Below are 115,343 nucleotides of genomic sequence, written 5' to 3' on the forward strand. Positions count from 1 at the left end.
GAGGAAAAACACGGAGGAAGAAGCCGCATCGTGACCGATGCGGTTAGAATTTAAACCCCGCGCAATCGGGTGAAGCCACCGGTCACGTTGTTAGCGAAATGAGCGGTCACGTTCACCGAAATCCGCAGCAATCCGCTCAATCAGCGGTGCCAGGGAAGTGATACCGGGCCGCAAATTGATTGCAGCCAGGATCAGGCCCAGCAACAGCAGGGCCCGCGGGAAAGGTTTCACAGTAAATCCATCAGTTTCGCGGCCATGCCGACACGGCCGCAAACCTTAGAGCGCAAGTACACACCAGACAAGCCCTAAGCGGGATAAAGTTGACCGAGAAATCAGCAGTTAGACCGCTACAAGTCAAATTACTTGGTGCGCGGTGCACGCATCTTGTCGGCCATGGCAGTCATTTCGTTATAGAGCAACTGCGGGTTCTTCTGCTTCAACGCCCAAGCCATACGGCCCTGTTCGTGAGGCAGAATCATGAACTCGCCTTTGCCGATTTCCTGGTAGATGTAATCGGCAATATCGGCCGCACTGATCGGTGAGCTTTCCAGCAGCTTGCCCACTTGCGCTTTCATCGCCGGCGTAGGACCGCGGAAGGAATCCAGCAGGTTGGTTTGGAAGAACGAAGGGCACACCACATGCACGCTGACTTCATGCAGCTTCAGCTCGATCAACAAGCTTTCCGACAGTGCCACAACTCCGGCCTTGGCCACGTTGTAGTTACTCATGGCAGGGCCCTGCATCAAGGCTGCCATGGAGGCAATATTGACGATTTTGCCTTTGCTCTTTTCCAGTAACGGCAGGAAGGCCTTACACCCCTTGACCACACCCATCAGGTTGATCGCAATCTGCCAGTCCCAATCTTCAAGCGACAACTCGCTAAAGAACCCGCCAGAGGCCACACCGGCGTTGTTGACGATCACATCGATGCCGCCGAGCTTCTCCTCACAGGCCTGGGCAAACGCAGTCAGCTGGCTGTAATCACGTACATCACAACGCTGGGTAAAGCCATCGCCACCCGCCTCACGAACCATCTGCAGGGTTTCGGCCAGGCCCGGCTCGTTGACATCCGACAGTGCCAACTGCCAGCCCTCACGCGCCCAACGCAGGGCCATCTCACGCCCCAAACCCGAACCCGCGCCGGTGATCATCATGCGATTTTGCATAGGAAAGCTGCCTTGTGCTGCTGTGATTGATGGAGCCAGTGTAGCCGGGTAAATTATCTTGCCCGCATACCATCATCCATCTGAATAAGGCGGCCTAAGCTCAACTCACGGCCGCTGCCAACGCTGCAACAGCAACACGCCATAAATCAGCGCATTGAGCAGCAGAACAAACATCCCCAAACCAATCTGAATCTGCGGTGTCAGCCCAACCGGGTAGATGATCGGCAGCAAATAGTGCTCAACAAAACCACCGCTGTACCCCGCCTGACCTGCAGCCAGACGCAGGCTGTGCTCCAGCGGCGTCAGCGGACAGGGCCAATGCATCAACTCCACCAACACACCCCATAAGGATGCTGGCACATGCAACCAAACCAACCCGTGCCAACGCCACACCAGCAAGCCGCCCAACACCGCAAATAGAATAAACAGCAGATGAAAGACCACCACCGCATCTGCTACCACTGCCAACCAAACCATAAAGCGCCTCGCGATTAATCCTCAGCCCCATTGTTTCCACATAACACTCAAACAGTATTAAAAACCTGATCGCCAGAAAGCAAAAAGGCCGGTTAATAACCGGCCTTAATTCAAACTACTAAACGCGTTAGTTAATACTCAACTTATCGCGATTCTTTTCCAGCGTTGCTTCGCCGATACCCTTAACCTCCAGCAACTCATCCACTGAAGCAAAGTCGCCGTGCTCATCACGGTACGCCACAATCGCCTGCGCTTTTACCTCACCAATCCCCAGCAACTCACGTTGCAGAGTGGCCGCATCAGCAGTATTGAGATTTACTTTACCGACCGGGGTCACTTCAGCTGATTCAACAACAGGCGCTGGCTGGGTCTGCGTTTCAGCGGCGTAAACCGCCAAAGACATGGAGGCAAGAACAGCGAACAACAGAGACGACAGTTTGACTTTTAGCATGTAGTGCATCCTTTCGTTAGTTTTGTCAGAACGTGGGACTTCCCTCTCCACGCACTGAAAACTAGCTGCTGCCATGCACTTGTCAAATAACTGAATGAATCACGGAGCCAATCAATCGCAACCCGTACCCATGCCTAGGTCAACCGGAGCTTACGGTTCCTGCCTACGCTTCATATGTATCCAGTCGACTATCTCACCTTCGGGCTTGTAACCGCTCACTGTCTCACGGAGCAGTTGCCGAACACGCTCATAGTCGTCATGTTCAACCGCATCCAGCAACTCGCACAAGCGAACCTTTAACTGCTCCCAAGGTAGATGCTCTTCGTTTGCCCGCATGATCATTGGGTGCTCTGTCGGGCTGACGTTATCGCCAATCAATAACTCTTCGTAGAGTTTCTCTCCCGGGCGTAATCCAGTGAATTCAATAGCAATATCACCATGTGGTGCTTTATCACTCCGCACACTCAAGCCGCTAAGGTGGATCATCTTCTCGGCCAGCACAGCAATTTTCACAGGTTCGCCCATATCCAGGACGAACACATCGCCACCCTCTCCCATGGATCCCGCTTGAATGACCAACTGCGCAGCTTCGGGGATGGTCATAAAGTAACGCGTTATGTTCGGGTGGGTAACCGTGACCGGCCCACCCTTGCGGATCTGCTCATGGAATAGCGGAATGACTGAACCAGAAGAGCCTAAAACATTACCGAAGCGCACCATGGTAAAGCGCGTTTTATTAAGCTGATGCACCGCCTCGTCATCAGCAAACAAAACGGGGGCTGCCTCGCGACTGAGTGCCTGCAGCACCATCTCAGCCAATCGCTTGGTGCTGCCCATGACATTAGTTGGGCGGACCGCCTTGTCAGTGGATATCAGCACGAAGTTGGTCACACCCGCTTTAATCGCCACTTGCGCAGTATTAAGCGTTCCCATCAGGTTGTTTAGGACACCCTCGGCAATATTGTGCTCCACCATCGGCACATGCTTGTAAGCTGCTGCGTGATAAACCGTATCTACCTTCCAGGTGCACATCACATCAGCCAGACGCGAGGCGTTGCGAATTGAGCCAAGAATCGGCACCAAACGCAGCGGTAACGACTCACGCTTGATCCTCGACTCTAGCTCACTGTGAATGCTGTATAGATTGAATTCGCTGTGCTCGAACAGCAGAAGAGTTGCGGGACCATTAAGTAGAATCTGCCGACAAAGCTCAGAACCAATGGAGCCTCCAGCCCCGGTAACCATCACCACTTGATTACGAATACAGCGCTCAAACAAAGCCTGTTGAGGTGGTACTGCATCACGGCCAAGCAGGTCGGCAATGTCGACTTCCTGCACATCCTCGACCTTCACCCGGCCGCTGGCCAGATCCATAAAGCCAGGAATACTGCGCACATGCAGGGGAAATGCTTCCAGCGTTTCAAGGATCTGTCGGCGGCGCCCACGTGAAGTAGATGGCATCGCCAAGAGAATCTCATCAGCGCCGGTCTCATCTATCATTTGCGAGATGTGTTTAGGGGTGTATACGCGCAATCCTGCGATGGTGCGATTGGCGATGCCTGGATCATCATCAATAAATGCTACAGGTCGCATGGCACGCCCCATACGTAAAGCCGCGACCAATTGATTACCCGCTGAACCAGCACCGTAAACCGCAATTCTAGGCAGAAGCGGAGCTACTGCAGCTGTTCGCCCTGGATTTAACTCGAACCAATTACCTACAAAATACTGGCGCATGGCAAGGCGTAAACCGCCTAAAAGTAAAAGGCTCAACCACCAGTAATTAAATACCATCGAGCGTGGTACCAGAGCCGTAGGCCCGCGATACCAGTAGACCGCCAAAGCCAGCACCAAGACCGACAACGTAACGGCCTTGGCAATTGTAATCAGCGCATCATTACCCACATAGCGCATCACCGCCCGATACATACCTAAACGAATAAAGATCGGCAAAGCGATAATCGGCGCTAGGATAAATAGCCAACCATGACCGTCAAATGGTTGGGCTGCATCCAGTTCTCCTAGGCGCAGAGCAAATGAAAGCCATAGCGCCAACCAGATCAGAGCGACATCAGTCACCACTTGCAAAAACCGCTTTTGTCGACGCGATAGCTGTAAGAGTCCCTGACGTAGAGCGTCTATCCGCTGGCGAATCATATTTATTCCTCAATATCTGGCTTGCAATGCGGTGCACGGGGCAACCACATCGCCTGATGCAACGCTAACACCATAGCTTGCACTACAACCGGCCTGCAGCCATGCCGAAGTACTCACCTGCCCCCCTGGCCAAATTGACACCGACTCCGAGATGAGCGAAATCATCGATGTTCGTAATGGGCTCATACTTGCTCCAGCGCTCCAGCTCGGAACCTGACAGCCAATATCAGTAGCGGTGTATAGGCCAACAACAGCGCACACAAACCGTCACCACCGAAGGCGACCCAAAGTGCGATTGGTAATAACCAGAAAAAATTGATTGCAACGACGGCCAAAGTCACCGGCAAGTGACGGCTAAAGTGACGTGAGGCGTATTGATAGGCATGGCTACGGTGGGCTTCATAAACCTTATCTCCACGCAACAACCGCCGGAAAAGAGTAAAGGTTGCATCGACAATAAAGACACCTAGCAGAATCAACCACCCCCAAAGTAATGATGCGTCGGTCCAAGCGGCTTGCAGAGAGAGAATGCCCAATACGACGCCGAGGAAACCACTGCCTGCATCCCCCATAAAAATACGCGCGGGAGGAAAATTCCAAAACAAAAATCCCGCAACCGCCGCAGCCAACAACAATGGCAAGAGCAGCATATTTAAATGCCCGAGAAAGCCGTACATCAACGCGCCACCAAGGCAAACACTAATCGCCTCGACACTTGCAATACCGTCAATACCGTCCATAAAGTTGTAAAGATTGAGCAGCCATACCAAATAAAGGGAAGCCAACAAATAACCGAACCAACCCAGATCAACTATATGGCCGAGCACTTGCAAAGGTGGCAAACCATTGAGACAGAACAGAGCCCAAGCAGCAGCCGTGAAATGCCCAAGCAGGCGCCAGCGGGCTGCGATATGCCCATGATCATCAAGAAAACCAAGCAATGCGATAAGCGCACCAGCACCGCTCAATGCATAAAAGTACTCAGTTTGAACTCCCATACCCATGGAGAAAGCTATACACAGCGCAAATAGGTAGGCCAAAACAATAGCCATTCCACCGCCCCGCGGCATGGGTTGGGTATGGGAACTGCGTGCATTAGGAACATCCATCAAGCTGCGAGACAACGCATAGCGCCGCAACAAAGCTGTCAATATCCAGGACAAAAAAGCCACTAAAAAGCTAAAGATTAGAACACTCATGAATGGGCGTCTTCCAGAAAGTGCGCAGCTGTTTTGGCCAGTGCCTGTTCCACAGTAAGTGGCGGCACCCAGCCTAGATACTCGCGAGTTTTATCTATATTCACCTGTAGCGAGCCACACAACCTCTGACTCAGTGCGCGCTGCCCCAATAACCCCGCGCCATACTCAATCCATAACTGAGGAATAGGGACCAACCTGGCCGGGCGCCCCAAGGCACGACTCAAGCGGCGCAACAACTCAGTAGTTGATAGGTCCTCACCATCGCTCACAAGAAAACGCTGCCCATTTGCTGCAGGATGCGTGAGACACAACACCAGTAAATCCACCAGATTATCCAGCGCCACAAAACTACGATGGTTATCGATAGCCCCAAAAGGTAGTGGTATACCGCGATGCAACCAGCGCAGCATGCTGTGGAAGTTTGCCTTCACGCCCGGACCATAAATCAGGGGCGGACGAACAATAACCACCTCCAGCCCAGTCTCGGCAGCCAACGCCCTCAACCCTTCTTCGGCCTCAGATTTGGATATGCCATATGGGTCTACAGCCTCAGGCACGTCATCGGCACAATAGGCATGCCCCGGCAAGGTCTGCTCACCATTGACCTTGATCGAGCTGACGAAGATGAAACGACGTACGCCAGCCTCCACTGCCTGGCGAGCCAGCCGCAGAGTGCCCTCAACGTTGACCTGACGAAACTCGGTAAGCGGGTCAATAGCTTGCTCGTTCATCACATGCACCCGAGCGGCGCAATGGATGACAGCATCGACATTGACCAATGCCGACGACCAATCCGCATCCGAAGCCAGCCCTGGGGACAGGCAAACTTCACAATTAGCAGGGCAAGTAGGCGGTAACTGACGCATGGCGCAGCGCAATTCATGCTTACCATCGGCTAGCAGGCGTGCCTGTACTGCGCGCCCAACGAAACCGTTGGCACCCGTGAGCAAAACACGCATGGCTTTAGCCCTTGTGCCACACAGTACGATTTACATAATCGGTGTAGCTGAGTACGACTCGCACGACCTGCAACGAAACCGGGCCACCTTCATAATCAGGAACCAGCGGAATACGACGCGATCCAGGTTGATGCTGGCTGGTAATAACCTTGACCGCCGGCAACACCGAATCCTTCTTTAATCCACTCATTATCAGAGTGCCCTGGTCCATGCCCTCCGGACGCTCGTGAGCGTTGCGCAGGGTCACTGCCGGAAGGCTGAGTAAAGAAGCTTCTTCAGTAATGGTGCCGCTGTCGGATAGCACACAGAACGCACTCATCTGCAGCTTGATGTAGTCCAAAAGACCGAATGGCTTGGGAAAGCGAATCAGTGGGTGCTCCAGTGATTCGCCCAGCGCCTCCAGACGCTTACGAGTACGTGGATGGGTCGACACGATCAGCGGATAACCATACTCATCGGCCAATGCACGTAGGGTAGCAAGTAGATCGCGCAGATTATCTGGAGTGTCGACGTTCTCCTCACGATGGGCGCTGACAATAAAGAACTTGCCAGCCTCCAGCCCCTCGCGAGCAAGCACGTCAGAGGCCTCGATCTTTGGCCGGTAGTAGTCCAGCACTTCATGCATGTGCGAACCAGTCTTGATGATTGTCTCGGGGCGAATGCCCTCAGCGATCAAGTACCGACGTGCATGTTCGGTAAGCACCATGTTGATGTCAGACAGGTGATCGAGCACCTTGCGATTGAGTTCCTCCGGCACCCGCTGATCAAAGCAGCGATTGCCCGCTTCCATATGAAACACCGGAATCTTTCGGCGTTTGGCGGCGATTACCGCCAGGCAGGTGTTGGTGTCGCCATACAATAACAGCGCATCGGGCTTTTCGAGCTCGAAAATGGCGTCGGACTTGGCGATGACCTCGGCGATGGTCTGCGCAGCAGTCTCACCCGCGGCGCCGAGAAAATGGTCAGGCTTGCGGATTTTCAGGTCATCGAAAAAGACCTGATTGAGCTCGTAGTCGTAGTTCTGCCCGGAGTGCACCAGCACGTGGTTGACCTGGCGGTCCAACTCGGCGATCACCCGGCTCATCTTGATCAGCTCGGGGCGCGTGCCGACCAGGGTCATGACCTTAAGCATTGAGTGCGTCCTTGATGTAATCCAATTTCAGCAGCAGATTCTTGATCCCGGCAACGTCCAGGCGCTCGGTGTTGTGCGAGGTGTAGTCATCCAGTTCGGAGATACGTTGCTCGCCCTCGACGAAGTACTTCTTGTAGTTCAGGTCGCGGTTGTCAGCGGGAATGCGGTAGTAGCGCCCCATGTCCTCGGCCTTTGCCATTTCCTCACGAGACACCAGCGACTCGTAGAGTTTCTCACCATGGCGGGTGCCGATCACTTTCACGGTATTGCTCTTGCCGAACAGCTCTTTCAGCGCTTGCGCCAGATTACCGACGGTAGAGGCCGGCGCTTTCTGGATAAACAGGTCACCTTGCTGACCATGTTCGAAGGCGTGCAGCACCAGGTCGACCGAGTCTTCCAACGACATCAGGAAGCGCGTCATATCCGGGTCAGTCACGGTCAGCGGCTCATCGGAGCGCAGCTGGTCTACAAACAGGGGGATCACCGACCCCCGCGAGGCCATTACGTTGCCGTAACGGGTGGCGCAGATCACCGGGCCAGTCGCCGGAATCATCCGCGACTTGGCGACCATCAGCTTTTCCGCCATGGCCTTAGAAATACCCATGGCGTTGATGGGGTAGACGGCCTTGTCGGTGCTCAATACCACCACGCGTTTCACGCCGGTGGCCACCGCCGCATTCAGCACGTTCTCAGTACCCAGTACATTGGTACGCACCGCTTCCATTGGGTAGAACTCGCACGAGGGCACCTGTTTCAGGGCGGCGGCGTGGAAAATGTAATCCACGCCGACCATCGCCTGGGCAAGGCTGTCGTAGTTGCGCACGTCGCCGATATAGAACTTGACCTTGTCATTGGCCAGGGCGATGCGCATATCTTCCTGCTTTTTCTCGTCACGGCTGAAAATGCGGATCTCGCGCACGTTGGTATTGAGAAAACGCTTGAGTACCGTATGACCGAACGAACCGGTCCCCCCGGTGATCATCAACACCTTGTCGTCGAACATAAAACCTTCCAGAACGTGAGCGTGTTGCCCAGAACACGCGAGTAAACTATCAAAACGCCGCCCTGCCTGGCGATCAATCGATCACTGCGGGCGCGGCACAGCGTGAAACCTGTCAGCGGTGCGCGTGCATCTCGCGGACCAACTCCGGCCACGCCGGGGCAACGTACCCCGTCGCCTGGCTAAAGCGCGAACCATCGAGCGAGCGATCGATCACCAAGGAGTCGTCCGGGCAAATCTCGATCTGCTTGCCATACTGCGCCGCGACCAGACGCAGCAGGTCCAGCTTGGCGATGGGCGTGGCCGCGACATGATACAAGCCACTGAGCTGGGCGTGCGGAATTACAAAATCCTTCATTACCCGCGCCAGCTCCACCGTCGGCAAGCCGGAGAAGATCGCCCGGGAAAACCCCCGTATACTGCCCTCCTGGGCCAGAAACCAATCGACCAGGGCATAGCGGGAACCCAGCTCATGGCCAATGATCGAGGTGCGCAGGGTGATCGCATGCGCCAGATCATGCAACTCGCCGATAAATTTGGACTTGCCGTACAAGTCCTCGGCATCCGAGGTATCGCTTTCTAGATAGCCGCCTTTACTGCCAGCGAACACACAGTCGGTGCTGACATGAATCAACCGCGCGCCGACCAGCTGGCACAGGCGCGCCAGGCGATGGGGCAACATGGCATTGATCGGCAGCGCGGTAAGCGGGTCCTTGGCATCTGCCAGTTGCTTGATCAGGCCGACGCAGTTGATCACCACATCCGGCTTGATGCCTGCCAGGGCTGCAGCCAAGGCGTCCTGATCCAGCACATCGACACCCGCGCGCAACCGCTCATGGCAGGCGGCCGGGAAATGTTTACGGGCTGCCGCGCTACGCAGCGTGCCCCATACCTCGAAGCTGGCGTCGGACTGGAACACACTGAACACCGCATTGCCGAGCATGCCGGTAACGCCAAGCACCAAGATTTTCATAAAGCGTTTTCCCCGCCGGTTTTCTTGTCCATCAAATGATCAATCAGCACCTGCACCTGACGGTTCATTTCGAAATTTGCATCGAAATAGGCTCTGCCCGAGTGGCCCATGGCCGTGCGCTCAGCAGTGCCCAAGGCTTTCATGCTGCGAATGTTCGCCACCAGTGGCAAGACCTTCTGCGCCGGTGACGCAAGCCCCGCCCTGGCCTCACTGACAATACGCGCGCCCTCGCCGTTGAGGCTGGCAATGATCGGCCGGCCCGCCGCCAGATACGCCTGGACTTTGCTCGGCACCGTCTGGTTAAAGACTTCTTCGTCATTGAGCGAGACCAGCAGCGCCGAGGCGTGCTCGAAGATCTGCGGCATCGCTTCGCCAGCAAAGCGCCCGGGCAATATCAGGTTGTCCAGCTCGCGCGCCTGCTTCTGCGCCTGCAACCAGCCCAGCCGGCTGCCACTGCCGACCAACACCACACGGATTTGCGGGTCGTCACGCAAAAGCTCTGCCGCCTGCACCAGGGTTTCCAGCGCCTGGGCCGTACCCAGGTTACCGGCAAAAACTATACAGAAATGCGTTTCCAGCAGACTGACCAATTCCTCAGGCAGCGGCACCGCCACGGTCGGGGGATGCGTATTGATGGAGTTGGGGTAATAGACGATCTTCTCGCGCTTGGCAAAACGCGCCACCGGTTCGATAAACGCGCGCGACTGCACCAGCAAGGTATCGCAGTGGTGGTAGATGGCCTTGACCATCCAGGCCACCATCGTCAGCAACCGCGGGTTCTTGACAAAACCGGTGGCGGCCAGACTCTGGGGCCACAGGTCCTGCACCCACAGCAGCAGGCGCGCCTTCTTCAACCACTTGAGCAGGATGGCCGGGATGGTCTGGGTGATGGGCGATGGCGCGAACACCAGCACGGCGTCGAACTCGCGCTTGCGCAGCATCCAGGGCAAACAGACCAAGCCGGAGACGACAAACGACAAGTAGTTGAGCAGCAGATTCTTCGCCCCGCCCTGCCCGCGCGGCCATAGCGGCACCCGCAGTACCTCGACCTTGTCCAGATAACGCTCGCGCTGACAGCCCCAGGCGCGATAACCGTCGAACACCTTGCCGTCCGGGTAATTGGGCTTGCCCGTAGCAACCACCACCTCGTGGCCCTGCTCAGCGAGCACGCGCACGAAGTCGTTGATGATGAAGTGCTCCGGCCAGAAGTACTGGCTGACAATCAGGATTCTCACGACCGGCTCACTTCTGCTTATCCGTCGACGGCGGGAATGGCACGCCGGAAAGCTCTTCATATAGGTGCCCGGCCTGACGTACCAGCACATCCCAGGTGTAATGGGCCAACACCAGTTGACGCAGTTTTTCGCCGTACAGGGGCAACTGCTCGGCCGCGCCCAGCAACTGTTCGAGCCCCGCGGCTATTGCGTCAGCCCGCGCCGCCACGACCAAACCGCCGCCAGCATCTTGCACCTCGTCGAAACCACACTGATCGGTAAGCATCACCGGCGTGCCGCGCAAACCGGCCTCCAGCGCTACCAGCGACATGGCCTCCTGGCGCGATGGCACCACCAGCAGATCCGCAGCCGCCAAGGCATCCTGCTTCGCCTGCCCGGCCAGGTAGCCAACAAACAGCGCGCGCTGCTGCAGACCGGCTGCAGCCACATCCGCCTTGAGCGTGACCGCCAGCCCTTCCTCGGGCCCGGCGAACACCAGCCTCGCCTGCGGATAGCTCCCGGCAATACTGGCGAACGCCTCGAGCAGCAGATCCGGCCCCTTGATCGGGTTCAAGCGCCCGAGAAACAGCAACAGCTGCTTGCCTTCCAGGCCATAACGAGCGCGGAACGCCTGGGGATCGGGAGTCGCGGTGCTGCCCAGATGCACGCCATTGGGCAAGCGCACGATGCGCTCGTCCGGCACGCCATATTCATGGAATTGCTCACGCTCAAGCTCGGTCACCGTCAGGCAGCGGGTCGCGCCGCTGACAATGCGCCGGCCGACCACACGGTTATACAAGCGCTTGACCCAGGCCGAGCGGCCGAAAATACGCAGTGATCCCGCCGGGCAATAGACATACGGCTTGTTCAAGCGCTGCGCCGCCAGGCAGACACGCGCGCCAAGCACGCTCCAATGACCGGTGACATGCACCACATCCGCCCCGGCCACCAACTCATCGATACGTTGCCCGGAGATCTTGGGCAGCAAAAAGCGGTGCGACAACAACGGCACCACGACCAGCCGCACGCTGGAGAGTTCCGCACGCCGCTTGTCAGTTAGCCCCTGCTCCGTGCACAGCACCGTGCAGCTGACGCCCGCGCGATGCAGCGCCATGGCCAACTGATAGGTACGCTCGGCAGTGCCACCGCCCAGTGAGGGGTCGATGCCGTCGGCTACGTGAAGTACGTTCAAATGTTTGCGTCCAAAAAAACCTAATACCAATCAAGACTTAACAGACTGCGCAGTTAAAAAGTCACGCACCATCTCACCAACGGAATAAACATAGGTAAACCCCGTCGACTCTAATTTTTTACTGGAATAGACGACATCGCCACGATTAGATTTTTTCAGCAAAAGGCAACGAATCCAATAAGGAACAATGGCAGGCAGGGCTATCAATACGGACGAAGTAGCGTTTAACGCTCCGGCTCTCACCAAGCGCCTGACCTTGAGAACGTAGTTCTCCGGGTCTTCATCGCGGGAGACGAAATAGCACTCCCCCCGGCGCGGTGTGTCGATAAAGCTCAGGGCCGCACGTGCCACATCATGTGCATGAACCAAGTGCGCAGACTCTGAGCCTTTCAAGAAGAACTTCAGTTTGGAATAAAAACCGCTCTGAAGTGACTCGCGCAAAAGACCTGGCTTTTGATTGTCCACCACATTGGTAGGTCGCAGCATAACCAACGAATCAGTAGACACCACTTCGCGCAGCAGTGCCTCTGCAGCCAATTTACTGGCCTCGTAAGGATTTCTGGGACGACATATATCGCTTTCCATTACAACGGATTTGTCCGTGAAGCCCACCACACCAGCACTACTGATAAAGCAGAAATAATCAAAATCCAGTTCGTTATAAACCTGCGCCAGATTTTTCGTACCCTGAACATTTACCAGCTCCATCAACGCGGTATCGTTAAGCTCGGCGGCACAATGAAACAGCATTTTTCCGGACGCTAAAAAGGCGCTTAAAGACGCACGATCAGACAGATTACCCAGATAATACTCCACACCTGCTACCGGCTCAGCCGGCATGCTGCGTACTAGCACTCTCACCTGATAACCGGCCGCCAGTAACAGCGAAACGATATGGCGTCCAACGAGTCCGCGCCCTCCGGTTACGCATGCAATCATCATTGACCGTGCTCTCCCAAGAAAAATTCAGATGCCTATCCGAGGCCCGCTCCAATCCAACGGGGGCATGCATTGCGCAATCCATCAATCACCCGCGTAAACGTCTCAAATGGCTGGGATTCAACCAAAGACTTTTCGTTTGAGCAGCCGAGCCGCCCCATACATTTTGAAATAATACAAACACCTGGCAATTGAGGTTCTGGCGTTTAACACAACAAAAAAATTGAACGCACGAACCCTGATCGATAAAGGTGCATGCTTTAACAGTGCCATTGTTTCTCTGGCAAATTGAAGAAAAGGCACAATGTAGTTAAAAAAGCTGGTGCTGAACCTGAGGTAAAAATCAGCCTGAGTGCTCATGCCATCTCGGCCCAACTCGATAAAACCATTATCCACCCGGTTAAACTTGCCTTTTAGCAAAATGGCCAGCACGAAATATATATCGCCCCCCACAAAAGACTTGGCACTATACCGCCAGTCGGCAATCAACTCGCGACGATACATCGAATAGAAACGACCATTGGCACATCGGTAGGTCAACACAGACATTAACCGATCATAAGGATCGGCTTGCGAAACCACGCAATCGCCAACAATGGCAGAGTCCGTTTCACCCGTGGAAAATCGCACCGGACAGGTGGACGCTGCATAGTCGCTGTTTTCAAGCAAGAACTGCAGATTATCTTCAACGTAATTAGGCGAAATAAAATCATCAGCCGCCACATACATAAAAAACTCTGTCGTGGCCGCTTCCAAAATAAAGTCGAAGTTTCCGTTCGCGCCTAAATTTTCACGTTGCCGATGATAAACGATGCGCGAGTCTTGAGCAGCGTACTTCTGACAAATAAGAGAAGTTTCATCAGAAGAACAGTTATCTGAAATTAAAACGACAATATCCCGGCAACTTTGCTGAAGCACCGATAAAAGCGCTTTTTCGAAAAGTGCGCCACCGTTGTAGACCGGCATACCCACTGTAACTTTAGTCAAAAAACACCCCACACAAACGACTTAAAAGAACGCGAAGCGTTTTAGAAATAGATTTCGCACTCGCCCGGCCGCGAGAAAAAACGCAAAAAATATGCTGATCACCGCCACGGAAAAAACCAACAAATTAACGTCGTTGAAGAGCAACCGAAACACGCCGGCTACCGCCACCCCGCAAAAAAGCGGAATGGCGACGTCATTAAAATACCATGTCCACTTTTCTTCCCTCATGATCTTCCTGAACATGAAATGCATACCGAGGAAAAGATAGGCGCAATTCAACACAACCCAAACCCAGGCGACGCCCAGCGCACCATATCGAGGGGCAACCCATACGATAGCCGGCACGATAAATATGATAGCCACGATATTCATCTTCACGCCTAAACTGGTCCAGCCATGAGCCAGCTGCATCTGATAAGGAATCCACAGCAAGCCATTTAATAAACAGCCCAAGGACAAAATGGACAGCAGCGGCGCAGTCGCTATCGACAGTGCTGGGTCACCGGTCCAGATACGCAAGATAAACTCGCTAAAAAAGATCAGCACGACACCACCAACACCCAAGAAAACGCTGACCAACTGTGCACCCAGGTGAAACGATTCAACCAGTTCGACTTCAGACTTACGGGAAAACAGCTCAGAAAAACGCGGAAAAAAAGCTTGGTTTATCGGACCTACAATCATGTAAAGGCCATTGGCCAACAACACCGCCAACGAGTAATAACCAAACTCGGAGAGCGGAAGAAATTTGGAAAGCAGGATTTTATCTACCTGCGTAAGCAGCAACGCTAAAAACGTGATGCTCACCACCCCACCGGCAAAACCACCAATTTCCTGCAGCGCAGAAAAACTGAAGCGCACAGTCTGTTGCCGTGCCGGCATAGCCCTGTAAACAAAACAAAACATCGCCACGACAGAACAGATGGAAACAATCGCCTGCCAGGCAAAAAACGCCAACACTGTCGGCGAGTACCAGGCCAGTACAGCAACGGCCCCTACTCCTCGCAGTGTGGCAAAAAAACTGTTGATGACGTTGTAGGAAAGCTGCAATTGCAACCCGACCAAACAACTCTTGTAGACGTTTTCCAACAACCTGAGTGCCGCGACAAATCCCATTGCAACAACAGCTTGTTGCACGATGCTCGCAGGGATTTTTTCCGTGTTGATCCAATTGACAGAAAGCCAACCGGAAGCCCCATAGGCACATACAACAAAGATGACCGCCACCAGCAGAAGTAAAACTTCGACGCTACGCAACAGCGTCCAGATGGATTCGGCCGAATGTACCCCTCCGGTAAAACGCGACATTTCCCGACTAAGGGCCGGAACAAGGCCCATATCGAGCAAGGTCAGCCAAGCCTGAACAATGGCAAAAATGCCGATTAATCCGTAGGACTCGATCCCGATATACTTGATATAAAGGGGAACGAAGGCCAAACCCATAACAGCGGTCCAGCCTTGGCCGAGGAAGTTAGCTATCAGGTTGCGCCGAAGCATCCTTATTTAGCCAATACGCTTCAAGAAGCCATCCGGCGCGACACTGATCTGCAGTTTATGGTCGATTTTTTTATCAATTTCAAATTCAGGATGCTGTTTCAAATACTCTTTAACCGCACTCTTCGGACTGTTTCCCGGCCCCCATGGACGATCCTGAACCAAGTCAAGCGGCATATCCTCTACCAGGGTATCGAATACCACACAGTAACTGCCTTCACTGACCAGGCCAGCATATGCTTCCAGCTCACGCAGCACATGCTCATGGGTATGGTTGGAATCCAGGCAGACCAATATGCGCTTGTAACTTTTTGCATACTCATGAACTTTGGAAATAGTGTGCTCATCAACACTGGATCCTTGAATCATATCGATCATGTGCGCCATCGGGTGCGATTCGATTGCCTCGCGGTTGTGCTGACGTATATCAATGTCGATACCCAGCACACGACGCTTGCTCGCACGCGGATCAAGCGGGGCGCCCTGCTCGACGGCTTCACAATAATCAAGCATCGCAAGCATGGAGGCACTGAAGATAAGCGAGCCGCCATGGGCAATGCCGGTCTCAATGATCAGATCAGGTTTGATATCCCAGATCAGTTCCTGCATCGCCCATGTATCGTTTGGAAACTGAATGGCAGGACGACCGAACCAAGAAAAATTATAAGCCCACTTATGGCGGCTGATCTCACGGACCCAAACTCGAGAGAGTGCTTGCAAATCGGTATCAGCGCCCAGCGCCTCGATATTTTCGGCGACCTCTTGACGAAATTGCTCATGCGGATTCATTTTCAAAACTTCTCCAATTTATAGTTCCGGAATGGATGGAATCGAGTCCACGCTTTCCACAGTGCGCCACTAGATCCAAAGCAGAAACATATGGAATGAAATCGCCGTGGGCTTGAGGATAGGGCGTGCAGTTGTAATTCATGTATTCGACAGCAACTCCCGACCGCTCAAACAATTCGTGATCAAGATAGCGTCGGGCACCGTGCCCCGTGATGTAGGTGTCGCCTTTCAGATGCTGCACCACGGAAAAGACACGATCGCTGCTACTTCCCGGAATATCCAATGACTGCACATCAATAAAGCGACAGTGGGTGTCCAGGCCAAAATATTTAACCAGCGCCATCAGCGATGCACGAGCTAACGCACCGATATTGGCATAGTCCTTCGCGTAAACAGCCTCGACAAGATCAAGGGCGTCGCGGCGAAACGGAGCGTCTGCAAAGCTACGCTCAAGTAATAGAAGATGGGCAGCTCGCCATTTTTCACTCGGAGGCACCTGCACTTCGTTTATTTTCTGCCCAAGATGCAGGTCCACCAAAGGCACTGCCATCCAACGCACACCTTGAGGTGTCTTGATTTGCACCCGATTGACAAAACTACCTTTTGAAAATTGCACATCGTCATAGTGGACAAATACATCGGCAAGACGTACTTGTTCCAGAAGCCCTACCCAGGGAAAAAACATCGACTGTGAAATAACGATGTTCATGATCCACCTAGCTCAAAAATAATTCCATAAATGCCACATCATGCCAATCACCCGAAATAAACACGTGATTCGAGAGTCTTCCGCAGTGGGAAAAACCCACTTTCTCGTAGCATTTTATAGCGGCGAGATTGTCACTCCTGACCTTCAGCCAGAACTTTTTCATGCCCCATGTATCGCGCATATAAACGCGTGCTAGCTCTATTACTTCGCTACCTACTCCGCGCCCTTGGGCGCTGGAGGCTAGACAGATACCCAGCTCTGTATTTCCACTGACGAAATCCGTATTCCTGAACTGCAAAAAGCCCAAGACCGTATCATCGGAAGGATCTGCCAGAATAAATATGAAATCGCCACTAACAGCGGTAAACGCTCTTAACCAGTCACGCACCTGGCTCTCATCGCTACCCCGCGGACGGGCTAATAACTGGGCCTGCAACAACACATCATTACGCATATCACGCAGCAACGGCACATCCGCTTCTTTCCAACTGCGCAAAACAACAGCCTTGCCGCCAATCATATCGCCTGCTCATCCAAATAGACGACCGAGATGCCGCGACTCGTTAACCACTCAAGGCTATTGATAATCGAGCGAGCAATACTAGGATTTAATCCAACATATAGAACCTTCACATCGCTGGGAAGCAACTCAGGCGCCAGAATCGGCTTGCCAAATAGCTCTTTCCCTTGTTGAAACGGGCTAGCATCCAGGAAGCAGCTGACGTGATCGAAATCGCTCATGGCACTTGCGATATAGGCACCGTAGAAACCCGACCCGTAGATAGCCTTAGTGACACCGGTATGAGCCTTGGAAGTTTCAAGAATACGGCGATTGACTGACGTCCAATACTGAGCCAGAGATGCTGATTTTTCTAAGGTCTCGGTAGGATCAACAGTAATTTCCTTGTTGCTGCCTTTGCGGGCGGTAAAGACAAGCGCTCCTCGGTGTACGCTGTCGTCAATCTGGATATCAGTAAATCCAGCAGCATCAAGCAAATAGGTGAGCGAAGGCGTTGTGAAATGGTTGACATGATCGATCACGACAAAGTCAGCAACGTTGCCAAACGTGTCTGGTACAATGCCATAAAACACGCCGCCATCCTTAAGCAGGGAATAAACCTTCTTAACTGTATCGACGGGCTGAGGAATATGTTCCAAGGCAAAAAATGAAGTCAGTACATCAAACCGCGCATCCCACGTGGAAGGCGTTGTATGAATGGCGTACCGGTCGACGCTGACAAATTTTTCCCAGTACGCTTTATACATCGAACTTACATCAAACAAGTGTATGTTCAGATCAGGTCGCTGGCTGCTTAACTTCTTTAATGTAGAAGCCTTCGCGCAACCGTAGTCGAGAACGATAGCGCCATCAGGCAAATTGAGCTTGCTAAGCAGAGTATCAATCTGATGATTGGTGCGATAGACAATTTCCCCATTCCTCACTTCGTAAATCTGATCTTCCTCTTCTTCACTCAGAAGAATTTTGTAATCAGACTCATAGTAAGCAACGGTATCGGCAAACGCTTCGCTGAGCAGATGCGAACATACGGGACATGACCAAACATTGACTTTTCCATCGCGCAGTTCGCACAGCGAAGTCAGAGACTGGTTTGAGCTAGCCGAATAAATTGGCTTGCCGACTTCAGCGAGACAAACATTGCAATGCATATTCTCTACTCCACATAAAATAATTCTGGGTGTATATCGCGAAAATCAACGCCAGCCGCATACGACCCTTTCCAGCCGTGGGAACGGCCGATAGGATCTGCAAAGTTGAAATACCTGAACTGCATCGACCAGCGCGCCCTATCGCTTTTATTGTAGCCCGAGCAGTGCAAGAGCATGAAATCAATGATTACCAAATCACGTGGCGAAGTAAGTGGTGCAGTTTTAGCGTATTGATCTAAATAGTGCTGCTCGTCTTTGATCATTAACGCATACGCGCCGGTTCGTCCCGCGCCTTCAGGGTCGGCGTTGAATACAGGCAGCGGTCCCAGTTTATGAGACTCAGGGCAAAGGACGACTGGGCCCAACGCCTCTGTCACCTTAACCAAAGGACTCCAGAAAACCAGCCCATCGACACTGCGCAGTTGAGCAGGATATTCCTGATGCCACATCGCTCGGTATTTATCCTCAAATGGACAATCAATACGAATGCCATAACCCCCGGCCGCAATACCCGGCATGGACCCCTGCCTTAACTGCGAAAACAACAATTCATGACTGGGATGGGCGACCAAGCGCATAAATGCAGGAATCTGCTTCACCGCATCATAAACCTCCCCTCCCCAGGCGCGGTTTACTTTGATCAGATCCAGATAACCCTCGTCGAATGACTGCGCTTCATAGGCAGCTCGCTGATCAGCTACACCATGCCTGATCATGACTTGGCCAATGACATTGTAGATACCGCGCTGAACTGCATCGATATCACACTCGCTATAAAAGTCGCGCAAAATCAAAATACCAGTACGCTCAAACTCAGCAATCTGCTCTGACGTCAAATAATTATTCATAGCGCGCTCTGAATCCGGGGTTACGGGGAGTTGGATAACTCAGACGATTTCCAACGTCGAAAAAACTGAGCATACGCGGTCCAACTCGGCGATTGTGAGGTCGTGGTAACTCGGCAAATTGATAGCACGCAAAGGAATGGAGTAAGCATGGACGTTCTCAAGCCGCGCCTTAAACATGGGCAAACTGGAAAGTGGGTGAAAAAACACCCGTGCATCTATATTTGCGGCCTGAAAAGCAGTTTGTAACCGCTCACGAGTCATTCCCGTTTGCTGTGCGAACACAACAGTAGGCATCCACGCGCCAATTACTGTTCCTTCATGTTGCGCGTTGAGTTCGATATCTGGATACGCGCTGAGACGCTCGCGATAGAGCGACATGATCTCGCGCTTACGCTGTATCAAGTCGGCGATACGCTCCACTTGTGCGCAACCGATTGCCGCCTGGATATTGGACATCTTGTACTTGAAACCCACAACGTCCGGCCAAAACTGCTTAGTCTGGCCCCGGGCCCTACCGTGATTTGAAAGCGTCAGCACCTTTTCATACAGCTCGGCACTATTGGTAACAAACATGCCGCCTTCGCCGGTGGTTAACGTTTTAGTGCCATGAAAAGAAAAGCTGCCGAATATCCCCATACTGCCAGCGCGCTTGCCCTGATATTCCGATCCTATCGCTTCAGCCGCATCTTCGATAACAGGAATACCATGGCGCTTACCGATCTCCAGCAGTCGGTCCATGTCACACAAGTTTCCGTAGAGGTGCACAGCAATGATCGCTTTGGTGTGAGGAGTAATTGCAGACTCGACCTGCTCAGGATCCAGACACCAGGTATCAGGGAGGATATCGACAAATACAGGTGTAGCACCCAGGTGCTCTACAGGAGAAACAGTCGCCACCCAGTTCGTGTCAGCCAGGATGACTTCATCACCGGGGCCAATATCTAGGGCCGCCATTCCCATATGCAGCGCGCCGGTACAGCTCGAGGTCGCGATTGCGTATTTCACGCCTAGGTGAGCCTTGAACAACTCTTCAAACTTGTTGATGTACTCATAGCAACGCTCGCCCCAGCCATTTCTCGCTGCATCGGTGGCGTATTCGACTTCAAGGTCGGTAATGGAGGGTTTGGTGTAATAGATGCGCTGGCTCATTTGACCTCCAATGCAGGAACAGCAATGGCGTACTTGCCGCCCCATTCACGGATATAGGCGGTATGGCTCATCACTTCGCTGGCAATGTTCCAAGGCAAAATCACCACGATATCTGGACGCTCTGTTTTCAATAGTTCGGGCGCAAACACTGGTATATGACTGCCCGGCAGATATTTGCCTTGCTTGGAAGGCGCGGCATCGCAGACGAACGCCAGCAGATCCGGCTTTACCCCGGCATAGTTCAGCAGCGTATTGCCTTTGGCGGCTGCACCGTAAGCCGCCACTTTTTTGCCAGCGCGCTTTTGTTCAATAAGAAAGCTCAGCAAGCCGTTCTTGACGGCATCGGCGCGCTGCTGGAAACCCTCATATACGGCAAGGCCTTGCAGACCCGCGCTGGCTTCAGCATCCAACACCGCGGCGACCTTGTCGCTGACGGCCGGCGCACGTTCGGCATGGGTGCCGAATATCCGCAGGCTACCGCCGTGGGTAGGCAGTTCTTCCACGTCGTAGATGCACAGGCCCGCCGCAGCGAAGATTTTTGCCACGGTGTACAGCGACAAGTAGGAAAAATGCTCGTGATACACGGTGTCAAACTGGGTGTGTTCGATCAGGCGCATCAGGTGCGGAAACTCCAGCGTAATGGTGCCGCCGGGTTTGAGCGCCGCTTTCAGACCACGGGTGAAGTCGTTGATATCCGGCACATGCGCATACACGTTGTTGCCGGCGATCAGGTCTGCCAGCCGCCCATCGCCTGCTAGACGTTTACCCAATGCCTCGCCGAAAAATTCGCGCAGCACCGGAATACCGAGGCTTTCTGCAGCGGCAGCCGTGCTGGCGGTCGGCTCTACACCCAAGCAAGGGATATTGCTGGCAACAAAGTTTTTCAGCAGGTAGCCGTCGTTGGAAGCAACCTCAATGACAAAGCTGTCGCTATTCAGCTCTAGACACTGGGTCATGGTTTTAGCGTAGGTCGCGGCGTGCTCCAGCCAACTGGTGGAGGTCGACGAAAAATAAGCGTAGTCCTTGGAAAAGAACAGATCGGCCTGGGCGTAATCTTCCGTTTGCACCAGCCAGCAGTGGCTGCACACTTTCAGTTTGAGCGGGAAATATAGTTCCGGTGAGCCAAGCTCCGCTTGGCTGAGATAGGCATTCGAAGGTGGCGCAAAGCCTAGGTCAACAAAGGTATGGTGCAGCGGCTCAGCGCAGTGACGACAGTTCATACATAGAGTCCAGCAAAGTCAGTAGATAGCAGCGCGTGTTCCCTATCGCGCTGCGATAAATCTGTTACGGGCAACGGCCAGGCGATGCTCACCAGCGGGTCGTCAAAACGAACTGCGCCTTCGGCCTTTGTCTCGTAAAAAGCGGTGTGCAGGTAGAGCAATTCGCTATCCGCCTCCAGCACCTGAAAGCCGTGTGCACAGCCCTCCGGAATCACCAGCATTTTCGCAGATTCGGGACTTAGCTCTTCCGCATGCCACTGCAGGAATGTCGGTGAGTTCGCACGCAGATCTAGGACTACGTCCCAAACCCGGCCTTTCAGGCAGCGAACCATCTTCATTTCGGCATGGGGAGCATGTTGGAAATGCATGCCACGAACTGCGCCAACCGCACTGGTGCGCGAGTGATTGATTTGCACGATATGGCGTGAACCCAGCGGTTCAGCCAGGCTTTTTTGGCAAAAAAGCCGGCCAAACGCGCCGCGGCTGTCCTGGAAAGGAAGCTGCTCGGCAACTACTGCGCCAGGGATTTTGGTAGCCGTCATAATCATGCTTCGACCCACACGCAACCGGCATCACGGGCAGCTTCGAAATAATGTTGCAGTTGCTGGTCAGTGATCACGGTGCCGGTGGAGTGGTGGTATTTGTACCACTGGGCGGTCATGGCCAGACTTTTGGTAATCGTCCACACCGGACGCCACGACAGCTGCGCATGGGCCTTTGAGCAATCCAGATAAAGCAGATTGGCTTCATGGGGTTGAACGACGTTCGCGCTATGCCACTTCAGCTGTTCCCAGTGGGTTTGTAGGTCCTTGAGTACCTCGGCGACGGTGCGATTGTCGTCCGGTGCCGGCCCGAAATTCCACGCTACGGCCGCCGCCCGGTCGCCCGACAGCAGGCGCTGCCCCAACAGCAGATAACCGGACAGGCAGTCCAGCACATGTTGCCAAGGGCGGGTCGACTGCGGTGAGCGTATTTCCAGAGACACCCCGGCGGCGACAGCGCGCACAAGATCTGGAACCAGGCGATCTTCGGACCAGTCGCCGCCGCCGATTACATTCCCGGCACGGGCAGATGCCAGCAGCGGAGCGTCATCGCGAGACCAGAACGACTTACGATAGCTATCGACCACCAGTTCACTCGCCGCCTTGGAAGCGCTGTAGGGATCATGGCCGCCCAGCCGGTCGACTTCACGGTAACCCCAAGGCCACTCGTTGTTTTCGTAGACTTTGTCGGTGGTGATCACTACCACGGCACGCACGCTGGCTGTGGCTCGGCAGGCCTCGAGAATATTGGCCGTGCCCATTACGTTGGTAGACCAGCTGTCCAGTGGCTCGCGATACGAGCGACGGACCAAGGCCTGAGCGGCGAGATGAAAGACGATATCGGGTTGCACGCGATCAATTACATCCTGCACCAACTGGGCATCACGGATATCGCCGGTGATATCCGTAGCCGAGGTATCAATCAGCGACCAATGTGCAGGAGAAGTGCTCGGTACCAAGGCAAAGCCGGTCACTTCCGCGCCCAACTGGGTAAGCCATGCGACCAGCCAACTACCTTTGAAGCCGGTGTGTCCTGTCAACAGCACTTTGCGACCGCGGTAGATATCGCCGAAAAGTTTCATGCCCAGCGTTTCCAGGGTGGCGTGCCGCTACGCCAGAGATCTTCCAGGTGATTCTTATCACGCAGGGTATCCATTGCTTGCCAGAACCCGGTGTGCTGATAAGCCATGAGATTGCCTTCGGTGGCCAAACGCATTAATGGGTCGGCTTCCCAACTGCTTTTATCGTCAGCGATATAGTCGATTACCGAGGGGTTCAGGACGAAATATCCGCCGTTGATCCATGCACCATCGCCGGCCGGTTTTTCCTGGAAGCTTTGCACGCAAGCGCCCTGAAGATTTAGCGCACCATAACGACCAGGCGGCTGGATGGCGGTTACGGTGGCAGGCTTACCATGGGAGTGATGAAAATCGACGAGTGCGCGAATATTGACGTCTGCCACACCATCGCCATATGTAAAACAAAACGGCTCATCACCCAGATGCTCGCGGACACGCTTCAGGCGTCCGCCGGTCATGGTATCTTCACCGGTATTAACCAGCGTGACCCGCCATGGTTCAACATAACGCTGATGAACTTCCATAGCGTTGTTAGACATATCAAATGTTACATCAGACATATGTAGGAAATAGTTGGCGAAATACTCTTTGATTACATAGCCCTTGTAACCACAGCATATTACGAAATCATTGATCCCGTAATATGAGTATATTTTCATGATGTGCCACAAGATTGGCTTGCCACCGATCTCGATCATTGGCTTAGGCTTGAGATGGGACTCTTCGGAAATGCGCGTGCCGAGGCCGCCTGCAAGAATTACCGCTTTCATGAAAAACCCTTACCTGCCAATGCTTATGAAAACTCGCAAAAACCTAGTTGGTAATAGCGACGAATAGTTTAGGCAGGCGGGGAGTATGAAAGGTCAAAGACACATGAAAAATCTATAGTTTTTTCATTAACTTAGCTGGAAAACCCATCATATACCAAGCCTCAGACATGTAAGCTTGGACCGTCCTGCACAACCGAATTCTATCCTAATCTGCATGTAATTCGCGAGAGGCAGTCACAGCGCACATCGAATCTCTTACAGAACAAGGCTAAGGCTAACAATGAACCTATGAGAATGCGTGACCTGATCAAAAACCGTACACACCAAGCAAACATAAGTTCACTCGTCTTCATTTACTCGATCACGCAACTCTTTCCCCGGCTTGAAATGCGGGACAAACTTCCCATCCAGCGTGACTGAGTCGCCCGTCTTAGGGTTACGCCCGACGCGTGGCGCACGGTAGTGCAGCGAGAAACTGCCGAAGCCTCGAATCTCGATACGATCACCGGTCGACAGCGCCTGCGACATCTGTTCAAGCATGGTCTTGATCGCCAACTCAACATCCTTCGACGAGAGCTGCCCCTGATGGGTGACGATGCGCTCGATCAACTCCGACTTGGTCATGGTTTTCCCTTCTTTTTCAAGCGGCTAGATCACTAGATGAAAAGGTTTTAGCACGCCTCGTCAGATTTGAACAGCCTATAAAACAACACCTTAGCGATTTTTAGGCACAAAAAAGGGCGACCGAAGCCGCCCTTTTTCTGGATTACCTGAACTTAGTTCTGGTTTTCCATTTGCGCACGAATCAGATCACCAATGGTGGTCGGACCAGCAGAAGCAACTTCGTCCTGCTTAGTACGCATTTCTTTGATAGCTTCTTTTTCGTCTTCAACGTCTTTCGACTTAACCGACAAGCTGATTACGCGGCTCTTACGGTCAACGCTGATGATCTTGGCTTCAACTTCTTCGCCTTCTTTCAGAACGTTGCGCGCGTCTTCAACGCGGTCACGGCTGATTTCGGAGGCTTTCAGAGTGGCTTCGATGCCTTCGGCCAGAGTGATGATGGCGCCTTTGGCGTCAACTTCTTTAACGATACCGCGCACGATGGTGCCTTTATCGTTAACAGCAACGTAGTCGGAGAACGGATCTTCTTCCAGCTGCTTGATGCCGAGGGAAATGCGCTCACGCTCCGGATCAACGGAGAGGATAACGGTTTCCAGCTCGTCGCCCTTCTTGAAGCGGCGTACAGCTTCTTCGCCTACTTCGTTCCAGGAGATATCGGACAGGTGAACGAGGCCGTCGATGCCGCCATCCAGACCAATGAAGATACCGAAATCGGTGATCGACTTGATGGTGCCGGAGATCTTGTCGCCTTTGTTGAACTGACCGGAGAAATCTTCCCACGGGTTAGTTTTGCACTGTTTGATACCCAGGGAGATACGACGACGCTCTTCGTCGATATCCAGAACCATAACTTCCACTTCGTCGCCGACGTTAACGACTTTCGAAGGATGGATGTTTTTGTTGGTCCAATCCATCTCGGATACGTGCACCAGGCCTTCCACGCCTTCTTCCAGCTCTGCGAAGCAGCCGTAGTCGGTCAGGTTGGTTACGCGCGCAGTAACACGAGTGTCCTGCGGGTAACGTGCCTTGATGGCAACCCATGGATCTTCGCCCAGCTGCTTGAGGCCGAGGGAAACACGGTTGCGCTCGCGATCGTACTTGAGGATCTTGACGTCGATTTCATCGCCAACGTTGACGATTTCAGACGGATGCTTGATGCGCTTCCAAGCCATGTCGGTGATGTGCAGCAGGCCGTCGACGCCACCCAGATCCACGAACGCGCCGTAGTCGGTGAGGTTCTTGACGATACCTTTGACTTGCTGACCTTCCTGCAGGGATTCCAGCAGAGCTTCGCGCTCGGCGCTGTTCTCGGCTTCCAGCACGCTGCGGCGGGAAACGACAACGTTGTTGCGCTTCTGGTCCAGCTTGATAACTTTGAATTCGAGCTCTTTGCCTTCCAGGTGGGTGGTATCACGCACTGGACGGACATCGACCAAGGAACCTGGGAGGAACGCACGGATGCCGTTAACGTCGACAGTGAAGCCGCCCTTAACCTTACCGTTGATAACGCCCGTAACCACTTCCTCTGCGGCGAAAGCTGCTTCCAGAACGATCCAGCACTCGGCACGTTTGGCTTTTTCGCGGGACAGCTTGGTTTCACCAAAGCCATCTTCAACCGCGTCCAGGGCAACGTGAACTTCGTCACCGACCTTGATGGTAAGCTCGCCAGCGTCGTTGTGGAACTGTTCCAGCGGAATGAGGCCTTCAGACTTCAAACCAGCGTGAACGGTTACCCAACCAGCTTGGTAATCGATGTCGACGATGATAGCGGTGATGATCGAGCCAGCCTGAAGATTCAGGGTTTTTAGGCTTTCTTCAAACAGTTCAGCAAAGCTTTCGCTCATTTTAATTCCTGTTGATTCAGGGCAGGGAATCCGCCCAAACCACATTCCAGACAATGTGGGTACGTTCATTTAAAAAGAGGCAAACGGGACTAGGACTGGGTTCCCGTGCGCCTCCTTGCGAGCCGGTCAGCTTAAGCAGCTGTGGCTCTTATCATCCGGCGAGATCGCGATTGGCGACCTCACTCAGAATTCGTTCAAGCACTTGTTCGATGGAGAGTTCGGTGGAGTCCAGCTGGATCGCATCGGCTGCCGGCTTGAGCGGAGCCACTGCACGCTGGGTATCGCGCTCATCGCGCGCCTGAATCTCATCAAGAAGACTCGCGAGATTAACATCATCGCCCTTGGCCTTCAACTGCAAGTAACGGCGACGGGCACGCTCCTCGGCGCTGGCGGTGAGGAAAATCTTCAGCGGCGCATCCGGAAACACCACAGTGCCCATATCGCGGCCATCGGCAACCAGTCCTGGCATTTCTTGGAAGGCCTGCTGACGCTGTAGCAGGGCTTCACGCACGGCAAAGAGCGAGGCCACCTGCGAAGCACCGGCCCCAACCTGCTCATTGCGGATGAGATCAGTGACCTCTTCGCCCTCAAGAATGATGCGCTGACCATGGCCATCGCCCGCAGCAATAAATTGCACATCCAGATGAGCGGCGAGCAGCTTCATCGCCTCTTCGTTGGTCAGGTCAACGCCGTGATTGCCCGCAGCAAAGGCCAGCAGGCGATACAACGCACCCGAATCCAGCAGATTCCAGCCCAGTTGTTTGGCCAGCAGACCGGCAATGGTGCCCTTGCCCGAGCCGCTCGGCCCGTCGATGGTGATGACCGGTGCAACGATCATGCTTTGCCCTCCTCGGCCACACGAATGCCAACATGAGCCGACAGCGCGAGGAAGTTGGGGAACGAAGTGGCGACGTTGGCGCAATCATGGATGCGGATCGGCGCAGTGGCGCGCAGCGAGGCCACGCTGAACGACATGGCGATGCGGTGGTCGCCATGCGCCCAGACTTCGCCGCCACCGATGCTGCCGCCTTCGATAATGATGCCGTCCGGCGTTGGCTCGGCCTTGACGCCCAGAGCAATCAAACCATCAGCCATCACCTGAATCCGGTCGGATTCCTTGACCCGCAGCTCTTCGGCGCCACGCAGCACAGTACGACCTTCAGCCACCGACGCAGCAACAAACAGCACCGGGAACTCATCAATAGCTAGGGGCACCAGGTCTTCGGGGATATCAATACCTTTGAGCTTGGCGCTGCGCACGCGAATATCAGCCACGGTCTCGCCGCCGACTTCACGTTGGTTTTCCAGGGTGATGTCGCTGCCCATCAGCTTGAGGATATCGATGACGCCAGTACGGGTCGGGTTGATGCCTACGTGCTCAAGCACCAGCTCCGAGTCTTCGGCAATGCTGCCGGCCACCAGAAAGAATGCTGCCGAGGAGATATCCGCAGGCACTTCGATATGGGTAGCAGTCAGTTTGTGGCCCGACGTGACGCTGGCGGTGCTGCCATCCACGGTTACCGGGTAGCCGAAGCCGCGCAGCATGCGTTCGGTGTGGTCACGGGTCGGTGCAGGCTCGGTCACCGAGGTGGTTCCGGCGGCGTAGAGACCGGCCAGCAACAGGCAGGATTTAACCTGGGCACTGGCCATGGGCATTTCGTAATCCATACCAGTCAGGCGCTGGCCGCCTTTGATCATCAGTGGCGGGCGACCTTCCGGACCGGTTTCGATCACTGCGCCCATTTCGCGCAGCGGCTTGGCGACACGGTTCATCGGCCGTTTGGACAGCGAGGCATCACCGGTCAGCGTGGTGTCGAACGGTTGCGCTGCCAACAAACCCGAGAGCAGGCGCATCGAAGTACCGGAGTTGCCCATGTACAGCGGACCGGCCGGCGCCTTCAGACCATTCAGACCCACGCCGTGAATGGTCACGCGGCCATGATGCGGGCCTTCGATGACCACCCCCATGTCGCGGAACGCCTGCAACGTCGCCAGCGCGTCTTCACCTTCCAGAAAACCCTCGACATGCGTGGTGCCTTCAGCCAGCGAGCCGAGCATGATCGAACGGTGAGAGATGGACTTGTCGCCCGGAACGCGAATACGCCCGGAGAGTTTGCCGCCAGGGTTAGCCAGAAAAATCAGATCGTTCGAGTGCATAGCGTCCACATAGGCCCTACGGGCCAAAATTTTGCCGAAATGCTCACGGGCCACGCGGGCGCGGGTGAATACGCCCAGCAATTGATGCCCATCCCCTGCGTCAACCGCGTCGCGCAAGGCGTCGAGGTCGTCGCGAAATACGTCCAGCGTGCGCAGCACCGCCTCGCGGTTAGCGAGGAAGATGTCGTGCCACATGACCGGATCACTGCCGGCGATCCGCGTGAAGTCGCGAAAACCGCCGGCGGCGTAACGAAAGATCTCCAGGTTCTCACTGCGCTTGGCCAGCGAGTCAACCAGAGTAAAGGCCAGCAAGTGCGGAAGGTGACTGGTCGCAGCCAGCACCTGATCGTGATGCTCGACCTCCATGTGCTCAACATCCGCGCCCAGCTCGCGCCACAGGGCGTCGACCAGCGCCAGGGCCGACTCATCACTCTGCTCGCAAGGAGTGAGGATGACCTTATGGCGGCGGAACAGCTGCGCATTGGATGCTTCCACCCCGCTCTGTTCGGAGCCGGCAATTGGGTGGCCCGGCACAAACCGCACCGCTTTACCGGTAAAGGCCAGGCGCGCAGCACGCACCACATTGCCTTTGGCGCTGCCCACATCGGTGAGCACCGTCGTACCCAGGTCAAGCTTGGCCAGCTCTGTGAGCAGCTTTTCCATGGCCAGGATAGGCACCGCCAGCTGGATTATATCGGCACCCTGACAGGCGGCAGCCAGATCAACCTCGCAGCGATCAACCACGCCCAGCTCCACTGCCAACCGGCGCGACTCGGGATCGAGATCGACACCTATCACTTCGCGGTACAGGCCGCGCTCACGCAAACCCTTGGCAAAAGAACCACCAATTAGGCCCAGGCCGACAACCACCAGGCGGCCGAGCTTAGGGGCGGCAGGTTGCACCTGAGTGACAGCAGATTTGGCTTCACTCACGCGCTCAGCACCTTGGCCAGGGCGTCGAGGAAGCGCGCATTTTCAGCAGGCAGACCAATCGACACCCGCAGGAAGTTCGGCATGCCGTAACCAGCTACTGGCCGCACGATCACCCCAGCGCGCAGCAGCGCCTGGTTGATTGCCGCGGTATCACGGCCAAAATCCACGGCAATAAAGTTGCCTTTCGACGGAATCCAACTCAGCCCCAACTCGCGCAAGCCGGCCTCCAGCTGCGCCATGCCGGCATCATTGAGCTGACGGCTTTGCGCCAGGTAATCGGCATCATCCAGCGCCGCACAGGCCGCGGCCAGGGCGAGGCTGTTGACGTTGAATGGCTGGCGTACACGGTTGAGCACATCGGCAATCTGCGCCGAGCTGAGCGCATAACCAACGCGCAGCGCCGCCAGGCCATAGGCCTTGGAGAAGGTGCGCGAGACCAGCAGATTGTCATAACGCGCCAGGTACTTGAGGCCGTCCGGCAGCTCATCACCTTCGGCGAACTCGATATAAGCCTCATCCAGCACCACCAGCACATTGCCAGGTACGCGCGCGAGAAAGCGCTCCAGCGCATCGGGGCCGAACCAGGTGCCGGTCGGGTTGTTCGGGTTGGCGATAAACACCACGCGGGTGTTGGCGTCGATGGCCGCGAGCATGGCTTCCAGGTCGTGACCGTGATCCTTGGCCGGCACCACTTTGCCCTGGGCACCTACTGCCTGGGTCGAAATGGGGTAAACGGCAAAGGCGTACTGACTGAACACCGCATTAAGGCCTGGGGCCAGATAAGCGCGGGCGACCAGATCGAGAATGTCGTTGGAACCATTGCCCAGCGTGACCTGGTTGATCTGCACACCGCAGCGCGCAGCCAGTCGGGTTTTCAGCTCGAAGCCATTGCCATCGGGGTAACGGGTCAGCTCGGCCAGTTCGCCGCGAATCGCTTCCAGCGCCTTGGGGCTTGGACCTAGCGGATTCTCGTTGCTGGCCAGCTTGACGATGCTGGCCGGGTCCAGATCCAGCTCACGGGCCAGCTCATCCACCGGCTTGCCCGGCACATAGGGCGACAGCTGCTGTACGCCTGGCTGGGCCAGGGCGAGGAAATCGGTCATAGCAAAGCCTCACGCTTAAAGCCGCAAGCCCCAAGTACAGCCCGGCGTCGATGCGCGTATAGCTTGAGACCTGAGGCGTGCCGCAGCAGTTTTAAAGTACCGCTTTCGGGTAGGAACCCAGCACCTTGAGCGCCACGGCTTCCTGATTGATCTTTTCCAGCACGTCCTTGATCAGCGGGTCGCGGTGGTGACCAACGAAGTCGATAAAGAACACGTAGGTCCACTTGCCGCTGCGCGAAGGGCGGGTTTCGATGCGGGTCAGGTCGATGCCGTTGTTGTGGAACGGCACCAGCAGCTCATGCAGCGCACCCGGCTTGTTGCGCATGGAGACGATGACCGAAGTCTTGTCGTCGCCGGTCGGCGGTACTTCCTGGCTGCCGATGATCAGGAAGCGCGTGGAGTTATCCGGACGGTCTTCGATCTTCTCCGCCAACTTGGTCAGGCCATACAGACTGGCTGCCATATCGCCGGCAATCGCCGCACTGTTCCACTCGCTTTTCACCCGCTTGGCTGCATCGGCATTGCTCGACACCGCCACGCGCTCAACGTTGGGGTAATGCGCATCCAGCCACTTGCGGCATTGTGCCAGGGACTGGGCATGGGAATAGATGCGGGTGATCTTGTCGGTCTTGGTGGTTTCACCGACCAGCAAGTGGTGGTGAATGCGCAGCTCGACTTCGCCACAGATAACCATGTCGTGTTCGAGAAAGCTGTCCAGCGTGTGGTTGATCGCGCCTTCGGTGGAGTTCTCCACCGGCACCACACCGAAGTTCACCGCACCGGCGGCCACTTCACGGAACACTTCATCGATAGCCGCCATCGGCACGCTGATTACCGCGTGACCGAAGTGCTTCATCGCCGCAGCCTGGGAGAACGTACCCTCTGGGCCGAGGTAAGCCACTTTGAGCGGGTTTTCCAGGGCCAGGCAGGAGGACATGATTTCGCGGAATAGCCGCGCCATTTCCTCGTTGCCCAACGGCCCCTGGTTGCGCTCCATGATGCGTTTAAGCACCTGGGCTTCGCGCTCCGGGCGGTAGAACACCGGCTTCTCGCCTTCCGGCAGGGCCTTCATCTTCACCCGCGCGACTTCTTCAGCGCAGCTGGCGCGATCACTGATCAGCGCGAGAATCTTCTCATCGAGGTTGTCGATGCGCAGGCGCAGGGCCTGCAGTTCCTGCTCGGAAACTGGATCGGTCATCAACCGTGCTCCTTCTCGAACTCGGCCATATAGGCCACCAACGCTTCAACGGCATCCAGGCCCACGGCGTTATAGATGGAGGCACGCATGCCGCCGACAGAACGGTGGCCTTTCAGGTTGAGCAGGCCGCGCGCATCAGCACCGGCGAGGAACGACTTATCCAGCTTCTCGTCGGCCAGGCGGAACGGCACGTTCATCCAGGAGCGGGCGTTATGGGCAATCGGGTTGCTGTAGAAGTCGCTGGTATCGATGGCCTTGTACAGCAGGTCTTTCTTGGCGCGGTTGATCCGCTCCATGGCGGCCACCCCGCCCTGCTCTTTCAGCCACTCGAACACCAGGCCGGACAGGTACCAGGAGAAGGTCGCCGGGGTGTTGTACATCGAGCCGTTATCGGCCGCGATCTTGTAGTTGAGCATGGTCGGGCAGACGCTGCGGGCACGGCCGAGCAAGTCTTCACGCACGATGGTCACCACCAGGCCGCTGGGGCCGATGTTCTTCTGCGCGCCAGCGTAGATCAGGCCGAACTTCGACACATCGATCGGGCGCGAGAGGATGTCGGAAGACATATCCGCCACCAGCGGCACGTCACCGACTTCGGGTATCCAGTCGAACTGCAGGCCACCAATAGTTTCGTTGCTGGCGTAATGCAGGTAGGCGGCGTCTTTCGACAGCTGCCACTCGTTCTGCCCGGGGATGGCGAAATAGTCATAGGCCTTGGCGCTGGCAGCAACATTGATATTGCCGTAGCGGCTGGCTTCTTCGATGCTTTTCTTCGACCAGATACCGGTGTCGATATAGTCGGCGACGCCGTCTTCCGGCAGCAGGTTGAGCGGGATTTCAGCGAACTGCTGGCTGGCCCCGCCCTGCAGGAACAGCACCTTGTAGTCGGACGGAATTTCCATCAGGTCGCGCAAGTCCTGCTCGGCCTTTTCCGCGATGGCGGTGTACTCGTCGCTGCGGTGGCTCATCTCCATCACCGACAGGCCTTTACCCTGCCAATCGAGGAGCTCCGCCTGGGCGCGTTGCAGAACAGCTTCAGGAAGCGCGGCCGGGCCGGCGCAGAAGTTAAAGGCTCGCTTGCTCACATCCACTCTCGCTCAAAATAGTGGGCGGGCTGGTGCGTGCCAGCAGCCGCCAAATCCTACGCCGTCAGGGGCGAGCGCACTCGCCCCGACAGATCACTCTTCGCTGATCGGGCTTTCGTCAGCCGCGGCTTCGGGTGCATCACCTGCATCCTCAACTGCGCCGTCAAAACTCTCTTCGCCTTCCAGCAGCTCTTCGTCGTCTTCCGCCGAAGGCTCCTGCACACGCTCAAGACCCACCAGGGTTTCATCCTTGGCCAGCTTGATCAGGGTCACGCCCTGGGTGTTACGACCGAGGCTGGAGACTTCGCTGACGCGGGTACGCACCAATGTGCCCTGGTCGGAAATCAGCATAATTTCCTCACCTTCGAGCACCTGTACGGCGCCGACCAGCTTGCCGTTACGCTCGTTGCTGACCATGGCGATTACGCCCTGGCCGCCACGACCGCGACGCGGGAACTCAGCCATCGCCGTGCGCTTGCCGTAGCCACGCTCGGAAGCAGTGAGAATCTGCGCATCGGCTTCAGGAATCAGCATGGAGATGATTTCCTGGCCTTCCGGCAGACGCATGCCACGCACACCGCGAGCGGTACGGCCCATGGTGCGGACCTTGCTTTCCTTGAAGCGAATCACCTTGCCGCCATCGGAGAACATCATCACTTCGCGGGCCCCGTCAGTTACGGCAGCGGAGATCAGGGTGTCATCTTCGTCCAGCTTGAGGGCAATCAGGCCCGAGCTGCGCGGACGGCTGAACTGCACCAGCGGGGTCTTCTTCACAGTGCCTTTGGCCGTGGCCATAAAGATGTAGGCACCGGTCGGCTCATCCGGGGTTTCGTCGTCGGCGTCATCGCCTTCGGCCAGGTCTTCGACTTCTTCAGCCTCGACCACTACGCCTTCGATATCGTCCTGCTCGTCACCTTCCGGAGCCTGCTGACGCAGGGCTTCCAGATCGACCTGGAGCATGGCGGTAATGCGCTCGCCTTCGTCCAGCGGCAACAGGTTGACCAGCGGACGACCACGGGCAGCGCGCGAGGCTTCCGGAATTTCGTAGGTTTTAAGCCAGTAGACCTTGCCCTTGCTGGAGAACAGCAGCAGCGTGGCGTGACTGTTGGCAACCAGCAGATGCTCGATGTAGTCCTCATCCTTCACGCCGGTGGCCGACTTGCCCTTACCGCCGCGACGCTGCGCCTGGTAGGCATGCAGCGGCTGGCTCTTGGCATAACCACTGTGGGAAATGGTGACTACACGCTCTTCTTCGGTGATCAGGTCAGCCAGGCTCAGATCCAGACGGTTGTCGAGAATCTCGGTACGGCGCGCATCGCCGAACTCGGCTTTGACCGCTTCCAGTTCTTCGCGGATCACTTCCATCAGGCGCGTGGCGCTGGTGAGGATGCGGATCAGCTCGCCGATCTGGGTGAGGATTTCCTGATATTCGGCCAGCAGTTTTTCATGCTCAAGACCGGTCAAACGGTGCAGACGCAGCTCGAGAATGGCCTGGGCTTGTTCCGGCGAGAGGAAATACTTGCCGTCGCGCAGACCGTATTGCGGATCGAGATCGTCCGGACGGCAGGCGTCGGCACCGGCGCGCTCGACCATGGTTTCCACTGCACTGGATTCCCACGGCGTGGCGATCAGCGCCAGCTTGGCTTCGGCCGGGGTCGGCGAGGCCTTGATCAGAGCGATGACCGGGTCGATGTTGGACAGGGCAACCGCCTGGCCTTCAAGGATATGGCCACGCTCACGGGCCTTACGCAGCTCAAATACGGTACGGCGGGTGACCACTTCACGGCGATGCAGAATAAAGGCTTCGAGCATGTCCTTGAGGTTAAGGACCTTCGGCTGGCCGTCGATCAGCGCCACCACGTTGATGCCGAACACGCACTGCATCTGGGTCTGGGCGTAGAGGTTGTTGAGCACCACTTCCGGTACTTCGCCACGACGCAGCTCGATGACGATGCGCATGCCGTCCTTGTCAGACTCATCGCGCAGCTCAGTAATGCCTTCGAGCTTCTTCTCTTTAACCAGCTCGGCAATCTTCTCGATCAGGCGCGCCTTGTTCAGCTGATACGGCAGCTCGCTGACGATGATCTGCTGACGGCCACCGACCTTGTCGATGTCTTCAATGATGGCGCGGGCACGCATATAGATGCGGCCACGGCCGGTGCGGTAGGCCTCGATGATGCCGGCGCGACCGTTGATGATCGCCGCAGTCGGGAAGTCCGGACCGGGGATGTATTGCATCAGCTCATCGACAGTCAGCTCGCCGTTGTCGATAAGCGCCAGACAACCATTGATCACTTCCGTGAGGTTGTGCGGCGGAATATTGGTGGCCATGCCCACGGCGATACCGCTGGAGCCGTTGACCAACAGGTTCGGAACCTTGGTCGGCATAACTGCCGGGATCATCTCAGTGCCGTCGTAGTTCGGCACCCAATCCACGGTTTCTTTGTGCAGGTCAGCCAGCAACTCATGGGCCAGCTTGGTCATGCGCACTTCGGTGTAACGCATGGCGGCTGCGTTATCGCCGTCCACCGAACCGAAGTTACCCTGGCCGTCGACCAGCAGGTAACGCAGCGAGAATGGCTGCGCCATCCGTACGATGGTGTCGTATACCGCAGTATCACCGTGCGGGTGGTACTTACCGATTACATCACCGACCACACGGGCGGACTTCTTGTATGCCTTGTTCCAGTCGTTGCCCAACTCACTCATGGCAAACAGCACACGGCGGTGCACGGGCTTCAAGCCATCGCGTGCATCCGGCAGCGCTCGCCCGACGATTACGCTCATCGCGTAATCGAGGTAGGACTGCTTGAGTTCGTCTTCAATATTGACCGGGAGGATTTCTTTGGCCAGTTCGCCCATGAGTAGCCTTGTTCCTTTTTCTGGTGAAACTCCGCGCCGCTCGTCCTGAGTGGTGTGGAGCCTGTCGCCGTGCCTTGAGGCTCATAGCGACTCACGACAAATCAATAAGTTATGCCATGTATCTGCGCAGGTAAGAGGCCCATAACGGGCACCCCCGAAAACCGCCGGAGCTTACCACAATCAGTGCGTCGCACCTATCCCCAGCGCAGCCCTACCGACTAGGTGTGCGCACCCGCAGAAAAACTCAGTGCAGGCGCTTGCGACACATCAATTGCGCCATTTTTTCCGCATCCGGACGATCAACCACACCCTTCTCGGTGACGATAAAGTCGATCAGGTCCGCCGGGGTCACATCGAATACCGGATTAAGCGCCTCGATCCCGCCGGCGATGCGCTTGCCGCCCAGTTCCAGCAGCTCGCTGGGGTCGCGTTCTTCCAGGACGATATCGTCGCCATGCTCCATGGCCATGTCGATGGTCGAGCTGGGAGCGACCACCATAAAGCGCACGCCATGGTGCATGGCGTTCACCGCCAGCTGATAGGTGCCGACCTTGTTGGCCACATCGCCATTGGCAGCAATGCGGTCCGCCCCAACGATGACCCAGGTGATGCCACGGGTTTTCATCAGATGGGCGGCAGCCGAATCGACATTGACCGTCACCGGGATGCCGTCAGTCGCCAGCTCCCAGGCAGTCAGGCGCGAGCCCTGCAACCAAGGCCGGGTTTCGTCGGCATATACCCGCTCAAGCAAACCCTCATGAAAAGCCGCACGAATCACCCCTAGCGCGGTGCCAAAGCCACCCGTGGCCAGGGCGCCGGCATTGCAATGGGTCAGCAGGTTCTGCTGATTGCCTTGGTGCTTGCGGATCAGATCGACGCCCAGCTGGGCCATGGTCAGATTAGCTTCACGATCACTTTGATGAATGCCGATGGCTTCAGCCTCCAACAGCGCCAGCGGGTCGTCATGGCTTTTCAGCCGACCCAGCCGCTCACGCATGAGCTCAAGCGCCCAGAACAGATTGACCGCGGTCGGCCGCGATGCAGCCAGCAGGTCGAAATCCACCTGCAATGCCGCTCGCCAGTCGCCGCCTTCCTGCAGACGAGCCCTTACAGCCAGGACAATCGCATAGGCCGCGCTGATGCCGATGGCCGGCGCGCCGCGCACCACCATGCTACGGATAGCCTCGGCGACATCTGCCGCTGAGTGATAGCTCAGCCAGGTTTCCTCGAAAGGCAGCGCGCGCTGATCCAGCAAGAGCAGAGCGCCGTCACGCCACTCGATGGCCTTGACCTTCTCTGCCGCTAGCAGTTGCTCGCGCATGACACACCTCCGCCGGAAAAAGCCGACGATTATACGCACAGCACTGGGCACATCGCGCCAGATCAGCTGTATGCAGCTTCAAGCCTAGGGCGTTCCCCTATAAACTCGCCACTCTACTGACCGCCGGAAGCCTTCCCATGCCCCAAGCTCCGCTCGATTTGCTGCTGCTGCCCACCTGGCTGGTCCCGGTCGAGCCAGCTGGCGTGGTGCTGCTGGAGCACGGCCTGGGCATCCGCGACGGGCGCATCGCACTGATCGCACCGCGCGCTGAAGCGCTTAAACACGCAGCCCTGCAGGTTCTTGAGCTACCCGGACGACTGCTCACGCCAGGCCTGGTCAACGCCCATGGGCATGCGGCAATGACCCTGTTCCGCGGCCTGGCCGATGATCTGCCGCTGATGACCTGGCTGGAGAAGCACATCTGGCCGGCCGAGGCCAAATGGGTCAACGAGCAGTTTGTGCAGGATGGCACCGAGCTGGCCATCGCCGAACAGCTCAAGGGTGGCATTACCTGCTTCTCCGACATGTATTTTTTCCCGGAAACCGCCAGCCAGCTGGTGCACAGCAGCGGCATCCGCGGGCAGATCACCATTCCGGTACTGGATTTTCCGATTCCCGGCGCCCGCGACGCTGACGAAGCACTGCGCAAAGGCCTGAATCTGTTCGACGACCTTAAGCACCACCCGCGCCTGAGCGTCGCCTTCGGCCCGCATGCGCCCTACACGGTGAGTGACGACAAGCTAGAAAACATCCGCATGCTCGCCGAAGAGCTGGACGCCGGCATTCATATGCACGTGCACGAAACCGCCTTCGAAGTGCAGCAGAGCCTGGAGCAGCGCGGCGAGCGGCCACTGGCGCGCCTGGCGCGCCTCGACCTGCTCGGCCCGCGCTTCCAGGCCGTGCACATGACCCAGATTAATGATGAAGACCTGGCCCTGCTGGTGGAAAGTAACAGCAGCGTGATCCATTGCCCGGAATCCAACCTCAAGCTGGCCAGCGGCTTTTGCCCGGTGGAAAAACTCTGGCAAGCCGGGGTCAACGTCGCCATCGGTACCGATGGCGCAGCGAGCAACAATGATCTCGATCTGCTCGGCGAAACCCGCACCGCCGCCCTGCTGGCCAAGGCCGTTGCCGGCTCGGCCACGGCCCTGGATGCCCACCGCGCGCTGCGCATGACCACCCTCAACGGCGCCCGCGCTTTGGGTCTGGATGAGCAAATCGGCTCACTGGAACTGGGCAAAGCGGCCGATATCGCCGTATTCAATCTCTCCGGCCTGGCCCAGCAACCAGTTTATGACCCGGTTTCACAGCTGATCTATGCAGGTGGCCGCGCCTGCGTCGAACACCTGTGGGTCGGCGGCAAACAATTGCTCGACGGCGGCCAACTGACGCGCCTGGACGAACAACGGATCATCGCCAATGCCCGCGCCTGGGGCGCGAAGATTGCCGGCAAGTGACAGCCAGCCCAGAGAATTCGGGCACTGCGACAAACTGACATACATTGGACGCATAACAGGCGTCCAATCCACCCGGCGAAACTGGCAACATGAGTCTCCCGCCGCCGCCTGATTCAGGGATTTATATGAGCAACGTCGACCGCGCCGAAATCGCCAAATTTGAAGCCCTTGCCCACCGCTGGTGGGACCGTGAAAGCGAATTCAAACCGCTGCATGACATCAACCCGCTGCGCGTCAACTGGATCGACGAACGCGTCGGCCTGGCCGGCAAGAAGGTACTCGACGTTGGCTGCGGCGGTGGCATCCTCAGCGAATCCATGGCCCAGCGCGGTGCCAGCGTGACCGGCATCGACATGGGCGAAGCACCGCTGGCAGTAGCCCAGCTGCACCAGCTGGAGTCCGGCGTCAGCGTCGAATACCGGCAGATCACTGCTGAAGCCCTGGCTGAAGAAATGCCAGAACAGTTCGACGTGGTCACCTGCCTGGAAATGCTTGAGCACGTACCCGACCCGGCGTCGGTGATCCGCGCCTGCTACCGCATGGTCAAGCCTGGCGGCCAGGTGTTCTTTTCCACCATCAACCGCAACCCCAAGGCCTACCTGTTTGCCATCATCGGTGCTGAGTACGTGATGCGCCTGCTGCCGCGCGGCACCCATGACTTCAAGAAATTTATCCGTCCGTCCGAGCTCGGCGCCTGGAGCCGCGAAGCGGGTCTTGAGGTCAAGGACATCATCGGCCTGACCTACAACCCGCTGAGCAAACGCTACAAGCTGGAAGCCGATGTCGACGTCAATTACATGATCCAGACTCTCAAGGAGGCGTAGGGCGTGCCATCCGTTATTTCCCTGCAGCGTTGCTGCCAGAAAGCCGGCCAGGCTAGGCGCTGGCCGCAGGCAATGGTTGTTCCATTGCCAAGGACAGCAACAACGCATGGCCGGCTTTCTGGCGCAACCCGTAGGGCCGGGTCTGTTTTGGCGCGATGCTGCGTTTCTCGCCACTCATTTGGAATAACCAAACTTCACGGCTCGTGCCTGGCCTCGCGCCAAAACATACTCCGGCGCTGCAAGGGAAATAACCAATGACACGCCCAATGCGCTTGCGCGCGGTTTTATTCGATATGGACGGCACCTTGCTCGACAGTGCGCCGGACTTTATCGCCATCAGCCAGGCCATGCGTGCCGATCGCGGCCTGCCACCGATTGCCGAAAAACTGATCCGCGACCAGGTATCCGGCGGCGCGCGCGCCATGGTCGCTGCCAACTTCTCCATGGACCCCGAAGCCGAAGGCTTCGAAGCCCTGCGCCTGGAGTTTCTCGACCGCTATCAGGCGCATTGCGCGGTACTGACGCGGCCGTTTGACGGCATGGATGAGCTGCTCAATGACATCGAACAGGCCAAGCTGATCTGGGGCGTGGCAACCAACAAGCCGGTGCGCTACGCCGAACCGATCATGCAGCAACTCGGCCTGGCGCAGCGCTCGGCCGTGCTGGTTTGCCCAGATCACGTCAGCCGCAGCAAGCCCGACCCCGAGATGATCCTGCTGGCCTGCGCAAAGATGGGCGTAGAACCTGCAGCCACCCTGTTTGTGGGTGATGACGAGCGCGACATCGAAGCCGGTCGCGCGGCAGGCTGCAAGACCGCCGCTGTCACCTACGGCTATATCCACCCGCAGGACAACCCACGCAACTGGGGCGCCGACGCGGTGGTGGACCACCCACTGGAACTTCGCACCGTGCTCGAACAAGCCCTGTGTAGCTGTTGAAGACAGTTTACCGGACGCGCATCAAGTGCCACCCGCTTTTGAATTAATGAGGCTTTACCCATGCATGACTATTCCGCCCGCCCCGACCTGCTAAAGGGCCGCGTGATTCTGGTGACCGGCGCTGGCCGTGGCATTGGTGCAACCGCCGCCAAGACCTTCGCCGCCCACGGCGCAACGGTGCTGCTGCTGGGCAAGACCGAAGACAACCTCAGCCGCGTCTATGACGCCATCGAAGCCGCAGGCCACCCGCAAGCGGCAGTGATCCCGTTCAACCTGGAAACCGCCCTGCCGCATCAGTACGACGAACTGGCAGCGATGATCGAAGCCGAATTCGGCAAACTCGACGGCGTGCTGCACAACGCCTCGATCATTGGCCCGCGCACACCGCTGGAACAGCTGTCCGGCGACAACTTCATGCGCGTGATGCAGGTCAACGTCAACGCCATGTTTATGCTCACCAGCACCCTGCTGCCGCTGCTCAAGTTGTCGGCAGACGCCTCGGTGGTATTCACCTCGAGCAGTGTCGGGCGCAAAGGTCGCGCTTACTGGGGGGCTTACGCAGTATCCAAGTTCGCCACCGAAGGCCTGATGCAGGTGCTGGCCGATGAAGTCGACGGCATTGCCAACGTGCGCGCCAACAGCGTCAACCCAGGTGCAACACGCACTGATATGCGCGCCCAGGCCTACCCTGGAGAGAACCCACAGAACAATCCACTGCCTGAAGCCATCATGCCGGTTTACCTGTACTTGATGGGACCGGACAGCACAGGCGTTAATGGCCAAGCATTTGACGCGCAATAAACCATGACGGCTACCGCCGGTTTTCCGGCGGCAGCCCGATCCACTGGCATCAGATTGCCAGCAGTCCCGCCAGTTAACCGGCAAATCCTTGCCGCACGCCCGCCTAATGAATCGCTAAGCCAATGAATTAAAAGCACTTTTAAAGTGACTTTGAAATTGGCACGGAATTCGCTCTAGCCCAACTATCGCCGCGTACTGCGCTAGAGGTAGAGCTTCATGGCCCCGCACAACCAGTCCAACACCATTGATTTCGACGCTGCCAAACTACAGCGCCTCGGCTATGCCGGCCGCCTGCAGAAAAGCCTGAAACCAGTCAGCCTGGCACAGTTGCGCCAACAGCTGAGCCTGCGCCTGCAGACCTCACTCGAAGCCGAACGCATTCTTGAGCTGTTCTACAGCGAAGTGCAGCGCCTGGTGCCGCTCAGCTCCCTGAGCTACCAGCTAGCCTCCTGCGACCTGCGCCTGGAGCTGGGCGAGCGCGCGAACCATTCGGCTGGCTATCGATTGAATCACGACGGCGAATTCCTCGGTGAACTGACCTTCCGCCGCAACGTGCGCTTCAGTGAAGATGAGTTGGGCCAACTCGAATCGCTGCTCGCCAGCCTGCTGTTCCCGATGCGCAACGCCCTGCTCTACCGCGCAGCCGTGCAAAGTGCATTGCGTGATCCGTTGACCGAAACCGGCAACCGTATCGCCATGCAGCAAACACTCAAGCGCGAAGTCGACATCGCCCGACGCACCCTGCAGCCACTGTCCGTGCTGATGGTCGACATCGACCACTTCAAACGCATCAACGACACCCACGGTCACCTGATCGGCGACCAGGCGCTCAAAGCCGTCGCCAGCGCACTGAAAGAAAGCCTGCGCAATGTCGACATGGTGTTCCGCTTCGGCGGCGAAGAATTCATGGTGCTGCTCTCCAACACCAACCGTGAAGCCGCATCCATGGTTGGTGAGCGCCTGCGTATGGCCGTTCTCGGCATCCAATACCTGGTGGAAAATCGTGCTATCGAGCTGTCGGTCAGCCTCGGCTGCGCCACTTTGCTGCCGGGCGAATCCATGGAAAGCCTGCTGCGCCGTGCGGATAACGCGCTGTACGTGTCCAAGCGCGATGGCCGCAACCGCCTGTCGATGGCCGGATAGAACCGCCAACCACACAATGGCTGCGAGACATTTTTAATGTCGCGCAGCCACGACCCGCAGGTTGGCAGCCATGAATGGCAGGACATAAAAAAGGCGACCCGAGGGTCGCCTTTTTACATCCACCGTAATGGATTACTCCGGCTTAGGACCGCGACCAAAACCTGGACGCTGACCGTCGCGGGTTGGCTGGCTGCGGCGCTTGACTGGCGCACCCACTGGCTTACGCGAAGGGCGATCAGTCAACTCAACACCTGGGCGTTGCGCACCCGGCTTGGCCGGACGTTTCTTGTTGACATCACTCGGACGCTCAGCAACCGGCGTCCCTTTGCTCTGATCCGCACGCGGTGAACGCGGGGGGCGTACTGGACGCTCGCCACGCTCATCACTTTCACCACGAGCAGGACGCGAGCGCCCCTGATCACCGGCCGCTGCCGGGCCGCCGCCATGAGCCGGACGCAAAGTCCGCTCTGGACGTGCCGCACGCCCCACCGGCTTGGCCGATTTGCGCTGCAGACGGTCGATCTTGTCGCGGGCTTTCTCCTTCATATCCGGCAAGGCGACCGGCTTGAGGCCGACTTCCTCACTGAGGATATCCACTTCGCGCTGACTCATTTCGCGCCAGCGACCCATGGTCAGGTCCGAGGTGATAAACACCGGACCGAAACGCACGCGCTTCAAACGGCTGACCACCAGACCCTGGGATTCCCACAAACGGCGCACTTCGCGGTTACGGCCTTCCATGACCACGCAGTGATACCAGTGGTTGAAGCCAACACCGCCCGGTGCGACCTTGATGTCGGTGAACTTGGCCGGGCCATCTTCCAGCATCACGCCGGCTTTCAGGCGCTCGATCATCTCTTCATCGACTTCGCCACGCACGCGCACGGCATACTCGCGGTCCATCTGGAAAGAAGGGTGCATCAGGCGGTTGGCCAGCTCACCGTCGGTGGTGAACATCAGCAGACCGGTGGTGTTGATGTCGAGGCGACCGATGTTGATCCAGCGGCCATCTTTCGGCCGTGGCAGACGATCAAATACGGTCGGACGGCCTTCTGGGTCGTCACGGGTGCAGATCTCGCCTTCAGGCTTGTTGTAGATGATGACGCGGCGCACGCTTTCGGCAGCTTCTTCGCGGCGGATCACCTTGCCATCGACAGCAATCGCATCGTGCAGGTCGACGCGTACGCCGAGGCTGGCGACTGCGCCGTTGACCTTGACGCGGCCAGCGGTAATCCAGGCTTCGATTTCACGGCGCGAAGCCAGGCCCATACGCGCCATGACTTTCTGCAGTTTTTCGCCTGCGGGGCTGTATTCTTCGATTTCTTCACTCATCTGGGCACCTCCCGGTGTTTTCTTTAGTGATTGGACGACTCGAGTCGTCGAAGGGTCGCGGAGCATACGCGAAACGCGGCGCTTACGCACGGGTTGAGGCTAGTCGCCTGATCGGTGGCCGTCAGCCTTTGCGTCGACCGATGGTCGCCAAACTCAGCAAGCGCATATCCGCTTCGGCCAGAACGGCACGTCGGGCAGGCTTGTCGAGCTTCTTCCAGCCTTTGATCTCGGCCTTGCTGCGCCCGCAACCCAGGCAGATATCGCGCCCGAACTTGCACAGCTTGATGCAGGGGTCTTTCACCACGCGAACGCCTTCATTGGTCCCACCCGCACTTCAGTCAGGCAGCTGCTCTTTATCCAGGGTTTCGTGAGGATCTTCGGCATCGTCACGCTCATCGTCCTGCTCGGGTAAGTCGTCAAAGTCAGTCTTCAGACCCTGCTCCATCGAGTCGAGTTCAGCCAGCAGGCTGCTGAAGCTGGTTTCTTCGCTCGCTTCCACCGCGGGCTCATCGGCCAGGGCCAGGTCGGCACGCGCCTGCAGGCTTTGCGGCGCCTCCAGTTCCTCTTCAAAGGCCAAGGCCGGCTCAGGCTCCAGTTCGCGCAGGGCGGCTAGGGGCGGTAACTCGTCGAGGCTTTTTAGGTTGAAGTGATCGAGAAAGGCTTTGGTGGTGGCGAACATCGCCGGTTTGCCCGGCACATCGCGGTAACCCACCACACGAATCCACTCGCGCTCCAGCAGGGTTTTGACGATATGGCTGTTCACCGCCACACCGCGCACATCTTCGATCTCACCACGGGTGATCGGCTGGCGGTAGGCAATCAGCGCCAGGGTTTCCAGCATGGCGCGCGAATAGCGCTGTGGGCGCTCTTCCCATAGGCGACCCACCCAAGGCGCAAACTTCTCGCGCACTTGCAGGCGGTAACCGGACGCCACCTCGATCAGCTCGAAGGCGCGCCCTTCGCAGGACTTGCCCAGATGCGTCAGGGCCTTCTTGAATACCGCCGGTTCCGGCCGCTCGGCTTCTTCAAAAAGCTCGAACAGGCGCTCCAGCGATTGCGGCTTGCCGGATGCCAGCAGAAAGGCTTCGAGCAGGCTGGCCAGCTCACGAGGTTCGTTAAGGTTCATGCTTATTCAGCTCGCGCACGCACATGGATTGGCCCGAAAGCCTCATTTTGCACCAGTTCAACCAGGGATTCCTTGATCAACTCGAGCACCGCCATAAAGGTCACCACCACCCCTAGCTTGCCCTCTTCAGCGCTAAACAGGCTGACAAACGGCACAAACGCGCCGCCTTTGAGACGCTCAAGCACTTCGCTCATGCGCTCACGGGTCGACAGCGCCTCACGGGTGACCTGGTGGCTTTCGAACATATCGGCGCGGCGCAGCACCTCAGCCATCGACAGCAGCACCTCTTCCAGGCTGACATCCGGCAGCAGCTTGCGCGCCCGCGCTTCGGGCGCGTCCAGACGCGGCACCGTGACGTCACGGCCAACCCGGCTAAGGCCGTCGATACCTTCCGCGGCGGCCTTGTAACGCTCGTATTCCTGCAGACGGCGGATCAGCTCGGCGCGCGGGTCGTCTTCCTCGGATTCCGCCTCACTGGAGCGCGGCAACAGCATGCGTGACTTGATCTCGGCGAGCATGGCCGCCATCACCAGGTACTCGGCAGCCAGCTCCAAGCGCACCGACTGCATCAACTCAACGTAGCCCATGTACTGGCGGGTGATTTCCGCCACCGGGATATCCAGTACGTCGATGTTCTGCTTGCGGATCAGGTAAAGCAGCAGGTCCAGCGGCCCTTCGAAGGCTTCGAGAAACACTTCCAGCGCATCCGGCGGGATGTACAGATCGAGCGGCATTTCAGTGACCGCCTGGCCATACACCAGGGCAAATGGCAGCTCCTGCTGCGCATTGGCCTGATCCTGGGGATGGCTCTCGGGATGTTCCTGGGCTGGCACGCTGGACATGGTCACTCTCGAAGGTAGATTCAGCGTTAGGTTCAGCGGTAATTCAGGCCAAGGGCCAGGCGCACTTCGGTGAGGGTTTCGCGCGCTTCAGAGCGCGCGCGCTCAGCGCCGTCGGCGAGAATCTGCCGGACCAGATCAGGGTTGTCCTGATAATCCGCAGCACGCGCCTGCAGAGGTTGCAGTTCCTGCTGCAGCGCTTCGACCAAGGGTGCCTTGCACTCCAGGCAGCCGATGCCGGCGCTGCGACAGCCTTGCTGTGCCCAGTCGCAGGTTTCATTGCTGGAATACAGCTGATGCAGCGACCACACCGGGCAGTTCGCTGGGCTGCCCGGATCATCACGATGCACCCGCGCCGGATCAGTCGGCATGCGGCGGATCTTCTCCTCGATCGCCGAACCGCTGTCACGCAGGAAAATCGCATTGTTATTGGATTTGGACATCTTGCCGCCATCAAGCCCAAGCAGCTTGGGCGAATCACCCAGCATGGCCTGCGGTTCGATCAGCAGAATCTTGCCGCCACCTTCCAGGTAGCCGTAAAGGCGCTCTTTATCGCCCAGGGTGATGCTCTGCTGATCCTTGAGCAGCGCTCGCGCGGTTTCCAGCGCCTCAGCGTCGCCCTGTTCCTGATAGGCCCTGCGCAGGTTGTTGTAGAGCGTCGCGGCTTTCTTGCCCAGCTTAATGATCGCCGCCTCGGCCTTTTCCTCAAAGCCCGGCTCGCGGCCATATAAGTGGTTGAAACGCCGCGCCACATCGCGGGCAAACTCGATATGCGCCAGCTGATCGCTGCCAACCGGCACCACGCCGGCGCGGTAAAGCAGAATGTCAGCCGCCTGCAGCAAGGGATAACCGAGAAAGCCGAAGGTGCTCAGGTCCTTGCCGTGCAGCTGCTCCTGCTGTTCTTTATAGGAGGGCACGCGTTCCAGCCAACTGAGCGGGCAGATCATCGACAGTAGCAGGTGTAATTCAGCGTGTTCAGGGACTTGCGACTGGATAAACAGCGTCGCTGAGCTGGGGCTCACGCCGGCAGCCAACCAATCCACAGCCATGTCCATGACGCGCTGCGACAGTGGGCCGACATCGTCGTAATCAGTGGTCAGGGCGTGCAGGTCAACGATGCAGAAGAAGCATTCATAGGTGTGTTGCAGCTTCACCCAGTTCTTCAGCACACCTTGGTAGTGCCCCAAGTGCAGCAAGCCACTTGGGCGCATGCCAGACAGCACGCGGCGCTCAGCGTCAACAAGACTCAAAACGGATTACCTGAAAACTCAAAGGAGCCCGATTATAGCCAGGATCAGTTGCCATTCGTAAAAGGCGACGGATCACCGCACCCCACTCGAAACACCTCGGGCTCATCGTTGAGCAAGCTGACCACAGTGGAGGCTTCCAGGCCGCCGAAGCCTCCATCGATGATCAGGTCGACCTGATGCTCAAGCATCTGACGCATTTCGTAAGGATCACTCATCGGCAGCGTTTCGCCCGGCAAAATCAAGGTCACGCTCATCAATGCCTCATCCAGCTCGGCCAGCAAGGCCATGGCAATCGGATGATTGGGCACACGCAGGCCAATGGTGCGGCGTTTGGCATGCAGCAGCATGCGCGGGACTTCACGGGTGGCATTGAGGATAAAGGTGTAAGGCCCCGGGGTATGGCTCTTGAGCAAGCGGAAGGCGGCGGTATCGACCTTGGCAAAGGTGCTGAGCTGCGACAGGTCGCGGCATACCAGGGTAAAGTTGTGTTTGTCATCCAGTTGGCGCAGGCGGCGAATACGCTCCACCGCGTTCTTGTCGCCAATATGGCAGCCGACTGCATAGGAAGAGTCGGTCGGATAGACCACCACACCGCCATTGCGGATGATTTCCACGGCCTGTTTGATCAACCGTGCTTGCGGGTTTTCCGGATGAATCTGGAAGAATTGGCTCACGCTAGGCCCCGGGTCAAAGTGCAGTAGGCTGCTGGACATGTTGGAACCGTGCCCATAAGGGCGGTAGATCCTCGGGCACCGGGCGGTAAACGCCCAGTTCAGACCACTGGCCAGGTGCATGGAAATCACTGCCAGCGGTGACGAACATGCCGAACTCCCTCGCCAGAATCGCTAGACTGCCCACCTGATCAGCGGGCTGCATGCCATTGACCACTTCCAATGAATGCCCACCCGCGCCGACAAAATCGGCAATTAACTTACGCCGTTTACTGCGAGTAAAGTCGTACTGCCAGGGATGCGCCAGGCTGACCCAGGCACCTGCTCGGCGCAACGTATCCACAGTTTGCGCCAGCTCCGGCCAATGCTGTTTCACATCCCCCAACTTGCCTGAACCCAACCACTTGCGGAACGCTTCAGCACGGTCCTTGACGTACCCACTGCGCACCAGAAAGTCGGCAAAGTGCGGACGTGCCGGAGCATTACCACTGTCGCCCAACTCCTGCTGCAGAGCACGCGCGCCTTCCAGTGCACCCGGCATACCTTTGGCTTCCAGACGCTTACTGATTTCCGCAGCGCGCAGCCAGCGCCCATCGTGCAATTCGGCAATTGCCTGCTGTAACGCCGGCGCATCACGATTAAAGGCGTAGCCCAGCACATGAATGGTCGCGCCGCCCCAGGTGCAGGACAGCTCGATACCGTTGATCAACTGCATGCCCAATGCCTGGGCCGCTGCGCCCGCTTCATCGAGGCCATCAAGGGTGTCGTGATCGGTCAACGCCAGCACACGCACACCGCGCTCAAACGCCCGCGCCACCACCACAGCGGGCGCGAGTGCGCCATCTGAAGCGGTGCTGTGGCAATGCAAATCAACATCCATAAGGGGCGCTTTCCGAGTCATTTATGTTTGATATTATGCCGCCAGATGCGGATTCTTGCTGGCTTGCACCAATATTTCCTCGACTTTGCCTGACCGGGCTGCTTTTCTCCCCAAGCAGCGGCCTGCGCCGACGACCCTATTAAGGATTGAAATGCTCTACGCGATCATTGCCACCGATGTGCAGAACTCCCTGGAAAACCGCTTGAATGCCCGTCCGGCGCACCTTGCGCGCCTGGAGCAACTGAAAAACGAGGGTCGCCTGATCCTCGCCGGACCGCACCCGGCCGTCGACAGCAATGATCCAGGTCCAGCGGGGTTTTCCGGCAGCTTGATCGTCGCCGAGTTCGACTCGCTGCTAGCCGCGCAACAATGGGCTGAGGCCGACCCTTACCGCGCCGCTGGGGTGTACGCCTCGGTGCTGGTAAAACCCTTTAAATTGGTCTTGCCTTGAGCCAATCTCCCGCTGAATAACCCATAACAACAATTACAAAGATAGGAGTTCCGATGCGTCCAGGCCCGCTGTTTCTGCTCTTGACCCTGTGCTTGCCAGCCGTCACTCAGGCCGAGGAAAGCCCTCCGCTGCCATTGGCAGAAGCCACTTCAGCGCAGACGCAGATTGATGAACTGGAGCAGCGACTGGCGCTCAGCGAAGAGCAACGCGAAGCCCTCGCGACTGAACTGCAGACCAGCAGCAACGAACGTGACACCGTGCAGCTGCAGCGCCTGCGCCAGGAAAACCAGCGCCTCAAGCTGCAGCTGAAAAAAGCCATCGCCAGCGCCCCGCAACCGCTGATCAGTGAACAGCAGATGTGGTTTGCCACGGGTGCCGGGGCCGGCTTACTCGGGGTGATCATCGGCGCCCTGCTACGCCGTGGCCGTCGTTCACGCAGCGAGTGGCTTAACTGACCCATGAGTGATCTGCTGTTAATCGACGACGACGTCGAACTCTGCGAACTGCTGACCAGCTGGCTGACCCAGGAAGGCTTTCAGGTCAGTGCTTGCCATGATGGCCACAGCGCGCGCAACGCCCTCGCCAAACACAGCCCGGATGCCGTGGTGCTGGATGTGATGCTGCCCGATGGCAGCGGCCTGGAGCTGCTCAAGCAGTTACGCAGCGACCATCCGGAGCTGCCGGTGCTGATGCTTTCGGCGCGCGGCGAACCGCTGGACCGGATTCTCGGTCTTGAACTGGGCGCCGACGACTACCTGGCTAAACCCTGCGACCCCCGCGAACTCACCGCACGCCTGCGCGCAGTGTTACGCCGCAGCCTGCCAGCCACACCCAGCAGCCCACTCGACCTGGGTGACCTGCATTACAGCCAGGCACGCGGCACCGTTACCCTGGGCGAACAAGAAGTGCTGCTGACGCTCTCGGAAAGCCGCATCCTCGAAGCCTTGCTGCAACAGCCGGGCGAACCGGTGGATAAACAGGAACTGGCGCAACTGGCCCTTGGCCGCAAACTGACCCTGTATGACCGCAGCCTGGATATGCACGTCAGTAACCTGCGCAAAAAACTCGGCCCGCATGCCGACGGCCGCCAGCGAATTTTGGCGCTGCGTAGCCGCGGTTACTACTACAGCGTCTGAGCCGTGGTTGTGTAAATCAGCTGCGCCGCGCTCTTTACCTAAGCTTTACCTTGCCCTGACCGCCCTTGACCTTGACCGCCCTAGACTGGGCTCATCCGGTGTTTACCGGTTTCAGACAAGGAGATACACCATGCGTAAAACCCTGACCGCAGTACTGCTCGCCCTGACGCTCCCAACCCTGGCCATGGCCATGGCCATGCCAGAAGATGGTCCACGGCACGGCGGCGGCCATCATGGCGAACATGGCTCCCGGATGTTTAAAGAGCTCGACCTGAGCAAAGAGCAACACCGCGAAATCCGTAAGCTGATGGGCGAGCAGATGCAAGGTCGCCATGAGATCACCCAGCGCTACCTGGACAAGCTGCCCGCCGCTGAACAGAAAGCCATGCAGGACGAGTTGCAGGCCGCCAAGGACAAACAGCACAGCGCCATCCGTGCCCTGCTCAAGCCTGAGCAGCAAAAAGCCTTCGACGAACACCAGAAAAAGATGGAAGAGCGCCGCGCTGAGCACCAGGCATTCAAGGCTTGGCAGGCAGACCAAGCGAAAAAGAACTGATCCAGGCATTGTTGCCGCTACGCCCACCCGGCTTTCCAGCCGGGTGGGCGTTAGCATTTCTACTACTGCATCACTAAGGAGCTACCGTGCGGTCACTGTTCTGGCGCATTTTTGCCAGCTTCTGGCTGGCCATTGCCTTGGTTGCCGGGCTGTCCATGTTGCTTGGGCGCATGCTCAATCAGGATGCCTGGCTGCTCAGCCAGCACCCCGGCATGGATGACCTCGCCGAGACGTGGACGCAACGCTACGAAAAGAAAGGCCCGCGCGCAGCCCAAAATTTGCTCGAACAACGCAAACGCAAGTTCCGCATCGATGTGCAGGTCCTCGATGACAGCGGCCAGCCGGTCGTTCAAGGCACCTTCCCGCCGCGTGCGGCGGCTTTTGAAGCCCGTCACCGCAATGAAAAGCGCCTGCCCTGGCGCCGCTTGAGTGTCGATTACACCAGCCCACACAGCGGCGAAACCTACCTGTTTATTTACCGCATCCCGATTCCAGAAGTTGCCGCCTGGCAGCGCGACAGCCTGCTCTGGCCGCTGAGTGCACTGGGAATCGCCATGTTGGTGCTGACCCTCTTCAGCCTCTGGCTGACGCTCTCCATCACCCGTCCGCTGAATCGCCTGCGCGGCGCCGTGCACGACCTGGGGCAAACCGCCTATCAGCAGAACAGCCTGGCCAAATTGGCCGAACGGCGTGATGAGCTCGGCGTACTGGCGGCCGACTTCAACCGTATGGGCGAACGTGTTCAAGGTTTGATCAGCAGCCAGCGCCAGCTGCTGCGCGACGTGTCACATGAGTTGCGCTCCCCCCTGGCCCGCCTGCGTATCGCCCTGGCGCTGACCGAGCGCGCCGATGCAGTGGAACGGGAAAAGTACTGGCCACGCCTGAGCCAGGAGTGTGACCGCTTGGAAGCGCTGATCAGTGAAATTCTCGCCCTCGCCCGCCTCGACGCCGAACCCGGCGCAGCGCAGCCAATCAACCTGGGTGAGCTGCTGCACAAACTGCAGGACGATGCGCGCCTGGATGCGCCCGAGCAAACAATCGAGATTCAGCTGGAAAGCGACCTGCAGCTCAACGGCTGGCCGGACATGCTGCAACGCGCGCTGGATAACCTGCTGCGCAATGCCATGCGCTTTAACCCGGTTGGCCAGACTATTGAACTGACGGCAAGCCGAAACGCCGAGCAACTATGTCTGAGCGTACGTGACCACGGCCCCGGCGTTGCGCCTGAAATGCTGACGCGACTTGGCGAACCCTTCTTCCGCGCGCCCGGCCAAACCAGTAGTGGTCATGGCCTCGGGCTTGCCATCGCGCGCCGCGCGGCGGAGCGGCATGGCGGGCAACTGGAGCTGAGTAATCATGCGCAAGGCGGCTTTATCGCCACCCTGCGCCTACCGCTTACTCTGCTGAATCAGGCGCCGACCAGGCCGTGACAAAATCATCGACCTGAACCTGCGGCACCGCACGCAACTCGCGCTCCGGCGTACCCAGGTAGAGGTAGGCAATAACCTGCTCATCCGCGCTCAGACCCAGGCCAGCGGCGACCTGCGGGTTGTAGGCCATCTCACCGGTGCGCCAGACCGCACCAATACCTTGCGCATGGGCAGCCAGCAGAATCCCGTGGGCAGCGCAGCCGGCGGCCAGCACTTGCTCCTGCTCTGGGACTTTAGGGCTGGCTTGTACGCGGGCAATCACCACCACCAGCAACGGCGCACGCAGTGGCATGGCACGCGCTTTGGTCAAGGCTTCAGGGCTGGCATCAGCAGGTAATGCACGGGCAAACAGCTCACCGAGTTGCACAAGCGCTTCGCCTTCCACTGTAAGGAAGCGCCAGGGTTTGAGCTGGCCGTGATCGGGCGCGCGCAAGGCGGCACGAAACAGCAGCTCACGCTGAGCAGCATCAGGGGCAGGCGCCATCAGGCGCGGCGCAGAAACACGGTTTAGCAACGCATCTAGAGCGTCCATCAGCCACCTCGGCAATTGAAACAGTTGACCATTCTAGTGCCTGCGCGCAGCTGAGGGGCAATCCGCACAGATTCTCAGGCCACCCGCTCGGGAGAAACGCTCGGCAACACCGGCGGCATTAACGGCGGCAAGCCGTGCGCACTGCGCGCCGCATCGCAATGCGGATTGTGCTCGCCATTGGCCCAGGAGGCCTCAAATTCGCGGCAGGTGCTGGAGCGCTGTTCATACAGCGTACAGCGCACCCCCTGGCCAACTTCCCCCAGCAGGGCGTTACAACGCGTGGGTTTGCTTTCCGTGCCACGCATGGCAACACGGTGCGGGGTGATCAGCACAACCTGATCGTCCGGCATCAAACCACCGGCCGATTGGCACTCCCCCCAGAAAAAAGACACACGAAAATGCGCGCAGCAGGCGCCACAGCTAAGACAAGGATTACTATCGGACATGATTTGGAGGGCTCAGAAACCGGCAAGGGCCGGCACCTGGTGGCTATTCTATGCAGCGCCAAGCGCTTGTAAAGCACCCATTACGACTGCTGTACAGCGGCTGCAGCGCGCGTAGAATGACGACCCTTTGCCCTACAGAGCCCGAGCCGACTCCATGTCATTGCCGACACTGCGCATCATTGCTTTTATTCTCGGCATCTTCCTGATCACTCTGGCCGTCAGCATGCTCATCCCCATGTTGACGCTGCTGCTGTATTCACGCACCGACGACCTCAACGCCTTTCTCTGGTCCAGCCTGGTAACCGCAGTTGCTGGCATTGCCATGGTCCTCCCTGGGCGACCGAAAGAAGCGCATCTGCGCCCGCGCGACATGTACCTGCTAACCACCGGTAGCTGGCTGGTGGTGTGCATCTTCGCCGCCCTACCGATGGTGCTGATTCAGCACATCAGCTACACCGATGCCTTCTTCGAAACCATGTCCGGCGTTACCACCACCGGCTCAACCATTTTGGTTGGATTGGATAAGGCATCACCGGGCCTGCTGATCTGGCGCTCGATGCTGCAGTGGCTGGGCGGTATCGGCTTTATCGGCATGGCGGTGGCGATTCTGCCGTTGCTACGGGTTGGTGGCATGCGCCTGTTCCAGACAGAATCCTCCGACTGGGGCGAGAAGGTCATGCCGCGCTCGCATATGGCGGCCAAATACATTCTGTTTATCTACCTGGGCCTGACCCTGATCGGCTTTCTCGGCTTTTGGCTGGCGGGCATGACGCCCTTCGATGCGATCAATCATGCAATGACCTCTATTTCCACCGGCGGCTACTCGACCTCGGATTCATCCCTGGCCAACTGGAGCCAACCAGCCGTGCACTGGGTGGCAGTGGTATTGATGATCTTCGGCGGCCTGCCCTTTACCCTGTATGTCGCCACACTGCGCGGCAACCGCAAAGCGCTGTTCAAGGACCACCAGGTACGCGGCTTTCTCGGCTTTCTGCTGGCCACCTGGCTGGTGTTCGGCACATGGCTGTGGCTGTACTCGGATAACAGCTGGCTGGATGCGTTTCGCATCGTCGCGGTGAATGTCACCTCGGTGGTCACCACCACCGGCTATGCCCTGGGCGATTACACCACCTGGGGCAGTTTCGCAGTGCTACTGTTCTTCTACCTGACCTTTGTCGGCGGCTGTTCGGGTTCCACCTCCGGCGGCCTGAAAATCTTTCGCTTTCAGGTGGCCTATGTGCTGCTGCGGGCCAACCTGCAGCAACTGGTGCACCCGCGCGCAGTAATCAAGCAGCAGTACAACAACCACAATCTTGATGAAGAGATTGTCCGCTCGCTGATCACCTTTTCGTTTTTCTTCACCATCACCATCGGCGTGATTGCCCTTGGCCTGACATTACTGGGCCTGGACTGGGTAACCGCGCTAACCGGTGCCGCAACAGCCGTCTGTAACGTGGGCCCGGGACTAGGGCCAATCATCGGCCCGGCAGGTAATTTTTCGACCTTACCGGATGCGGCCAAATGGCTGCTGACCATCGGCATGCTTCTCGGTCGACTGGAAATCCTCACAGTACTGGTTCTGGTCACGCGAGCATTCTGGCGCCATTGAGTGAAATCGACCCAGCGAAAAGCCAGCCCGATCACCTAGACTCCTGCTACTCATGGAATGGAACACGCTTAAATGGCTTGGCCGACCCTGCGGATTATCGCGTTTATCAATGGCATCTTTCTTCTGACCCTGGCGATCAGCATGGCAGTCCCCATGTTGACCCTCGTATTGTTTGCGCGGCCTGACGAGCTGAATGCGTTTCTCTGGTCCAGCCTGATCACATGCATAGCGGGTATCGCGATGATTGCCCAGGGCAGGCCCAAAGACGTGCAGCTGCGCCCACGCGACATGTACTTGCTGACGGTGTCCAGCTGGATTCTGGTGGGGCTGTTCGCCGCACTGCCGTTCATGTTTTCCCAACACCTGGGCGTGACCGACGCTGTGTTCGAGAGCATGTCGGGCATCACCGCCACCGGCGCCACGGTTCTCACCGGGCTGGACAGCATGTCACCGGGGATTCTGATCTGGCGCTCCCTGCTGCACTGGCTCGGCGGGATTGGTTTTATCGCCATGGCCGTGGCGATTCTGCCCATGCTGCGCATCGGCGGCATGCGCTTGTTCCAGACTGAATCCTCGGACCGCTCCGAAAAAATCATGCCGCGCTCGCACATGGTCGCCAAATACATGATCGCGGCCTACCTGGGCATCAGCCTCATCGGCTGCCTGGCACTCTGGACCGCTGGCATGGGCGTCTTCGATGCGATCAATCACACCATGTCAGCCATCGCCACCGGCGGGTTTTCCACCTCTGATCAGTCCCTGGGGAAATGGACTGAGCCCGCCGTGCACTGGGTAACCATCGTGCTGATGATTCTCGGCAGTGTGCCGTTCGTGCTGTTTGCCTCAATGCTGCGCGGCAATTACAAAGCGCTGATCCGCGACCAGCAGGTGCGGGGCTTTCTCGGCATTCTGCTGAGCACCTGGCTGCTACTCGGCACGTGGTATTACATCAGCACCGAGCTGCACTGGCTCGAAGCCATTCGCCACGTGGCGTTCAACACCACCTCGATCATGACCACCACCGGCTTTGCCCTGGGTGACTACACGCTATGGGGCGGTTTTGCCGGCATGCTGTTCTTCTACTTAGGGTTTATCGGGGGGTGTTCGGGCTCAACTGCCGGCGGTCTGAAGATCTTCCGTTTCCAGGTAGCCTACGTGCTGCTCAGGGCCAACCTGATGCAGCTGATTCATCCACGCGCCGTGATCAAGCAGCAGTACAACCGCCACCACCTGGATGAGGACATTGTCCGCTCGATTCTGACCTTCTCGTTCTTCTTCACCATCACCATCGCCGTGCTGGCGCTGGGCCTGACGCTCTGCGGCCTGGACTGGATCACCGCACTCAGTGGCGCGGCCAGCACCGTCTCCGGCGTCGGCCCGGGCATGGGCCCGATCATTGGCCCGGCGGGTAACTTCTCCAGCTTGCCGGACACCGCCAAATGGCTGCTGACCTTCGGCATGCTGCTCGGCCGCCTGGAAATCCTCACCGTGCTAGTGCTGATGCTGCCGGCCTTCTGGCGACACTAAGCGCGCCGTTAAAGCCGTGCGCGGTACTCGCCCGGCGTGCTGTCAAACCAGCGACGGAAAGCGCGGAAGAAGTTGCTCGGATCAGAGAAACCCAGCAGGTAGGAAATTTCCAGTAGGGTCAGGTTAGCCTGCCCCAGGTACTGGCCGGCTAACTCACGGCGCGTATCGTCGAGCAGGTGCTGATAGCTGGTGCCTTCATCCTGCAAGCGCCGCTGCAACGTACGCTCAGACAGCAACAGCGCCTGCGCCACCGCCTCACGCTTGGGTTCGCCCTGAGGCAACAGACGGCATAACACCTGCCGCACCTGATGGGTCACCCGTGTACCGGAAAAACGCGCCAGGTAATCGCCGGCAAAGCGGTCATGCAGCTGTGCCAGCGCCTCATTGGCTGACGGCAGCGGAGCATCCAGGTCGGCGCGTTCGAACAGCAAGCCGTAATGCTCGGCATTGAATTTCAGCGGACACTGGAACACTTCGTCATAGGGCGCCATGTCCTCCGGCGCCGGCCCGATAAAGCTCACCCGCCGCGGGCGCAGCGGCTTGCCGGTCAGCCAACGGCAAAACGCCAGGGAGTGCGCCAGCGAGGCTTCGGCGCTCTGCCGGGCCGACGGTAGCCGGTCACCATGAATCGCCAGCAGCATCTCATAGCCTTCCGGGGTGGGATGAAAGCTGAGGTCGGCGCCTTCGCCAATAATCCGCTGATAACGCACCAGCCGGGCAAAGCCTTCCTGCAGGTTGCGACTGCTCATCACCGCATACCCAACCACATTGAAGGACGATGGTCGCAAGATCTTCGCCATATTCAGGCCAATGGCCGGATTGCCCGAGGCCTCCACGGCCATGTGCCAGAGCCGGGTCATCGCATCCTGGGCAAAGCGCGCGTCGGGATCGGTCAGGGCCGCATAGTCGAGCCCCAACTGGACAAACAGGCTGCGGCAATCAACCCCGCCAAGCTCCAGGGCCGCGACAATGCCCGAGGCCCAACTGGATGAAGTGGTACGTTCGCTCATGAGTTGTTCTTATAAGGAAATCTAGGGGCGACAGAAGGATACTAAACTGGCACCTAATGTCAGTGGCCCAGCGCGTCAGTCGACCTAGACTGCTAGTAAGCCGCCACAGCTGCAAGCTGGGTGACGCTCAAAAGAATAAGAGGAGCCCCCGATGAGTACTGAAACCCACGAACGCTTCAGCAGCTTCGCCGAGTTTTACCCCTATTACCTGCAGGAGCACAGCAATGCCACCTGCCGCCGACTGCATTACGTTGGCAGCCTGTTGGTGCTCTGCGTGTTGGGTTATGCCTTGGTCACTCAGCAGTGGCTGTGGCTGCTGGCCATCCCGCTGCTGGGCTATGGCTTCGCCTGGGTCGGCCACTTCGTTTTCGAAAAAAACCGCCCCGCCACCTTTGACTACCCGTTCTACTCGCTGATGGGTGACTGGGTCATGCTCAAGGATGCCTTTACCGGACGCATCAAGTTTTAAGCGCTCGCTGCTCGCAACCACTGACCCACGCTACCTTGCCGTTCGGCCGCCGCGCTTGGCGGTTGCGGTGGGCTTGGTTATGATCCCTGGCTTATTTCGCGCAGCCTGCACGGTGCGCCACCCAGGCACCCAGCAGAGGTGCCAGACGAGCAGCAGGGATTGTCCCATCGGATGAATGTCAAAAGCCCCCCCCGAATTTCCGCACTGCCGGCACCACCGCTGCGTGAGTACTACTCGCGCGTACTGGCCTATATCGCCATCGCAGCCAGCATTGCCGCCGGCACCTACACCCAACATTTCAGCTACGACATTCTCTGGATGGTGCCCTACGCCCTGCTTTACCCGCACCTGGCGCACCACCTGAGCCTGCGCTTCAAGCGTGATCACCCGCAGCGCACGATGCTCAGCCTGCTGTTTATTGATGCCTTGCACTGCGGTGGCGCGATTGCCCTGCTGGGCTTCTCAGTGGTACCCAGTTTAATGGCGCTACTGATCATGACGTTCAGTGCCCTGGTCATCGGCGGCCTGCGTTACCTCGGCCTGGCGGGCCTGATCGCCCTGAGCAGTGCCGTTTTTATCCTGGCCATGATTGAGGCCAAGCCCAACGTGCACACCCCGGCGCTGGTGGCACTGGTGAGCATTGCCTTCACTACTCTGTACATCTGCATCACCGCCTATTTTGTCCACCAGCAGGGCCTGCGCCTGGCGCAGGTGCGCAGCGAAATCAGCCGCGAACAGGAAAAAGCTGCCCGGTTGGCACGTAACCTCGCCAAGTACCTGTCACCGCAGGTGTGGGAGTCGATCTTCACTGGCAAGAAGAGCGTGCGCCTGGAGACCCAACGTAAAAAGCTCACGGTATTCTTCTCCGACATCAAAGGCTTCACCGAGCTGTCAGAGGAACTGGAAGCGGAAGCCCTGACCGACCTGCTCAACACCTACCTCAACGAGATGTCGAAGATCTGCCTGAAATACGGCGGCACGATCGACAAGTTCGTTGGCGACTGCGTGATGGTATTTTTCGGCGACCCGAGCAGCAAAGGCGCGAAGAAAGATGCGGTGAATGCAGTGTCCATGGCCATCGCCATGCGCAAGCATATGAAGGTACTGCGCCAGCAATGGCGTGCCCAGGGCATCACCAAGCCGCTGGAAATCCGCATGGGGCTGAACACCGGTTATTGCACCGTGGGCAACTTCGGCGCTGATACGCGCATGGACTACACCATCATCGGTCGCGATGTGAACCTCGCCAGCCGCCTGGAAAGTGCTGCTGAATCCGGTGAGATCCTGATCTCTCATGAGACCTATTCACTGATCAAGGACGTGATCATGTGCCGCGACAAGGGCCAGATCAACGTCAAGGGCTTTACCCGCCCCGTGCAGATCTACCAGGTGGTGGATTTCCGTCGCGACCTGGGCGCCACATCCAGTTATGTCGAACACGAACTACCCGGCTTCTCCATGTACCTGGATACCAACGGCATCCAGAATTTCGACAAGGAAAAGGTCATCCAGGCCCTCAGTCAGGCAGCCGACAAGCTGCGTGACAAGGTAATCATGTAAGCGCCTGCTTATGCCCCGCTGCGTGTGAGTCCTGCACAACCGGCATGCACAACTCACCATCGAGCAACGGCTGCTGTGCCAGAAATTCCAGCGCCGACGCTCGCCAGGATTGCCGCGCGGCCAACGCAGCGCAACGCCCACGATCCAGGCTCAAGGCCTCCAGGCAGGCCGCACGCAAGTCCTCATGCATGACCCCGCTGACGCCCGCCTGCAACACATCCAGCGGCCCGGCTACCGGAAACGCTGCCACAGGCGTACCGCAGGCCAGGGCCTCAAGCATCACCAAACCATAGGTATCGGTACGTGAAGGGAATACCAGCACGCTGGCATTCTGATAAGCCTCGGCCAAGGCCTGGCCATGCTGATAGCCGAGAAAGCGCACGTGCGGATAAGCCGCCTCTAACGCCTCGCGCTGCGGGCCATCGCCGACCACCTGCTTCTGCCCCGGCAGATCGAGGGCAAGAAAAGCCTCGATATTCTTCTCCGGGGCAATCCGCCCGACATACAGAAATACTGGCTCAGCCAGGTTTTTCGGCGCCACCGGCGGACAGAACAGCCGCGTATCAACGCCCTTGCGCCACAGCACCAGACGCTTGAAGTCCCAACCGGCAAACTCCTCACGCATGCGCTCGGTGGTCACCAGCACCGCCTGGCTCGGCCGGTGAAAGGCGCGCAGAAAGGCATAACCCCAACGCAGTGGAATCCAGGGCCAGCGGGTGTGCACGTATTCGGGAAAACGCGTATGGATGGCGCTGGAGAACGCCAGGCCACGCTTGCTTAGCCAGCGCCGTGCGGCCCAACCCAGTGGGCCTTCGGTGGCCAGGTGTACACAGTCCGGGCGAAACGCGCGAATCGCCGGGCCAACCCGCCAGAGGTTCCACACCAAGGGAATTTCCGGGTAGCTGGGGCATGGCAGCGCGCGAAAGTCCGTCGGTGACAGCAGCTTAGCCTGATGACCGAGGCCGCGCAGCTCGCTGATCAGTGCCTGCAGGCTGGTGACCACGCCATTGACCTGGGGTGTCCAGGCGTCGGAGACGATCAGAATCCTCACAGGGCCGGCTCGGCAGCCGCAACTGGAGCTGCCTGCAACTGACGCGCCTGATCATCAGCTAGGCGATACAGTTCGATACTGCCATCCAGATGCTCGATCAGCGCCGTGCAGGACTCCACCCAGTCGCCGCAATTCATGTACTCGACCTCGCCCATCGGACGAATCTCGGCGTGGTGGATATGCCCGCAGACCACGCCATTGAAGCCGCGCTTGGCGCATTCGTGGACGATGGCTTCTTCAAAGTCACTGATAAAGTTCACCGCCGTCTTGACCTTGTGCTTGAGGTAAGCCGACAGCGACCAATAGCCATAGCCATAGCGGCTACGCCAGTAATTCAGCCAACGATTGAGGGTCAGGGTGAATTCGTAGGCCGAATCGCCGAGAAAGGCCAACCAGCGGTGATAACGGGTGATCACATCGAACTGGTCACCGTGAATCACCAGCAGACGGCGGCCATCGGCAGTGAAGTGCTCGGCCTCATCGACCAACTGGATATTGCCGAGCATCAGGCTGGAATAGCGGCGCAGAAATTCATCATGGTTGCCGGTAACGTAAATCACCTCGGTGCCGCGCTTGCTCATGGTCAGTAGACGGCGGATCACGTTGCTGTGCGACTGCGGCCAATACACCCCGCTACGCAGCTTCCAGCCGTCGATGATGTCACCGACCAGGTAAATCTTGTCGGTCTGGTAGCGCTTGAGAAACGCTGCCAGGTGTTCGGCCTGACAATCCCGGGTGCCCAGGTGCACATCGGAAATCCACAGGGTACGGACACGTTGCTTGCGGCTGGGCTTGGCGAGCTGAGCGCTGGTCATGGACGACCTCCGGCTGGGTTTGCTCGAGTCTGCGCAGTCGGGGTGAAAGGTGCATGACAGCGCCATGGCAATTCGGTGACAACCCCTAAAGGGTATAAACTGACTGGCCGAACAAGGAGCCCACCATGTCCTCGCTGCTCTCGCTGCGTCACTACAGCCACGAACTGCTCAGCCACAGCCATGAGCATGCGCAGCTGGTCTTCGGCCTGAGCGGCTTGCTGGAGTTCGAAGTGGCCGGCCATGGCAGCCAGGTAAAGCGCCAGACACTGGCTGTGGTACCCAGTGATGCGCAGCACGCCTGCGGCAGTAAGAACGGCAGCCACTGCCTGGTACTCGACGTACCGTGCGAGGACTGGCTGCAACAACAGCTGGGCCGACACCTGGATGCCACCCGTCGTCTGCTGGACAAACCTGCCGCCGTCAGCCTCAACCCCGCACAAAGTCAGCTGGTCAGCTGGCTGGCCGCTAGCCCGATCAATGACCCGGTGATCGCCCAGCAAGGCGCTGCTTTGCTTTTGGCCAGCCTGGCCAATGCCGAGATTACTGCCCACGCAGCCAGTCGCCTGCCGCTGGCTGCGCTGGATGCGCATATCGACCAGCATGCCGCGCACCCTTTGCAGGTAGCCGATCTGGCACGCCTGGCTGGCCTGTCGGCAGCACGTTTTCACGCGCGTTTTCTCGCCGAAACCGGGCAAACGCCAATGGATTATGTGCGCAGCCGTCGCCTGCAACTGGCACGTCAACTGCTTCTAGGCAGCAACCTGGCAATTGGCGAGATCGCTGCGCGGGTCGGCTACAGCTCGCAAAGTGCCTTTAGCGCTGCCCTGTCACGGCATCTTGGCGTTACACCTCGGCAACTGCGCCGCACTGACTAATTTGCCGACACTCTCTTGTGAGAGCCTGGCGACAAAACCCACGATTCCCGCGACAGACAACGGCGCAGATAGGCACCTAGACTGCCCGGCAGAATCGAGGAGTCGCCTATGCAAAACATCGAATGGCAGGACTTTGAAAAAGTGGAGCTGCGCGTCGGCACCATTCGCACCGCCCGACCTAATGAAAAAGCCAACAAACCCGCCTATGTGCTGGAAGTGGATCTCGGCGAGCTGGGTATCAAGACCTCCAGCGCCCAGCTCACCGCCCATTACAGCTGCGAGCAGCTAGTCGGCCGCCAAGTGCTGTGCGTGTGCAACTTCGCCGCCAAGCGCATCGCCGGCGTGCGCTCCGAAGTGCTGGTGACCGGCATCTATGACGCCGACAACAAGGTCGTGTTAGCCGGCTTCGACAAACCGCTCCCCAACGGCGCGCGCCTGGCATGAATCAACGCAATGCACTGTTGGCGATCCATCTAGGCGCCCTGCTGTTTGGCCTATCCGGCATATTCGGCAAGCTGGCCAATACGACCCCGCAGATGATTTCCGCCGGCCGCGCTGCATTCGCTGTAGCGGCCTTATTGCTGTTCGCCAAGCTGATCAGCAACGCGCGTCTGGTGCGCCTCGGCTTGCGCCAGTCCAGCCTGCTGGCCCTTGGCGGCCTGCTGCTTGGCGGTCACTGGTGGAGTTTTTTCGAGTCCGTGCATATCTCCGGCGTGGCCATCGCCACCCTCGGCTTCGCCAGTTTCCCGGCCTTTACCGTACTGCTCGAAGGTTTGCTATTCCGCGAGCGCACCCGACCGGTCGAATACGCCATGGTGGCGCTGGTGTGCCTGGGCCTGGTGCTGGTCACCCCGCATTTCGACCTGAGCAGCCAGGCCACCAGCGGCCTGCTCTGGGCGGTATTATCCGGCCTGCTGTTCGCCCTGCTGTCGCTGCTCAACCGCGCCAGCACCCGTGGCATCGAGCCAGTGCAGGCGGCGCTGTACCAGAACCTCACCGTGCTGCTGGTATTCCTGCCGCTGGCCTGGCCGACGCTACCCAGCGTGCAGGCTCAGGACTGGTTATGGATGGCCATGCTTGGGATCTTCTGCACGGGCCTGGCGCACAGCCTGTTCGTCGCCAGCCTGCGGGTACTCAAGGCACGCACCACGGCGGTGATTTTCGCCCTGGAGCCGATCTACGGCATTGCCTTCGCCTGGCTGTTGTTCAGCGAAGTGCCGACACTGCGCATGCTGGCTGGCGGGCTGCTGATTGTCAGCGCGATCTTTCTATCGGCGCGGATGGCCAAGTGATCAATGGCTGCGGTCGTTATGACCCAGATCCCGCGCCGGATCAATCTGATCGCGCAAGCGCTGCTTGAGCACCTTGGCCTCAGGAAAACCGCCATCGGCCTTGCGCTCCCAGATCTGCACACCATCACAAGTGATGCGAAACACCCCACCAGTACCGGGCTCCAGGCAAACCCTGGATAAATCATCGGTAAACGTCGACAGCAGTTCCTGCGCTAGCCAGGCAGCGCGCAGCAGCCACTGGCATTGCGTGCAATAGGTGATAACTACTTCGACTTTGGGGTTGGACATTGGCAGGCTCACGGCGGATGAAAAACCGATGATAACGCGCAGCTGCCATAGGTCAGCAGAAGAAAAACGCCCGCTTAGCGCAAGCTAGCGGGCGTTGAGCAACAGCGTTCTGAATCAGGCGATTTTAGCCAGCAGCTGACGCGCCTCCTGCTTCTGCTCTTCATCGCCTTCGTTGATTACTTCATTGAGGATCTGGCAGGCGCTGTCCAGGCTGCCCTGCTCGATATACGCCAGGGCCATGTTCAGTTTGGACAGGTTTTCGCGGTTGCTGGCCAGCTCATCAAAATCATCCAGCAGCTCCACATCAAGGACGTCACCACCCCAACCGTCATTGGATGTTTCTTCCACCAGCATGGACTCGGCAAACGGGCTGCGGGCATCACGGCTGCTGGACAGTTCGAAGATATCCGAAGTCTTACGCTTGGCCGCAGTACTGCTGCCGGTCTTGTCCGCCACTTTGTTCGGCGCAGTTGGGGCAAAGGGGCTGACCAGATCCCAGTCGGCATCCAGCGACATATCGTCCAGATTGAGCTGGCCATCATTGGCAGCATCCACCAACGGCTGCGCCTCGACCTCATCCAGCTCCAGCACCACATCGTCCAGCAAACTGGCCGGCGGCGCGCTGAACAACTCGGCATGCCGCGCCTTCAACTCGTCGATCCGCGCCGGAGTAAAGCCGGATGTCCGTACCACGGCTTCATGGTCGATAAAACCTTGGGCATCCCCCAACAACGCTAGCACTTCCAGCAGACGGAAACCGATATCACTGCGCTGCGGCTGGGCCTCCCAGGCCTTGCGTAACGTGCTGGCGGCCTCATTCAGGCGGCCATAAGCGATATACACGTTGGCACTTTGCAGCGCATCCTCACCCGCTGCTGGCCATACCGGCCCACCACGCGGCACCTCGCGCATATTGAGCGCCACTGCAGCGGCCGGCGTTACAGCTGCCGCTGGAGCAGAACTGGTCACTGTCTGCATAACCGGCATTACGGCAGCGGCGACCGCAACAGGGGCCGGCTCAACGGGTTTTCTGCTGCGCCAGAACAGCCCCACGACACCGGCCAGTAACAGCGCCAGCAGACCGGCAATAATCGCCAGCCAGTTGCTACCTGATTCCGCCGTAACCGGTGCGGTTAACGCGACAGGAGCAGGCACAGACGCGGCACTTGCTTCAGCGCTCGCACGACGCGCGGCCAACTCGGCCTGCAGGCCAGCAATCTGCTGATCACGCGCTTCCATCTGTTCCTGCAGCTGCTGAACCTGCAGGCCCAGCTGCGCCAGGCTCTGTTGCAATTGCAGGGTCTCACTAATTTGGCTGGCCAGCTCCTGCTCGACGCGAGCCTGTTCCTGAATCAGCAGCTCGGCTGGCGGGTCGACCGGCAGCTGAGCACTAGGCGCAGCCACAGTCTCGGGCGCAGCAGTTGCCGCTACTGCCGGCTCGACCACTGCAGAAGGCACACCCGCAACACTATCGGGCAAGAGCAATTGCGCACCGGCACGCAGGCGATTGATATCACCGTTGATAAAGGCTTGTGGATTAAGCGCATGGATATCGTTCATCAGCACCTGAGGCGTCACCTGCCCTGTCTCAGCGGCCAGACGCTCGGCAATCCTCCACAAGCTGTCGCCGCTGACCACGCTGTAGCGATTTCCCTGCTGAGCGGCGGGCAATACCTCTCGCCGTGCAGGCTCAACAGCCTCGGCACGAGTCACAGTTGGTGCCGATACAGGTACTGTAGATGCAGCCGGCGCCGCTAGGCTGCGGTAAGCCGCAGAGCTGGGTGGGTCAAGCAATACGGTGTACTCGCGGTACAACTGGCCGTTGGGCCTGACCACTTCAACAATAAAATTCAGGTAAGGCTCACGCACTGGCTGCGTCGATACCACGCGAATCACACTCTTGCCGCCCCGCAGCAACGGGGTAAAACGCAGGTCATTAAAGAAATACAGACGGTCGACGCCGGAACGACTGAACACTTCGGCAGGCGCCAGGCGCACACGCATGTCTTCAGCGGTCAGATCGCCCACATCAAACAATTCGATTTCGGCATCCAGCGGCTGACTAAGTGCCGAATGCAAGGTGATTTCACCCAGGCCAAGGGCTGGAACCAGCCCGGAATAGAGGGCCGAGCTGGACGCCAGACCAATCAGTAATTGACGAACCTTTGCCATAAAAACGCTCCCGTTGAATCCGCTCCTGCACCCTCGCCACTACACGCCCGAGACGTGCGCTTCCAGCGCTTGCGAAGGTATAAGAAGAGGGCAAATGCGGCCTTGGGACTACGTTCCATGTTTAACCCGGCTGGTGCATAGCAATAATTACGGCGTACTGAATACAGAAATACCAACCGCCGTTAGTCAAAAAGCCACCACAAGTGCAAGCATAGGCTCGCAGTCAATAAAATGACAACTCCATCACACTACCGTTTAGCTGTCAGTGTCTTGTCGATTTGACGCCCCAGGCCGCCAAAACCGTGATCGTGAAGACGCCAACCACCAACCAGAAACTCTGCTTGAAGGCGAGCATCTCCGCGAAATGATCGCCGCCTTCGGCGCTGTGCCGCCATTCCAGAAAGAAGGTCAGCAGGTTGACCCCGAATGCGCCGCCGAGCTGACGCACGAAGGTGATGGCGCCAGCGCCTTGAGCCAGTTCCTCAGGACTGAGGATATCCAGCGAACCGGTGCTCAAGGCCGGCAGCAACACGCCCAGACCAATACGCCCGACACAGGCCCAGAAACACAGTTGAATGAATGAGGCGCCCTGCTCAACCCAAGCCATCCCCGCCGCCGACAAGGCAAAGATCAACAGCCCGCCACTCAGCAGCACGGCCGCAGACAGTCGATCACTAAGCCAGCCGCCGAGAAAGGACGCCATGCCCATCAAGATTCCCGCCGGCAACAGCAGCAGACCCGAGCGTCCGGCGCTGAAGCCTTCAACGGTCTGCAAATACAGCGGAATCAGGTAAGTGGAACCATACAAGCCCAACCCTAGGGTCAAGGCGACCCAACTGGCGCTGCGGAACCCGGCATGCCGCCATAAGGCAAGCGGCAACAGCGGCTGAGCAGCGCGCCGGCTGCGCAGGATAAACGCCACACCTGCCAGCAGTGCGAGGCAACCCGGTAACCAGACCCTCGGCGCAGTCCAGGCAAAACGCTGCGCCTCGGCAAGAAAGCCCAACGCTGCAAATATCGCCACACACAGCCAGGCAAAGGCCTGAATATCCAGACGCGGGGTGCTGGCCGCACGTTCACTGGGCAGCAACCACTGCCCGGCGAGCATGGCCAGCAGGCACATTGGCAGCGGCATCCAGAAAATCGACGGCCAACCGAAATGATCGACCAGGTAACCACCGATTCCCGGCCCCAGCGACGGCGCCAGCATCACCCCCAGACCATATATGCCCAGCGCCATGCCGCGGCCGCCATCGGCGAACACCCGAAAAATCAGCACCATGGCCAGCGGCTGCACGATCCCCGCACAGAGACCCTGCAGGACTCGCAAGGCAATCAGCTGCCAGGCGGCATGAGCCACCAACGCCACCAGTGAACTGAGGATAAACAGCAGCAGACCGAACTGCGCCGTACGCCGCGCACCAAAGCGCGCCTGCGCCCAGGCGGCCAGCAGCAGGCCAGCGGTCATGGCCGCGAGAAACCCCGTGGACAGCCACTGCGCCAGCGGCCGGCCAATGGCGAAATCCGCCATGATCGCCGGCAAGGCAACATTGATACTGGTGGAGGCCAAGACCATGGCCATGCTGCCGACCATCAGTACCGCCAGCAACCACTGCGGGTATCGCGGGCCAAAGCGGTACTGAAGAGTCTGCAGGTCGTCACGCATCAGCGTTTTTCCAGGTTACTCAACACCTGGGCATGAACCTTCTGGCAGCGGCGCAATTCGTCTTCATCAATGCCAGCGAACACTTCCTGCCGCAGTTGCGCAGAGATCGCTTCGATCTTTTCAATCAGTGGGCGGGCCTGCGGGCTGAGGGCAATCTTCTTCGCGCGGCGGTCTTCAGGCACCGCCTGGCGGCTGACCAGGCCCTGGGCTTCCAGGCTGTCGAGCAGACGCGCCAGGGTCGGCCCTTCGACACCGACGCTCTGCGCCAACTCGCGCTGGGTCGGCAATTCGGCAAAGCGCCCCAGATGCAGCAGCACCAACCAGCGGGCCTGGGAAAGCCCTAGGCCGACCAGGCGGCGATCCAATTCGGCACGCCAGGCACGGGAAAGCTGGGCAACTTGCATGGCAAAACGGTGTTGATCGGTATGCGACATGGACAACGGCTCTTAACTATAAAAAACTAATTATTAGCCAGCTAACCATAACCCTTTTCATGAGGCAAGCCTGCAGAAGGCTTACAACCGTTTCACCACTTTACATACTGATCTTCAACAAAGCCCCAGAGGTTGTCGATGCGCACTTCGGGCCGGCCAGTCGGGCGCAGTACGCCGGTGAACTGGCCAAATATCTGTTTGAAGTTGCTCGCCAGCAGCCCTACGTTCAATCGCTCCTTGTGCAGGCCACGTCCCTCGAAGCGCAGCTCCACCTGGCCGTCATAGGAGTTGATCAACCAAGGCTGCAGCGGCTGATCACGATCAAAGGCAAAGCGCACGGTATCGACCTTGAGCAGCTCGCCATCCAGCCAGAAGCAGTTCTCGGTAAAGCTACTTTCATTGACCCCGCAGGACAGGTTAAGCCCGACCCGCTGCTCCCCGGCCGGACCGGATAAGCAGGCCCAGTTCCAATGGGTCTCCGGGCGCATATAACCGGCCGACCAGTCGTGGTGGGCAAATGCGCCGATCTGCGCCAGGTCGAAATCCCCCAGCGCACTGCGCACTTGCCCGGTGCAGCGTACCCCCGCCACTTTCTGTGCATAGACCCAGCCATTGACCGCCGTCGGCGTGTTGATGCACATCGGCTGAAAAGCAGGTTCTGCCTCAGAGAAACAGGCGTCGATGCGAGTGCCGTCATCCAGTTCCACCAGCAGACGCTTTTCCTTCGATACGGAGCTGTTCTCCAAGCGCAGCAGATTGCCGCCGCTACGCACCTCGCACACGCCCTGATCTGGGGTCTGCGAGAACTGGCTGCCAAAGCCCAGCGGCAGCTTGAACTGACGCTCGATCATGCGCCCGCTGGCCGGGTGGAACAGATAGACAAATCCCACGCCCAACAGGCTGAGGTTGGCCAGCGCGCAGCCGCCAATCAGCTCATCGCTGATCAGGCCGAAATACTGGAATTGATGAAAACGCCGCCATTTGGCTAACGCACCCAACTTGCGCCCCATAGGCGAGCGGAAATCAAAATCGCGGTAGTTGATCAGCCCCGGCGCGGCGGGAAAGATGCCGTAATGCGGCTGGCCGTCGGCCTGAATCAGTCGATCCATCGGAGCAATCACTCAAGAAAAAAACCTCAGCGATGCTAGCACCGCGACTTTGCTCCGAGCATTCACCGCAGGCGCCAAGCGCAGCGGCAAAATCGGCCACCTCAAGCCCAGACTCTCAGGCCACGACCTGATTGCGGCCAAAAGCCTTGGCTTCATAAAGTGCGCGATCTGCATGCTCATAGAGCTGCGCCAACGCCCCCCCAGCGGCAGGCTGGATACAGGAAATACCAATCGACATGGTCAGCATGCTTGCCGTATCCGAGCCGGCATGTTGGATGTTCAAGGTCTGCAGAGTCTGACGCAGGGCTTCGGCGTGATGCCGCGCTTCGGCTTCACCGATGTCGTAAAGCAACACGGCAAACTCCTCACCGCCCAGACGCACAGCAATGTCCAGTGGACGCCGTGCCGCGTCCTGCAGCAGGCTGCCTATGCGCTGCAACACGTTGTCGCCGGCTTGGTGACCGTAGTGGTCGTTGTAGGCTTTGAAGTGATCAACATCGCAGAGCAACAGCGCCAGGCTGCGCTGTTCGCGCTGCGCCTGACGCCAGAGGCGCTCGAACTGGCGGTTGAAACTGCGGCGGTTGTGCAAGCCGGTCAGGCTGTCGTGATCGGCCAGTACGCGCATCAACCGGCTGATCAAAAAATGCTCGCGCGACTTGAACTCCAGCAAGTAACACCCTACCGCGCCCATCAAGTTGCCAAACAGTAAAAACAGGGTGTTATTGATCAACCGAGGCATGGGTAAATCGGCGACCAGTAGCTCGACACAGACGTATACCAACAGCACCAGCAAAGAGCAGCACAACGCCTCGATCAGGCGTAACCCAGCCAGAAAGTAGGCGGCCATACAGACCAACAGCAACCCTTCATAGGGGTAACTGGAGTCCACTCGATGGGCAATGCCCACCACCAACGATGCTGCCGCGCCAAGTGCAAGCAGGCTGACCCAGCTAAGCGGTTGCAGCAAATGAACATGCTTGCGCTGAATCAGCAATACACCAAACAGGCACAGCAACAGTAAGACGGCGAGACGGATGGCCAGCATCCACCACACCTCGGGCGCCCGAATCAGGACGAAATCGAACGCGGCAAACGCCAGCCACACCAGAATGCCCACAACCAGGGCAATGCGCTTGAGTTCGAAGGTGTCGTCACGCACATAGTTGCGGTACTCCTGCTCCAGCGGCCGAGAGAAACGCAGCAGTCGAAAGCCCAAGGCGAGCTGATCGGCATAGGGGCTGGGGCGAACATCGTCTAGCCAGGCATGGGAAAGCGGCACCGGAACCTCTGCAGCGGAGTGGCTGAAACCACCTTAGCCGCTCATACCGGGTGCCACAAGCCGAACCATCCGCAGGGATAACTGCTACGCGAGGCTTGTCAGGCCTCGAATTCAGCCTGCAAGGCAGCACGTACGCAGTGCAGGATGCCAAGCTCAACCCGCCCGGCAAACTGCTCACTGATCGCCGCTACCGGTGGCAACTCACCTTCGCCATCGAGGAAGGCATCCTGAATTTCGCCGAGCAATCCCTCAGGTACATCCAGCGCCTGTTCCAAGGACAGCTGCTGCCGACCAATGGCTTCGGCCAGCAGACCGTAAACATTCTTCTCGCTGCAACTCAGCTGGCTGGCAATCTGCGCGGGTGTCATGCCGGCACGGGCCAGGCTGACCAGCTCATGCCGTAAATCAACCACTGCACGCGGTGCTTCATCATCCGCACCGAGCACCGCCAGGAAGGCCTCACCATAGCGTTCCAGCTTGCGCGCACCGACGCCACTGACCCGCGCCATTTCAGCCAGGGTGCTGGGCTGGCTACGCAGCATCTCCAGCAAGGTGGCATCCGGGAAGATCACATACGGCGGCACGCCATGCTCTTCCGCCAGTTTGCGCCGCAAGGCGCGCAGCGCTTCCCACTGGCCGCGTTCCTCACCACGCACCAGCTGGCTAGCCGCACTGCTGGAGGCCTTGGCGCTTTGCTGGGGTTTCAGATCACGGCGTAGCTGCAGGCTGACCTCTCCCTTGAGCAAAGGCCGGCAACTGTCAGAAAGGCGCAGCCCACCAAAACCGTCCAAATCAACATCCGCCAAACCGCGCGCCACCAACTGACGAAACAGCGAACGCCACTCACCCTCTGCCAGCGCCTTACCAATACCAAACACGGCCAAATGCTGATGACCCACGGTACGAATTTTCTCGTTATCGCGCCCGAGCAACACATCAACCAGATGACCCACGCCATAACGCTGACCGGTGCGGTAGATTGCCGACAGCGCCTGACGCGCCGGCTCGGTGGCATCCCAGGTCTGCACACCGTCGATGCAGTTATCGCAATGACCGCAGGGCTGCGGCATGTCTTCGTCGAAATAAGCCAGCAGCGCCTGGCGCCGGCAGCGGGTTTCCTCACACAGGGCGAGCATGGCATCGAGCTTGTGCTGCTCGACGCGCTTATGCCGCTCGTCGCCTTCGGAGTTGTTAAGCATCTGCTTGAGGAAGATCACATCCTGCAGGCCGTAAGCCATCCAGGCATCTGCGGGCAGGCCATCACGGCCGGCGCGACCGGTTTCCTGATAATAAGCTTCCAGGGATTTCGGCAGATCAAGGTGGGCGACAAAGCGCACGTTGGGTTTATCGATGCCCATGCCGAAGGCGATGGTCGCCACCATGATCAGCCCTTCCTCATTGAGAAAGCGCTTCTGGTGATAGGCGCGCAACTCGTTGGCCAGGCCGGCGTGATAAGGCAACGCGGGGAAGCCTTGCTCAGAGAGGAACGTGGCCACTTCCTCGACCTTCTTGCGCGACAGGCAATACACGATGCCAGCATCGCCCTTGCGCGCAGTCAAAAAGCTCAGCAGCTGCTTGCGTGGCTGCTCCTTGGGCACGATGCGGTAGAAGATGTTCGGCCGGTCGAAGCTCGACAGGAAACGCTCGGCATTCTGCAGGTGCAGGCGCTGAACGATTTCCTCACGGGTGCGCATGTCGGCCGTGGCAGTCAAAGCAATACGCGGCACATTGGGGAACAGCTCGGCCAACTGGCCCAGCTGCAGGTATTCGGGGCGGAAATCATGCCCCCACTGCGACACGCAATGCGCCTCGTCGATGGCGAATAGGGCAATGTCGAGGTTCTGCAGAAAGCTCAGCATGCGCGGCTGCACCAGCCGCTCGGGAGCCAGGTAAAGCATCTTGATTTCGCCGCGTTTGATTCGCTCGGCGATCTCGCGCTGCTCATCGGCGCTCAAGGTCGAGTTCAGCGCCACCGCGGCCACGCCCAGCTCATCAAGGGTGGCGACCTGATCATCCATCAACGCAATCAGCGGCGACACCACCACTGCCAGGCCATCGCGCAACAGAGCCGGCACCTGGAAGCACAGTGACTTGCCGCCACCGGTGGGCATCAGTACCAGGGCATCACCACCGCTGGCCACGCGCTCGATAATGGCACCCTGACGGCCACGAAAACTGTCGTAGCCAAAGACGTCTTTGAGGATGCGTTGCGCGTGTTCGAGCATGAAGGGTCTCCGAAACAAGCCGCGCATTATACGCAAGTGCCGCTTGGGCACGCGCAGGCATGCTGGCGTTTGATCCGATTTTCACCCGCCATGGCCGCGGCTATGGCTGCACTGGCCGCTCTAGACTAGAATTCAGCCTCGTTTACTCCTTCAAGGTAGCCCCCGATGTCCTTCGCCGAGCAACTCTCCCGCCTGCAAGCCTTCCTCGATGCCGATGAGCTGCATGAAGAGGCACTGGACTACATCGCCGCCCACGGCTACCTGACCGCGTTGTCGATCTGCCCAGAGCCGGTCCCTGAGCGCGAGTGGATTGACGCGCTGTTCTCCGAGGCGCCGCATTACCGCAGTGATGCCGAGCGTGAAGAGATCGAAGCGACCCTGATTCAGCTGCAAAGCCATATCGCCCGCCAACTGGCCAGCGACGATGAGCCCGACGTACCGTGCGACCTCGACCTGGGCGAAGAACCAGACGATTCCGACCTGCGCGGCTGGTGCATCGGCTTTATGGAAGGGGTTTTCCTGCGTGAAGCGGTATGGTTCGACGACGCCGAAGATGAAGTCAGCGAGCTGCTGCTGCCGATCATGGTCGGTTCCGGCCTGTTCGACGAGCAACCTGAATTCGCCGAGATCGCCCGTGACCGCGACCTGGTCGACAGCATGGTCGAGCAGATCCCTGAGCTGCTGACCGCACTGTTCCTGCTTTGCCATGCGCCGGAAGAAAAGCCGGCTCTTCTGAAGCCTCGCCACCACTAAGCACGCGCCATGGCGCGTGAGATTCCGGTGCCGCCTGTTCAAGAGCAGCGCAACCCCGTTATTCGCTACGTTCTGCTGGCCATCGGCTGGCTGAGCGTGGCACTGGGTGTTATCGGCATCTTCCTCCCAGTACTGCCCACCACGCCTTTTCTGCTGCTGGCGGCTGCGTGCTTTATGCGCAGCTCGAAGCGCTTCTACCTGTGGCTGGTCAATCACCGCCAGCTTGGCCCGTGGATCGTTGATTACCTCGAGGGTCAGGGCATTCCACTAAAAGGTAAGGTCTACGCCATAGGCCTGATGTGGCTGAGCATCGGCCTGTCGTGCTACCTGGTGCCGTTGTTCTGGGCCCGTGCTTTTATGCTGACCAGCGCGGTCTTGGTCAGCTTGTACATCCTTAAACAGAAAACCCTGAGCAAACCCTGATGGTTGTTACGCGCCCCTAGCGACCAGCACAAAACTGCAAGCAACCTCTTGTCGCGCTCAAGCCAACCGACATTCGGTATAGTCAGCGCGGCAAAAATCAGCAGTACCACCTAGACTTTTCCAATCCCCGGCCGAGGCGCGGTACATGCCACCCCGTCAGCTTACTCATGGATGGTTCAAGCGCCTCAACCGAGCGTTGCTAGGCGGCTGCATCCTGCTGATCGGCTTAGCCAGCGCCCTTGCCAACTGGGACTTCGGCGTGATCCTACAAAATGCCGAAAGCCGCTACGGCAAACTCGGCGCAGCCAAGCAGCGCATCCAGGCCTGGGAAGCGCAAATTAAGGCCAGTAGCAGCAGCAGCGAAAGAGACAAGCTCACCGAGGTCAACCGCTTCTTCAATCGGCAGATCCGCTTTACCGACGATATCCGTCTGTGGAAACAGAACGATTACTGGGCCACGCCCATCGAGATGCTGGTCAAGGGCGAAGGTGACTGCGAAGACTACTCCATCGCCAAATATTTCACCCTGCGCCGCCTCGGCATCCCCAGCGACAAACTGCGCATCACTTATGTAAAGGCGCTCAATTACAATCAGGCGCATATGGTCCTGACCTACTACGCCAGTCCCGGTGCCGAACCACTGGTGCTGGACAACCTGATCAATGAAATAAAACCCGCCTCGCAACGTAAAGACCTGCTACCGGTCTATGCATTCAACGCCGAAGGCCTCTATCTCCCGGGTTCCACCAGCAGAAAGAGCGACTCCAAGAAGCTCTCGCGCTGGCAGGACATCTTGAGAAAAATGCGTACGGAGGGCTTCGCCATCGGCGAAGGCTAGGAGGAACCTATGTCTCTACTCAAGCAGCTATTTCTCGCCATCTGCCTGTTCCTGGTAGTGGCCTTTACCGGCAGTTTTATCGCCGGGGTGGAAAGCTCGCGTGAGCAATTGCTCAGCCAGCTGCGCTCCCACGCCCAGGACGCCGCAACCGCGCTGGGCCTGTCGATGACCCCGCACGTGGATGACCCGGCGATGATCGAGCTGATGGTCAGCTCGATCTTCGACAGCGGCTACTTCACCAGCATCCGCGTGGTGCGCATCCCTGATGATGAGGTGATAGTCGAACGGCGCAGCGACGATGCCAGCGCAGAAACCGTCCCAACCTGGTTCAGCGAGCTGGTGGACCTGCAGCCCCAGGGCGGCGATGCGCTGATCATGCGCGGCTGGGAACAGGCCGCACGGGTCGAGGTGCTCAGCCACCCGCAATTCGCCCTGGCCAAACTCTGGGACAGCGCCATCGGCAGCCTGATCTGGCTGCTGCTCTGTGGTCTGGTCAGCGCCGTACTCGGCGGCTGGCTGCTGCGCACCCAACTGCGCCCGCTGGACAACATGGTGCAGCAGGCCCAGGCCATCACCCGCCGTGAGTTCCTCACCCTGCCCAAGGTACCGCGCACCCCAGAACTTAAACGCGTCGTCACCGCCATGAACCAGATGGTGGAAAAGCTGAAAACCTTGTTCGCCGAAGAAGCCGCACGCAGCGAGAAACTGCGTGAAGAGGCCTACCAGGACAGCATCACCGGCCTGGCCAACCGCCGCTTGTTCGATATCCGCCTGGCCCACCAGTTAGTGGTCAGTGAGCAGAATGCCGAAGGCTATCTGCTGCTGTTGCGGGTCAACGACCTCGGCGGGCTTAACCAGCGCCTCGGCGGCCAGCAGACCGACGCTCTGATTGCCGCCATCGGCGAGCTGCTCAAGCGCCTGCTTAACCAGACCAACCGCTCAGACTGGCTGGCCTCACGCAGCCGGGGTGGAGAGTTCAGCCTGCTGGCCCCTGGCATTGGCAGCGAAGAAGCCGACCTGCTCGCCGGCGAGCTGTATACAGGCCTGGAAAGCCTGCGCCAGACTGGCGCCAGCGACTGCACGCCTGTGGCGCATATGGGCATTGCCGCCTTCCGCCCGGGTGAAGAGCCCAGCCAAGTCATCGGCCGCGCTGACCAGGCCCTGGCGCAAGCGCAGAACGACCCGAGCCGCTATTGGGTTCGCCTGGACGACTACAACGCGCAACCGACGCAGGGATTGCACGACTGGCGCACCTGGATCGACGACGCACTGAACAAGCGCAAGCTACAGCTGTATTTCCAGCCGGTCACGCAATGTGCCGACCGTAATCAGCTGCTGCACCATAAGGTGCTGGCGCGTCTACTTGACCCGCAAGGTGAAGCCATTGCCGCCGGCCGCTTCCTACCCTGGATCGAACGCCTGGGTTGGACCGCACGCTTTGACCTGGCCATGCTCGAACACAGCCTGGCACATCTCAGTCTGCATGCAGCGCCGCTGGCCCTGAGCCTGTCGGCAGCGACCCTGCGCGATACAGAAACCCTTAAGCGCATGTTCGACATCCTCAGGCAGCACCCGCAGCAGGCCCGCCTGCTGACACTTGAGGTGGACGAGCGCCACCTGCCGCCGGCAGCCGAACTGGAAGCGCTCAGCCAGAGCGTACGCGAAACCGGCTTCAGCCTTGGCCTGCAGCACTTCGGCGGGCGTTTCAGCCTGATCGGTAACCTTACCCACCTTGGCCTGGCCTACCTGAAACTCGACGGCACCTATATCCGCGCTATCGATCAGGAAAGCGACAAACGTATGTTTATCGAGGCGGTGTTCCGCGCCACCAACAGCATTGACCTGCCGTTGATTGCCGAAATGGTGGAAACCGAGGGCGAGCTGGCAGTGCTCAAGGAGTTGGGGCTATATGGCGCCATGGGCCGCCTACTGGGCGCACCGGAACCGTGGAAAGACTAATGTTCTAAAGCAAACGGGGTAGTCCGACTACGGCCTACCCCGATTCAAGTACAGCGTTTAGAGCCCAGCCAACAGCGGCTCAGCTGGCAAACAGATAACCTTCCACATCCATCCCGGCATCACGCATCTGCGCCAGCTTGTAGCGCAAGGTACGCGGGCTGATGCCCAGGCGCTCAGCGGCTTCCTTGCGACGACCACGCTCGGCACGCAAGGTATCGATGATCATCTGAAATTCATGCCGACGCAGATCATCGCCCAATGCACCAGCTTCAGCCGGCGAGGCGTCCTGCTGCGCAGGTGCGCTATTGACCACCACCGACAACAGCGGTTGCGCGGGCGGCGTAACGGCCGAACCAATAGGTGCCAACAGGCAAAGATCCTGTGGCTGAATCAGCCCGCCCTGCTGCAGGATCAATGCGCGCTGAATCGCGTTATCCAGCTCGCGCACATTGCCCGGCCAGCTATGGCTCATCAGGCTCATCTGCGCCTGCGGGGTAAGCCGAATCGGCGCGTGGTTCATTTTCTTCACGTACTTGGCCAGCAAGCGCTCAGCCAGCGGCACGATGTCCGCAGGGCGCTCACGTAGCGGTTGCCATGCCAGTGGGAACACCGACAGGCGATAGTAGAGATCTTCCCGGAAACGCCCCGCCGCCACTTCTGCGGCCAGGTCACGGTTACTGGTGGCCAGCACGCGGATATCCAAGGTAATCGGCTTGCGTGCACCCACCCTCTCTACCTCGCGCTCTTGCAGCACGCGCAGCAGCTTGGCCTGCAGACCCAGTGGCATCTCGGAAATCTCGTCGAGCAGAATGGTGCCGCCTTCAGCCAGCTCGAACTTGCCCGGTGCGCTGGCAATTGCTCCGGTGAACGCGCCTTTTTCATGGCCGAACAGCGTGGCTTCGAGCATGTTGTCCGGAATCGCCGCGCAGTTAATGGCGATAAAGGGTTTGCTGCCGCGTGGCGATTGCTGGTGGATAAAACGCGCCAACACTTCTTTACCCGTACCGGACTCGCCCGTGATCAACACCGTGGAATCGCTTTGCGCCACCCGCGTGGCCAACGCCAGCAGTTGCACGCTGGCCGGTTCTTCGGCAACGGGACCATCCTGCTCGCTGACAGAAATACGCCCCAGTGCATGCCGATCCACCAGCGTCAGTAACGCCTTTGGCTCAAAGGGTTTGACCAGATAATCCGCTGCGCCCTGGCGCATGGCATCCACCGCCCGCTCCACCGCGCCAAACGCAGTCATCAGCAGCACCGGAAGTTGCGGCTGACGCTGACGAATCTGCGCGAGCAACTGGTGGCCATCCATGCCGGGCATGTTTACGTCGCTGACCACCAGGCCGAAAGGTTCTTCGGCGATTGCCAGCAGCGCCGCTTCGGCGCAATCCACCGCGCGGTAATCATGCCCACCCAGCGCCAGGGTATCGGCCAGGGCTTCGCGCAGGGCGCGGTCATCTTCGACCAGTAGAATTTTGCTCGCCATGGATGGTTACTCCTGAATCAAAGGGTGCGTAGCACCAAGCAGCGGTAGGGTGAGAATGGCGCAGGTGCCACGCCCCGGCCGCGAACGCAGCTGCACATCGCCTTGATGGGCACGCGCCACTGCCTTGACCACGGCCAGGCCAAGCCCGGTGCCGGTGGTTTTGGTGGTAAAGAAGGGTTCGCCAAGCCGCGCCAGCGTCGCGCTGTCGATGCCAGGGCCGTTGTCGCTGATGCACAGGCGTAGCGTTTCGCCGCGCTGATACAGATGAATCTTCAAGCGCGCCTCACGACCGCCGGCCTGAATCGCGTTTTCGATCAAATTGAGCACCGTGCCAACCAGAGTGTCGCGGTTGCACAGCAGCTCCCCCGCGCGGCTGTCGCATTGCCAACGTACCTGCATATCCAGCACGTGGGGTTCGGCGGCGCTGCGCAGAGCCGCGAACAGTGCCTTGGGTGCCAAGCGATCCGGCAACGGCAGCTCGCCACGGGCAAAGATCAGCATGTCACGCACCTGATGTTCCAGCTCGTGCAGACGCTCTTTCAGGCGGCCAGCAAAACGCTGCTGCTGCTCAACCGGCAGTACCTGTTCAGTCAGATGACTGGCATAGAGCAATGCGGCAGAGAGTGGCGTACGAATCTGATGCGCCAGAGAGGCAACCATGCGGCCAAGGGCAGACAGACGCTCGTGGCGAGACAGCTGATCCTGCAAGCGCCGGGTTTCTGTCAGGTCGGTCAGCAGCACCAACTGGCCAGGCTCGGCATGCAGTGAGCGGGTGGCAATCGACAAACGCCGGCCATCCTTCAGGGAGATTTCATGGCCGTCATCTTCACGCGGGGCAAAGTTGCGCGCGATCACCTGGCGCCAGAGCATACCCACCAATGGTTGGCCGAGCAGATTACGCGCCACCGGATTGGCTTCGCGCACCACGCCCTGACCGTCGATCACAATCACCCCGCCAGGCAGCAGATCCAGCAGGCTCTGCAGACGGTGAGCCAAGCGCTCTTTCTCGGCCAGCTCCTGCATACGCTGAGCACTGACCAGCGCCAGCTGGCCCTTGAGCTCAGTCACCCGCGCTTCCAGCATGCTGTAAGAGGTGCTGAGCTGGGTCGACATCTGGTTGAACAAGGCAAAGGCCTGTTCAAGCCCGGCACGGCTGGCCTGCTCCGCGGGAGCGGGCGCTTCGGATTCTTCAGGGCGTTGGGCGTTGGCGTTCATGGTTCTCTCTCGCGCAGCGAGCCGTCATAAGACAGTCAGTTGCAAGAGAGATAGCAATACCCGTGCCTGAAAAAAATATCCTTTTAAATCAATGCCATAAAAAACAAAGCCGAAGGTTTCGTCAAACCTTCGGCTTTATTGGAGGGGCAAGCGCCAAGTCACTGACGATTGCCTGACACAGAAAGGTCAGTCATCCAGCCCTTCGTCATCACGCCGGCTCATGCCGTACTTACGCATTTTCTCGACCAGGGTGGTACGGCGAATGCGCAAACGCTCGGCAGCACGCGCCACCACACCACTGGCATCATCGAGCGCCTGCTGAATCAAGCCCTGCTCAAGGTTGCCCAGGTAATCCTTCAGATCCAGGCCTTCCGGCGGCAGCATGGCCATCGAATCCACACCCGGCAGACCGGCCAGGATAGTCGCGCGCTCATCCAGCTCATCACGCAAGCTGGCCACCATGTTCTCGTCTTCATCGTCGACATGGCGAAATTTCTTCGGCAGCTCGCCCACGCCAATCACGCCATAGGGATGCATGATCGCCATGCGTTCGACCAGGTTGGCCAGCTCGCGCACGTTACCCGCCCAGTCATGCCGGCACAGCGACATAATCGCCGCCGAGTTAAAGCGGATGGAACCGCGCTTCTCGAACTCCATCCGCGAGATCAGCTCATTCATCAGCAGTGGGATGTCCTCGATACGCTCACGCAGCGGGGCCATCTCGATCGGGAAGACGTTGAGGCGGTAATACAGGTCCTCACGGAAGCTGCCGTCCTCGATCATTTTCTCGAGGTTCTTATGCGTGGCCGCAATGATCCGCACATCGGCGCTCTGGGTCTTGTTGCTACCCACCCGCTCGAAGGTGCGCTCCTGCAACACGCGCAACAGCTTTACCTGCATGGGGAGCGGCATGTCACCAATTTCATCGAGAAACAGAGTGCCGCCATTGGCCAGTTCAAAGCGCCCTGCCCGGCTAGTAATCGCACCGGTAAAAGCACCCTTCTCGTGACCGAACAATTCACTCTCTAGCAACTCGGCAGGGATTGCACCGCAATTGACTGGAACAAAAGGCGCTTCACGACGCTTGGAGTGGTAATGCAGATTACGCGCGACCACTTCCTTACCCGTGCCCGACTCACCAAGGATCAGCACGCTGGCCTCAGTATCAGCCACCTGCTGCATCATCTGCCGCACCTGCTGAATGGCCCGACTGGTGCCGACCAGACTGCGGAACAGATTGGTCTCGCGCTGACGACCACGCTCACGGGCCTGGTCGTACATTTCGCGATAAACCTGGGCGCGGTGCAACGAGTCGAGCAACTTGTTGTAGCTCATCGGCATTTCCAGCGTCGCCAGTACACAGCGGCGCTGCTCTTCTGGCCACTCGGCAGCGACCTGATCGTTAATCAGCAGCGTCGGCAGGAACTCATCCCAGACGGCAAGCTGTTTCAGCATCTCTAGCACGCCACCTTTGGCTTTCACTTCACCAAGCAAGACGCTAAGTACTTCACGACTAGACCCCAATTCCGCGACGCATTGACGCCAGTTTTGACTGTCACACGCCAGATGATCTTCACCGAGAAAATTCAAGATCACCGTCAAGTCGCGACGGCGCTCGCTGTTATCGTCAATCAGGAGAATTTTGGTTTCACGCCACATAATTTATTTACTGATCCTGGAGTGAAAAACGCGCCCGCCGCCCAAACATCGCTCAACCCAGCGCCGGCAATTGGCCAGTAGTTAAGTCAATTTTTTGTTAATAGTCAATTTAATGGCGTGCTTTTTATTGTGTCCGCCGAGCAGACTAAGCAACTGTTTAACAAAGAAGGGGAAATACAGGGGCAGAACGTAGACAAATGCCGGAGGGTCGATACCAGGCAGCACCGACCGAAAACGCCGATCAACCAAACAGTTGGTAAACCTTGGCGCCTTGTTGCGACTGATTCAGTTGTACAAGCTCATGAGCAAGACGCTGTTGCTCGGCCTGACAGACGCTGACCAGCTCACGATAAAGATCCAGCAACTCCTGCATGCGCGAGCGTAGGGTCTCTTCATCGCTGACAGACTCAACCATGGCCTCGTCAACTGCCTGGCGACACTGCAAATCCAACTCGCCAATGGCGGCCCAGTCTTGATTGGCCAAGGCACTGCGCAGTGCACTGCCGGTTTTTTCTAGACGCTGGACTGTCGAAGTCATGGGTACATTCCTTTAAGCATCAAACTGGATCACTGACCGATGGCATCCCAGCCAGTTTTCACATCACGCAGCAAATTGGCAACTTCTTCAAGGGCAGTCACATCATTCTGTGCATTCGCCTGTAGCAGGCGGGTAATCATGTATTGGTAAAGGTTATCCAGATTGTCGGCCAACTCACCACCTTGCGCCAAATCCAGGCCGTCACGAAGGCCGCCAACTATACCAATCGCTTTGCCGATAAGGTCACCCTTCAACGCGGTTTGCTGACGTTCCATCGCACCGGTGGCTTGGGCGATGCGGGTAAGGCCGCCTTCCATCAACATTTGAATCAAACGGTGAGGTGAGGCATCAACAGCCTGGGCCTGAGTATTAACAGATTGATACTGCCGCATGGCTACCATCGCGTTCATGCTGAATGTACTCCAGTGTGTTCCGGGAATACTTCAGTTATCGGCGGCTAACCCACCAGCTTGAGCCTTAACCTAAAGAAATAAGACAAAATAATCAGCTAGTCGCTGGCTCAACTTCCGGGCCAATCGCCACCCACGCATTACGAATTTGCTCAAGTAGCGCTTGCACTTCTTCAAGCCGACGCGGGGTTTTATCCAACGCTACACCCGCTAAACGCCGGGTCATGTAGTCGTACAGGCTATCTAAATTCTCAGCCAGTTCGCCGCCTAACGTTTTATCCAGGCTGGCCTGCAAAATACCAATGATTGACAGCGTCGTGCCTACGGCCTCACCACGTACATCTGGATTGTTTTCTCGCTGCGCATGTAGAGCGAGAGAAATACGATCCAGCGCGCCATCAAGCAATAACTGCACTGCCTGATAGGGCGTTACATCTTGGTTTGTTTTAACGCTTTTATAGGTATCAATCGGGTTATTCATGGCTTAATTACTCTGTTTAACCACACCCGGCAAACTGCCGAGGGCTTGGCCCAGGCGGTCGCTGGTCGCATTTAAATTGCCTACTAACGCATCCATGGCATTGAATTGTGCGAACAGTCGGGTTTGCAGCTGGCCAACGCGACGAGTCAGCGTTTCCTTCTGCTTGTCGATATCAGTAAGGGTAGTCTGAATGCCTTTCATACGCTGCTCTAGTACACCGCCGGTCTGGATATAGCCGTCAATGCGCCTATCAACCCGGCTCATCAAGCCGTTATCACCGGTAAAAAAGCTACCCAGCGCGTCAAAGTTATCGGTAATCGCCGTGCCCAACTTGGCATCATCGATCTTCAGTGTCCCGTCTTTTTGCGTGGTGATACCCAAATCAGCCAGTACACGAACACCTTCTTGCCCGGCCGGATTAACCAACTCATTGCGCACGCCAGAAAGCAAGGTGCGCACAGTCGCATCACCGACCAAGCCGCCTACTACAGGCGGTTTGCCTTCGCCAACCTGGGTCACGTTGGTTAACTCGCTGCTGGTTTTGATCAGCTTGTTATAGGCATCGACAAACTTCTTGATGCTGGCGGTAACACCAGCCTTGTCCTGACCCACGGTCAGAGTGAGCGGTTTATCCGTCTCAGTCTTGTTCAGTAAGTTGAACGTGACGCCAGGTATTACATCTTTAAGGCTATTAGTGGCGCTGGTTTGCTCCAAGCCATCAATACTGAATATCGCGCTTTGTGCTGGATCACCTAAGTAACCAGCCGAACTCACGCCAGCCTGAACGGCGCCATCCACTGCCAACGCTTCTAGCCCAGCATCGGCGGTTACCACAATGTCTTTCCCTGCACCGGTGTCTTTGGCATTGAGTACCAAGCGCGAGGTGCCATCGGCCGGGTTGTTAACTATATTGGCGCTGATGCCCTTGTCTTTGAGCGTGGTATTGAGTTTGTCGCGAATCTGCTCAAGCGTATCGCCAGCAGCAATGTCGACTTTTACGCCGGCCGTATCGGCAGCGCCGAGTTTGACGGTTAGCTGACCGGCCGAAGGTGCAGTGTAAGTGCTCGAAATAGCACCCGTAGCCACCCGACTGCTGGTCGCCAGTTGCTTAACTGCTACCTGATAAGTGCCTGCCAGAGCCGTTTTCTCGGCCGAAGCGCTGACCGCCGTGGTATTTGACGAAGTGGCCGTACGCTTCTCAAACAGCGACAAACTGTTGAGGTCCTTCATCGCCGTCTGGAATTCGCTCAATGCGCCTTTCAGCGTGCCTAATGCAGAAAACTTGGTGGTAGAGGCTTTTTCCAGACGCGCAAGCTGCGCCTCTTTGGGGGCTTTTTCTGCATTGACCAGGGCACCCACAATACTGTTGATGTCGATGCCCGATCCAATACCTGTTATGACTGCCATGCTAACCACCTCGCCGTTAAATTGACGTTTGCTCTCGTTAAACCAGAGCTAATCAAGAAGCGTACCGCTTTATGCTTCTGCCTTGAATAATAAGCTTCGCGCTTCTTCCAGGCTTTCCGCCAACCGCAAGGCGTCTTCGGAGGGAATCTGCCGAATCACATCGCCAGACATCGCATCAGTGACCCTGACCACCACCCGCCCGCTGGAATCATCCAGGGCAAAGTTTAGGTTGCGCTGAATGCTCTGGGCGAACTGTTTGATGCTGGAGATGGCCTCCTCGACGGGTTGGCGCGCTTGCTCTGCGGTCAGACTGATGAACGCGGGCTCTTCAGACTTAGCCACCACTGACTTCTCCGTATTTACTACGGGAGAAGCACCTCCGGGACTAACTGACCGAGAGGCTGCATTAAGCTGCGCTAACCCATTGATTGCATTGATATCCATGACCTCACCTCAAATGGCAAAGCGGGGAGTAGCGCCTAGCACTACCCCCCGAGGTTAAAACCAACTGGCTGTACGGCTTAACGCAGGAGGCTAAGCACCGCCTGCGGCAACTGGTTAGCCTGAGCCAGAATCGCCGTACCGGCCTGCTGCAGAATCTGGTTTTTGCTCAGATTCGCGGTTTCCGCAGCAAAGTCAGTATCTTGAATACGGCCACGGGCAGCCGAGACGTTCTCACCAATGTTCTGCAAGTTGGCAATGGTGTTATCAAAGCGGTTTTGCACAGCACCCAGGTCCGCACGCTGACTGTCAATATTAGCCAAGGCTGCGTCAATTACCGCGATTGCAGATTGAGCACCGCTCTGACTACTGATATTGACTTTATCAACAGCTTTAAGAGTCGAGGTCTCAACTCCGATAGCACCCGTAATATCAGCAGTGTCTGAAGTCACGGAGAAAACACCAGAGCTGTTGGCCCTGACAACGCCAACACCCGTTACAGCATCTGCACCAGCTTCAGTTACCACGAAGGCCGCTGCCGCTGTAGCTACTCCCTCATAGTCAAGCGCTTTAACACTTACAGCCTGAGCACCTGCAGCGTTGCCAGTGAAACCAGCGATGGTAATGTCATCACCCGCCTCACTGATCAATTGGAGCTTACCGGAAGCGTCTGCAGTTGCCACAATCCCGGTGCTACCGCTCACAGCGTTAATCTTTTCCGCAAAATCTGCAAAGTCATTAGCTGACGTCGAGGTAGCCGTGATTGCCACCGCTGTGGCATTAGATCCTTTCAAGGTAAAGCTATAAGTAGCCGGCGTAGCAAGCCCGGACAACTCAATACCGGTACGAGCATCTGCAGACACACCGGTATTACCTTGCTCAGCATTGACAGCCTGGGCAATAGCTTTTGCAGATGAGCCTGCAGCAATGTTAATTGGCGCCGCATTAGCGCCCTGGGGCCCGGTAATACCGAGTACTGATGCCGCTACAGCATTTGCAGCAGAAGCAGTACCAACGTCGCCAGCAGCCGCACCGGTAAAGTCATTAAAGTTGGTACCCAGTGCGCTAGCTGAAGCCGATTTCAACGTCACGTTGATCGTTTCATTGGCATTAGAGCCCACCTGAAATGCACTAGTACCATATGTCCCGTCAAGCAATTTACGGCCACCGAAGGTAGTGGTATCGGCGATTCGGCTCAGCTCAGACTGGAGCTGGGCAACTTCTTTCTGCAAAGATGCACGATCAGTGCCGCTGTTGCTGCCGTTAGCCGACTGCAAGGAGAGGTCACGCATACGCTGCAGAATGTTGGTGGATTGCTGCAATGCACCTTCAGCAGTTTGCGCCAGCGAGATGCCGTCATTGGCGTTCTTTACCGCCACACCCAGGCCATTGATCTGGCTGGTCAGGCGGTTGGAAATTTGCAGGCCGGCGGCGTCGTCCTTGGCACTGTTGATACGCGAGCCAGTGGATAGGCGCTGCAAGGAGGTATTCAGCGCATTGGAAGAAGAACTGAGGTTGCGCTGAGTGTTGAGTGACGCAATGTTGGTATTGACGGTAAGAGCCATGATGGTGTCCTCCAAGGACTAGCGTGTTTGCCTGAGCGTGCGACCTTGGGTGGGCAGTGCCCAGGCACCCATAAAGTTCGCATTCGTACTTTGTATCGGCGCTTGCTGCGGGAGCTTTAGGTTTTTTTGTGAAAAAAAGCTTGCAGTATTCTTGGCGTTTAAAAACAGCTTGTTGCAGCGTTTGATCAGCGTAAACCCAAGGAGCTGCCAAGGAACCGTCGTGAGTCTTGGTCTTTGTAGGCTGGGTTAGCGGCGCCAGGCAGCGTGCCTACAAATAACCACGGTGACGGTGCGCCACGTAACCCACAAGATAACGCGGTGGGTTAAGCCGCTGCGCGGCTAACCCACCCTACTTTACCCAGCCGCGCGCTAGAGCTTGTTAAACAGGTTAAGGCCACTGACTTTCACGTAGCTTTGCTGCGCGGCTTCGAGAATTACTGTTTGAAAGGCCAGCCTCGACAAGGCTTCTGCGTAATCCAGCTCACGCAGCTCAGCCTGTACCGATTTATTGACCAGACCGACGTCTTCGTTATCCGTCTGGGTAGTTTCGATTACGTTCAAGCGGGCGCCAATTTCTCCGCGCACACTGTCGACTGTGGTCATCCCATTGTCGAGATTAGTAAGCGCAACGGCTACTGCATCACCAACCTGAAAGCCACTGGCAGGGCCCTGTAAGCTGGTCTTTAGCTGAGCAATGGTGTCGAGGATGCCTTGCTTTTGCTGAGTGGCGTCGACCGTGAGCTGAACAGTTTCCCCGCCCGCGGGCACGCCTGAAAACTGCAGCGTTACCCCGCGAAAGACCAAGGTATCAGCTTTGTCCGGGTTCGCATCGAGGGTGCCACTGCCGTCGGGCAAGGGTGTATCACCAACCGTTCTGGGCAACCCGTAGACCGCATAGTTGTTCTGGTTAGGCGCCACATCGAACACCACTTCAACGCCATTATCCGGAAACGGGGTAACACCGGAAAAAGCGACTTCGTCTTGCACCAGCGGAGCCGACACATGCAATGTCGAACCCGGCGCAGCCGTAACAGTGGCCTGCACACGCCCTGCGTTAATCACGTTTTCAAAGGTCTTCTTGCCGTTATCACTAATCGGCACGGTAAGTGAGCTGGCCACTTGCAGTTTGCGCTGGCCTTCGTCGCCTTCGTACTTATACGTGCCATCAGCCTGGCGAACGAAGGGCTGAGTTTTCCCCTGAAAGCCTGCAAACAAATATTCACCCCGCGCGTTGCGGGTATTCATCAGCCCCAATAATTCATCTTCGCGCTCGCCCAGCTCAGCGGCGATGGACTCTCTATCGGCCTGACTCAAGGCGCCATTACCGGCCTGTACCGCCAGCTCGCGCACACGCTGCAGCACGGTATTAACCGAGTTTAGGGTCACTTCTTCTTGGGCCAGGCTATTTTTAGCCGCCGTCAGGTTCTCTTTATATTGGCCCAGGACGTTTTGCTGCTGCTCCAATTGCAGCAGGCGCACCGAGGCAACCGGGTCGTCCGCGGGCGTCAGAATGCGGTTCCCGGTGCTGATCTGCTCCTGCGTGCGGATGGCATTGGCGTAGTTTTTCTGCAGGCCTTGCACACCGTTGTTAAATGCCTGAATGGTGGAGATGCGCATGCTTGAGCCTCATGTAGCAATCTGGTGTTTGGCCGCCGCTGGCCGCCCATCCACTAACCCTGTGCCGAAAGGTCAGAAAATTGATTTGCGCGCGCCTGATAGCGGCGCGCTTTTATCTGAATGTATTGATCAAGGTATCGAACAAAGAGCGCGCAACTTGAATGACCTGCGCCGACGCGTTGTAGTACTGCTCAAACTTGATCAGGTTGGCCGCCTCTTCGTCGAGGTTAACGCCCGATAACGAGTCACGGTTATCGGTGGCTTGTTTGAGGATCGCTCCGGTGGCTTCGCTGTCTTGCCGCGCCTGGGCGGTCAGGGTGCCGACTCGCTCGACCATGTCACCATAACCGTCGGTAAAGCTAACGCCCGTGCTGATACCCGTCACAGTCGGGTCAACACCGACGGTTTGTTTATTTTGCAGGTCGGCCAGCTTTAGGGCGTTGCGGTTATCGGAGACGCCTGTCTGGTTAAACGCCAAACTGAAGCTGTCACCACTCTCCGGGCGACCGCTTATGGTAAAGCTCACGCGGTTGCCGCCGCCTAAATCCAGCTCGTAGGTATTGGGCTGCCCGGATACGAATGCACCAGCAGGAACCCGGACCAGGCCCGCCGCCGGAGTTCCCGGCGGACTTTCAAATGCACCTGCGCCGTTAAACGTCAAGGTCACCGGCAAAGCCGCGGAAATAGCCGTGGCGTCAATCGGGCTGGTACCGGCGGCGATCAGATCAGGCTGGGTAATCACACCATTGCCACGATTCTGCAACTGAGCCTCGGCCCGCACCGGCGCGGCGAAAGCCAACTGATCGGGCTGATCCAGCGTAGTACTGATGCTAGTCGCGCCCCGCCGGGTAGGTTGTAACAGGTATTTATCACCTGAATTTGGCGCGGCATCCAACGTCAGCTCAAACCCTTGAGCCCGCCCACTCTGGTCGGTAAAGCTCAAGGTCGTGGGATAAGCGGCCGGTGGATTGGGACTGACCACCATTAACTCACCATCACTGAGGCGGCGAGCTTGGTAATTGGTGCCGTCGAACTCCAACCGATAGTCGCTGGTGGTCAGCACGCTGGTATTGGTGATGTTCAGTGCGGGCTGCACATTACTGGTATTAGTCGAGAACGCGCGGGCGCGCAAGGTCGCCAAGGCTGAGTCATTGAAGTCGCCAAACAGCGCCGTACCTACTTGCCCCTTTAGATCCAACCCCTGCCCCAACTGGGTGTTGACTTGGTCTGTCACTGCCAGCGCCAAACGTCCCAGTGAGTTGAGCGTGGGATCAAGACTCTCGGCGCGGTAGCGAATCAAGCCGCCCAGCTCGCCCCCCGTTAGCAGCGACGTGACACCCTGGCGCGCGCCGCCGCTGACAAACTCGACCTCCGCTCGGGTCGGATCGCCCTGACCTGGCACCACTTGCAGGCTGTTGCTGTTGCTACCCACCACCAACGGCTGGCCGGAGCCAACGAACAGGTTGATGGTGTTGTCATCCTGCGGCACGGCGGTCACGCCGATAAAGGTGGATAGCTGACGGATGGCTTCATCACGACCGTCCAGCAGGTCGTTGGGCTGCGCACCGTTGGCGCCGGCAATGGCGATGGCATCGTTATAACTGGCTATCGATGTAGCCAAGCGATTGACCTGATCGGTTACCGCTGACATTTGTTTATTGATGAACTGATTTTGATCATTGATGCGGTCGTAGACCGTGTTAAAGCGCTTGGCCAAGCCTTCCGCTTCCGACAATACTAGTTGCCGGGCGGGAATATTAGCGGGGTCTTCGGCCGCTGTTTGTAACGCCGAAAAGAGCTTTTGCAGAGCCGGCGTAATGCCGGTGGTTGAACCTGCGAGCAACGAATCCAGTTGCTCGATCTGGCTTTTATACGCGCTTACATCGCTGCTGAGCGCCGTGCTGCTGCGCACCTGAGCGCTCAGAAACTCGCTGTAGCTGCGGCGAATGTCGACCAGCGTAGTGCCCGAGCCAATAAAGCCCGCGCCACTGAATTGCGGAACACGCGTGGCCTGAACCGTGTCCTGCCGCGAGAAACCCGGTGTGTTAACGTTGGTGATGTTGTGACCGGTGACCGCCAACGAGGTCTTGTTCGCGGCAAGACCGGACAGGCCAATATTGAGTAAGTCAGCCATGCTTCATCATCCGTTGGTGGACGGCGTACTGACGGCCGCGACTGTTTGATAGGTCTGCATCTGCCGCGCTATCTGAGCAATCTTGCGGGCGTATTGCGGGTCCGTGGCGTAACCGGCTTTCTGCAGCTCTCGGGCGAACTGTTCAGGCTTGTCAGTGCTGGCCAGGGCTTTCTCGTAGCGGCCATTGCCCTGCAGGAAGCTCACAAAATCGTTAAAGCTGTGCTCGAAGGAGTCATAGGCGCGAAACGAAGCGGCTTCCTTGACGGCTTTGCCGCCCTTGAATTCAGTGGTCAGCACCCGCGCCGAATCGCCTTCCCAGGTGTTATGGGTCTTGATGCCAAACAGGTTGTGACTGCTGGTACCGTCCTGCTGACGAATGATCGATTTGCCCCAACCGGTTTCCAGTGCGGCCTGAGCCACCAGGTAACGCGGATCGACGCCAATCTTCTCGGCGGCCTTCTCGGCCATCGGCAACATGGCAGCAATAAACTCATCCTTCGAACCGAACGCGGCTTTGCCCGGCGCCAGCGGTGGTTGAGCAATGCGCCGGCCGGTGATCGCATCCGTGCCGTTGAGCCCCAGCGCGGTATCGGCGGGGGCGGCAAAAGCCTTGGCCGGAATCCAGTCATTCTGTGCCAACGGCTGACCTTCGGCGGCCGTGGCCGAAGGCACGATGCCCGCCAGCAGACGGTCCGTCAGCTTGCCCGGCAGAGACAGGCGCCGTTGGTTGATCAATGAGGTGTCGTCGCGCGCACTGTCGACCTTGGCCAGGGGCTTGCTGGGTGCGCTCGGCACCGGCTCATCCACCTGAGCAAACGGGTTAGGCCGGCTGCTCGCATCCTTGATCTTCGACATCTGCCGCACCAGCACATCGGCCAGACCGATGCCGTTCTGATGATTGGACAGGGTCACCGACAGCTGTTGGTCGTGCATGTCCTGATAGGTTTTGCTCTCGCTGCTGTTCATGAAGTTGCCTTCACCGAACACTTCGTTGGCCGAACGCATGGCCTTGAGCATTTCATTAAGAAACAGCGACTCGAACTCCTGAGCCACCTTCTTGATGTTCTTTTCGCTGTCACCGCCAACCTTGAATTGGTTGAGGCGATTGAGATCGTTATAGGCACCACTGTCGACAGTGCTGGTGCCGCCGAGCAAACCGGCTGAAAGGCGAGAGTCCATAGCGTGCGCTCCCTTAAATCACGATCAGATCAGCCTGCAGAGCGCCGGCTTGTTTCAGCGCCTCCAGGATGGCCATAAGGTCGGAAGGCGAAGCGCCCACCTGATTCACCGCACGGACGATTTCATCCAGCGTGGTCCCCGGGCCGAACTTGAACATCGGCTTGGCTTCTTCTTCGGCATTCACCTTCGAGCGCGGCACTACCGCCGTCTGGCCGCCCGACAAGGCATCCGGCTGACTGACAATCGGGTCTTCAGTAATGGTCACAGTCAGGCTGCCGTGGGTCACAGCAGCAGGTTGTACGCGCACGTTCTGCCCAATCACGATGGTGCCGGTACGCGAATTGATGATGACTTTGGCCACGGCCTGGCCGATTTCAACTTCGAGGTTTTCCAGAATCGACAGGTAGTCCACCCGCTGACCCGGATCAAGTGGCGCACTGACGCGAATCGAGCCGCCATCCACTGCCTGCGCCACACCGGGGCCCAGCAGTTCGTTGATATGGTCGACGATATTCTTCGCGGTGGTGAAATCCGGACGGTTGAGGTTGAGGGTCAGGGTGTTGCCCTGATCGAAACCGCTAGGCACCGGACGCTCGACCGTTGCCCCGCCGGGAATGCGCCCCGCTGACGGTACGTTGACGGTAATCCGTGAACCGTCGCCGCCTTCGGCGTCAAACCCACCGACCACCAGATTGCCCTGAGCAATGGCGTAAACGTTGCCGTCGATCCCCTTCAGCGGCGTCATCAACAGGCTGCCGCCACGCAGGCTTTTGGCATTACCGATGGAGGACACGGTGATGTCGATGGTCTGCCCGGGCTTGGCGAACGCCGGCAGGTCAGCATGGATCGACACTGCAGCCACGTTCTTCAACTGCACGTTGCCACCCTGCGGCACCTTGATACCGAACTGCGCCATCATGTTGTTGAAGGTCTGTACCGTGAACGGCGTCTGGGTGGTCTGGTCGCCGCTGCCATTAAGACCGACCACCAGGCCGTAGCCGATCAGCTGGTTAGAACGCACGCCCTGGATGCTGGCCAGATCTTTCAAGCGCTCGGCCTGCGCCAGCGACGCCATCAGCATGGCCGCAATCACCACTAGGTATTTAGGAAGCGTCATGGTGGCCATCCTCAGAACGGCCACATTGGGCTAATAAAGAAACGACTCATCCAACCCGGCTGGCTGGCATCAGCGAAGGCGCCAGTGCCGGAGTAGGTGATGCGTGCATCGGCAATACGGGTCGAGGACACGGTGTTGTCAGTGGCGATATCATCCGCGCGCACCAGGCCGGCAATCCGCACCAGTTCATCGCCGGTATTGAGGGTCATCCACTTTTCACCGCGTACCAGTAACACGCCGTTAGGCATCACTTCGGCCACCGATACGGTAATCGATCCGGTAAGGCTATTACTTTGCCCGGCAGCACCAGAGCCATCCGCCGAACGCGTGGCATCGAAGCTGGCATCCAGGCCTAGGGTGTCATTGGTCATGCCCAAAGCACTAAGGCCTGCCAGTGGATTTTTCGGTGCCACAGTCATACCGAACAGGTTAGGTACACCGAGATTAGCGGAGCTGTCTTTGCTGATTTGGCTGTTGCTGTTCTTGCTGGCCTGGGTGCGCTCATTCAGGGTGATGGTGATGATGTCACCCACGCGGTAAGCCTTGCGATCACCGAACAGACCATTCTCAAAACCGGCTTGATAGATCGAACCGTTGTTCTGCGCGGCCGGCAGCGGTGTACGTGGCATCACAGGCGCGTAATAGGGATCATCCGGCTTAGGCGCGGGAGCCATGCAGCCGCTCAAAGCCAAAGGGCCAAGCAGTGCACTTATGATTATCAGCCGGTTCATATCTACTACCTCATGCGTTGCCTGGGGTGGTGCGCAACCTGAGCCACCAGTACCCGTTCAAGCGATTCCTTGCCATATCCAAAGCCGAGCCTGTCGCTGAGCGACTAACCCGCCTTACCTATCAGAGATTCTGCGAAATAAAGCCAAGCATCTGGTCAGCGGTGGAAATGACCTTGGAGTTCATTTCATACGCACGCTGCGTGGTGATCATGTTCACCAACTCTTCAACCACGCTGACGTTGGAGTTTTCCAGGGTGTTCTGCAGCGTGGTGCCCAGGCCGTTCAGGCCCGGTGTACCGACTTGCGGCGCGCCGCTGGAAGCTGTTTCCAGAAACAGGTTGTTGCCTATGGCTTCCAGCCCCGCCGGGTTGATGAAATCTGCGGTCTGCAGGTTGCCAACGATCTGTGGCTGCGGGTTACCGGCTGTGGTGACTGACACAGTGCCGTCTTCACCCACGGTAAATGTGCGCACCTCGTTGGGCAGCACAATGGCAGGCTCCAAGGCATAACCGTTGGACGTCACCACCTGGCCATCGGAGTTCAGGTGAAAGCTACCGTCGCGGCTATAGGACACCGTGCCGTCCGGCAGCAGCACCTGGAAGAACCCCCGGCCATTGATCGCCATATCCAGTGGCTGCTCAGTGGTTTGCAGGCTACCGGCGGTGAAGATCTTTTGCGTGCCGACCACCCGTACACCCGTACCCAGCTGCAGACCGGACGGCAGTTGGCTGTCCTGACTGGATTGGCCACCCGGCTGACGACGGATCTGGTATAGCAGGTCCTCGAACTCGGCGCGATCACGTTTGAAGCCCGTGGTTGAAACGTTGGCCAGGTTGTTGGAAATAGTGGTCAGGTTCATGTCCTGGGCGGACAGACCGGTCTTGCTGACCCACAGTGCCGGAAGCATATCGATTCTCCTCGGGCGCCGTTTTAACGGCGCCGCGTGCTGATAATTAGGTCATCTGCAAGACGCGCGCCATGGCCGACGAATTGTCTTCGGCGGTGCGCATCATCTTCACTTGCAATTCGAATTGGCGTGACAGCGAGAGAATTGCTGTCATCTCTTCCACTGCATTGACGTTGCTTGACTCGAGAAATCCCGAAGTGATTTCCGTAGTGGCGTCCGCCAACACTGGGCCTTGGCCCTTGAAGCGGATCAGGCCGTCAGTGCCCTTCTCCATTTGCTTGAGATCTGGGTTAACCAGTTTTAGACGGTCTACCTCGGCCAACACATTGGGCGCCTCACCCAAGGCACGAATGCTGATGGTGCCGTCCTTGCCAATTTCGATTTTCTGCTCTGGCGGCACCGCAATCGGCCCGGCGTTGCCCATCACCGGCAAGCCATTGCCGGTACGCAACACGCCCAGGGCATCAACATTCAGGCTGGCGGTACGTACGTAGGCTTCGCTACCGTCAGGTGCTTGCACGGCTAACCAACCTTTGCCACCAATCGCCACGTCCAGATCACGTCCCGTTTCCTGCAGGGAGCCTGGAGTGAAGTCAGTACCCGGGCGTTCGCTCATGGCATAAACCCGCGACGGATAACTGTCACCAAAGATCGGCATGGAACGCGCCTGCTCGAAATCCCGACGGAAACCATTGGTGGTGATGTTCGCCAGGTTGTTGGCGTGGGCACGCTGGGCCAGGGTGTTGTTGTGGGCGCCAGTCATGGAAACGTACAGCATCTTGTCCATGGTTATTCTCCGAGTGGGCTTGCCGCCCCGCTGCTCTATGCAAGTTCTAAAGCAATGGCTGTGCCAGCACTCAAAAAATAAATATAAATAATTGATTTATATGTAATTTATAAAATAAAAAGGCTCCGAAAGGAGCCTTCTAAATGCCAGCGCGGCGTACTTTTGCCGCCCGCAACAGGCACGCGCCTGCCGCAGGCAACACCTATCAACGCAGGTTGATAATGGTCTGCGTAATCGCGCTTTCGGTTTCGATGGTCTTGGCGTTGGCCTGGTAGTTGCGCTGCGCCACGATCAGATTGACCAACTGATCCGACAACTCGACGTTGGAATCCTCCAGCGCACCCGATTGTAAAGCACCCAGCGTACCAGTTCGTGGCGTTCCTACCACTGGTTCACCCGAGGCAAAGGATTGCACCCAAGCCGTCTTACCTACTGGCGTCAACCCCTGGACGTTGGCGAAGTTGGCCAGGATCACCTGACCTTGGACCCGCGATTGACCATTGGTGTAACGGGCGAAGATCACGCCCGTGTCATCGATCTCCAGACCGGACAACTGGCCAGTGGTGAAACCGTTTTGACTGACGCTGCTAACGGCGAAGGAGCTAGCATTCTGGGTTGTACCGCGAGGGTCGAAAGTGATGTTATCGGTACTGCCCAGGGCACCGTTCCAGACGAAACCAGTGGGTGAAGCACCGGTGGTATCAATAGTGGCCGGAATCCAGCCATCCCCACTAGCGGTACCATCGGTGTCGGAGGCAAAGGTGATTTCATTGGTCAGCGGGTCAATGGAATAGCCACCACCTACAGTACCGCCCGCAGTATCGGTAATGCTACTCAGCTGCCCCGACGTGTCGAATACCACGCTGAAGGACATTGGCGTCTTGGTCGCATCCTGTGGATCGAGCGGGTTCAGACCATCAATCAGAACATGCATGACCCAGCTATTCTGCCCACCAGCGGGCACTGTAGCGGTGGCATCATCCTTGACAAAGTACTGGGTCATCACATGAGAGTTACCCTGACTGTCATAGATATTCAACGAGGTCGAAGAGTTGTACGTCAGCGGGTCGGTAGGGTCAAAAGTCGGTACCGCCGACGTGCCGGCATTGCCCGGGCGCACATTGGTGGAGTTGAGATTGGCCACCTGGGCGATCGTCGAAGTGGCCTGAGGCTGCTGACTAGCCGTCTGAATTCGCAGGTCATCCACGATGCCATTCTGCAAGTTACCGTTGGTATCCACGGTGTAACCCTGCAAACGATAACCAAAGTTGTTGACCATATAGCCGTCGCGGTCGGTACCGAAATAACCGGCGCGGGTGTAACTCACGTCACCATTGTTGCTGGTCTGGAAAAAGCCGTTGCCATTGATCGCCAGGTCCAGAGCATTCTGCGTGTAGTTGATATTGCCCTGATTGAAAAGCTGCGACACCCCCGCCAGCAACACACCACTACCCTGGGGATTGGAACCTGTACCCAGCACGGAAGCGGCATACACATCGGCAAATTCAGCACGCGACTGTTTGAAGCCCGCAGTACCGGCGTTGGCGATGTTGTTGCCGGTCACGTTGAGGTCGCTGGTGGCGGCACGCAGACCGCTCAGACCGATATTGAAACCCATAGAAGACTCCTTTGCCGGACAGCCGGCGGCTATAACCTGGCTAAAACCTGTTAATTACTGACCGATCACCTGGACTTGCGACATTGGCACGCTGCCGAGTCCAGCCAGGTTCAACATCAACTCTTTGCCGCCTAGGGTCACACTGTCGACGTTAGCCGGCAGCATGGTGTAAAGCCCCTTGGTGCCGTCGGCGTAGGTAGCCTGCGCCTCGAACTTGTATGTGCCAGGCGGCAACAGATTGCCGCTGGCATCCTTGCCGTCCCAGATAAAGCTGACATTACCGGCCGCCTGCTCACCCAAGTTCACACGCCCGACCGCGGCACCGGCCTTGTCGTAAATGTTGACGTAGACGTTGCTGCTGCTCGCCGGCAGCACCAGGCTGGCTTTAAAGCTCTCGCTGGTATCAACCACGGCTTTTTCGCTTGGGATAATCACCTTGCGCCCCACCAGCGAAGAGGCCTGCAGCGCCTGAGAAGACTGATACCCCGTGAGCAGCGAGCCCATGCTGGTATTCAACTTCTCGATCCCCTCCACCTGACTGAATTGCGCCAGCTGGGCGATAAACTCGCCGTTGCCTTGCGGCTCCAGTGGGTTCTGGTTATTCAACTGGGCCACCAGCAAGTTAAGAAACTCGTTCTTGCCCAGGTCTTTGTTCGTCTTGGTTTCGTTCTTGATCTGGTATTGATCCAGTGCCGAACCAGTCACATCGCCAACAGTACTCATCGGTCTGCGCTCCTTATCCGCTGGCTTACTGACCCAAGGTCAATACGCGCTGCATCATCTGCTTGGCGGTATTCATCATTTCGGTATTGGTCTGGAATGCCCGGCTGGCAGAGATCATGTCAGCCATCTCCTCCACCACATTGACGTTGGGGTAGTACACATAACCGCCAGCATCGGCCGCCGGATGATTCGGCTCATAGCGCGGCATCAGGCTGCTTTGATCTTCGACCACACCCAGCACCTGCACGCCTACGCCAGCTTCATCCTGCTCGGCAAACAGCGAGCCACGGTCGCCGTTCTGCGCGGACTGGAACATGGTGGCGAATACCGGATGGCGCGCGCGGTAGGTTTGATCAATGCTTGAAGAAACCGATTCAGCGTTGGCGATGTTGCTGGCGATGGTATTCAGGCGAGTGCTCTGAGCGCTCATACCGGTTCCGGCAATGTTGAACACACTAGCTAGTGACATGGCATCAGGCTCCTGTTATTCGCCGCGCAGGGCGTTGACCAGCCCTTTGAACTTACTGTTGAGGAAAGTGAAGCTGGCCTGGAACTGCACCGAGTTCTCGGCGTAGTTGGATTGCTCGATCTGCAGGTCCACAGTGTTCTGATCAATCGACGGGCTGAAAGGAATGCGGTACTCCAGGCCGGCATCACCGCCGGCCACCCCCTCGGCAGCAATATGCTGGCTATCTGTACGGTTCAGGCTGACCGGGCCGCGCTGGCTCTTTGCACTCTGCTCCGCCAGCACATTGGCAAACTGCAGATCACGCGCCTTGTAGTTCGGCGTATCCGCGTTGGCGATGTTGTTGGCCAACACTTCTGCGCGCTGAGCGCGAAAGCCCAGTGCTTGTTCATGGATGCCGAGTGCCCGATTGAAACTGATGCTCATGGTCTAAAACCTTTGCCGGTGGGTGGTGCGCCTTTCCGTGCAAGACCATAAGCAATGCTTGTGCCATATTAATTTTTACTTATTTATCAACTGCTTAATTGATAAATGGGACGCCGAGCGTGGCAAAGCGGCAATTGCTTTCCGCCTATGGGCAAGCAGACGGCAACGAATCTCGGTCGATTGCCGCACGCCCGATCACTCACAGCCAACTGCCACATTGGCCGCGATGACTCAAAGCAAATCACCTCACCCGCTGGCAGACGCTCACTTGCACCGTCCGTCAGGCAATTCGCAATCAACCACACACAGTTTTGACAAGCATTCTCATTAACATTAGTATCCTTCGCACTAGCCACTGCCCTGCCACGAGCCTTAACCATGTACGTGTGTCTCTGCGAAGGTATTACTGACGGTCAGATCCGCGAAGCCATCTACGAAGGCTGCTGCAGCTACCGTGACGTGCGCGCCACCCTGGGTGTTGCGAGCCAGTGCGGCAAATGTGCTTGCCTGGCCAAACAAGTGGTACGCGACACCCTAAGCGAAGTACAAAGCAGCCAAGCGGCCATGGCCTACCCGGCAAACTTTGTTGCCGCATGAATTTAGCGCTATAAAAAACCGGATCTAGCGTCCGGTTTTTTTATGCCTAAAATTCAACACCTTAGCGCCCAAGCGCAGAACTTAAGCATTCGTATTCATATTAATTTTAACTTTAAATTCAAATACTTAGGTTTGACAGCCGAAAACCATCGGCCCAGAATTTGACGCTAACTCCCCCTGCAAGGCAGACGCAGACATGAAAGGCGACAAGAAGGTCATCCAGCATCTGAACAAGATCCTCGGTAACGAGCTGGTCGCGATCAACCAGTACTTCCTGCACGCACGCATGTATGAAGACTGGGGCCTGAAGAAACTCGGTGAGCACGAGTATCACGAGTCCATCGACGAGATGAAGCATGCGGACAAGCTGATCAAGCGCATCCTCTTCCTCGAAGGCCTGCCAAACCTGCAAGACCTCGGCAAGATCCTGATCGGTGAAAACACCAAGGAAATGCTCGAGTGCGACCTGAAGATTGAACACAAAGCGCATATCGACCTGAAAGCGGCGATTGCCTACTGCGAAAGCATCGGCGACTACGCCAGCCGTGAACTGCTCGAAGAAATTCTCTGCTCGGAAGAAGACCACATCGACTGGCTGGAAACCCAACTCAGCCTAATCGAAGCCGTAGGCCTGCAGAACTACCTGCAGTCGCAGATGGACGAATAAGCGCAAACCACTGCGCCATAAACAACAAACCCCGCACTTGGCGGGGTTTGTTGTTTATGGCGCAGCCGAATTAAGCGCTGGCTTTCTGCACGGCGTCCTTGATCAGGGTCTGCAGCTCACCCTTATCAAACATTTCCGCGAGGATGTCGCTGCCGCCGACCAGTTCACCGCCCACCCACAGCTGTGGGAAGGTTGGCCAGTTGGCATACTTCGGCAGGTTGGCGCGGATTTCAGGGTTTTGCAGGATGTCGACGTAGGCGAATTTCTCGCCACAGGCCATCACAACCTGCGCAGCTTTGGAGGAAAAGCCGCACTGTGGAGCGTTCGGCGAGCCTTTCATGTACAGCAGAACGGTGTTATTGCCGATCTGTTCTTTGATAGTTTCGATGATATCCATTGGGCACCTCAGGACTTAACTTCCCGACTCACGGGTCGGCACGGTGGCGGCATTGTAACGAAAAGCCGAGCGTGATGCTCGGCCTTCCCTGCCACTTTCCATGTGCCGAATATCGCCTGGTCAGGCCGCCTCAACCTGCACCGGCACACCGTTCAGCGCCGCATTACCGGACAAGGCGTCGAGTTGTCGCTCATCGGTCAGGTCATTGGCGCTGGCACCTGGCTGTTCACTGGCGATGCTCATCTGCACACCGGGACGCGCATGCCCCCAGCCATGCGGCAGGCTGACCACACCCGCCATCATGTCCTCACTGGCAGCCACTTCCACTTCGATGACCCCGACCCGCGAACGCACGCGCACCAATTGGCCATCGGTCAGCCCCCGTCGGCTCAGATCCACCGGATGCATCAGCAGCTGATGGCGCGGCTTACCCTTCACCAAGCGGTGATAGTTATGCATCCAGGAATTATTACTGCGCACATGCCGACGACCAATCAGCAGCAGCTCATCCGCCTTGGCAGCAGGCTGCGCGGCAAAGCGTTGCAGATCAGCCATGATCACCGCAGGTGCAGCTTGAATCTGCTTATTGGCGGTTTTCAGACGACCGCTCAGGTTGGGTTTAAGCGCCCCTAGGTCGAGCCCATGCGGGTGCTCACGCAGCGCAGCCAACGACAGTTTATGTTCCGACTTGTCGCCGTAACTACCAAACCGCAGACCCATGTCGATCATCTGCTCGGGGGCCATGGTCGGTTTCAGCTCCACGCCCGTCTTGGTGGCAAAGGCCTTGGCCAGACCGACGAAGATTTCCCAGTCATGCAGCGCGCCGACAGGTTTGGCCAGCACCGCTTCATTGAAGCGGGTGACATTGCGCACCGCGAACATATTGAACGTGGTGTCGTAGTGATCATGCTCCAGCGGCCCAGTCGGCGGCAGGATCAGGTCGGCATAGCGGGTGGTTTCATTGATGTAGAAGTCGATGCTGAGCATGAACTCCAGACCATCCAGCGCCTGCTCCAACTGCCGGCCATTGGGTGTGGACAACACCGGATTGCCAGCCACCGTGACCAGCGCGCGCACCTGCCCTTCGCCCTCGATAAGCATTTCCTCAGCCAGGGCCGAGACCGGCAATTCGCCGCCGTATTCCGGCAAGCCGGATACGCGGCTCTGCCAGCGATTGAAGTGCCCACCGGAAGTAGAGGCCACTAAATCCACGGCCGGCTCGGTGCAGAGCACGCCGCCCACTCTATCGAGGTTGCCGGTGACCAGGTTGATCAACTGCACCAACCACTGACACAGCGTGCCGAAGGCCTGGGTGGAGACGCCCATGCGCCCGTAGCAGACCGCCGATTCAGCAGCGGCAAAGTCCCGCGCCAACTGGCGAATCGTCTGTGCTGGCACGCCGCATCGGGCGCTCATGGCTTCGGCGGTAAAGCCGGCAATCGCCTGTCGCACCTCATCCAGCCCGTCGATCGCCAGGTGACTGGCGCTACCTAGGTTTTCTTCAAACAGGGTGTTGAGCAGGCCAAACAGCAGCGCAGCGTCCTGGCCTGGGCGGACGAATACATGCTGATCAGCAATCGCCGCGGTTTCGCTGCGGCGCGGGTCAACCACCACCAGCTTGCCGCCGCGTTTCTGGATGGCCTTCAGACGCTTTTCCACATCCGGCACGGTCATGATGCTGCCGTTAGAGGCCAGCGGATTACCGCCGAGGATCAACATAAAGTCGGTGTGGTCAATGTCCGGAATCGGAATCAGCAGGCCGTGACCGTACATCAAGTGACTGGTCAGGTGATGCGGCAGCTGATCGACCGAGGTAGCGGAATAGCGGTTACGGGTTTTCAGCTGACCAAGGAAGTAGTTGCTGTGGGTCATCAGGCCGTAGTTATGCACGCTAGGATTGCCCTGATAGACCGCCACGGCGTTCTGCCCATGCCGCGTCTGGATCACGCTCAGGCGCTCGGCCACCAGCTCGAAGGCTTCATCCCAGTCGATGGCCTGCCACTCATTACCAACCCGGCGCATAGGCTGACGCAGGCGGTCGGGATCGCTCTGGATGTCCTGCAGGGCTACTGCCTTGGGGCAGATGTGGCCACGACTGAAGCTGTCCTGGGCATCGCCCTTGATCGAGCGAATCTGCGTGGAACCGTCGTCCTGCACTTCGGTTTCAATGGTCAGGCCACAGATGGCTTCGCAAAGATGGCATGCACGGTGGTGGAGGGTCTTGGTCATGGCCGGGCCTCTTGTTTTAACGCGATGCGCTGAGCACCGTAAAGGCATGACTATGGCGGCTGGTGCTGACCTGCGCCAGCAGGGTTCGCTACGTGAATTGCGCGGCATCAGGTCAACCGATATACCGCTCAGCGTGCGCCGACCCGCCCTGCCCCGTTCGCCGCGTCAACGCAGGCAATTTGCGCCTGATCGGCGTTTGCTTATAAGATCGCGACTTCCCCGTTTCGTCGCATAGTGCGGCCCCCCAGCCGCAGGTTCTGCCGTTTCTTCTATTTAATTAGGCCATTGAACCTGCGCCCAGCTGTCAAAAGGTAGTTAACGATGAGCGCAAGACACTTTCTCTCGCTGATGGATTGCACACCGGATGAACTGGTGAGCCTGATCCGCCGCGGCATGGAGCTGAAGGACTTGCGTAACCGCGGCGTGCTGTTCGAGCCGCTGAAAAACCGCGTGCTGGGCATGATCTTCGAAAAGGCCTCAACCCGCACCCGCCTGTCCTTTGAAGCCGGCATGATCCAGCTCGGCGGCCAGGCCATCTTTCTCTCGCCACGTGACACCCAGCTGGGCCGTGGCGAGCCGATTGGCGATGCCGCCATCGTCATGTCGCGCATGCTCGATGCGGTGATGATCCGCACCTTCGCCCACAGCACCCTCACCGAGTTCGCCGCCAACTCGCGGGTGGCGGTGATCAACGGCCTGTCGGATGATCTGCACCCCTGCCAGCTGCTGGCCGATATGCAGACCTATCAGGAGCACCGCGGCAGCATCAAAGGTAAAACCGTGGCCTGGATCGGCGACGGCAATAATATGTGCAACTCTTATATAGAAGCGGCCATCCAGTTCGACTTCCAGCTGCGCGTGGCCTGCCCAGAGGGTTATGAGCCGAACGCCAAATTCCTCGTTGCGGCCGGCGAGCGTGTGCAGATTCTGCGTGACCCACGCGCCGCCGTTGCTGGCGCGCACCTGGTAAGCACCGACGTGTGGGCCTCCATGGGCCAAGAAGACGAAGCCGCCGAACGCTTGAAGCTGTTCCAGCCCTACCAGGTCAACCGCGCGCTGCTCGATGCCGCCGCAGACGACGTGCTGTTCCTGCACTGCCTGCCGGCTCACCGCGGTGAGGAAATCAGCGAGGACCTGCTCGACGACCCACGCACGGCCGCCTGGGATCAAGCGGAAAACCGCCTGCATGTACAGAAAGCGCTGCTCGAATTTCTGGTTGAGCCGGCGTACCACCACGCATGAGCCAACCTCTGCTGAACCTGCGCGAACTGAGCTGCGGCTACCCCGGACACAAGGTGGTGCAGCAGCTCAACCTGCACCTGAATGCCGGCGATATCGGCTGCCTGCTCGGCCCCTCCGGCTGCGGCAAGACCACCACATTGCGCGCGATTGCCGGTTTCGAACCGGTGCTGGAAGGCGAGATTCAGCTGGCCGATCAGGTTATCTCCAAGGCCGGCTTTACCCTGGCCCCGGAGAAACGTCGGATCGGCATGGTGTTCCAGGATTACGCGCTGTTCCCGCACCTTAGCGTGGCCGAAAACATCGGCTTCGGTATCCGCAAGCAGCCCAACTGCGAGCGGGTTACCCAGGAGCTGATGGAGCTGGTCAAGCTCGGTCATCTCGGCAAGCGCTACCCGCATGAGCTGTCCGGCGGCCAACAGCAGCGCGTGGCTCTGGCCCGCGCTCTGGCCCCGGAACCGCAATTGCTGCTGCTCGATGAGCCCTTCTCCAACCTGGATGGCGAGCTGCGCCGGCGTTTAAGCCATGAGGTGCGCGACATTCTCAAGGCCCGTGGCACCAGCGCGATTCTGGTGACCCATGATCAGGAAGAAGCCTTCGCCGTCAGCGATCACGTCGGCGTGTTCAAGGAAGGCAAGCTGGAGCAGTGGGACACCCCGTTCAACCTTTACCACGAGCCGCTGACGCCGTTTGTCGCGAGCTTTATTGGCCAGGGCTACTTTATTCGCGGCCAGCTGCTCAGCCCGGACGCAGTGCAGACCGAACTGGGCCTGATTCGCGGCAACCGCGCTTACACCTGGCCGACCGGCAGTGCGGTGGACGTGCTGCTGCGCCCGGACGATATCGTCTATGACCCGGACAGCACACAAAAAGCCCTGATCGTCGGCAAGACCTTCCTCGGCGCCGCCACCCTCTACCGCCTGCAACTGCCCACCGGCAGCCAACTGGAATCAATCTTCCCCAGCCACGCCGACCATCAGCCCGGCCAGCAGGTCGGCATTCGCGTCGCCGCCGACCATCTGGTGGTATTCCCCGCACCTGGCAGCATCGCCGCCCAGGTCAATCTGGGAGAGTCGGGGGTACGCCGCTACAGCAGCGACAGCTAAAACCTGTTCACAATCTGCTGCGCGTCGGCCCTGCTGCGTTAAAAACAGGCTCGGCAAGCTACTTGTGGCTAACGCGCTTTAGCGCGGCCCGAAGGGCGAGTGAAACGAGTAATGCTCATGTACAAAAGCACACTCAGCTTGATTCGCTGCGCTCACCCTGCGGGCCAGCCGTTGGCTGTTACTACGCTGCGCTGCGTTTCTCGCCTGTTTTCGCCTTGCATGGCTCTAGCTCTCTAGATCGTGAACAGGTTTTAAGCGGCTACGGCAAAAATAGCCGGCCACTGGCGATCAACAACGCCTGGCCAGCAATCTTTACCCGCTCACCCGCCAGCTCGCAGTGCAACTCGCCGCCGCGCGCCGAACACTGGAAGGCATTCAGCTGAGGCTTGTCCAAGCGCTGCGCCCAGTAGGGTGTGAGGATGCAGTGGGTCGAGCCGGTGACCGGGTCTTCATTGATGCCGATGGCCGGGGCGAAGTAGCGCGAGACAAAATCATGCCGTTCGCCAGCGGCACTGATCAGCAAGCCCAACCCCGGCAACTTGGCCACTGCTACTAGGTCCGGCTGGCAAGCGCGCACCGCCGCCTCGCTCGGCAGAATAGCCAGCAGTTCCTGAATGCCCTGCCCTTCGTGCAGCGCCAGCACGCTCTCTACCGGCACGCCCAGCGCCTGACCAACCTCTGCGCGCAGCTCACAGGGCTGTGCCCGGCGCACGGGGAAATCCAGCACCAGCTTGTTGCCTGCGCGACTGACACTCAGTGCGCCGGACAAGCAGGTGAAATCAAGCATCTCACCCGGCTCACCGTAGACCTCGAACAGCACATGGGCACTGGCCAAGGTGGCATGCCCACACAGCGGTACTTCCGCTGCAGGGGTAAACCAGCGGATATGCCAGGCCGCACCTTCCTTCACTACAAAGGCGGTTTCCGCCAGGTTGTGCTCGGCGGCAATCTGCTGCATCAGGCCATCTTCAAGCCAGCTGTCCAGGCGATAAACCATCGCCGGGTTACCGGTAAACGGCCGCGTGGCAAAGGCATCGACCTGGTGAAATTCAAGCTGCATGGGGCGACGCTCCTTATCTGTGATGGCGTAGAGCATGCCGCAGCACGGCAACGGGCACCTACTACAGCGGCCGACGATTGCGCCGGTACAGCTGCACTGTCTGAATGCGCGCCGGGCAGCGACGGTGCACAGGTTAATCGCCAAAGGTTCTTAAAAATTCACTAATTCGTCACAAATCAGCAGCTTATAAATCCTGGCACGCCGCCTGCTATGACCCACCCCGGTCAGCACAACGGCGTGTCTGCCACTCAACCGACAACGACGTCATAGCACCCCTCTCCTTTCGAGACATGGGCGCTGTGGCGTTTTTTTTTGCGTTTTTTGGCTTACAGGAAGACCGCTATGCGCATGATGAAACTGTCCCTGCTGTCGCTGGCCATTGCCGGCACCACCCTCAGCCACGCCGCCTTTGCCGAAGAATCCTTCAGCAATCTGTTCAGTGAGGCCAAGCCGATTCTCGACGCGCGCTACCGCTATGAGCATGTCGACCAGGACAACGCCCTCAAGCACGCCAACGCACAAACCCTGCGCACCCGCGTCGGCGTGCAAAGCGGCAAGTGGTACGGCCTGTCGACGCTGATCGAGGCCGACAACGTCAGCCGCATCGGCGATGCCAGCTACAACGAAACCCGCAACGGCCAAAGCGAGTACTCAGTGGTCGCCGACCCGGATGGCAGCGAAGTCAACCAAGCGCTGCTGCGTTACGACCACAAGTACGGCGCTGCCGTGCTAGGGCGCCAACGGATCAACCTGGACAACCAGCGCTTCGTTGGCGGCGTGGCCTGGCGGCAGAACGAGCAGACCTACGACGGAGCCCTGGCCCAGCTCAAACCGCTGGCCGGGCTGACGCTGACCTACGCCTATATCGACAACATCAACAGCATCTTCGGCCCCGGCAACGGTCAGTACGACACTGCGGCCAATCCGGCCAATATCGAAGGCCACAGCCACCTGCTCAACGCTCAGTACATCCTGATGCCGGAGCTGACCGCCACCGCCTACCAATACCGCCTGGGCCTCGACAACCTGACGGCCGGCAGTCAGTCGAGCAAGACCACCGGCCTGCGCCTCAACGGCGCCATCCAAGGCGTCAGCTACGTGCTGGAATATGCGCAGCAGAGCGAATACGCCGACAACCCGCTGGATCTGGATAGCGACTACTACCTGGCCGAACTCGGTTACAGCCTCAAGGGCGTGGCACTGAAGGCCGGTTATGAAGTGCTGGGTGGTGACGAGGGCCCGGGCAACCGAGCCTTCCAAACTCCGCTGGCGACCAAGCACGCCTTTCAGGGCTGGGCCGATATCTTCCTGATGACGCCCGCTGGCGGCGTCAAGGATGCCTACGCCGGCGTCACCGCGCCGCTGTTCGGCGGTAGCCTGCAGGCCTGGTATCACGACTTTCGCGCTGAAGAAGGCAGCAGCCAGTATGGCGAGGAGATCAACCTGTCCTACGCCCACCCGATTCCGGGCGTGAAAGGCCTGGTTGGGCTGGTCAAATACGCCAGCTACGATGCCGACGATTTTGCCGTGGATACCGACAAAGCCTGGCTGCAAGTGCAATACAGCTACTGATGCTCGCGGCCCCGGCAACGGGGCCCTTGCCTGAACCTGTCAGCCGGTCTTTCAGGGCCTTTCCACCCCATACGCCTGGAGCAGCTGCAGCAAACGACCATTGGCACGATAACGCTGCAACCCCTGCTCGAACAGCGCGACATAACGCGGACTTGATTCCAGCGCCGGAGAGAACGCCAGATAGATCGGGACATCCGGGGCGCGACAGCCGGCCTCACGCAACGCCCCCACTTGCCCCTGACTGGCCAGCATGGCCTGCATGACCCAGGCATTTTCCACCACTACATCGACGCGCCCATGCATCAGCTTGCGGATATTCAACGCCAGCGCCTGATCGCCTGCTGCTACCTGAATTCGCTCGCTGTCGCTGCGATGCAGCCCGATATAGGCGTTCAACTCATCGCCGTAGCTGTAATCGTTAATCACCCCAAGGCGCTGCTCTGCGAGCGAAGGCGTACCGGTAAAACGCCAGGTGGCATTCGGCAGGGTAAAGAAGCAATTGCGTGACGATGCCACGGCCGTGGCGCCATAGAGAAAATCCGGAGCATCCTCAACGCCCGCACCGATTGCCGCGTTCAACTGCCCACGGCGAACCTGTTGCAAAGTGCGCGCCCAGTTCAATGCCTGGTACTGCACCTCAATACCGGCTTCGGCAAAGATCTCCCGCGCCAGCTCAACAAAGATGCCCGGCCGCTCGGACCCTGGCTGGCAATTAACCGGGCACCAAATATCCCCGGCGATCACCAAGGTCTCTGCCCGCGCCGCGCCAGTGCACGCGAGCAACACACAGAGCACAGCACCCACAACAAACGGACGACGCTGCGGCATTCAGGCTTCCACAATCAGGGATAGGGCTAGGCGCAGTTTTACCACCGTCAGCCTTCGCTGCGTACCCTTTTCACCGCATCCAGCCAACCGTCATACAGCTTGCTGCGATGACTGTCCGCCATGCGCGGATCAAACCGCTGCTGCCGGTGCCAATGCCGGGCAATGCTCTCCAGGTCTTTATAAAGTCCGGCTTGCAGACCCGCCAGATAAGCCACGCCGAGGGCCGTGGTTTCCGTGACCTCCGGGCGCTCCACCGGCACCCCGAGAATGTCGGCGAGAAACTGCATAACCCAGTTGTTTTCCACCATGCCGCCATCAACCCGCAACGCGCTGGGCTCGGCAGCGCCGTCCTGGCGCATGGCTTCGAGCAGATCACGGGTCTGATAACACACCGACTGCAGGCCGGCAGTAACGATTTCCTTGATCCCGGTATCGCGGGTCAGGCCGAAGATCGCGCCACGGGCTTTCGGGTCCCAGTACGGCGCGCCAAGGCCGGTAAACGCCGGCACCAGGTACACGCCGCAGGCGTCACCGGTCTGCTCAGCCATGGCCTCAGAATCACGGGCATGGCTGATCAGCTTGATGCCATCGCGCAACCACTGCACAGCGGCGCCAGCGACAAAGATGCTGCCCTCAACCGCATAGGTGACATTGCCGTTAAGGCGATAGCCCACAGTGGTGAGCAGGCGGTTTTTCGAGGTAACCGGCGTACTGCCGGTGTTCTGGATCATAAAGCAGCCGGTGCCGTAGGTGCTTTTCACCATGCCAGGGGCAAAGCAGGCCTGGCCGATCAGGGCCGCCTGCTGATCACCGGCCATGCCCAGCACCGGAATCGCCGCGCCGAGCAGATTGGCGTCGGTAATGCCAAAATCAGCGGCGCAGTCGAGCACCTCCGGCAGCAGGCTGGCGGGAATTTCGAACAGCTTGAGCAGCTCGTCATCCCACTGCTGGGTGTGGATATTGAAAAGCAGGGTGCGCGAGGCGTTGCTGGCATCGGTTTTGTGCGACTTGCCGCCGGTCAGGCGCCACAACAGGAACGAGTCCACGGTGCCAAAACGCAGCTCACCGCGCTCGGCACGCTCACGGGCGCCGGGCACCTTTTCCAGAATCCAGCGCAATTTGGTTGCGGAGAAATACGGGTCGATCAACAGCCCAGTCTTGGCTGACACCGCCGCCTCATGCCCGGCGGCTTTCAGCTCAGCGCAGTAATCGGCGGTGCGGCGATCCTGCCAGACAATCGCCGGGTGGATCGGCGTACCGGTCTGCGCATCCCACACCAGGGTGGTTTCACGCTGATTGGTGATGCCGATAGCCGCCACATCACTGGCACTCAGACCGCTCTGCTTGAGCGCCTCGCGGCAGACCTTGAGGGTACTCAGCCACAGTTCTTCGCCGTCATGCTCGACCCAGCCGTCCTGGGGGAAATACTGCTTGAACTCCTGCTGCGCGCGCGCCACGGGCAAGCCCTGGGCGCTGAAGACAATCGCCCGACTGCTGGTGGTGCCCTGGTCGATGGCAAGCAGGTAATGAGACATGCAGATTTCCTTGTTTTTATAAGTTGTAGAGCGGCTGCTAGCCGCGACCAATAGGTGCAAACAACGCCTGCGTCAGCTGCGCCAGCACTGCGGCGTCCAGCTGCACTTCCAGCCCGCGCCGTCCGGCGCTGACATAGATGCTGGGAAACTGCTGCGCCGATTCATCGACAAAAGTGCGTAACCGTTTCTTCTGCCCGAGCGGGCTAATGCCGCCTAGCAGATAGCCGGTGGCCCGTTGCGCTGCATTAGGGTCAGCCATATCGGCTTTCTTCACTCCGGCGGCATGCGCCAGGGCTTTCAAATCCAACGTACCGGCCACCGGCACCACCGCCACCAGCAGCTCGCCCTTCTCACTGGCAGCCAGCAGGGTCTTGAACACCTGAGCAGGCTCAAGATTGAGCTTTTCCGCAGCTTCCAGACCATAGGAAGCTGCCTTGGGATCGTGGTGATAACTGTGCACCTGGTGCACAGCTTTGGCTTTTTTCAGCAGATCAATGGCAGGAGTCATGTTCGAATGTGAAAACAATCTGACAAAGTTGGCGTACCTTAGCCTCAATTTGGCTGCGACGACAGCCTATAATGTCGCGCACTTTAAAGGACTCACCATGACCCTGCCGCCTCGCCAACACGACATTCTCGAACTTGCCCGCGAACGCGGCTATGTCAGCATCGACGAGTTGGCCCAGGCGTTTGCCGTGACTCCGCAAACCATTCGCCGCGACATCAACCAGCTCGCCGAACAGGGCCTGCTGCGCCGCACCCACGGCGGTGCAGCGAGTGAAAGCTCCAGCACGCAGAACACCGCCTACAGCATGCGCGCTGGGCAGATGCGCGATGAAAAACAACGCATCGCCGCCGCCATTGCCGCGCAGATCCCCAACCACGCCTCGCTGTTTATCAACATCGGTACCACCACCGAGGCCATCGCCCGTGAACTGCTCGGCCACAAGGGCCTGAAGATCATCACCAACAACCTGCACGTGGCCGCCCAGCTCAGCGCCAAGGCCGACTTCGAAGTGCTGCTGGCCGGCGGCACGGTGCGCAGCGATGGCGGCATCGTCGGCCAGGCGGCAGTGGATTTTATCCAGCAGTTCAAGGTCGACTTCGCCCTGGTCGGCATCAGCGGCATCGATGAAGACGGCAGCCTGCTCGACTTCGACTACCAGGAAGTGCGGGTCTCCCAGGCGATCATCAGCAATGCGCGCCAGGTATTTCTGGCCGTCGACTCCAGCAAGTTCGGCCGCAACGCGGTGGTGCGCCTGGGCTCGGTTGCCCTGGTCGACAGAGTGTTCACCGATGCAACGCCTTCCGCGGCAATCAACCGCCTGCTTACCGAGCACAAGGTGCACCTCGACCTGGTGTAAGCCAACACTCTTAGCTTAAAAATCGACGACCACTGGGCGCGAAAGCGCATTCCGGGGTGGCGAAGCCGTGATTATTCGACTAGCATGTTTTCGAAAGTGAACATTAAAAGTTCAATACTGACTTTCGGTGCCGCCATGCCTACTCGTCCCGCCAGCAACACTCCACTCGCTGAAGTCTATGACCTTGCCGTGATTGGCGGCGGCATCAATGGTGTCGGGATCGCCGCCGATGCAGCCGGGCGCGGACTGTCCGTGTTCCTTTGTGAAAAGGACGACCTGGCGCAACACACCTCATCGGCCAGCAGCAAGCTGATCCATGGTGGCCTGCGTTACCTGGAGCACTCCGAGTTCCGCCTGGTGCGTGAGGCACTGGCCGAGCGCGAAGTGCTGCTGAGCAAAGCCCCACATATCGTCAAACCTATGCGTTTTATCCTCCCCCACCGCCCGCACCTGCGCCCGGCCTGGATGATCCGTGCCGGGCTGTTTCTCTATGATCATCTGGGCAAGCGCGAGCAACTGGCAGGCTCGCGTAGCCTGCGTTTTGGCGCCGGCAGCCCGTTGAAAAGCGAGATCAGCCGCGGTTTCGAGTATTCCGATTGCTGGGTTGATGACGCCCGCCTGGTGGTACTCAACGCCATGGCCGCCCGCGAGCAAGGCGCCCACGTGCACAGCCGCACCCGTTGCGTCAGTGCGCGGCGCAGCAAGGGCCTGTGGCATATCCATTTGGAACGCAGCGACGGCAGCCTGTTTTCAATCCGCGCCCGCGCTCTGGTCAATGCTGCCGGCCCTTGGGTCGCGCGGTTTATCCGCGAGGACCTGAAACAGGAGTCGCCATACGGCATTCGCCTGATTCAGGGCAGCCATATCGTGGTGCCGCAGCTGTTCGAAGGCGAGCAGGCCTACATCCTGCAAAACGAGGACCGCCGCATAGTCTTTGCCATCCCCTATCAGGAGCGTTTCACCCTGATCGGCACCACAGACCGCGAATACCAGAGCGACCCAGCCAAAGTGGCGATCAGCGAGGAAGAAACCGACTACCTGCTGAATGTGGTCAACGCTCACTTCAAGAAGCAACTGCAGCGCAGCGACATCCTGCACACCTATGCCGGTGTGCGACCGCTGTGTGATGACGAATCGGACGACCCATCGGCGGTCACCCGCGACTACACTCTGTCGCTTTCCGCTCATCCCGGCGAAGCGCCGTTGCTCTCGGTGTTTGGCGGCAAGCTCACCACTTACCGCAAGCTTGCCGAATCGGCGCTGGCGCAACTGGCGCCCTTCTTCCCCAAGATGGGTCCAAGTTGGACCGCCAGCAGCCTGCTGCCCGGCGCCGAACAAATGGACAGTCAGAGCGCGCTGATTGAAGCCCTGTGCGACCGCTTTGGCTGGCTGCCCACCTCACTGGCGCGGCGCTGGGCCAGCAGCTACGGCAGCCGCAGCTGGTTGATGCTCAAAGGCGTGAGCAACCTCAGCGACCTGGGCGAACACCTGGGCGGAGGCCTGTACACCCGCGAAGTCGACTACCTGTGCCAGGAAGAATGGGCCATGCAGGCAGACGATATTCTCTGGCGCCGCAGCAAACTCGGCCTGTTCACCACCCCGGCGCAGCAAGCCAAACTCGACAGCTACCTGCGCATCGAATCACCGCGCAGCCCGGAAGATGCGCACGCCGCCTGAGCACATGCGCCGATAAGTCTGAGGCCATAAAAAAGGGCGACCGAAGTCGCCCAAATTGCCTTGCGTGCCCCTGACAGCAGAATCAGCCCTGCTTGCGCTTGTGCGAATCCTGCCAGATGAAATAACCGACACCGGCGAAGAAGGCGACCATCAGACCGACGGTGCCGATACCGGCGAGAACTACGACATCGATAAACATGGTTGCCTCCTGCTGTGAAGCCTGTGTGGGTATGGCTTCAAGTTAACAGGGGCTGCAGGGGCGCCATTGATCCAGATCAACAAGCGGCGGGCGCGGGCCAGATGAGGCTTTGATTAGCTGATCCAGATCAACAAATCAGCCTGTGAAGGAGCCGCCTCAAGGCTTTTTCGGTTTGCCCTTGGGCTTTTTCTTGCCTTTGGGCAGCGGCAGGGCCTGTTCGAAGGCATCGCGCATTTCATTGAGTTTCTTGTCGCGCAGGTCATGGATGCGCTTGTCGCGCTCGGCGGCGAAATCAATTAGCTTGTCGTCTTTGCTCATGGTCTCGGCTTGATCAAACGAAAGGTCAGGTTCAGGCGTGGCGCGCAGGCGCTGCGCGTCTTCGCCACTTGATGCTGCCAATAATGCTGGGTTGGTCCGCGCATGACCAGCAGCGAACCATGCGGCAGCGGCAATGAGTGTTCGATGCGGCTCTGCCCTTTTCGGCGCAGATCAAAGCGCCGGGTGCCACCCAGATTCAGCGAGACGATTAGCGGGTTGGCACCCAACTCGGCCTCATCATCACTGTGCCAGCCCATGGAGTCCTGCCCATCACGGTAATAATTGAGCAACACGCCATTCAGTGGTTGCCCCACTGCCCGCTCCACCTGCGCACGAATCTGCGCCAGCAGCGGCGTCCAGGGCAACGGCTGATGGGTCAACCCGGAATAGCGATAACTGGCCTCGTCGTCACCGTACCAAGCCACCAATCGCGGCACCGGCAGTTGCCGCCCATATATCTGCACCTGCGGCTGCTGCCAGGGCGTCTGCGCACTCAACTCTGACAGCCAATGATCGGCGGTGGCTGCATCAAGCCAGCTCGCGTGCAACTGCAAGTCAGCATCAGGCAACTGCAACGGGCTGTCGGCAAATAGATCCACGGAACAAAACTCGAACAGGCGGAACGCCTAGTGTGCCCAGCTCAGACTTCCACATCCACCCACAAACCCTGACGTGGCAGTTCACTGACCACCGCCTCATCGGCCTCGGCCACTTCACCTTCGGCCAGCTCTTCGGGGGTATAGCCGTGCCGGCGCTGACGCCGACGCTGTTCTTCGCGCAACAGCATTTCCGCTTCCTGCGGGTGGCGTTTATCCAGGCTCACGCCACTTTCCTTGGAGCTTTCCGCAGACGCCGTAACCGGCGGGATTTCCGGGCGCGGTTTGACCACGTCCTGCTGGACGGTAACCGGAACCAGACTGTGGGGGATCGGCGGCAGCATCTATTTAGCCCTCCTTTGGTCAGACTGTCGGCCAGCCAAGCCGCGACTTGAGCCTTGCCTCGCTACACTTTTGATCAACCTAATCACACAAAGTGCCCGATGCGTAGCAATGCGCCTTTGGCCACGGCCCGACGCTGCGTTAACATAGTCGGCTTTTTCACGCGGGAGACAAGCATGGCGCAGTATGAACCGGGGCAACGCTGGATCAGTGACAGCGAAGCGGAGCTGGGGCTGGGAACCGTTCTGATGCAGGACGGCCGCATGCTTACCGTGCTCTACCCGGCCACTGGCGAAACCCGCCAGTACGCCCTGCGCAATGCGCCGTTGACCCGCGTACGCTTTTCGCCGGGCGATGAGATCACCCACTTCGAAGGCTGGAAACTGACCGTACAGAAAGTCGACGACATCGACGGCCTGCTGGTCTATCACGGCCTCAACGCGCAGCATGAAAGCGTTACCCTGCCGGAAACCCAGCTGTCGAACTTTATCCAGTTCCGTCTGGCCAGTGATCGCCTGTTCGCCGGGCAGATCGACCCGCTGCCCTGGTTCGCCCTGCGCTACCACACCCTGGATTACACCAGCCGTCAGTTGCAATCCAACCTCTGGGGCCTGGGCGGCGTGCGTGCGCAACCGATTGCGCACCAGCTGCACATCGCCCGCGAAGTCGCCGACCGCATCGCCCCGCGCGTATTGCTGGCCGACGAAGTGGGCCTGGGCAAAACCATCGAAGCTGGCCTGGTGATCCACCGTCAACTGCTCTCAGGGCGCGCGAGCCGGGTGCTGATCCTGGTACCGGAAAACCTCCAGCACCAGTGGCTGGTGGAAATGCGCCGACGCTTCAACCTGGATGTTGCGCTGTTCGATGAAGAGCGCTTTATCGAAAGCGATGCCAGCAACCCGTTTGAAGACTGCCAGCTGGCCTTGGTCGCGCTGGAATGGCTGTGCGAGGACGAAAAGGCCCAGGACGCGCTGTTTGCCGCTGGCTGGGACCTGATGGTGGTCGACGAAGCGCACCACCTGGTTTGGCATCCGGAACACGCTAGCCCCGAGTACGCCCTGGTCGAACAGCTGGCTCAGGTCATCCCGGGCGTGCTGCTGCTCACCGCGACCCCGGAACAGCTCGGTCAGGACAGCCACTTTGCCCGCCTGCGCCTGCTCGACCCGAACCGTTTCCATGATCTGGCCGCTTTCCGCGCCGAAAGTGAGCACTACAAGCCGATTGCCGAGGCCGTGCAGGAACTGCTCGACCAGGGGCGTCTGTCGGATGCCGCGCACAAGACCATTCATGACTTCCTAGGCGCAGGCGGTGAAGAGCTGCTGGCCGCGGTGAATTCCGGTGACAGCGAAGCCTCCGCGCGCCTGGTGCGCGAGCTGCTGGATCGCCACGGCACTGGTCGCCTGCTGTTCCGTAACACCCGCGCCGCCGTGCAGGGTTTCCCGGATCGCGAGCTGCACCCCTACCCGCTGGCCAGCCCCGACGAATATATGGAGCTGCCGCTGGGTGAGCATGCCGACCTGTACCCGGAAGTCAGCTACCAGGCGCAGCCGGATGTCGATGAAGAACAGCGCTGGTGGAAATTCGACCCGCGCGTCGAGTGGCTGATCGACACCCTGAAGATGCTCAGAAAGTTCAAGGTGCTGGTGATCTGCGCCCACGCCGAAACCGCCATGGATTTGGAAGACGCCCTGCGTGTGCGCAAAGGCATCCCGGCCACGGTGTTCCATGAAGGCATGAGCATCCTGGAGCGCGACCGCGCGGCGGCCTACTTCGCCGACGAAGAGTTCGGCGCCCAGGTGCTGATCTGCTCGGAAATCGGCTCGGAAGGTCGTAACTTCCAGTTTGCCCACCACCTGGTGCTGTTCGACCTGCCGGCTCACCCGGATTTGCTTGAGCAGCGCATCGGCCGCCTCGACCGTATCGGTCAGAAGCACCGTATCCAGCTGCATGTGCCGTACCTGGAAAACAGCCCGCAAGAACGCCTATTCCAGTGGTATCACCAGGCACTGAACGCCTTCCTCGCCACCTGCCCGACCGGTAACGCCCTGCAGCACCAGTTCGGCAGCCGCCTGCTGCCGCTGCTGGAAAGCGGCGACGACGGTGAATGGCAAGCGCTGGTTGATGACGCCAAAGCTGAGCGCATTCGCCTGGAAGGTGAGTTGCACGCTGGCCGCGACCGCCTGCTGGAACTCAACTCCGGCGGTGCTGGCGAAGGCGAGGCATTGGTTGAGGCGATCCTCGAGCAGGATGACCAGTTCGCGCTGCCGATCTATATGGAGCAGTTGTTCGACGCCTTTGGTATC

111 protein-coding genes and 1 pseudogene (1 of these 112 running past the window's edge) are annotated in these 115,343 nt (G+C 58.4%); 29 read left to right on the forward strand and 83 right to left on the reverse strand.

The window, feature by feature from the left end:
* Positions 1-90: 90 nt before the first annotated feature.
* The 34 genes from HBN63_RS15070 to mtnA form a co-directional block, all read right to left on the reverse strand.
* Positions 91-231, reverse strand: coding sequence for a hypothetical protein (locus HBN63_RS15070; protein ID WP_170049991.1), 141 nt, complete (start codon positions 229-231; stop codon positions 91-93).
* Positions 232-359: 128 nt separating this feature from the next.
* Positions 360-1,166: an SDR family oxidoreductase gene (locus HBN63_RS15075; RefSeq protein WP_090248132.1), complete on the reverse strand. Its 807-nt coding sequence runs from the start codon at positions 1,164-1,166 to the stop codon at positions 360-362.
* Positions 1,167-1,271: 105 nt separating this feature from the next.
* The gene (locus HBN63_RS15080; protein WP_170049992.1) at positions 1,272-1,643 is read right to left on the reverse strand and encodes a DUF2784 domain-containing protein; all 372 of its coding nucleotides are present in this window, start codon (positions 1,641-1,643) and stop codon (positions 1,272-1,274) included.
* Positions 1,644-1,770: 127 nt separating this feature from the next.
* On the reverse strand, positions 1,771-2,094 hold the full coding sequence (locus HBN63_RS15085; protein WP_170049993.1) for a ComEA family DNA-binding protein: 324 nt from the start codon (positions 2,092-2,094) through the stop codon (positions 1,771-1,773).
* 150 nt (positions 2,095-2,244) lie between these two features.
* A complete protein-coding gene (locus tag HBN63_RS15090) occupies positions 2,245-4,251 on the reverse strand; it encodes a nucleoside-diphosphate sugar epimerase/dehydratase (protein WP_170049994.1) in 2,007 nt (668 codons plus the stop codon).
* A 182-nt stretch (positions 4,252-4,433) separates the two neighbouring features.
* A complete protein-coding gene (locus HBN63_RS15095) occupies positions 4,434-5,450 on the reverse strand; it encodes a glycosyltransferase family 4 protein (protein ID WP_170049995.1) in 1,017 nt (338 codons plus the stop codon).
* On the reverse strand, positions 5,447-6,409 hold the full coding sequence (locus HBN63_RS15100; protein ID WP_170049996.1) for an SDR family oxidoreductase: 963 nt from the start codon (positions 6,407-6,409) through the stop codon (positions 5,447-5,449). The genes HBN63_RS15095 and HBN63_RS15100 overlap by 4 nt, the downstream gene beginning before the upstream one ends.
* A 4-nt stretch (positions 6,410-6,413) precedes the next feature.
* A complete protein-coding gene (gene wecB / locus HBN63_RS15105) occupies positions 6,414-7,541 on the reverse strand; it encodes a UDP-N-acetylglucosamine 2-epimerase (non-hydrolyzing) (RefSeq protein ID WP_170049997.1) in 1,128 nt (375 codons plus the stop codon).
* Entirely contained in the window at positions 7,534-8,544 is a 1,011-nt protein-coding gene (locus tag HBN63_RS15110) for a polysaccharide biosynthesis protein (RefSeq protein WP_170049998.1), read from the reverse strand. The genes wecB and HBN63_RS15110 overlap by 8 nt, the downstream gene beginning before the upstream one ends.
* A 112-nt stretch (positions 8,545-8,656) precedes the next feature.
* The gene (locus HBN63_RS15115) at positions 8,657-9,514 is read right to left on the reverse strand and encodes an SDR family oxidoreductase (RefSeq protein ID WP_170049999.1); all 858 of its coding nucleotides are present in this window, start codon (positions 9,512-9,514) and stop codon (positions 8,657-8,659) included.
* Entirely contained in the window at positions 9,511-10,749 is a 1,239-nt protein-coding gene (locus HBN63_RS15120; RefSeq protein WP_170050000.1) for a glycosyltransferase family 4 protein, read from the reverse strand. Before HBN63_RS15120 ends, HBN63_RS15115 begins: the two co-directional genes overlap by 4 nt.
* Before the next feature lie 7 nt (positions 10,750-10,756).
* A complete protein-coding gene (locus HBN63_RS15125; RefSeq protein ID WP_170050001.1) occupies positions 10,757-11,920 on the reverse strand; it encodes a glycosyltransferase in 1,164 nt (387 codons plus the stop codon).
* Between the two features lie 30 nt (positions 11,921-11,950).
* Positions 11,951-12,862 (reverse strand): NAD-dependent epimerase/dehydratase family protein, encoded by a 912-nt coding sequence (locus HBN63_RS15130; RefSeq protein ID WP_170050002.1) that lies wholly within the window; start codon positions 12,860-12,862, stop codon positions 11,951-11,953.
* 117 nt (positions 12,863-12,979) lie between these two features.
* Positions 12,980-13,846, reverse strand: a complete 867-nt coding sequence (locus tag HBN63_RS15135; protein ID WP_170050003.1) for a glycosyltransferase family 2 protein — start codon at positions 13,844-13,846, stop codon at positions 12,980-12,982.
* A gap of 21 nt (positions 13,847-13,867) precedes the next feature.
* Positions 13,868-15,343, reverse strand: coding sequence for an oligosaccharide flippase family protein (locus tag HBN63_RS15140; protein WP_170050004.1), 1,476 nt, complete (start codon positions 15,341-15,343; stop codon positions 13,868-13,870).
* Positions 15,344-15,349: 6 nt separating this feature from the next.
* Positions 15,350-16,129 carry a cephalosporin hydroxylase family protein gene (locus HBN63_RS15145; RefSeq protein ID WP_170050074.1) on the reverse strand — a complete coding sequence of 260 codons (780 nt, stop codon included), beginning with the start codon at positions 16,127-16,129 and terminating at the stop codon, positions 15,350-15,352.
* Positions 16,116-16,838, reverse strand: coding sequence for a WbqC family protein (locus HBN63_RS15150; RefSeq protein WP_170050005.1), 723 nt, complete (start codon positions 16,836-16,838; stop codon positions 16,116-16,118). The genes HBN63_RS15145 and HBN63_RS15150 overlap by 14 nt, the downstream gene beginning before the upstream one ends.
* A gap of 7 nt (positions 16,839-16,845) precedes the next feature.
* Complete coding sequence (locus tag HBN63_RS15155) at positions 16,846-17,358, reverse strand: GNAT family protein (RefSeq protein WP_170050006.1); 513 nt, start codon at positions 17,356-17,358, stop codon at positions 16,846-16,848.
* Positions 17,355-18,506, reverse strand: a complete 1,152-nt coding sequence (locus HBN63_RS15160) for a class I SAM-dependent methyltransferase (RefSeq protein ID WP_170050007.1) — start codon at positions 18,504-18,506, stop codon at positions 17,355-17,357. The genes HBN63_RS15155 and HBN63_RS15160 overlap by 4 nt, the downstream gene beginning before the upstream one ends.
* A gap of 5 nt (positions 18,507-18,511) precedes the next feature.
* Positions 18,512-19,354, reverse strand: coding sequence for a phytanoyl-CoA dioxygenase family protein (locus HBN63_RS15165; protein WP_170050008.1), 843 nt, complete (start codon positions 19,352-19,354; stop codon positions 18,512-18,514).
* Between the two features lie 39 nt (positions 19,355-19,393).
* Positions 19,394-20,503: a DegT/DnrJ/EryC1/StrS family aminotransferase gene (locus HBN63_RS15170; RefSeq protein WP_170050009.1), complete on the reverse strand. Its 1,110-nt coding sequence runs from the start codon at positions 20,501-20,503 to the stop codon at positions 19,394-19,396.
* Positions 20,500-21,723 (reverse strand): class I SAM-dependent methyltransferase, encoded by a 1,224-nt coding sequence (locus tag HBN63_RS15175; RefSeq protein ID WP_170050010.1) that lies wholly within the window; start codon positions 21,721-21,723, stop codon positions 20,500-20,502. The genes HBN63_RS15170 and HBN63_RS15175 overlap by 4 nt, the downstream gene beginning before the upstream one ends.
* Positions 21,720-22,265, reverse strand: a complete 546-nt coding sequence (locus tag HBN63_RS15180) for a dTDP-4-dehydrorhamnose 3,5-epimerase family protein (RefSeq protein ID WP_345940491.1) — start codon at positions 22,263-22,265, stop codon at positions 21,720-21,722. The genes HBN63_RS15175 and HBN63_RS15180 overlap by 4 nt, the downstream gene beginning before the upstream one ends.
* A 2-nt stretch (positions 22,266-22,267) precedes the next feature.
* The gene (gene rfbG / locus HBN63_RS15185; protein WP_170050012.1) at positions 22,268-23,347 is read right to left on the reverse strand and encodes a CDP-glucose 4,6-dehydratase; all 1,080 of its coding nucleotides are present in this window, start codon (positions 23,345-23,347) and stop codon (positions 22,268-22,270) included.
* Positions 23,344-24,114, reverse strand: coding sequence for a glucose-1-phosphate cytidylyltransferase (gene rfbF, locus HBN63_RS15190; RefSeq protein ID WP_170050013.1), 771 nt, complete (start codon positions 24,112-24,114; stop codon positions 23,344-23,346). Before rfbF ends, rfbG begins: the two co-directional genes overlap by 4 nt.
* A 339-nt stretch (positions 24,115-24,453) precedes the next feature.
* Complete coding sequence (gene ihfB / locus HBN63_RS15195; RefSeq protein ID WP_160085002.1) at positions 24,454-24,738, reverse strand: integration host factor subunit beta; 285 nt, start codon at positions 24,736-24,738, stop codon at positions 24,454-24,456.
* 152 nt (positions 24,739-24,890) lie between these two features.
* Positions 24,891-26,582: a 30S ribosomal protein S1 gene (gene rpsA, locus HBN63_RS15200; RefSeq protein ID WP_170050014.1), complete on the reverse strand. Its 1,692-nt coding sequence runs from the start codon at positions 26,580-26,582 to the stop codon at positions 24,891-24,893.
* Between the two features lie 151 nt (positions 26,583-26,733).
* Positions 26,734-27,420, reverse strand: coding sequence for a (d)CMP kinase (cmk, locus tag HBN63_RS15205; protein ID WP_170050015.1), 687 nt, complete (start codon positions 27,418-27,420; stop codon positions 26,734-26,736).
* Positions 27,417-29,672, reverse strand: coding sequence for a bifunctional prephenate dehydrogenase/3-phosphoshikimate 1-carboxyvinyltransferase (locus tag HBN63_RS15210; RefSeq protein WP_170050016.1), 2,256 nt, complete (start codon positions 29,670-29,672; stop codon positions 27,417-27,419). The genes cmk and HBN63_RS15210 overlap by 4 nt, the downstream gene beginning before the upstream one ends.
* Positions 29,669-30,775, reverse strand: coding sequence for a histidinol-phosphate transaminase (gene hisC, locus HBN63_RS15215; RefSeq protein WP_170050017.1), 1,107 nt, complete (start codon positions 30,773-30,775; stop codon positions 29,669-29,671). The genes HBN63_RS15210 and hisC overlap by 4 nt, the downstream gene beginning before the upstream one ends.
* Positions 30,776-30,866: 91 nt before the next feature.
* A complete protein-coding gene (gene pheA, locus HBN63_RS15220; RefSeq protein WP_170050018.1) occupies positions 30,867-31,973 on the reverse strand; it encodes a prephenate dehydratase in 1,107 nt (368 codons plus the stop codon).
* Positions 31,973-33,058 carry a 3-phosphoserine/phosphohydroxythreonine transaminase gene (serC, locus tag HBN63_RS15225; protein WP_170050019.1) on the reverse strand — a complete coding sequence of 362 codons (1,086 nt, stop codon included), beginning with the start codon at positions 33,056-33,058 and terminating at the stop codon, positions 31,973-31,975. Before serC ends, pheA begins: the two co-directional genes overlap by 1 nt.
* Before the next feature lie 93 nt (positions 33,059-33,151).
* The gene (gene gyrA / locus HBN63_RS15230) at positions 33,152-35,920 is read right to left on the reverse strand and encodes a DNA gyrase subunit A (RefSeq protein WP_170050020.1); all 2,769 of its coding nucleotides are present in this window, start codon (positions 35,918-35,920) and stop codon (positions 33,152-33,154) included.
* Between the two features lie 244 nt (positions 35,921-36,164).
* Positions 36,165-37,241 (reverse strand): S-methyl-5-thioribose-1-phosphate isomerase, encoded by a 1,077-nt coding sequence (gene mtnA / locus HBN63_RS15235; RefSeq protein WP_170050021.1) that lies wholly within the window; start codon positions 37,239-37,241, stop codon positions 36,165-36,167.
* A 137-nt stretch (positions 37,242-37,378) separates the two neighbouring features.
* Here mtnA and HBN63_RS15240 point away from each other — a divergent pair, with 137 nt between their 5' ends.
* The 5 genes from HBN63_RS15240 to HBN63_RS15260 all read left to right on the forward strand — a co-directional run bounded on the left by HBN63_RS15240 (position 37,379) and on the right by HBN63_RS15260 (position 42,404).
* Positions 37,379-38,698, forward strand: coding sequence for a TRZ/ATZ family hydrolase (locus HBN63_RS15240; protein WP_170050022.1), 1,320 nt, complete (start codon positions 37,379-37,381; stop codon positions 38,696-38,698).
* A 125-nt stretch (positions 38,699-38,823) separates the two neighbouring features.
* Positions 38,824-39,522 (forward strand): bifunctional 2-polyprenyl-6-hydroxyphenol methylase/3-demethylubiquinol 3-O-methyltransferase UbiG, encoded by a 699-nt coding sequence (ubiG, locus tag HBN63_RS15245; protein ID WP_090248179.1) that lies wholly within the window; start codon positions 38,824-38,826, stop codon positions 39,520-39,522.
* Between the two features lie 266 nt (positions 39,523-39,788).
* Positions 39,789-40,460, forward strand: a complete 672-nt coding sequence (gene mupP, locus HBN63_RS15250; protein ID WP_170050075.1) for an N-acetylmuramic acid 6-phosphate phosphatase MupP — start codon at positions 39,789-39,791, stop codon at positions 40,458-40,460.
* Positions 40,461-40,520: 60 nt separating this feature from the next.
* Positions 40,521-41,261 (forward strand): YciK family oxidoreductase, encoded by a 741-nt coding sequence (locus HBN63_RS15255; RefSeq protein WP_090248183.1) that lies wholly within the window; start codon positions 40,521-40,523, stop codon positions 41,259-41,261.
* A 216-nt stretch (positions 41,262-41,477) separates the two neighbouring features.
* A complete protein-coding gene (locus HBN63_RS15260; protein ID WP_170050023.1) occupies positions 41,478-42,404 on the forward strand; it encodes a GGDEF domain-containing protein in 927 nt (308 codons plus the stop codon).
* 132 nt (positions 42,405-42,536) lie between these two features.
* Here the strand turns inward: HBN63_RS15260 and rluB are convergent, their stop codons facing one another.
* From rluB to HBN63_RS15295, 7 genes and pseudogenes are all read right to left on the reverse strand, one after another.
* Complete coding sequence (gene rluB, locus HBN63_RS15265; RefSeq protein ID WP_170050024.1) at positions 42,537-43,736, reverse strand: 23S rRNA pseudouridine(2605) synthase RluB; 1,200 nt, start codon at positions 43,734-43,736, stop codon at positions 42,537-42,539.
* A 121-nt stretch (positions 43,737-43,857) separates the two neighbouring features.
* A complete protein-coding gene (locus HBN63_RS15270) occupies positions 43,858-44,040 on the reverse strand; it encodes a DUF1289 domain-containing protein (RefSeq protein ID WP_170050025.1) in 183 nt (60 codons plus the stop codon).
* 105 nt (positions 44,041-44,145) lie between these two features.
* Positions 44,146-44,862 (reverse strand): annotated as a pseudogene (gene scpB, locus HBN63_RS15275) (SMC-Scp complex subunit ScpB); the annotation flags it as partial.
* Positions 44,863-44,864: 2 nt separating this feature from the next.
* A complete protein-coding gene (locus HBN63_RS15280; RefSeq protein WP_170050076.1) occupies positions 44,865-45,563 on the reverse strand; it encodes a ScpA family protein in 699 nt (232 codons plus the stop codon).
* Positions 45,564-45,736: 173 nt separating this feature from the next.
* Positions 45,737-46,951 (reverse strand): tryptophan--tRNA ligase, encoded by a 1,215-nt coding sequence (locus tag HBN63_RS15285; RefSeq protein ID WP_170050027.1) that lies wholly within the window; start codon positions 46,949-46,951, stop codon positions 45,737-45,739.
* A gap of 44 nt (positions 46,952-46,995) precedes the next feature.
* Entirely contained in the window at positions 46,996-47,625 is a 630-nt protein-coding gene (locus HBN63_RS15290) for an L-threonylcarbamoyladenylate synthase (RefSeq protein ID WP_090251107.1), read from the reverse strand.
* Between the two features lie 13 nt (positions 47,626-47,638).
* Positions 47,639-48,502, reverse strand: a complete 864-nt coding sequence (locus HBN63_RS15295; protein ID WP_167141485.1) for a PHP domain-containing protein — start codon at positions 48,500-48,502, stop codon at positions 47,639-47,641.
* A 151-nt stretch (positions 48,503-48,653) separates the two neighbouring features.
* Here HBN63_RS15295 and HBN63_RS15300 point away from each other — a divergent pair, with 151 nt between their 5' ends.
* The 5 genes from HBN63_RS15300 to HBN63_RS15320 all read left to right on the forward strand — a co-directional run bounded on the left by HBN63_RS15300 (position 48,654) and on the right by HBN63_RS15320 (position 52,075).
* The gene (locus tag HBN63_RS15300) at positions 48,654-48,953 is read left to right on the forward strand and encodes a YciI family protein (RefSeq protein WP_170050028.1); all 300 of its coding nucleotides are present in this window, start codon (positions 48,654-48,656) and stop codon (positions 48,951-48,953) included.
* Positions 48,954-49,006: 53 nt separating this feature from the next.
* The gene (locus HBN63_RS15305) at positions 49,007-49,408 is read left to right on the forward strand and encodes a translation initiation factor 2 (RefSeq protein WP_090248196.1); all 402 of its coding nucleotides are present in this window, start codon (positions 49,007-49,009) and stop codon (positions 49,406-49,408) included.
* Between the two features lie 3 nt (positions 49,409-49,411).
* The gene (locus tag HBN63_RS15310; protein WP_167141490.1) at positions 49,412-50,089 is read left to right on the forward strand and encodes a response regulator transcription factor; all 678 of its coding nucleotides are present in this window, start codon (positions 49,412-49,414) and stop codon (positions 50,087-50,089) included.
* Between the two features lie 130 nt (positions 50,090-50,219).
* A complete protein-coding gene (locus tag HBN63_RS15315; RefSeq protein ID WP_170050029.1) occupies positions 50,220-50,645 on the forward strand; it encodes a Spy/CpxP family protein refolding chaperone in 426 nt (141 codons plus the stop codon).
* An 86-nt stretch (positions 50,646-50,731) separates the two neighbouring features.
* A complete protein-coding gene (locus tag HBN63_RS15320) occupies positions 50,732-52,075 on the forward strand; it encodes a HAMP domain-containing sensor histidine kinase (RefSeq protein ID WP_170050030.1) in 1,344 nt (447 codons plus the stop codon).
* Here HBN63_RS15320 and HBN63_RS15325 read toward each other — a convergent pair.
* Together HBN63_RS15325 and HBN63_RS15330 are read right to left on the reverse strand one after the other, a co-directional pair.
* Positions 52,041-52,607, reverse strand: coding sequence for a nitroreductase family protein (locus tag HBN63_RS15325; protein ID WP_170050031.1), 567 nt, complete (start codon positions 52,605-52,607; stop codon positions 52,041-52,043). The genes HBN63_RS15320 and HBN63_RS15325 overlap by 35 nt on opposite strands.
* A gap of 74 nt (positions 52,608-52,681) precedes the next feature.
* Positions 52,682-53,053, reverse strand: a complete 372-nt coding sequence (locus HBN63_RS15330) for a YkgJ family cysteine cluster protein (protein WP_167141497.1) — start codon at positions 53,051-53,053, stop codon at positions 52,682-52,684.
* A 154-nt stretch (positions 53,054-53,207) separates the two neighbouring features.
* Between HBN63_RS15330 and HBN63_RS15335 the strand changes: the two genes are divergently transcribed.
* Complete coding sequence (locus HBN63_RS15335) at positions 53,208-54,662, forward strand: TrkH family potassium uptake protein (protein WP_170050032.1); 1,455 nt, start codon at positions 53,208-53,210, stop codon at positions 54,660-54,662.
* A 72-nt stretch (positions 54,663-54,734) separates the two neighbouring features.
* Complete coding sequence (locus HBN63_RS15340; RefSeq protein WP_160085024.1) at positions 54,735-56,189, forward strand: TrkH family potassium uptake protein; 1,455 nt, start codon at positions 54,735-54,737, stop codon at positions 56,187-56,189.
* Between the two features lie 8 nt (positions 56,190-56,197).
* Here HBN63_RS15340 and HBN63_RS15345 read toward each other — a convergent pair whose 3' ends face one another.
* Positions 56,198-57,199 (reverse strand): AraC family transcriptional regulator, encoded by a 1,002-nt coding sequence (locus tag HBN63_RS15345; protein WP_170050033.1) that lies wholly within the window; start codon positions 57,197-57,199, stop codon positions 56,198-56,200.
* A gap of 151 nt (positions 57,200-57,350) precedes the next feature.
* Here HBN63_RS15345 and HBN63_RS15350 point away from each other — a divergent pair, with 151 nt between their 5' ends.
* Both HBN63_RS15350 and HBN63_RS15355 read left to right on the forward strand, forming a co-directional pair.
* Complete coding sequence (locus HBN63_RS15350) at positions 57,351-57,668, forward strand: Mpo1-like protein (RefSeq protein ID WP_167141505.1); 318 nt, start codon at positions 57,351-57,353, stop codon at positions 57,666-57,668.
* Between the two features lie 171 nt (positions 57,669-57,839).
* Entirely contained in the window at positions 57,840-59,228 is a 1,389-nt protein-coding gene (locus HBN63_RS15355) for an adenylate/guanylate cyclase domain-containing protein (protein WP_170050034.1), read from the forward strand.
* Here the strand turns inward: HBN63_RS15355 and HBN63_RS15360 are convergent.
* The gene (locus HBN63_RS15360) at positions 59,221-60,279 is read right to left on the reverse strand and encodes a glycosyltransferase family 1 protein (RefSeq protein ID WP_170050035.1); all 1,059 of its coding nucleotides are present in this window, start codon (positions 60,277-60,279) and stop codon (positions 59,221-59,223) included. The two genes, HBN63_RS15355 and HBN63_RS15360, sit on opposite strands and share 8 nt — an antisense overlap.
* The gene (locus HBN63_RS15365) at positions 60,276-61,094 is read right to left on the reverse strand and encodes a UDP-2,3-diacylglucosamine diphosphatase (RefSeq protein ID WP_170050036.1); all 819 of its coding nucleotides are present in this window, start codon (positions 61,092-61,094) and stop codon (positions 60,276-60,278) included. Before HBN63_RS15365 ends, HBN63_RS15360 begins: the two co-directional genes overlap by 4 nt.
* 125 nt (positions 61,095-61,219) lie before the next feature.
* Here HBN63_RS15365 and HBN63_RS15370 point away from each other — a divergent pair, with 125 nt between their 5' ends.
* From HBN63_RS15370 to HBN63_RS15380, 3 genes are all read left to right on the forward strand, one after another.
* A complete protein-coding gene (locus HBN63_RS15370; protein ID WP_170050037.1) occupies positions 61,220-61,969 on the forward strand; it encodes an AraC family transcriptional regulator in 750 nt (249 codons plus the stop codon).
* 108 nt (positions 61,970-62,077) lie between these two features.
* The gene (locus tag HBN63_RS15375; protein ID WP_170050038.1) at positions 62,078-62,413 is read left to right on the forward strand and encodes a tRNA-binding protein; all 336 of its coding nucleotides are present in this window, start codon (positions 62,078-62,080) and stop codon (positions 62,411-62,413) included.
* The gene (locus HBN63_RS15380; protein WP_170050039.1) at positions 62,410-63,261 is read left to right on the forward strand and encodes a DMT family transporter; all 852 of its coding nucleotides are present in this window, start codon (positions 62,410-62,412) and stop codon (positions 63,259-63,261) included. The genes HBN63_RS15375 and HBN63_RS15380 overlap by 4 nt, the downstream gene beginning before the upstream one ends.
* Here the strand turns inward: HBN63_RS15380 and HBN63_RS15385 are convergent, their stop codons facing one another.
* The 7 genes from HBN63_RS15385 to recQ form a co-directional block, all read right to left on the reverse strand.
* Positions 63,262-63,549: a SelT/SelW/SelH family protein gene (locus HBN63_RS15385; protein WP_090248221.1), complete on the reverse strand. Its 288-nt coding sequence runs from the start codon at positions 63,547-63,549 to the stop codon at positions 63,262-63,264. It abuts the gene before it with no gap.
* A gap of 114 nt (positions 63,550-63,663) precedes the next feature.
* Positions 63,664-65,721 carry a FimV/HubP family polar landmark protein gene (locus HBN63_RS15390; RefSeq protein WP_170050040.1) on the reverse strand — a complete coding sequence of 686 codons (2,058 nt, stop codon included), beginning with the start codon at positions 65,719-65,721 and terminating at the stop codon, positions 63,664-63,666.
* Positions 65,722-65,983: 262 nt separating this feature from the next.
* Positions 65,984-67,387, reverse strand: coding sequence for a DHA2 family efflux MFS transporter permease subunit (locus tag HBN63_RS15395; RefSeq protein ID WP_170050041.1), 1,404 nt, complete (start codon positions 67,385-67,387; stop codon positions 65,984-65,986).
* Entirely contained in the window at positions 67,387-67,821 is a 435-nt protein-coding gene (locus HBN63_RS15400; RefSeq protein ID WP_090248226.1) for a MarR family transcriptional regulator, read from the reverse strand. The genes HBN63_RS15395 and HBN63_RS15400 overlap by 1 nt, the downstream gene beginning before the upstream one ends.
* A 92-nt stretch (positions 67,822-67,913) precedes the next feature.
* Complete coding sequence (locus tag HBN63_RS15405) at positions 67,914-68,930, reverse strand: DUF2804 domain-containing protein (RefSeq protein WP_167141523.1); 1,017 nt, start codon at positions 68,928-68,930, stop codon at positions 67,914-67,916.
* Positions 68,931-69,045: 115 nt separating this feature from the next.
* On the reverse strand, positions 69,046-70,209 hold the full coding sequence (locus HBN63_RS15410) for a diguanylate cyclase (RefSeq protein ID WP_170050042.1): 1,164 nt from the start codon (positions 70,207-70,209) through the stop codon (positions 69,046-69,048).
* Between the two features lie 98 nt (positions 70,210-70,307).
* Positions 70,308-72,434 carry a DNA helicase RecQ gene (gene recQ, locus HBN63_RS15415; protein ID WP_170050043.1) on the reverse strand — a complete coding sequence of 709 codons (2,127 nt, stop codon included), beginning with the start codon at positions 72,432-72,434 and terminating at the stop codon, positions 70,308-70,310.
* Positions 72,435-72,599: 165 nt separating this feature from the next.
* Between recQ and HBN63_RS15420 the strand changes: the two genes are divergently transcribed.
* The 4 genes from HBN63_RS15420 (at position 72,600) to lapD (ending at position 76,407) form a co-directional block, all read left to right on the forward strand.
* Entirely contained in the window at positions 72,600-73,187 is a 588-nt protein-coding gene (locus tag HBN63_RS15420) for a YecA family protein (protein ID WP_090248233.1), read from the forward strand.
* Positions 73,188-73,196: 9 nt separating this feature from the next.
* Complete coding sequence (locus tag HBN63_RS15425) at positions 73,197-73,610, forward strand: YbaN family protein (protein WP_170050044.1); 414 nt, start codon at positions 73,197-73,199, stop codon at positions 73,608-73,610.
* A gap of 145 nt (positions 73,611-73,755) precedes the next feature.
* Positions 73,756-74,448, forward strand: a complete 693-nt coding sequence (gene lapG, locus HBN63_RS15430) for a cysteine protease LapG (RefSeq protein ID WP_170050045.1) — start codon at positions 73,756-73,758, stop codon at positions 74,446-74,448.
* Between the two features lie 9 nt (positions 74,449-74,457).
* On the forward strand, positions 74,458-76,407 hold the full coding sequence (gene lapD, locus HBN63_RS15435) for a cyclic di-GMP receptor LapD (RefSeq protein ID WP_170050046.1): 1,950 nt from the start codon (positions 74,458-74,460) through the stop codon (positions 76,405-76,407).
* Positions 76,408-76,486: 79 nt separating this feature from the next.
* Here lapD and HBN63_RS15440 read toward each other — a convergent pair whose 3' ends face one another.
* The 20 genes from HBN63_RS15440 to flgB all read right to left on the reverse strand — a co-directional run bounded on the left by HBN63_RS15440 (position 76,487) and on the right by flgB (position 97,314).
* Positions 76,487-77,893 carry a sigma-54 dependent transcriptional regulator gene (locus HBN63_RS15440; protein WP_170050047.1) on the reverse strand — a complete coding sequence of 469 codons (1,407 nt, stop codon included), beginning with the start codon at positions 77,891-77,893 and terminating at the stop codon, positions 76,487-76,489.
* 6 nt (positions 77,894-77,899) lie between these two features.
* The gene (locus HBN63_RS15445) at positions 77,900-79,108 is read right to left on the reverse strand and encodes an ATP-binding protein (RefSeq protein ID WP_170050048.1); all 1,209 of its coding nucleotides are present in this window, start codon (positions 79,106-79,108) and stop codon (positions 77,900-77,902) included.
* 186 nt (positions 79,109-79,294) lie between these two features.
* Entirely contained in the window at positions 79,295-80,767 is a 1,473-nt protein-coding gene (locus HBN63_RS15450) for a sigma-54 dependent transcriptional regulator (protein ID WP_090248242.1), read from the reverse strand.
* A gap of 241 nt (positions 80,768-81,008) precedes the next feature.
* Positions 81,009-81,305 carry a flagellar protein FliT gene (locus tag HBN63_RS15455; RefSeq protein WP_170050049.1) on the reverse strand — a complete coding sequence of 99 codons (297 nt, stop codon included), beginning with the start codon at positions 81,303-81,305 and terminating at the stop codon, positions 81,009-81,011.
* A 29-nt stretch (positions 81,306-81,334) separates the two neighbouring features.
* Positions 81,335-81,715, reverse strand: coding sequence for a flagellar export chaperone FliS (fliS, locus tag HBN63_RS15460; RefSeq protein WP_170050050.1), 381 nt, complete (start codon positions 81,713-81,715; stop codon positions 81,335-81,337).
* 94 nt (positions 81,716-81,809) lie between these two features.
* A complete protein-coding gene (gene fliS / locus HBN63_RS15465) occupies positions 81,810-82,196 on the reverse strand; it encodes a flagellar export chaperone FliS (RefSeq protein ID WP_170050051.1) in 387 nt (128 codons plus the stop codon).
* A gap of 3 nt (positions 82,197-82,199) precedes the next feature.
* Positions 82,200-83,603, reverse strand: a complete 1,404-nt coding sequence (gene fliD / locus HBN63_RS15470) for a flagellar filament capping protein FliD (protein ID WP_170050052.1) — start codon at positions 83,601-83,603, stop codon at positions 82,200-82,202.
* A gap of 69 nt (positions 83,604-83,672) precedes the next feature.
* Complete coding sequence (locus HBN63_RS15475) at positions 83,673-84,047, reverse strand: flagellar protein FlaG (RefSeq protein WP_170050053.1); 375 nt, start codon at positions 84,045-84,047, stop codon at positions 83,673-83,675.
* 77 nt (positions 84,048-84,124) lie between these two features.
* Positions 84,125-85,609 carry a flagellin gene (locus HBN63_RS15480; RefSeq protein WP_170050054.1) on the reverse strand — a complete coding sequence of 495 codons (1,485 nt, stop codon included), beginning with the start codon at positions 85,607-85,609 and terminating at the stop codon, positions 84,125-84,127.
* Between the two features lie 369 nt (positions 85,610-85,978).
* On the reverse strand, positions 85,979-87,226 hold the full coding sequence (gene flgL, locus HBN63_RS15485; RefSeq protein ID WP_170050055.1) for a flagellar hook-associated protein FlgL: 1,248 nt from the start codon (positions 87,224-87,226) through the stop codon (positions 85,979-85,981).
* A 112-nt stretch (positions 87,227-87,338) separates the two neighbouring features.
* On the reverse strand, positions 87,339-89,360 hold the full coding sequence (gene flgK / locus HBN63_RS15490) for a flagellar hook-associated protein FlgK (protein WP_170050056.1): 2,022 nt from the start codon (positions 89,358-89,360) through the stop codon (positions 87,339-87,341).
* A gap of 6 nt (positions 89,361-89,366) precedes the next feature.
* Positions 89,367-90,539 carry a flagellar assembly peptidoglycan hydrolase FlgJ gene (flgJ, locus tag HBN63_RS15495; protein WP_090248269.1) on the reverse strand — a complete coding sequence of 391 codons (1,173 nt, stop codon included), beginning with the start codon at positions 90,537-90,539 and terminating at the stop codon, positions 89,367-89,369.
* Positions 90,540-90,552: 13 nt separating this feature from the next.
* Entirely contained in the window at positions 90,553-91,656 is a 1,104-nt protein-coding gene (locus HBN63_RS15500; protein ID WP_090251112.1) for a flagellar basal body P-ring protein FlgI, read from the reverse strand.
* Positions 91,657-91,667: 11 nt separating this feature from the next.
* On the reverse strand, positions 91,668-92,387 hold the full coding sequence (gene flgH, locus HBN63_RS15505; RefSeq protein WP_170050057.1) for a flagellar basal body L-ring protein FlgH: 720 nt from the start codon (positions 92,385-92,387) through the stop codon (positions 91,668-91,670).
* A gap of 121 nt (positions 92,388-92,508) precedes the next feature.
* Positions 92,509-93,294 (reverse strand): flagellar basal-body rod protein FlgG, encoded by a 786-nt coding sequence (flgG, locus tag HBN63_RS15510; protein ID WP_090248273.1) that lies wholly within the window; start codon positions 93,292-93,294, stop codon positions 92,509-92,511.
* Positions 93,295-93,340: 46 nt separating this feature from the next.
* The gene (locus HBN63_RS15515) at positions 93,341-94,081 is read right to left on the reverse strand and encodes a flagellar basal body rod protein FlgF (protein ID WP_170050058.1); all 741 of its coding nucleotides are present in this window, start codon (positions 94,079-94,081) and stop codon (positions 93,341-93,343) included.
* Between the two features lie 205 nt (positions 94,082-94,286).
* Positions 94,287-95,699: a flagellar hook protein FlgE gene (flgE, locus tag HBN63_RS15520; protein WP_170050059.1), complete on the reverse strand. Its 1,413-nt coding sequence runs from the start codon at positions 95,697-95,699 to the stop codon at positions 94,287-94,289.
* Between the two features lie 54 nt (positions 95,700-95,753).
* Positions 95,754-96,422, reverse strand: coding sequence for a flagellar hook assembly protein FlgD (flgD, locus tag HBN63_RS15525; RefSeq protein WP_160085065.1), 669 nt, complete (start codon positions 96,420-96,422; stop codon positions 95,754-95,756).
* A 25-nt stretch (positions 96,423-96,447) separates the two neighbouring features.
* On the reverse strand, positions 96,448-96,891 hold the full coding sequence (flgC, locus tag HBN63_RS15530; protein WP_090248278.1) for a flagellar basal body rod protein FlgC: 444 nt from the start codon (positions 96,889-96,891) through the stop codon (positions 96,448-96,450).
* Between the two features lie 15 nt (positions 96,892-96,906).
* Positions 96,907-97,314 carry a flagellar basal body rod protein FlgB gene (gene flgB, locus HBN63_RS15535; RefSeq protein WP_170050060.1) on the reverse strand — a complete coding sequence of 136 codons (408 nt, stop codon included), beginning with the start codon at positions 97,312-97,314 and terminating at the stop codon, positions 96,907-96,909.
* A gap of 378 nt (positions 97,315-97,692) precedes the next feature.
* On the opposite strand from flgB, the gene HBN63_RS15540 reads away from it, so the two are divergent.
* Positions 97,693-97,911: a bacterioferritin-associated ferredoxin gene (locus HBN63_RS15540; RefSeq protein WP_170050061.1), complete on the forward strand. Its 219-nt coding sequence runs from the start codon at positions 97,693-97,695 to the stop codon at positions 97,909-97,911.
* A 196-nt stretch (positions 97,912-98,107) separates the two neighbouring features.
* Positions 98,108-98,578 (forward strand): bacterioferritin, encoded by a 471-nt coding sequence (bfr, locus tag HBN63_RS15545; RefSeq protein WP_090248283.1) that lies wholly within the window; start codon positions 98,108-98,110, stop codon positions 98,576-98,578.
* A 70-nt stretch (positions 98,579-98,648) separates the two neighbouring features.
* Here bfr and grxD read toward each other — a convergent pair whose 3' ends face one another.
* Positions 98,649-98,975, reverse strand: coding sequence for a Grx4 family monothiol glutaredoxin (grxD, locus tag HBN63_RS15550; protein WP_090248284.1), 327 nt, complete (start codon positions 98,973-98,975; stop codon positions 98,649-98,651).
* Between the two features lie 120 nt (positions 98,976-99,095).
* The gene (locus HBN63_RS15555; protein WP_170050062.1) at positions 99,096-101,204 is read right to left on the reverse strand and encodes a molybdopterin oxidoreductase family protein; all 2,109 of its coding nucleotides are present in this window, start codon (positions 101,202-101,204) and stop codon (positions 99,096-99,098) included.
* A gap of 321 nt (positions 101,205-101,525) precedes the next feature.
* On the opposite strand from HBN63_RS15555, the gene argF reads away from it, so the two are divergent.
* Positions 101,526-102,446 (forward strand): ornithine carbamoyltransferase, encoded by a 921-nt coding sequence (gene argF / locus HBN63_RS15560; RefSeq protein ID WP_170050063.1) that lies wholly within the window; start codon positions 101,526-101,528, stop codon positions 102,444-102,446.
* Positions 102,443-103,549 carry an ABC transporter ATP-binding protein gene (locus HBN63_RS15565; protein WP_170050064.1) on the forward strand — a complete coding sequence of 369 codons (1,107 nt, stop codon included), beginning with the start codon at positions 102,443-102,445 and terminating at the stop codon, positions 103,547-103,549. The genes argF and HBN63_RS15565 overlap by 4 nt, the downstream gene beginning before the upstream one ends.
* 259 nt (positions 103,550-103,808) lie before the next feature.
* Here HBN63_RS15565 and HBN63_RS15570 read toward each other — a convergent pair whose 3' ends face one another.
* Positions 103,809-104,609 carry a PhzF family phenazine biosynthesis protein gene (locus tag HBN63_RS15570; protein WP_170050065.1) on the reverse strand — a complete coding sequence of 267 codons (801 nt, stop codon included), beginning with the start codon at positions 104,607-104,609 and terminating at the stop codon, positions 103,809-103,811.
* Between the two features lie 348 nt (positions 104,610-104,957).
* Here HBN63_RS15570 and HBN63_RS15575 point away from each other — a divergent pair, with 348 nt between their 5' ends.
* Entirely contained in the window at positions 104,958-106,181 is a 1,224-nt protein-coding gene (locus HBN63_RS15575) for a hypothetical protein (protein WP_345940492.1), read from the forward strand.
* A gap of 51 nt (positions 106,182-106,232) precedes the next feature.
* Here HBN63_RS15575 and HBN63_RS15580 read toward each other — a convergent pair whose 3' ends face one another.
* The 3 genes from HBN63_RS15580 to ybaK are packed head-to-tail and all read right to left on the reverse strand — an operon-like array spanning position 106,233 to position 109,052.
* Positions 106,233-107,009, reverse strand: coding sequence for a transporter substrate-binding domain-containing protein (locus tag HBN63_RS15580; RefSeq protein ID WP_170050067.1), 777 nt, complete (start codon positions 107,007-107,009; stop codon positions 106,233-106,235).
* A gap of 47 nt (positions 107,010-107,056) precedes the next feature.
* A complete protein-coding gene (gene glpK / locus HBN63_RS15585) occupies positions 107,057-108,544 on the reverse strand; it encodes a glycerol kinase GlpK (RefSeq protein ID WP_170050068.1) in 1,488 nt (495 codons plus the stop codon).
* Between the two features lie 37 nt (positions 108,545-108,581).
* Positions 108,582-109,052: a Cys-tRNA(Pro) deacylase gene (ybaK, locus tag HBN63_RS15590; protein ID WP_170050069.1), complete on the reverse strand. Its 471-nt coding sequence runs from the start codon at positions 109,050-109,052 to the stop codon at positions 108,582-108,584.
* A 97-nt stretch (positions 109,053-109,149) separates the two neighbouring features.
* Here ybaK and HBN63_RS15595 point away from each other — a divergent pair, with 97 nt between their 5' ends.
* Together HBN63_RS15595 and glpD are read left to right on the forward strand one after the other, a co-directional pair.
* Positions 109,150-109,908, forward strand: coding sequence for a DeoR family transcriptional regulator (locus HBN63_RS15595; RefSeq protein ID WP_170050070.1), 759 nt, complete (start codon positions 109,150-109,152; stop codon positions 109,906-109,908).
* A 135-nt stretch (positions 109,909-110,043) separates the two neighbouring features.
* Positions 110,044-111,585 (forward strand): glycerol-3-phosphate dehydrogenase, encoded by a 1,542-nt coding sequence (glpD, locus tag HBN63_RS15600; RefSeq protein ID WP_170050071.1) that lies wholly within the window; start codon positions 110,044-110,046, stop codon positions 111,583-111,585.
* Positions 111,586-111,667: 82 nt separating this feature from the next.
* Here the strand turns inward: glpD and ccoM are convergent, their stop codons facing one another.
* The 4 genes from ccoM to HBN63_RS15615 form a co-directional block, all read right to left on the reverse strand.
* Positions 111,668-111,784 (reverse strand): cytochrome c oxidase subunit CcoM, encoded by a 117-nt coding sequence (gene ccoM, locus HBN63_RS22095; RefSeq protein ID WP_275941110.1) that lies wholly within the window; start codon positions 111,782-111,784, stop codon positions 111,668-111,670.
* A gap of 156 nt (positions 111,785-111,940) precedes the next feature.
* A complete protein-coding gene (locus HBN63_RS15605) occupies positions 111,941-112,102 on the reverse strand; it encodes a hypothetical protein (protein ID WP_090248299.1) in 162 nt (53 codons plus the stop codon).
* On the reverse strand, positions 112,099-112,701 hold the full coding sequence (locus HBN63_RS15610; protein ID WP_170050072.1) for an alpha-ketoglutarate-dependent dioxygenase AlkB: 603 nt from the start codon (positions 112,699-112,701) through the stop codon (positions 112,099-112,101). The genes HBN63_RS15605 and HBN63_RS15610 overlap by 4 nt, the downstream gene beginning before the upstream one ends.
* A gap of 41 nt (positions 112,702-112,742) precedes the next feature.
* A complete protein-coding gene (locus tag HBN63_RS15615; RefSeq protein ID WP_090248302.1) occupies positions 112,743-113,042 on the reverse strand; it encodes an aspartate-semialdehyde dehydrogenase in 300 nt (99 codons plus the stop codon).
* A gap of 174 nt (positions 113,043-113,216) precedes the next feature.
* Here HBN63_RS15615 and rapA point away from each other — a divergent pair, with 174 nt between their 5' ends.
* Positions 113,217-115,343, forward strand: partial view of an RNA polymerase-associated protein RapA gene (rapA, locus tag HBN63_RS15620; RefSeq protein WP_170050073.1) — the 5' portion only. The gene runs 717 nt beyond the window's last position; 2,127 of the gene's 2,844 nt are visible here — the first part of the coding sequence; its start codon is at positions 113,217-113,219; its stop codon lies off the right edge, out of view.

This window comes from Pseudomonas sp. WS 5011, assembly GCF_012985775.1.
GTDB classification, from domain to species: Bacteria; Pseudomonadota; Gammaproteobacteria; order Pseudomonadales; family Pseudomonadaceae; genus Aquipseudomonas; species Aquipseudomonas peli.

Coding starts and splice junctions, on each gene's coding strand:
- HBN63_RS15075 (WP_090248132.1), bottom strand. CDS start 1,166: ATGCAAAATCGCATGATGATCACCGGCGCGGGTTCGGGTTTGGGGCGT.
- HBN63_RS15080 (WP_170049992.1), bottom strand. CDS start 1,643: ATGGTTTGGTTGGCAGTGGTAGCAGATGCGGTGGTGGTCTTTCATCTG.
- HBN63_RS15085 (WP_170049993.1), bottom strand. CDS start 2,094: ATGCTAAAAGTCAAACTGTCGTCTCTGTTGTTCGCTGTTCTTGCCTCC.
- HBN63_RS15090 (WP_170049994.1), bottom strand. CDS start 4,251: ATGATTCGCCAGCGGATAGACGCTCTACGTCAGGGACTCTTACAGCTA.
- HBN63_RS15095 (WP_170049995.1), bottom strand. CDS start 5,450: ATGAGTGTTCTAATCTTTAGCTTTTTAGTGGCTTTTTTGTCCTGGATA.
- HBN63_RS15100 (WP_170049996.1), bottom strand. CDS start 6,409: ATGCGTGTTTTGCTCACGGGTGCCAACGGTTTCGTTGGGCGCGCAGTA.
- wecB (WP_170049997.1), bottom strand. CDS start 7,541: ATGCTTAAGGTCATGACCCTGGTCGGCACGCGCCCCGAGCTGATCAAG.
- HBN63_RS15110 (WP_170049998.1), bottom strand. CDS start 8,544: ATGTTCGACGACAAGGTGTTGATGATCACCGGGGGGACCGGTTCGTTC.
- HBN63_RS15115 (WP_170049999.1), bottom strand. CDS start 9,514: ATGAAAATCTTGGTGCTTGGCGTTACCGGCATGCTCGGCAATGCGGTG.
- HBN63_RS15130 (WP_170050002.1), bottom strand. CDS start 12,862: ATGATGATTGCATGCGTAACCGGAGGGCGCGGACTCGTTGGACGCCAT.
- HBN63_RS15140 (WP_170050004.1), bottom strand. CDS start 15,343: ATGCTTCGGCGCAACCTGATAGCTAACTTCCTCGGCCAAGGCTGGACC.
- HBN63_RS15145 (WP_170050074.1), bottom strand. CDS start 16,129: ATGAATCCGCATGAGCAATTTCGTCAAGAGGTCGCCGAAAATATCGAG.
- HBN63_RS15150 (WP_170050005.1), bottom strand. CDS start 16,838: ATGAACATCGTTATTTCACAGTCGATGTTTTTTCCCTGGGTAGGGCTT.
- HBN63_RS15155 (WP_170050006.1), bottom strand. CDS start 17,358: ATGATTGGCGGCAAGGCTGTTGTTTTGCGCAGTTGGAAAGAAGCGGAT.
- HBN63_RS15160 (WP_170050007.1), bottom strand. CDS start 18,506: ATGCATTGCAATGTTTGTCTCGCTGAAGTCGGCAAGCCAATTTATTCG.
- HBN63_RS15165 (WP_170050008.1), bottom strand. CDS start 19,354: ATGAATAATTATTTGACGTCAGAGCAGATTGCTGAGTTTGAGCGTACT.
- HBN63_RS15170 (WP_170050009.1), bottom strand. CDS start 20,503: ATGAGCCAGCGCATCTATTACACCAAACCCTCCATTACCGACCTTGAA.
- HBN63_RS15175 (WP_170050010.1), bottom strand. CDS start 21,723: ATGAACTGTCGTCACTGCGCTGAGCCGCTGCACCATACCTTTGTTGAC.
- HBN63_RS15180 (WP_345940491.1), bottom strand. CDS start 22,265: ATGACGGCTACCAAAATCCCTGGCGCAGTAGTTGCCGAGCAGCTTCCT.
- rfbG (WP_170050012.1), bottom strand. CDS start 23,347: ATGAAACTTTTCGGCGATATCTACCGCGGTCGCAAAGTGCTGTTGACA.
- rfbF (WP_170050013.1), bottom strand. CDS start 24,114: ATGAAAGCGGTAATTCTTGCAGGCGGCCTCGGCACGCGCATTTCCGAA.
- ihfB (WP_160085002.1), bottom strand. CDS start 24,738: ATGACCAAGTCGGAGTTGATCGAGCGCATCGTCACCCATCAGGGGCAG.
- rpsA (WP_170050014.1), bottom strand. CDS start 26,582: ATGAGCGAAAGCTTTGCTGAACTGTTTGAAGAAAGCCTAAAAACCCTG.
- cmk (WP_170050015.1), bottom strand. CDS start 27,420: ATGATCGTTGCACCGGTCATCACCATCGACGGGCCGAGCGGCTCGGGC.
- hisC (WP_170050017.1), bottom strand. CDS start 30,775: ATGACCGATTTCCTCGCCCTGGCCCAGCCAGGCGTACAGCAGCTGTCG.
- pheA (WP_170050018.1), bottom strand. CDS start 31,973: ATGACCGATCCAGTTTCCGAGCAGGAACTGCAGGCCCTGCGCCTGCGC.
- gyrA (WP_170050020.1), bottom strand. CDS start 35,920: ATGGGCGAACTGGCCAAAGAAATCCTCCCGGTCAATATTGAAGACGAA.
- mtnA (WP_170050021.1), bottom strand. CDS start 37,241: ATGCGCGAGCAACTGCTAGCGGCAGAGAAGGTCAAGGCCATCGAGTGG.
- HBN63_RS15240 (WP_170050022.1), top strand. CDS start 37,379: ATGCCCCAAGCTCCGCTCGATTTGCTGCTGCTGCCCACCTGGCTGGTC.
- ubiG (WP_090248179.1), top strand. CDS start 38,824: ATGAGCAACGTCGACCGCGCCGAAATCGCCAAATTTGAAGCCCTTGCC.
- mupP (WP_170050075.1), top strand. CDS start 39,789: ATGCGCTTGCGCGCGGTTTTATTCGATATGGACGGCACCTTGCTCGAC.
- HBN63_RS15255 (WP_090248183.1), top strand. CDS start 40,521: ATGCATGACTATTCCGCCCGCCCCGACCTGCTAAAGGGCCGCGTGATT.
- HBN63_RS15260 (WP_170050023.1), top strand. CDS start 41,478: ATGGCCCCGCACAACCAGTCCAACACCATTGATTTCGACGCTGCCAAA.
- rluB (WP_170050024.1), bottom strand. CDS start 43,736: ATGAGTGAAGAAATCGAAGAATACAGCCCCGCAGGCGAAAAACTGCAG.
- HBN63_RS15295 (WP_167141485.1), bottom strand. CDS start 48,502: ATGGATGTTGATTTGCATTGCCACAGCACCGCTTCAGATGGCGCACTC.
- HBN63_RS15300 (WP_170050028.1), top strand. CDS start 48,654: ATGCTCTACGCGATCATTGCCACCGATGTGCAGAACTCCCTGGAAAAC.
- HBN63_RS15305 (WP_090248196.1), top strand. CDS start 49,007: ATGCGTCCAGGCCCGCTGTTTCTGCTCTTGACCCTGTGCTTGCCAGCC.
- HBN63_RS15310 (WP_167141490.1), top strand. CDS start 49,412: ATGAGTGATCTGCTGTTAATCGACGACGACGTCGAACTCTGCGAACTG.
- HBN63_RS15315 (WP_170050029.1), top strand. CDS start 50,220: ATGCGTAAAACCCTGACCGCAGTACTGCTCGCCCTGACGCTCCCAACC.
- HBN63_RS15325 (WP_170050031.1), bottom strand. CDS start 52,607: ATGGACGCTCTAGATGCGTTGCTAAACCGTGTTTCTGCGCCGCGCCTG.
- HBN63_RS15330 (WP_167141497.1), bottom strand. CDS start 53,053: ATGTCCGATAGTAATCCTTGTCTTAGCTGTGGCGCCTGCTGCGCGCAT.
- HBN63_RS15335 (WP_170050032.1), top strand. CDS start 53,208: ATGTCATTGCCGACACTGCGCATCATTGCTTTTATTCTCGGCATCTTC.
- HBN63_RS15340 (WP_160085024.1), top strand. CDS start 54,735: ATGGCTTGGCCGACCCTGCGGATTATCGCGTTTATCAATGGCATCTTT.
- HBN63_RS15345 (WP_170050033.1), bottom strand. CDS start 57,199: ATGAGCGAACGTACCACTTCATCCAGTTGGGCCTCGGGCATTGTCGCG.
- HBN63_RS15350 (WP_167141505.1), top strand. CDS start 57,351: ATGAGTACTGAAACCCACGAACGCTTCAGCAGCTTCGCCGAGTTTTAC.
- HBN63_RS15355 (WP_170050034.1), top strand. CDS start 57,840: ATGAATGTCAAAAGCCCCCCCCGAATTTCCGCACTGCCGGCACCACCG.
- HBN63_RS15365 (WP_170050036.1), bottom strand. CDS start 61,094: ATGACCAGCGCTCAGCTCGCCAAGCCCAGCCGCAAGCAACGTGTCCGT.
- HBN63_RS15370 (WP_170050037.1), top strand. CDS start 61,220: ATGTCCTCGCTGCTCTCGCTGCGTCACTACAGCCACGAACTGCTCAGC.
- HBN63_RS15375 (WP_170050038.1), top strand. CDS start 62,078: ATGCAAAACATCGAATGGCAGGACTTTGAAAAAGTGGAGCTGCGCGTC.
- HBN63_RS15380 (WP_170050039.1), top strand. CDS start 62,410: ATGAATCAACGCAATGCACTGTTGGCGATCCATCTAGGCGCCCTGCTG.
- HBN63_RS15385 (WP_090248221.1), bottom strand. CDS start 63,549: ATGTCCAACCCCAAAGTCGAAGTAGTTATCACCTATTGCACGCAATGC.
- HBN63_RS15390 (WP_170050040.1), bottom strand. CDS start 65,721: ATGGCAAAGGTTCGTCAATTACTGATTGGTCTGGCGTCCAGCTCGGCC.
- HBN63_RS15395 (WP_170050041.1), bottom strand. CDS start 67,387: ATGCGTGACGACCTGCAGACTCTTCAGTACCGCTTTGGCCCGCGATAC.
- HBN63_RS15400 (WP_090248226.1), bottom strand. CDS start 67,821: ATGTCGCATACCGATCAACACCGTTTTGCCATGCAAGTTGCCCAGCTT.
- HBN63_RS15405 (WP_167141523.1), bottom strand. CDS start 68,930: ATGGATCGACTGATTCAGGCCGACGGCCAGCCGCATTACGGCATCTTT.
- recQ (WP_170050043.1), bottom strand. CDS start 72,434: ATGCTCGAACACGCGCAACGCATCCTCAAAGACGTCTTTGGCTACGAC.
- HBN63_RS15420 (WP_090248233.1), top strand. CDS start 72,600: ATGTCCTTCGCCGAGCAACTCTCCCGCCTGCAAGCCTTCCTCGATGCC.
- HBN63_RS15425 (WP_170050044.1), top strand. CDS start 73,197: ATGGCGCGTGAGATTCCGGTGCCGCCTGTTCAAGAGCAGCGCAACCCC.
- lapG (WP_170050045.1), top strand. CDS start 73,756: ATGCCACCCCGTCAGCTTACTCATGGATGGTTCAAGCGCCTCAACCGA.
- lapD (WP_170050046.1), top strand. CDS start 74,458: ATGTCTCTACTCAAGCAGCTATTTCTCGCCATCTGCCTGTTCCTGGTA.
- HBN63_RS15440 (WP_170050047.1), bottom strand. CDS start 77,893: ATGGCGAGCAAAATTCTACTGGTCGAAGATGACCGCGCCCTGCGCGAA.
- HBN63_RS15445 (WP_170050048.1), bottom strand. CDS start 79,108: ATGAACGCCAACGCCCAACGCCCTGAAGAATCCGAAGCGCCCGCTCCC.
- HBN63_RS15450 (WP_090248242.1), bottom strand. CDS start 80,767: ATGTGGCGTGAAACCAAAATTCTCCTGATTGACGATAACAGCGAGCGC.
- HBN63_RS15455 (WP_170050049.1), bottom strand. CDS start 81,305: ATGACTTCGACAGTCCAGCGTCTAGAAAAAACCGGCAGTGCACTGCGC.
- fliS (WP_170050050.1), bottom strand. CDS start 81,715: ATGAACGCGATGGTAGCCATGCGGCAGTATCAATCTGTTAATACTCAG.
- fliS (WP_170050051.1), bottom strand. CDS start 82,196: ATGAATAACCCGATTGATACCTATAAAAGCGTTAAAACAAACCAAGAT.
- fliD (WP_170050052.1), bottom strand. CDS start 83,603: ATGGCAGTCATAACAGGTATTGGATCGGGCATCGACATCAACAGTATT.
- HBN63_RS15475 (WP_170050053.1), bottom strand. CDS start 84,047: ATGGATATCAATGCAATCAATGGGTTAGCGCAGCTTAATGCAGCCTCT.
- HBN63_RS15480 (WP_170050054.1), bottom strand. CDS start 85,609: ATGGCTCTTACCGTCAATACCAACATTGCGTCACTCAACACTCAGCGC.
- flgL (WP_170050055.1), bottom strand. CDS start 87,226: ATGCGCATCTCCACCATTCAGGCATTTAACAACGGTGTGCAAGGCCTG.
- flgK (WP_170050056.1), bottom strand. CDS start 89,360: ATGGCTGACTTACTCAATATTGGCCTGTCCGGTCTTGCCGCGAACAAG.
- flgJ (WP_090248269.1), bottom strand. CDS start 90,539: ATGGACTCTCGCCTTTCAGCCGGTTTGCTCGGCGGCACCAGCACTGTC.
- HBN63_RS15500 (WP_090251112.1), bottom strand. CDS start 91,656: ATGACGCTTCCTAAATACCTAGTGGTGATTGCGGCCATGCTGATGGCG.
- flgH (WP_170050057.1), bottom strand. CDS start 92,387: ATGAACCGGCTGATAATCATAAGTGCACTGCTTGGCCCTTTGGCTTTG.
- flgG (WP_090248273.1), bottom strand. CDS start 93,294: ATGCTTCCGGCACTGTGGGTCAGCAAGACCGGTCTGTCCGCCCAGGAC.
- HBN63_RS15515 (WP_170050058.1), bottom strand. CDS start 94,081: ATGGACAAGATGCTGTACGTTTCCATGACTGGCGCCCACAACAACACC.
- flgE (WP_170050059.1), bottom strand. CDS start 95,699: ATGGGTTTCAATATCGGTCTGAGCGGTCTGCGTGCCGCCACCAGCGAC.
- flgD (WP_160085065.1), bottom strand. CDS start 96,422: ATGAGTACTGTTGGCGATGTGACTGGTTCGGCACTGGATCAATACCAG.
- flgC (WP_090248278.1), bottom strand. CDS start 96,891: ATGTCACTAGCTAGTGTGTTCAACATTGCCGGAACCGGTATGAGCGCT.
- flgB (WP_170050060.1), bottom strand. CDS start 97,314: ATGAGCATCAGTTTCAATCGGGCACTCGGCATCCATGAACAAGCACTG.
- HBN63_RS15540 (WP_170050061.1), top strand. CDS start 97,693: ATGTACGTGTGTCTCTGCGAAGGTATTACTGACGGTCAGATCCGCGAA.
- bfr (WP_090248283.1), top strand. CDS start 98,108: ATGAAAGGCGACAAGAAGGTCATCCAGCATCTGAACAAGATCCTCGGT.
- grxD (WP_090248284.1), bottom strand. CDS start 98,975: ATGGATATCATCGAAACTATCAAAGAACAGATCGGCAATAACACCGTT.
- HBN63_RS15555 (WP_170050062.1), bottom strand. CDS start 101,204: ATGACCAAGACCCTCCACCACCGTGCATGCCATCTTTGCGAAGCCATC.
- argF (WP_170050063.1), top strand. CDS start 101,526: ATGAGCGCAAGACACTTTCTCTCGCTGATGGATTGCACACCGGATGAA.
- HBN63_RS15565 (WP_170050064.1), top strand. CDS start 102,443: ATGAGCCAACCTCTGCTGAACCTGCGCGAACTGAGCTGCGGCTACCCC.
- HBN63_RS15570 (WP_170050065.1), bottom strand. CDS start 104,609: ATGCAGCTTGAATTTCACCAGGTCGATGCCTTTGCCACGCGGCCGTTT.
- HBN63_RS15575 (WP_345940492.1), top strand. CDS start 104,958: ATGATGAAACTGTCCCTGCTGTCGCTGGCCATTGCCGGCACCACCCTC.
- HBN63_RS15580 (WP_170050067.1), bottom strand. CDS start 107,009: ATGCCGCAGCGTCGTCCGTTTGTTGTGGGTGCTGTGCTCTGTGTGTTG.
- glpK (WP_170050068.1), bottom strand. CDS start 108,544: ATGTCTCATTACCTGCTTGCCATCGACCAGGGCACCACCAGCAGTCGG.
- ybaK (WP_170050069.1), bottom strand. CDS start 109,052: ATGACTCCTGCCATTGATCTGCTGAAAAAAGCCAAAGCTGTGCACCAG.
- HBN63_RS15595 (WP_170050070.1), top strand. CDS start 109,150: ATGACCCTGCCGCCTCGCCAACACGACATTCTCGAACTTGCCCGCGAA.
- glpD (WP_170050071.1), top strand. CDS start 110,044: ATGCCTACTCGTCCCGCCAGCAACACTCCACTCGCTGAAGTCTATGAC.
- ccoM (WP_275941110.1), bottom strand. CDS start 111,784: ATGTTTATCGATGTCGTAGTTCTCGCCGGTATCGGCACCGTCGGTCTG.
- HBN63_RS15605 (WP_090248299.1), bottom strand. CDS start 112,102: ATGAGCAAAGACGACAAGCTAATTGATTTCGCCGCCGAGCGCGACAAG.
- HBN63_RS15615 (WP_090248302.1), bottom strand. CDS start 113,042: ATGCTGCCGCCGATCCCCCACAGTCTGGTTCCGGTTACCGTCCAGCAG.